This window comes from Paraburkholderia phenoliruptrix, from assembly GCF_902859825.1.
Classification (GTDB): domain Bacteria; phylum Pseudomonadota; class Gammaproteobacteria; order Burkholderiales; family Burkholderiaceae; genus Paraburkholderia; species Paraburkholderia phenoliruptrix.
Map to the genome: position 1 here is coordinate 1 of NZ_CADIKB010000001.1, position 113,738 is coordinate 113,738.

Here is a 113,738-nt window from a genome sequence, read left to right on the forward strand (position 1 = left end):
GAGCGATTTCAACAGGACGAGGCTGGGCCTGGGGATCAATGTCGTGCCGGCCCCTGTCGACCTGGCTGACTTGCTGGCCGACGAACTGGACGAACTGCGTGCCGTTCATCCACATAGGCAGATCGAGCTGGATATCAGCGGCAGCATGAAGGGAAACTGGGACGGCCGGCGACTGCAGCAACTCTTTCAGAACCTGATCGTGAATGCCATCAAATATGGGGCGCCGGGTACGCCCGTGCGCGTCGAGGGGCACGGGGACGCGACGCAGGTCCGTATCGACGTCAGGAACCATGGCCCGGTCATCGAGTGCGCGACGCTTGGCCGCATCTTCGAGCCGCTGACCCGGGGAGCGTGCGATCCGTCAACCTCTCCGGGCGAGGGCAGCCTTGGACTCGGTCTGTACATTGCACGCGAGATCGCCAAGGCTCATCACGGGGTTATCGAAGCACGCTCCGACGAAACAGAGACTGTGTTTTCGGTGTCATTGCCGCGCGCCGTCGGTACGGCAAACGAGCCTTGACGGACCGCGACTGCGACCCCACTGACCCTCACCGTAGGCGGCCGATAGGCGATGGGACGCTACGGTGATAACGCCCGTCAGCTTATTGGATAGTTTCATGTCTCCTCCTTTAATCGCCATAGTTCGACTGATGTTTGGCTCGATCGACTTCTCATCCGAAATCGATTCATTCTGGTAAGACGGATCGCATATTGTTTATTTAGTAATGCGTATCGACTGAAGTTCATGGTCCACTTGCTGCGCTTGGAGTCCGTGTATGGCGTATAAATGAACTCTGCGGCGAAAATCGATCCGTTCCTTTCCAGCACGCTGCGTCAGAGCTTCAATGATTGCGTCAGGCGTCAGCGGTCGCAGATGGCCTGTTAGCTGGCTCCACGAGTGCCGGATACCGGCACGCGCCGGGTCTCGGCTCTTTCTAGGCGGCTGTGTGCATGAACGTGCTGTCCTCACTAGCGAGTTCCAGCTCGAAGCAGCGACCGCTGCCTGAGTTGCCTCCAAAGATCAGGCAGCGCTTACCCCTAAGATCAAGTTGCATCTGACTCCTGGTGCCCCATTCCGGAGCTTGTAGAAAAATGAGGCGGCGGAACGCTTCGCACTGGGGCGCTGCGAGTTGCCTGCTGTGTCTTGGTGACACTTCGCACCGCCGCTGCATATGAAGAAAAAGGCGGCACACGATCGCATCCCGTCGTCTCGCGCGTTGGCCACCGCCCGACGGCGCCATGGCCCCAACAGGCGGCACGCTGTCGCCCTTGGACAACCCGGGACTCAAGGCGAACGGGCGTGGCTAAATCGCCCGTTGATAGATAGTGCAAAACTGCCCGTCTGAGCGAATCATCTGATTTCTCCCGTAAGGAGCCATCCCGGTCGACGATACCCGTTTCTGGGTTGTGCGGCCGCGCATTGCCGGCGGCACGGTGTCGGGTATCAGTACCTTGATATCGGGTTCGCACATCGGCATGGACATCGGCACGTCGGAAAAGGCTCGACGCGATTTCGTCGGTCTTGAGTCGCCGCCGGTCCTCGCCACGGGCACGCCAGGGCGCGAGTTCGTGCTCCGAAGCAAAAATATCGGCTCGCTCGATATCGGTTCGCCGATTTTCTTCCGGCGACTCCAGGTCGGGCAGATCGTCTCCTACTCGCTGGACGCTGACGGCGCTGGAATGACAATCCACGTCTTCATCAATGCGCCTTACGACAAGTACGTGACGGATGACACGCGTTTCTGGCATGCAAGCGGCGTGGACGTCAAGCTGGACACGACCGGCGTCACGATTGAAACGGAGTCCATGGTATCCATGCTCACCGGCGGACTTGCGTTCGAGAATCCGCCCGACTCGACCACGAGCAAGGAAACCGAGGCGCTGCACCAGTACGAACTTTTCGCCACACGCACCGAGGCGATGAAGCCGCACGACACGATCGTCGACAAATACGTGTTGAACTTCAAGGAGTCGGTGCGCGGCTTGACGGTTGGCTCTACGGTCGACTTCCGCGGCATCGTGGTTGGCGAGGTCACAGCGATCCGTGCGCACTTCGACCCGAAAACCATGGAGTCCAGCGTTCCCGTCGATGTGAACGTTTATCCCGAGCGTCTGATTTCGCGCGATGGCTGGGACCGCAACGGTGGCAACACATCAGCGGAACGACAGCAGGTCGCGGACCGCTTGATATCGAAGGGGCTGCGGGCGCAGCTCAGAACGGGCAGCCTTCTTACCGGACAACTGTACGTCGCGCTCGACTTCTTTCCCGCCGCGCCCAAGACGGCAGTGGACTGGAACAGGAAGCCGTCGCAACTGCCGACTGTGCCGGGTAACCTGCAAGGCCTGCAGGAATCCATCACGAGTCTCGTCGCCAAGCTCAACGCGATTCCGTTCGAGGGGCTCAGCACGGACCTGCGCAAAACGCTCGGCGATGCGGACGCGCTGCTGGAAACCATCAATACCGATATCGCACCGGATGCCAAAGCGACGTTCGCCGCGGCTCGAGACGCACTGTCGACGGCGAATCGCGCATTGCAAAGCGACTCGCCTTTGCAGCAGGGCACCGCCGAGACGATGCACGAACTGTCGCGTGCGGCGGTTTCGATCCGTTCGCTGGCTGAATATCTCGAACGTCACCCGGAAGCACTGATCCGCGGCAAAACTAAGGACAAGCCATGAGCCTGTATCGCGTGCTCGCCTTGGCGACGATCGCTTCGAGCGTTATCGCAGTGGGATGTGCGACGTCGCCCACCACGCGTTTTTATACGCTGAGTCCAGTCCGGGTTGGCGAACCGACGTCGGCTGTCAACCCGATAGCGATAGCGATCGGTCCGGTTACGGTCCCCGATCTGGTCGATCGCCCGCAAATCGTCTCTACCATCGACGTAAATAGAGTATCCATCGATGAGTTTGCTCGATGGGCGGATCCGCTTAAGAGCCAGGTTGCACGTGCACTCGCCGAGGATCTCACGCAACTGATCCCGGGTTCGGTCGTGTCGGTTTATCCGCAGCGTGCGAGTGGCAGCAGCCACGGGGTATCCGTTGATGTGCAAAGCTTTGATTCACCGAAAGATGGGGGTGCGGTGACGTCGGCGGTGGTCTGGTCGGTGCGGCCGTCGAAGGGAAATGCCATCGACGGGCGCAGCGTTGTCCGCGAGAACGTTCGCGGGGCTGGCTACAATGCGCTGGTCAGTGCACATAGTCGGGCCCTTGCGTACGTGGCGAGTGATATTGCTGCAGCGATACAGTCCGCCAGGCGCCAGCGTTTCTGATGCGGAGGAACGTAGATCCAGCCTGTTGTACGATCAACGCATGGTGTGCGAGACACGATCAGGGGGCGTCAACGAATCGAAGTTGTCGTGTCCGAATTTGAGCGAGAACAATTGCTGTCAATGAGCCGTTCGTGATGGGGGCCTTATTCGCTGGCGAATTTCTCTTCAGAAAGACTTCTTGATGTCCTCCGTCGTGGCACTTCCTCGTATGGTATTAGTCAACATCTGCTGCTAGCCCTTCAAAAAACGCGGCGGGGTCCGCGGCGGAAGTGTTGCCGTTTCGGCCTCGGGATGTTGCTCAGAGCTGCGATGGATCGTAGCCCGGTTTCTGATACAGCGTGTCCCATTTGTCGCGGATATCGTGGTCGTACACTTCCTTGACCCAAGCCGATGGTTGCACAACTTCTATGCCGACCGAGACAGACTCTTTGCCATAACCGAGGATGGTCGTGACTACCTTCGTGATGCCATCAGAAAGCTGCTGCTTTTGCTGTTCCGATTTCCCTGGCCACATTTTCACAATGACGTGAGGCATCGACGACTCCTTTTTAGCGTGCGGCAACGGTGCCCGGATACTGGTCGTCGGCCACGTGCTCGAGCCAATCGACCGCCTTGCCACCGAGCGCCTCCTGGATGGCGATATGCGTCATAAAGGTTTCGGCCGATGCGCCGTGCCAGTGCTTCACGCCCGCCGGGATCCACACAACGTCGCCTGGCCGGATGACCTCAAGCGGGCCGTCCCAGCGCTGGACGTAGCCACTGCCGGCCGTCACAATCAGTGTTTGGCCGCGTGGATGCTGGTGCCAGGCCGTACGCGCGCCCGGCTCGAACGTCACACTGCCACCGGACGCGCGAGTCGTTTCGTTCGGCTGAAACATCGCGTCTATACGGACGGTGCCGGTGAACCACTCCGCGGGCCCCTTGACCGAGGCGACAGTGCCGCAACGCTTCACTTCGATTTCCATTGACTGCTCCTGTTCAGAGGTTCGCCCGCGGCAACGGCATGCGCCACGTGGTCGTTGACTGAACTTTACTGCTCACTCCGTAGCTCCGGTAGCTGCTAGACTTCGCTGACTGATATGAGCATGATTCATAATGTCGAAAGTCGATCTCAATGTCCTGCGCGCCTTTCTCGCCGTCGCCCGCGAGCGAAGTTTCACCCGTGCGGCCGCTCAGCTCGGCGTATCGCAGTCCGCCTTGAGCCATTCGATGCGAGGCCTGGAGGAAAAGCTGGGGCTTCGCTTGCTAACGCGGACGACGCGTGGCGTGTCGCCCACCGAAGCAGGTGAGCGACTGTTGGCAAACGTTGGGCCGTACTATGAGCGCATCGACGCCGAACTGGACTCGTTGAGCGCTTTGCGGGACAAGCCGGCGGGTCTTATCCGCATCTCGGCGCACGATCATGCGGCCGATACGATTCTGTGGCCGAAGCTCAAAAAGCTGCTACGCCGATATCCCGACATTTCGGTAGAAATCAACATTAACTACGGCATGGTCGACATCGTTACCGAGCGATTTGATGCGGGCGTGCGAAGCGGCGACCTCATTGCGCAGGACATGATTGCCGTACGAATAGGCCCCGATTTCAGAATGGCAGTCGTCGGTTCGCCGGCTTATCTTGCGTCGCATGGACGTCCGGCAAATCCGCGTGATCTGGCGGCGCACAGTTGCATCAATCTTCGCCTTCCGACGCGTGGCGGGTTATATGCGTGGGAATTCGGGAAGAGACGTAACACGCTGCACGTTAATGTGCATGGCCAGTTTATATGCAACACGACGCCTCAAATGCTCGAGGCCGCGGTAGAGGGGTACGGACTTGCCTATGTGCCGTACGATCTCGCGGAACCGCATATCGCCAGCGGTCGTCTTGGCAGTGTCCTTGACGATTGGTGCCCTTTGGTGCCCGGGTACCATCTTTACTATGCGAGTCGTCGGCAAACGTCGCCCGCATTTGCCTTGGTTGTCGATTCCTTGAGATACGGCAACTAACGACAACGACGACCGCTTTCCGGTCGTGCCAGGCACGACGCTGCGTCCTCCGCGTGCAGCCGTCGCGCATGCATTGTTCGTTTCGGATACGCCTTCACTCCAACGCGCACGGGGCTCGTCGACCAGGCAGCCCCTGCTTTTCCACGTCCACTGTTTAACGCGGGTAAATTCGGCCGTACCACGGTGCCTGGCACATTCCCTAAGAGAGCGGCTGGCGCTCAGCTGACCTTGGGCGCCCCAAACCGGCAACAAACCTCCATGCGCGGCTCCGGGATCGGCGCCCACCTTGGCCGCGCGAGTCGGTCTTTTCCTTCTCCCTGTTTTCTGCACCTGATACACAAACGGCTCGCATTACCAAAGGTATGGGAAAGTGCACACAAAATGTAGCTGGATGGGTCAATTTGGCTTGGTACTCTGCCATTCATGCACTAACCGCCGCTCAGCGCTCGGTCTCGCGCACGAAGATGCGGCTTTCTCCCTGTGAAGTCGCCAATCGTTCGATACGGCTCGGCTGAGCTCTTCCGTTGTGACGGAAAAATGCCTTGGTGCATCGGCCCGCGTGACGGACAGCGCCGCACTTCAATTCCTTGAACCTGCCAGTTGGGATGACAGAATGGCCCCAAACCTGACATTCGCGCCTCAAGGCGTGCTCCATCCGGCCGCAGTCGATGCGGAAGAAGTACGACCGGCTGTCAAACCTATCGCCGTTTCCAGCACCGACATCCTTACAGTCAAGAATCTGTCGAAAATCTTCGGCCCAAAACCGCAGCGTGCTGCGGAACTCGTCAAGCAAGGCCTGGGCAGAAACGAGATCTTCGAACAGACCGGCAATATGGTTGCCGTGAATGACGTTAGTCTCAGTGTGCGGGCAGGGGAGATCTTCGTCGTCATGGGTCTTTCCGGTTCAGGCAAGTCGACGCTGGTTCGGCTGCTGAATCGTTTAATCGAACCCACGTCGGGCCAGGTCATTCTCGAAGGCCGCGACATCGCGCCCATGTCCACGCTGGAATTGCGCGAAGTTCGCCGCAAGAAGATGGCCATGGTATTCCAGTCGTTCGCGCTGCTGCCCAATCGCTCGGTGCTCGACAACATTGCCTATGGGCTGGAAGTCGCAGGGCAGAAGAAAGCCGAGCGCTATGACATCGCCCGCGCCGCGCTCCAGCGCGTCGGTCTGGGTTCGTATGAAAAACTCCTCCCGAGTGAACTGTCCGGCGGTATGCAGCAGCGCGTCGGTCTTGCTCGTGCGCTCGCGGTGAACCCGTCAGTGCTCCTGATGGATGAGGCTTTTTCGGCGCTCGACCCGCTCATTCGGTTCGAAATGCAGAACGAGCTATTGCGCCTGCAAAAAGAAGAGCAGCGAACCATCGTCTTCATCTCGCACGATATTGAAGAAGCGATCAAGATCGGCGGCCGGATCGGCATCATGAAAGACGGTTGCCTCATTCAGGTGGGCACGCCCGCGGAGCTGATCCAGTCTCCTGTTGACTCGTATGTACGGGACTTCTTCCGCAATGTCGACGTATCGCTTTTCCTGAAGGCATCCAGTCTGATGGCGCCGGTGGACCGGCGGCTGATTGCCTGCGATGTGGGCACGTCCGCCGAACGCTACCTCAATCAGCTCATCGACAGCGGTGTCGAGTGCGGCTATGTCTGCGACGACGCAGGACGGTATCAAGGCTGTGTCACTGCCGCGTCCCTGCACAAGGCGGGCACGCGCCCGGTGCGCGAAGCGCTATTGCGCGACGTGAACGCGGTCACGCTCGACGCCGATCTTCACCAGCTCGCCGACATTGCGTTGAGCCAGGAGCACGATGTGCCTGTCACCGACGCGATCGGCAAACTCGCTGGCGTCGTCTCGTGCCGGGCAATCCTCAAACAGGTCATGGAACGGAGAGCAGCATGAATTCGTCGATCATCGGAAAGTTTGCGGAGAACGCCGTCAACTTCCTGTTCCAGCATTTTCGCGGCGGCTTCGACGCCTTTTCGGCCGCACTTGGTGCAGTCGTCAAACTGCTCGAAGATGGTCTCGCCGCGGTTCCGTTTGTCGCAATGCTCGTCATTCTCATGGCGTTTGCGCTGTGGCGGCGTGGCGTCCTCTTCTCGGCATTCGTCGGTATTGCGCTTCTCGCGATTCATTACATGGGGTTGTGGTCCCAGACGGTCTCGACACTCGCGCTCGTCGTCGCCGCGACTTTCTTCAGTCTCGTGATCGGCGTGCCGCTCGGCATATGGGGCGCGCGTAACCGGCGCGTCGAGGTGGTGCTGCGCTCGCTTCTGGATTTCATGCAGACCATGCCGGCATTCGTGTACCTGATCCCCGCCGTGATCCTGTTTGGCCTTGGCCGCGTGCCCGCGGTCATCGCGACCATCGTGTTCTCCATGCCGCCGGTCGTCCGCCTCACGACGCTTGGCATCCGGCAGGTGCGAGAAGAATTGCTGGAAGCCGGCCGCTCATTCGGCAGCACAGATACACAGCTTCTGTGGAAGATTCAATTGCCGAATGCGCTGCCATCCATCATGGCGGGCGTCAATCAGACCATCATGATGGCGCTGTCGATGGTCGTGGTCGCGTCGATGATCGGTGCAGGCGGTCTCGGTGAATACGTATTGAGCGGAATCCAGCGGCTAGACATCGGCATCGGTTTCGAAGGCGGCCTCGGTGTCGTTTTGCTCGCCATCGTGCTCGATCGTTTGACGGAAAGCTTTGGCGTGAGGTCAAAGAAAGCCGGGACGGGTGCGCGGACGGCGAAGGCCGGCGCGGGTGCGGCGGCGCGCACCTGACTGAAGCGGTACGCAGTGTGGGGACCAGACGCTGAGTCGCAGCAGCGGTCGTTGAAACTTTAACGAATCTTATAATCAGGTAGGAGTACTAGATGAAAGACAACATATTCAAGTCGCTCGTCGTGAAACTGGCGATATCCGCCGCGGTCGCGGCCGGCAGCGGCGTGATGCCCGCCGTCGCGGCAGAACCGGTCAAGATTGCGGTCACCAACTGGGCGGACGTGCTGGCCGTAGCCAATGTGGCGAAGTACGTTCTCGAGAATAATCTGAAGCAACCGGTTCAGTTCGTGCAGGCAGACATCGGCATTCAGTATCAGGGTGTTGCGCGCGGCGACCTCGACATCATGGTCGGCGGTTGGCTTCCGGTCACCCATGGAACCTACTACGCCAAGTACAAGAACGATATGGATGATGTCGGCATCATCTATACGGGCGGCAAGAACGGCTGGGCCGTGCCGACGTATGTGCCTGAGTCCGAGGTCTCGTCGATCGCCGACCTGGCGAAGCCCGAGGTCAAGAGCAAATTGAACAGCACGATTCAAGGCATCGAGCCTGGCGGCGGTTTGATGCAGGCTTCGGAAAAGACGATCAAGGCCTACGACCTCAACGGCTATACGCTGCAATCGTCCAGCGAAGCGGGCATGCTCGCCAGCGTCTCGCGTGCCTATCAGTCGAAGCAATGGATCGTGGCGACCGTATGGAGCCCGCACTGGCTGTTCCAGAAGTGGCAGATGCGTTACCTGAAAGATCCGAAGGGCACGCTCGGCGGTGAAGAGCAGATCCACGCGTTCGCCTCGAAGCAGTTCGCAAGCAAGTTTCCCCGCGCGGATGTCTTTTTCAAACACTTCAAGCTGACGCTCGCGGATGTCGAGTCGATCGAATATCAGGGCAACAGCACGAACGACTATGCGACCGCGGCAAAGAAATTCGTGGACGCCCATCCCGAGAAAGTCAAGGCCTGGCTCGAGCAGTAGACGGCGAGCAGCCTCGCCGTGAGCGGAGATCTCACGCTCACGGCAGATGCCGCAGCAGCCCGTAGGGGCGCAACAGAAGCATTGGGCAACGCAACCACGAATGGAAACTGGGCACCACAAGATGCATGCGTGCTCAGGCAAGACCCGCCTTACATGATTTCATCCGGAGTGACCACGTGAACGAGAACGCGCGTTTTTTTGCTGAAAACCTCCAGAGCCGTGACCCCGTCATAGCATCTGAAATTGCGTTGGAATTGCGCCGTCAGCAGACGCAGATCGAACTGATCGCATCCGAAAACATTGTTTCCGCCGCGGTAATGGAAGCACAAGGGACCGTGCTGACCAACAAGTACGCGGAAGGCTATCCGTCGAGGCGGTATTACGGCGGTTGTGAGCACGTCGACAGAATCGAAGCGTTGGCAATCGACCGCGTGAAGGCGCTGTTCGAAGCCGAATATGCGAATGTACAGCCACATTCGGGAGCACAGGCAAACGGCGCGGTCATGCTCGCGCTCGTGAAGCCGGGCGAGACGGTAATGGGCATGTCGCTCGATGCAGGCGGCCATCTGACGCATGGCGCGCGCCCGGCGCTTTCCGGCAAGTGGTTCAACGCGGTGCAGTACGGCGTGAATCGCGACACCTACCGCATCGACTACGACGAAGTGCGCCGGCTAGCCGAGGAGCATCGGCCGAAGCTGATCATCGCCGGCTATTCAGCTTATCCACGTGCTCTCGATTTCGCCAGATTCCGCGAAATCGCTGATAGCGTCGATGCATTGCTGATGGTGGATATGGCGCACATCGCGGGAATCGTTGCGGCGGGCAGGCACGAGAATCCTGTTCGTTTCGCCGACGTCGTCACCTCGACCACGCACAAGACGCTGCGCGGACCGCGCGGCGGGTTCGTGCTGACGAACAATGGCGACATCGCGAAGAAGATCAACTCGGCGGTTTTCCCGGGACTGCAGGGCGGCCCGCTCATGCATGTCATCGCGGGTAAAGCGGTTGCATTCGGGGAAGCGCTGCGCCCCGAGTTCACCGCGTACATCGATCAGGTTCTGCGCAACGCACAGGCACTCGGAAACGTCCTGAAGTCCGGCGGATTGAAGCTCGTAACCGACGGCACGGACAACCATCTGTTGCTCGTCGATCTGCGTGCAAAGCGCCTTACCGGAACTCAGGCCGAGAAGGCCCTCGAACGCGCCGGCATTACCTGCAACAAGAATGGCATTCCGTTCGATACGGAGAACCCGACCGTCACCTCAGGTATTCGCCTCGGCACTCCCGCGGGGACCACGCGCGGTTTTGGCACGACGCAGTTCGAGCAGGTCGGCGAAATGATCATCGAGGTGCTGTCGGCACTCGAGCGCGAACCCGACGGCGACGAGAAGGTCGAGCGCACGGTGCGCGCTCGCGTGCGCGAGCTGTGCAACCAGTTCCCGATTTACTCCAGCGCTGACGCACTTGTTTAACCACAACGGCGCATAACGACTGATACACGTCGTCAGGAGACATTGCGCCGTCTATTGAAGAGAGAATCCAGATGAGTTTCGAGGGCGTACATACACCGCTCGTCACACCGTTCCATGCGGATGGCGAGATCAACCACGAGCTGCTCGGCAAGCATGCGGCTAATCTCGCGGGCCGCGTCGCGGGGCTCGGGATCGGCGGCACCACGGGTGAATACTATGCACTCAGCTTCGACGAGCGCGTACGAACGTTCGACACTGTCGCGCAGGCAGCGGGCGGAAAGACCTATCTGACCGCGGGCATCAACGCGACGACCACGAAAGAGGTCATCCGTCTCGGGCAGGAAGCGAAACGTGCGGGACTCTCCGCGTTGCTTTTGGCCGCGCCGTATTACGCGCAGCCGACGCAGGACGAGCTGCTCAACCACCTGCTGAAGGTGGATGACAGCCTCGACATGCCGATCATGCTGTACAACTTTCCCGCGCGCACGGGAACGGAAATCGGTGACGGTATTCTCGCCACGTTGCTCGACCGGCCGAACTTCATCGCGATGAAGGAGAGTACGGGCGATATCTCGCACCTGCATCACCTCGCGACGCATTTCCGCGAGAAGCTCGTGCTGAGTTGCGGAATGGACGACCAGGCGCTCGAGTTCTTCGTGTGGGGTGCGAAGAGCTGGGTCGCGGGCGCGTCGAACTTTCTGCCGGAAGCGCACACGTCGCTCTTCGATGCATGTGTGAAGCGCGGCGACTTTGCAACGGGGCGTCAATTGATGGCGCGATTGCTGCCGGTGCTCGAACTGCTGGAGCGCAGCGGCAAATTCATTCAATACGTTCGCTACGGCTGCGAGCTCGCGGGCATGCCGGTCGGCGTTGCGCGTGCTCCGCTCGGCACCCTCAATGAAGAAGAGCGCGCCGCATTTGCGCGGCTCGTTCAACCCCTGTTGCGCAACACTCAGTAAGACTTCATGGCCTCGAATCTGGAATTCGTGCGTTTTCCCGCGCCTGACGGTGTGAACGGCTGGTGGGAAAGCCTGCCGCCCGCAGCGCCCGCAGTTGCCGTCACTGCGGAGCGGCACTATGACTGGGTTGTTGTGGGCGGCGGCATTACCGGGTTGTGCGCGGCACGGCGGCTGGCCGAGCTCGCGCCCGATGCTTCGATTGCGCTCGTCGAGGCGGATCGCATTGGACGCACCACGGCCGGACGCAATTCCGGGTTCTTCGTCGATCTGCCACACGACATCAGCAGCGAAAGTTACTCGCGAAGCGTGGAAGCCGATAAAGCCGATGTACGTTTGCAGCGGCACGGTATCGACTATGTGCGCTCGGTGGTGAAGCAAAAAGGCATCGATTGCGACTGGCGGGACGACGGCAAATTTCATGCGTCGGTCAACAGGAAGGGACATGCTGCGCTCGCGCACTTCGCCGAGGGACTGGCGCGCATCGGCGAAGATTTCGAATGGCTGGACGAGGCCGGAATCGCAGGCGTGACAGGCACGGACTTCTACGAAAGTGCGCTTTTTACCCCTGGGTGCAGCACGGTTCAGCCGGCGGCGCTGATGCGCGGGCTCGCTGCAAGCTTGCCCGAGAACGTAGCGGTATTCGAGTCGAGCGCTGTGAGGGGAATTTCGGACAACGGCTCAGCCAAGGTCTTGTCCTTTGCGAACGGCAAGCTGATCGCGCACCGTGTAGTGCTTTGCACGAACGCATATGCCGCGACGTTTGGCGGACATCCGAACGGTTTGTTGCCGGTCTATACATTCGCCTCCATGACGCGCGAAATGAATGCGGACGAAGTGCGCCGGCTCGGCGGCACCCGTTCCTGGTCGCTGATTCCCGCGGACCCGATGGGTTCGACCATTCGGCGTCTTGTCACGGACCGCATCTGCGTTCGCAATCATTTTGCGTTTCGACCGGGTCTGGAGGTATCTCAGGCGGACCTCACGAAGGCGAAGAGTCTGCACCGGCGTTCATTCGAGCGGCGCTTTCCCATGCTCGAAGACGTCGAACTCGAATACACGTGGGGCGGCCCTTTGTGTCTGTCGGTCAACAACGGAGCGCTCTTCGGGCGTCGCTCCGACGGTGTGTTCGAAGCGGTAGGGTGCAACGGCCTGGGCCTGAGCCGCGGTTCCGCGTCAGGCAAGCTCATCGCCGAATATGCGCTCGGCCGCGACAACGACCTGATCCGCCAGCTTTTGAACCAGCCCCATCCCCGCTCCTTGCCGATACGTCCTATCGCAGATGTTGCCGTGACCGCGGCTATCTGGATGAAGGAGTTTTCGGCGGGCGCCGAGCTTTAAATCAGAGGACAGCATATGACCAGCTATGAGGAATGGAAGCAGAAAGCAGAGGCGCTATCGCTCGACGGACGCGCGTTCATTGCAGGCGCACGGTGTCCTGCGGCATCCAGTGAGACCTTCGGCACGCTCAACCCGTCGACGGGACAATTGCTGGCCGAAGTCGCGAAGTGTGACACGAGGGATATTGACCGGGCCGTCGCGGCCGCACGAGACGCGTTCGAATCGGGCGTGTGGTCGAAAGCTGCACCAGCGGCGCGCAAGGCCGTGCTTCTGCGGCTCGCCGCGTTGATTGAAGAACACGCCGAGGAACTGGCGCTTCTCGAAGCGCTCGAGGCGGGCAAACCCATCAGCGAATGCATGGGGCTCGACATTCCCGAGTCGGCGGCATGCATCCGTTGGCATGCCGAAGTAACGGACAAGCGCTATGACGCGCTGTCTCCGTCGGGTGCGGGCGTGGTTAGCATGATCACGCGCGAGCCCATGGGTGTGGTGGGCGCGGTATTGCCGTGGAATTTTCCGGCGCTGATGCTCGCGTGGAAAATAGGCCCGGCGCTATCGGTAGGCAACAGCGTCATCGTCAAGCCCGCTGAACAAACGTCGCTTTCGACGTTGCGGATTGCCGATCTCGCCCTTGAAGCAGGCGTGCCTGCCGGCGTCTTCAACGTCGTGACCGGTTTCGGCGAGAGTGCGGGGCAGGCTTTGGGGCGGCACGGCGATGTCGATCTCATTGCATTCACAGGCTCCACGGAGACCGGCAAGCGCTTCCTTCACTATTCCGCGGATACCAACCTGAAACGGGTCGTGCTCGAATGCGGCGGCAAGAATCCGCAGGTCGTGCTCCCGGATGTTGCCAATCTCGACGCCGTGGCCGAGCAGGCAGTCGCGGCTGCGTTCTGGAACATGGGTGAAAACTGCAGCGCGGGCTCCCGTATCCTGGTTCCGTCGAGCCTGAAGGCGCAATTGCTCGAGAAGATAACTGCCGTGCTGGAGAACTGGAAGACGGGCGATCCACTTGATCCGGACGTGAAGCTCGGCGCGCTGATCGAAGAAAAGCACTACGAGAAAGTGCTCGCGCACATCGAGAAGGCAAAGGCAGAAGGCGCGCATCTCGTATGCGGCGGCAGGGCCACGCGGACTGAAACAGGCGGCTGGTTCGTCGAGCCGACCATTTTCGACAATGTCACCCCCCGTATGAGTATTGCGCGCGAGGAGGTGTTCGGTCCCGTCGTGTGCTTCATCGAATACACGGACATCGACGATGCGGTGCAGATAGCAAACGACACCTGCTATGGCCTTGCGGCCTCGCTCTGGACGGACAACGTCAATCACGCGCACAGGATCGCCGCACGCATTCGCGCGGGCACGGTGACGGTGAACTGCTTCGGCGAAGGCGACCTGTCCACGCCGTTCGGCGGTTTCAAGCAGTCGGGCTTCGGTGGTCGGGACAAATCCGTCTACGCGCACGACCAATACTGCGAGTTGAAAACGACCTGGCTGAAGCTCGACTAGGCCAAGCGCGGCGCGCGGTCACCGCCGCCGTGTGTAACAGGCAGGCGCTCACGCGCACCTTTACCGAGGAAGGACCCCGGCGACCCTGCCGGGCAATTGTCGTGCAAAACATCAAGTGAGATCTCATGCGATTCGGATTCATCGGGACGGGGACTATTACGAAAGCAGTCGTGACGGGCATGCTCAGATTCGATGTTGCGTTCGAGAGCATATCGCTATCGCCGCGCAACGAGAAGATCGCCGGTGAACTCGCGGCACTCGACGAGCGAATTAGCGTGTGCGCAAGCAATCAGGCAGTGCTCGAATCGTCGGATGCGGTATGCCTTGCAGTGGTCCCGCAGATCGCCGTGGACGTGCTCGGGCAACTGGAGTTTTCTGCGCGCCATCGCGTGATCAGCTTCCTTGCGGGTGTGCCTCTCGATCAGCTTCGCCGCCTCGTCGGACCGGTGCAGAGCGTGACACGCGCCGTTCCGTTACCGGCGGTGGCGGAAGGCCGGGGCAGCACGGCGATCTGTCCCGCCGACAAAACGGCCCGGGGCATTTTTTCCGCGCTGGGCGAAGCGGTGGAAGTGGACGACGAAAGCAGGTTCGACGCTCTCTCCGCCGTCACGGCGACCATGGCGAGCTTTTATGCGGTGTTGGAGAGCGAGGCGCAGTGGCTCGTCAAGCAAGGCGTCGAGTATGACGCCGCTCGCGCGTTTCTGTCCGGCTATTACGTGGGACTTGCCCACGACGCGGCGCGAACCATGCAGCCGTTCGCACAATTGACCGACGAATGCATGACACCTGGCGGCATCAACGAGCAGGTGCACGCGGAGCTCCTGCAGCGTGGAACGTACAGCCATTATCAGCGGGCGCTAGACGGCGTGCTGGAGCGGATCAGGGCAAGCGCGTAGCGGCGACGCTGCCGTGGGCTTTCGCAGCCACACACGAGCGCGTGCTGGCGCCGCGTGCGTCATGGCAATAGCAACGGCCGCGCGTATTGGGGTTCTCTACGCTTGTCAGGTTCGTCGAACAATCGCAAACTGGTTGAGGCTGGAGCGTTCTGCTCGAGTGCGCGGTCAACGCATTGTCACGGGGCATTGCGCGGCGTCGGCAGAGTCGTCCTCGGTCCTGGACGCGTCCGCTTTACAGGTGAAAGCCATGCAAAAGAAACCGGTGTTTGCCGACCGATTATTAGCTCAGATGCCGTCGTTACGTGCTCTGAAATGCTTCGTCACGGCTGCACGCTACGAGAGCTTCACACAAGCTGCAGAAGTGTTGTGCGTCACACAGGCGGCAATCAGCCGGCAGATCAAGGAACTCGAAGATTCGCTGGACGTCGCGCTGTTCGAACGCACCGGCCGGCATATCGCATTGACGGATGCGGGGCGCATTCTCTATAACGCGTCCTATCTGTCCATCATGAACATTGCCGAGGCGGCCCAGGCCGTGCGCCGGAACGACAAGCATGCGCTTACGATCTGCGTGTCGCATACGTTCTCCGCGCTGTGGTTGTCTGTGCGTTTGCCTTCCTTTCGCAAGCAGTTTCCCGATATCCGCCTTCACATCATGGTGACCGAGCATTTCATGGAGCTCGACGAACTGATGGAGCCCGATGTCATCATTACGAAGAACCCGCCGCGCGAACCGGAATACGATGTCGAGCCGCTCTTTCACGATGTTGTTTATCCGGTATGCAGCCGCGATTTTTACGAGCGCCACTTCCGTGCGAGGTCGGTTAAGCCGCTCGATCTTCTGTCGCACGCGACGCTAAACCTTTCCTTGCTGGGCCGCGCGCAGGTCTGCGAGCACGTGGACTGGTCGGTCTGGCGCAACTGGTTCCAGCAGGGCGACGGCTCCGACAGACTGGTCGAGAACGAGCATCTGGAAAGCAATGACTATCGGCTGCTCGTTTCGCAAGCCGAAGCCGGCGAAGGAACGCTGCTCGGGTGGCATCACCTGGTGCATCGCCAGGTCGAGCAGGGCCTGCTTATTCGGCCCGTCCAGAACGCACTGGAGTTCCATGACCGCCATCATTACCTGATCACGAACAAGAGTGCGAGACTCCGTCCGGAATATGTCCGGTTTCGCGAGTGGCTAGGCGAGGAGGTCGGCGCGATGATGCGCGACTGGCCCGGTTCACAGACAGAAGCATAGGCAGAGAAGGGGGGCAAACGTATGCGGCAACAACCGGATCTCTTTGGCGTGAAAGTAAAGGATGGTCGCCGCTGGTATTCGATCGACGAGCGCGACTGGCAGCCCATGAGGATCGGCGAGACGATTCTGCCGGGTTTCTCATTTATTCCGGTTGCCGAAGACGAGCAGGGTGCCTGGAAGAGCTACTGGATGCGCCTGCAACCCGGCGCCCGCTCGCTCGATCACCGGCACGACTCGACCGAACTCGTCGTGATACTGGATGGCGTGTTCACCGATCACGACGGCACGGACTTTCTGCCCGGGCAAACGGTGTCATACCCCGCGGGGTCGCGACACAGCACTTCGTCGAATGAAGGCTGCACGGTGCTGGTCGTGGCGCGCACGGAGTCGACCATCGTGACACAAGCGCGAGCGTGACCGCTGTGCCGCTGAAACCGTCCACGCCGCGAACCAAAGGGTACCGGCGGCTGATTCCGTCTGTGACCGCGCTCGTCGAATTCGAGGCGGTGGCGCGACACCAGAGCTTTACGCTTGCTTCGAACGAACTCGGTGTGACGCAGGCGGCGGTCAGCCGGCAAGTGAAATTCCTCGAGGAAACGCTGGGAACGCGGCTCTTCGAGCGTTTGCATCGCTCGATCGAACTGACGCCGGATGGAGAAGCGCTCTATCTGGTGGTGGCCGAATCCATGCAGAAGATTGCCGGCGTGTTCGACCGGCTTTCCAGTGGACCTGTCGAGCAGGAACTCGTACTGGCGGCCACCTCGGCATTCTCCCACTTTCGTCTGCTGCCCGGTCTGGCGGCGCTTAAACAGGAGCAGCCGCACTTGCAGCTTCGCATTTCCACGCAGATGTTCAACGCGGACCTGCGGCCGAAGGAGGTCGACATAGCCGTTCGATTCGGCAACGGCAGATGGGGCGACGGCACGGCGACCTGGATTTTTGACGAGGAGGTCTTTCCTGTCTGCTCACCGGCATGGATTGAATCCCGCGGCATGCCGGAGTCGCTGCACGATGTGGCCAGCGCGGCGTTGATCGAGTCCGACATCACCTCCGAAGGCTGGATGGGGTGGGACGCATGGTTTCGGGCCGTGGGCTTCACACCTGTACGTTTGAACTATGCGCTGCGCTGCACGCTTTACACCGATGCAATCGACGCGGCGCGCCACGGTCTCGGCATTGCGCTCGGCTGGGGCAGGCTCGTGAGCGGCCTCATTGCGGCGGGCGAGCTCGTGCGCCTGCCGGTCGCCTCCTATGCGACCTCCGATTCGTATTACGTTGTCATACCGCACGGACGCACTATCAATCCAGCCATTGAGGCGGTGATTGCGTGGCTGCGCAGCGACGCGCATCAGCCTTGCGCCGTGCACGCGCACTCGCATAATCCAAAGTAATGCCAGGCCGAAAATAAGGCGCGTTGACGCTGCTTTTCGTCGATCCAATACTCGGGTCATAGCGGGACCCACCGAAGTCCCGAGACCCCTGAATGTTGGAGAACGACGATGTCTGAAGCGCAACTCAAGACCCATGGTGAGCTGGTTCGTAGCCGTGAGCCAGGTTATGGCATGCCCGGCGAGTTGTTCGGCCGTGCCGACGTATTCGAGACCGACGTCGACGTGTTTTTTCATAAGCACTGGATTCTGGTCGGCGTGACGGCCGACGTGCCGGAACCGGGCGACGTTTCGACGGTAGACATCGGCAAGGCGTCCATCATCATCGTTCGCGACGACGATGAGAACATCCGTACCTATCGCAATGTATGCCGGCATCGCGGCGCGCGGCTGAAGGGAGCCGGGAAGTCGACGGTCGGTATGCTCGTATGCCCTTATCATCAGTGGACGTATGACCTGGACGGAGGCCTGCGTCACACGACACATATGGGCAAAGATTTCGATGTGACGTGCCGTAGCCTCATTCCGGTCAATACGAAAATTGTCGGCACCCATATCTTTGTCTGCCTCGACAAGAACGCGCCGGAGGATATCTCCAGACTGGAACAGACCATGGCGCCGCGCTTCGCGCCCTATGATCTGCAGCACACGAAAATCGCCTTCGAGCAGGAGATAGTCGAGAACGGCAACTGGAAACTCGTCATCGAAAATAACCGCGAGTGCTACCACTGCCAGGGTACTCATCCTGAACTGACCGCGTCCTTTCTGCCGGAGGACTTCGGCTTCTGCCCGGAGAATCTCAGCGAAGAATCGCTTGTGGCGCTGGAAGAGTACAAGTCGCGCAATGCGGCGTGTCAGGCGAGCTGGGAGCGTGATGGATTCGTCAGCGAAACAGTCGAATGGCTCGACGAAGACGCGGTAACGCAATTCCGCACGCAGCAACTCGTGATTGCCGGTGCGGGGGAATCGCAAACGATCAGCACCACGGTGGCGAGCACCCGGCTTTTCGGCAACCTTACGCGGCGCGATCTGGGAGACACTCATCTGTGGACTCACAATTCGTGGACTCACGTGATGAGCGACCACGCGGTGATCAGCTACATCATCCCTCTTGCCGCGGACAGAACGCTCGTACGCACGAAATGGCTCGTTCATGCGGATGCGGTGGAGGGCGTGGACTACAACGTCAAGGATCTGACCGAGGTCTGGCTGGCCACGAACACACAGGACAAGCACCTCGTGGAAATCACGCATGAAGGCACGCAGGATCCGGCCTATGTGCCCGGCGTATTTTCGCCGTTCACCGAAGCCTACGTCGATCAGTTCTCGCGCTGGTATGCGGCCCGCCTGAGCGCACACGGCGTCGTCTGAATGGAGTCATTGCCATGAATTGCGTGGAAAGCATGTTTCATCAGTTGCCTCAGACCGCCGATCGATTGACTGACGCCGCCACGTGGGAGCAAGGTGCGCGCCACTGGCCGAGTGGTGAACAGCAGACGTTGACCTGTTGCCGCGTCATTGACGAGACACATGACGTGAAGACGTTCGAGTTCCGCACCGAAGATGGCCTGCCGGTGCGCTTCGAGCCGGGCCAGTTCATGACGGTATCGGCGGATGTCCATGGGCACCGGCTCGAGCGTTGTTACACGATCTCTTCGCCGCCGACGCGTCCGTATCTAGTCTCCATGACGGTCAAGCGAGTGCCCGGCGGTGCGATGTCCAACTGGCTTCACGAAAGCATGCAGCCAGGAAAGCAGTTGCGCGCGTACGGCCCGTCCGGCAGTTTCACGGCGACCGCAGCTGCAGCGACAAAGTCGTTGTACCTGTCCGCCGGCTCGGGTGTCACGCCGCTCATGTCCATGACACGCGCGAGTATTGACCTCGGCTTGGACCGCGACATCGTCTTTATTCATAGCGCGCGGACACCCGCCGACATCGTCTTCCGAAGGGAACTGCAGAGGCTCGCTGAACTTTCTCCTCGCCTCAAGACATTTTTCGTGTGTGAAGGCGTCGGAGACGAAGGTGGCTGGTCTGGCCCGGTAGGGCGGCTCAGCCTCCAGCTTCTCTCCGAGTGGGTGCCCGACCACACCGAGCGCGAGGTATTTACTTGTGGTCCGGCTGGCTACATGAACGCGGTGCGCGCATTGCTTCATGAGGGCGGACACAACCCTGCGCGTTATCACCAGGAAAGTTTCGACATCAGCGCCGGCGTCGCACCGGAACCCATCGCACCGGCGAGCGAGGCCGCGCAAGAGACCTTCACCATCAAGCTATCCCGCTCGTCGAAGTCGTTCACGATGAACGCGGCGGAGACGGTCCTTTCCGCCGCGAGAAAAGCCGGAGTAGCAATCCCGTCGTCGTGCAGTCAGGGCATGTGCGGCACGTGCAAGACGAAGGTGCTTGAAGGGACGGTTGACATGAACCACAACGGCGGAATCCGAGAGCGAGAGATTCAGAAGGGATTCCGACTCCTCTGCTGCAGCCGTCCGACTTCGGATTTGGTACTGGAGCTCTGACAGTAGCCGGTATCTCTTTTGAACAGCTTGCCATTTCGCGCAGCCCGACACTCACAATAACGTCTGGAGCAGCAAAGAATGACGGACGACCAGCTCTTGAATGGAGGTGCCGCAGTTGAAACGGGTGGAAAGGAAAGCGTACTGCGCGACGTTCGAGCGTATCGACTCGCGCGGGTACAGGGACAGTTGCGTAAAAACAAATGCCCGGCAATCCTGCTCTACGACCCGGTCAATATTCGATACGCGACCGACACGTCAAACATGCAGGTTTGGGCGGGCCGCAATCCGGCGCGATACGTTATGGTCTTCGCTGACGGTCGCATCATCGCGTGGGAATTCCACAGCAGTGCGCACGTATGGGACGGGCTGGACCTGAACGTCGAGTTACGTGGCGCACTGAGCTGGACGTTCTTCAACGCTGGGCATGAAGCTAAACGCCGCGCCGAGACGTGGGGCGCGGAGATAGTCGATGTGTTCAGGAAAAATGCACCTGGCGACAGCCTGCTGGCGGTAGACCGGCTCGACCCGTTCGGCACGGCATACCTGGAAAAACATGGCATTACCCTGCTGGACGGGCAGGCCCTGATGGAGACGGCGCGCCTGATCAAATCACCGGGCGAACTCGTTCTGATTGGTGAGTCGCTGCGCAGCGCTGAAAAGGGAATCGAGCGTATGCGTCGCGAGCTTCGTCCTGGACTGTCTGAAAACGACGTCTGGGCCCATCTGCACTACGAGAACATCCGGAACGGCGGCGAGTGGATTGAAACCCGACTTCTCGCGTCGGGTGACCGGACGAATCCCTGGATGCATGAATGTTCCAGCCGGGTTTTGCAAGCCGGCGACCTTCTCGCGCTTGACACGGACATGGTTGGGCCGAACGGCTACTGCTCCGATATTTCGCGCACCTGGCTGGTGGGTGACTGCCGTCCTTCCGACGAGCAGCGCGAGCTGTACGCGCTCGCCTACGCCCAGGTCCACTTCAATATGGACATTCTGCGCTCAGGCATGACCTTCCGCCAGTTTTCGGAAAAGGCATGGAGGATTCCGGCCCCCTACCTCAAGAACCGATATTGCTGCCTTGCTCACGGCATAGGGATGGTCGATGAGTATCCCTCCATTGCGCACGAGGTCGACTGGGAAAGCGCAGGTTACGACGGGCTGTTCGAGGTCGGCATGACGGTATGCGTCGAAAGCTACATCGGTGCGGGAGGCGGTAGTCAGGGCGTGAAGCTGGAGCAGCAGGTCGTGCTCACGGAGAACGGTTGCACCCCGCTTACCGACTGCAGCTTCGAGACCGACTGGCTGTAATGTAGTCAAAGTAGCAACCGCATCCGCATTCCATCTACACATGACATCAGGAGACAGCATGTCAGGCAGAAGTCGTCGACACTGCTGGCAGGAAGGCCAATCACGGCGTCATTCTTCGAGTCGTCGCAACGAATATCAGCGGGTCGGACCAGCACATGGTTCGCGGGAGAACCACGGCCCCTGAGCGACGTCGTCAGCGCCTTCCTAGCGGATGTGATGTCTGCGATGACTCGACGAGCGCCAGCATACATGTCGGCGCGAGCAGAAGCGCACGGTGCTTGATAGAAGTAGAAACTGCGAGCTAGCCGCAATGCGGCTCAAAGCTCTCGCAACACGGAGGTCTTTTTAGCGCATCGACCAGCTGATTCTTCCAATGTAAAGCGTTGGCCTACTCACGCCTGCTTTTTGGGCAAGCAGGCGCGCGCTTTCCTCTCAGGTGCACAGATCGATGACTGCAGCCTGCTTCGGCGCCGGCGATTTCGGAAGGCTGCCAGTTGCTCGGCCGCCAATGCGCTTTCCGATTTCGGGATGCAGCTCTTCGATCCAGGCAGCGAGCGTCCCGCGACTCCGATATCCCAACGCCCGCAAGGTTGCAGCGGAGCGGCCATGGCCTGAATGATGATCGACGGCCAGCTTCTTCCATTCGGCCGGAGATATCGGCGTGGAACAGATATAGCCGGTCCGCAAATCATGACATTGTTCGTATTCAAGATGCCACGGTCTCTGAGAATTTTTTGTCGGATAACCCGCTGTCGTATGGTCGCCCCGACGCGCTTACCCAACTGACTAGTCGGCGTTTCTATGACCTCAAGTGGGGCCGATTGGGGGCTGTAACACTGAATTGAGAGAGCTTTGCAGTTACACGGAGTCGTTTCGCCCTACCTGCGCGGGGTGCCCGGTCATTGAACGAGCAGCTGCAACAGGCTGGACATGCTTAGAAGACAACGCACCCGCAGATCGACCTCAACCCCATTCGTTAATCGGGGATGCCCCCGCCCCCGCTTCGAAGTGCAATTCTGCCAGTCGACAAGGCACTTTTTCATATCGTCTGTATGGACCGGAGACATGGGTAACAGGTGTGCGGGGAGTAGATAACACATGATCCGCTCATTCCAGTTGGCCGAGGTTGATGGTTCCGAGGTGATAACCGCTCCTGCTAGCCATTGGCCTGACGATGCGCCACGCGACTGAGAGACAGCCGCCCGCCCAGCCGGATCAGCCAGATGGCCAGCGCGGTGAGTTGCCCCGGCTGACTGGGACTGCCTCAGCGCGAACCGTTGTCCGCGTTGATGCGAAGCGGCAGTCCGTAGCGACGGAGCGTACGCTCCAGATGCATCTGGGCGGCGTCGCTCTCGTGCAGCCGCAGGCGTCGAGCGTCAGGTTGTAGCGCGAATGGTCGTCAAGCACCGTCAATGGCGAACAGCGCCGCCCGTCCGGCGGGTCAAACCAGCCCTTGAAGTCCATCTGCGAGAGGTCGTTGGGCTGCGCATGTTCGAAGCGCTGCCTTTTTCGTGGCGGCCTCGGACGCCGCCTCACCGATCAGCCCGTGGCGGTGCAGGATGCCCGACACAGTGCTCGGGGCAGGTACCTCCGCGTAACCCTGATCGCGCAGGCGGCGACTTGTCCTGCGACCGCTCGAGGCCGGGTGCCCTTGCGCCGGTGCCTCCACATTCAACCCCTTCTGACAGTCGGAGCAGGAGATCCATCGTCTCTGCTTCATTGCAACACTACTTGTTGTTGTGCGGCGCCAGTCGACACCTTACGGGACGCAAACATCAGAATTGCGACGCTTTTTGGCTTCACATCGGTGATTCGACGTATCGCGGCTAGTGCTCCAATGTTCAGTAGCAGATCGTCAAAGTTAGGGTTTTGAGATTAAAGACTGCCCTGGATCTGCCGATAGCACATCTGGATGGATGTGATCCGCATCGTCCATTGTCTCGTTTTACTAAGTAAACGGACTCAACACAGGAGCTACTTATGCTGCAATTCATCAAGTCCCTGTCGCGTGATGAACGCGGCGTCAGCGCACTCGAGTACGCCGTGCTCGCGGGCATCATCATTGTTGCGGTCGTGGCCGTTGGCACCGTATTCAGCCCGGCTCTCTCCTCCGTCTTTACTACGCTGACGGCCAAAGCGACAGCTGCAATGTAACTTCATCGCGATGGGGCTGGCGGGAACATGTTTTCTCTAGTGTTCCCGCCGCATTTCTCGCGCAATTGCATAGCTGAACTGGGCAAACCAACATGCTGTACACGGTAAAGCTGGCGACATGCCTCGCGTTGTCTTCTCTGGCGATCTCGGATCTGCTGTTCAGGCGTCTGCCCAACAGTGCAGTGCTCGTCGTCGCGGGTCTCTATTGCATCGCCGCTGCGCTGGTTGGAATCGGCGCTTCCACATTTTTCGGCCACCTCGGCATGGCGGCGAGCGCATTCCTCTCGTCCTCGCTGCTGTTCCGGTTCGGATGGATTGCAGGCGGTGACGTGAAGCTCGCCGCGGCAGTCTTTCTGTGGGCAGGCCCGTCGCTCGCGGCGCCCATCTTCGTCATCGTGTCTGTTTGCGGTCTGATATTGGGGCTTGCCATTATTGCGGTCGACCCCCTCTACCGCCGCATTGAAGCGTTGCACTGGCTGTCATGTCTGTCCCGCGCGCGTGGTGTGCCTTACGGCATTGCGCTGGCGCTCGGTGGGGGCGCGGCAGTGTGGGCACCGCTCGCGCTGAGCGCACCTATCGTCTAGAACAGTTCGCCGCCATGTCGCGAGTCATCAAATTTGCCGGACTGGTCCTCGTCGCGATCATTGGCGCGCTCGTTCTGCGCACGCTCTATATCTCGGCGTCGCATCCGGGCGCCGCAAGTTCACGCGGGGCACAGCGCATTCGTGCTGCTGCCGCGGATCTGCCCGACGGTTTGCTGCTGCGCGATAGCGACCTCGTCTGGAAGAGCGTGCCGCGCGGACAGGCTCCGGCGGGGGCGCTTGTCGAAGGGCAGGCGGGCAGCGGTGACGCTGACATGGATCTCAAGGGCGATCTGCTGCGTCATGCCGTACGCGCCGGCACGCCGCTCGGTCCCGGCGATGTCATCTCGCCTAACGCGCCGGGCTTTCTCGCTGCCGCGCTCAAGCCCGACATGCGCGCGATCTCCGTTGCGATCGACGACGTAACGGGCAATGCGGGGCTGATTCAGCCCGGCGACTACGTGGACGTGCTGCTCACGCAAACGCTGAGCGACTCCGAGAAGAACACCGCCGAAGCGGGTCGAGCTGTGGAAGCGGAGACCGTGGTCAATCGCGTGCGTGTGCTCGCGGTGGGTTCCGCGTTTCAGCGCCCTAAAGACAACGCCACGCAAACCGATACGCGTGCGCGGACCGTGACCTTCGAGGTGACGCCGCACAACGCCCAGGTGATTGCAGTAGCGACTCATCTCGGCACGCTGTCGCTCGCATTGCGCAGTTTCGCCACCAGGGACCGTCACGAGCCGCCAGCCGATACGACCGCGCCGCAAACACCGCCGGTATGGGGCGGCGACGTGTCCCGCGCGTTGCGTGCGGCGCAAGCGACCACGAAGCGCGCTGCCGTGGTGCGCTCGGCCGCACCTGCCGTGATCGTCTATCGCGGCTCGAAGTCGAGCGAGGCCTCTGGCGCTGCATCAATGGGGAGCCCAACGGGGGTGCCGGGACTGCCACCATTGCCGCCTGGCCAGCCGCCACTGCAATCGTCCGTCGCGCAGCCTGCACGGCCGCTCGAAGCGGCGCAAACGGGGACCGGCGGGCAGCCGCTCGCTCAGTAGCGCAAGCGCCGGCCGCTGCGGGCCAAAGCGGCTTGTGTACACGAAAGGTGGGCACGATTCATACAGGAAAGGCTATGTTGCACGTTGTTTTCTCATTCCCTCGCACGCTGCGTCGCTTCTCAGCGATGCTCGTTGCCTGCACTGCCATTCTGTGCAGCCTCGCATGCATGCACGGCGCGCATGCGGCGGACGGCCGTGCGACGCTGGTCGTGCCCGCGGGCAAGGGCGAGATGGTGAAACTTCCCGCGCCGGCCGTCGCCGTATTCGTTGCGGATCCGGATGTGGCCGACGTGCATGTGCCGACGCCAGAAACAGTATTCGTGCTCGGCAAGAAAGCGGGCACGACGACGCTCTTCGCACTCGGGCCGAACAACCGGACCATCCTTCGCGAGAACATCGAGGTCAATGTCGATACTCAGTCGGTGCAACGCATGCTCGATACGCGTTTCCCGCAACTGCATCTCACGCTCACCAGTGCGCCAGGATCACTGATGGTTGCCGGCCGCGTGCCGAGCGCGGCAGATGCCGATGCGGTCGTCGAGTCGCTCAAGCCGTCCCTGCGCGATAAGGAAACGCTGGTCAACCGCCTGACACTGGATCATCCCATTCAGGTCAATCTGCGCGTGCGGATTACTGAAGTAGACCGAAACATCACGCAGGAACTCGGTATCAACTGGAGTTCGCTCGGTTCGGTCGGCAACTTTTTCGGTGGGATTTTCAGCGGCCGCCAGTTGTTCGATAGCGTCACCAATCGATTCCTCCTGTCGTCGACCGGCGCGTTCTCGACAGTGGCCGGCTTTCATACGAAGAACGTCAGTGTCGAGGCGGTGCTCGATGCGCTGGATCAGGAAGGGCTCATCACAATGCTCGCCGAGCCCAATCTGACCGCGATGTCCGGCCAGACCGCGAGCTTTCTTGCAGGCGGAGAATTTCCGGTGCCGGTCGCGCAGGACACGACGGGGGCCATTACTGTCGCCTTCAAGCCGTACGGCGTGTCGCTCGACTTCACGCCGACGGTGCTGGCCGATAACCGCATCAGCCTGAAAGTACGTCCGGAAGTCAGCGACATCGATCCGAGCAATTCGGTCACGCTGGATAGCATCAAGATTCCGGCGCTAACCGTGCGCCGGGTCGACACCACCGTCGAGCTGTCGAGCGGCCAAAGCTTCGCCATCGGTGGTCTGCTGCAAAGCAAGACGAGCGACATACTCGCGGAGCTTCCGGGTCTCGGCCGCCTGCCGATACTCGGCAAGCTGTTTTCGTCCAAAAACTACATCAACAACAAAAGTGAAGTGATCGTCATCGTCACGCCTTATATCGTGCAACCCACCGGTCCCGGACAACTGCGCCAGCCGCTCGAGGGCGTGACGCATGCTGCAGGCGACGTGGAATACGTGCTGCAGCGTTCGCTCGGCATCGATCCGCTGTCCGGCGACGCGCCGCGCCTCGTCGGCGCAGCCGGCTTTGTTTACTGAACGGGGAGCCATGCCATGATTGCGCGCCTGATGTCTTTTGCCTTGCTCGCTGTGTCAGCGGGCTGCATGTCGGCGCATCCGCCGCTCGGCATGCCCGATCCGTTGGTAATTGGGTTCGACGGCTCGCGCGCGGTGCCGCCCGACTGCGGGAAACTCGCGCAGCCGTCTCACCTGGTCGATGCGGGATCCGGCCGTCCCGATGTGTCTTTTGGCTGCGCCACGTACACCAACCTGGCGGTCATGCTCGCGCGGCCGGCGGACCTTGTCGCGCCGATCCCTTATGCAGGAGCCGACGCGGCGCTCGGAGCGAGCGCGGTGCGCCGTTACGAAGAAGGGCGCGCGACTCCGCTCAATTCGACGTCGACAACCAACAACGTGGTTCATTGATCGCGGAGCATTCCAGTGAGCGCCATCGAATCGTTCCTCCGGATCGCGAGCAGCAGCGAAATTAGCGCTGACGATCTGCTTGCGGTCGTGTCCGATCGCGACAGTGAGATCGCGGTGAAGAACCTGATTGTCGATCAGTCGATAGAAAGCGCGTGCGTGCGCAGAGGAACCATCGACGACGCGATCCAGTTGCTGAGGAATGCTGATCGTTCGCCGAGGCAACTAATCGTCGACGTGTCCGGCTCCGAGATGCCGATCAGCGATCTTGCGCGTCTTTCGGACGTCTGCGACCCGTCCGTCGCTGTGGTGGTAGTCGGGGAACGCAACGACGTGGACCTTTATCGCAGCCTGCTTGGCGCCGGCGTCCACGATTATCTTTTCAAGCCACTTTCTGTCGGCCTTCTGCAGCGCGCGCTGACGGCGCGCGATCCGGCTGCCGCGGTGCGCACCGGCAATGCCGTCAGCTTCGTCGGTGCGCGTGGAGGAGTCGGCACCACCACCATCGCAGTGTCGCTGGCGCGCCATCTGGCCGATGTCACGCGTCGGCGCATCGCCTATGTCGATCTCGACCTCCGTGGCGGGGCCGCCAACTCGATGCTCGGACTGACCACCAACAACGGGTTGACCGAACTATTGCAGAACCCGCAGCGCATCGATGCACCGCTCATCAGCCGGATGCTCGTGGCGAAGAGCAATCAGCTTCTCGTCCTCTCGTCCGAGCGACCCTACGGCAACGATTTCGTGTGTCGTCCCGGGGCGGTCTACGAGCTTGTCAATGCGCTGAAGCGCCATTTCCATTACGTGATGCTCGACTTGTCGGGCGTCGCCGGAGCAATCGCTGAAGAGGCGCTCGCCGCGTCCGCATTCATCTATATCACGTCCGACCGGTCGGTGCATGGAGCCCGCGAAACGGCGCGCCTGCTGCGGTTCGCCGAAGACCGCGACAGCGATCCGACGATCACGCTGCTGCTGAACAATCCACACGAACCCGTGGCGGGCCGGGTCGCCGCCGCCGACTTCAAGCGCGCGCTCGGCCGTGCATCCATGTACGAGTTTCCCTACGAACCCAGGACGCTCGCGGCTGCGGAGAATCTCAGCGAACCGATCGCGGCCGGTAAGCCGACGCCTTTCACATCGGCGGTGGTCGGGCTCGCCAACATGTTGACCGGCCGCACTGAGACGGCGCCGCGCAAGCGCTGGTATGAGCGTCTTGTCGGCAACAGGGGCGGGACATGACATTTGGCAAAAGGACCTACGCCGCCGTCGTGCCACCCATGGTCGATAACGACGCGGCCGCAAGCGCAGGCGCCGGTATCAGCGTAGAACGCCCGCAAGCCGGGGCGACGCCGCTGCGCGCGTCCGCTCCTATCGACAGGCATGAAGCGCTCATCCGCTCCGACAAGTTCAAGAAGATCCGCACCGTCGTCTTCGCGTCAATGAACATGTCGGCCGCATTGATGATGTCGCGCGAGCAGGTGCGGGCGGGTATCGAGCAGATCGCCGCCGAAGTGGTCATGGGCGAGCGGCTCAACGTGACGACGGCCGAGCAAACGCTGATCGTCAACGAAATACTCAATGACATGTTCGGCGTCGGCCCCATCGAGCCGCTGCTCGCCGACGAATCGGTGACCGATATCCTTGTCAACGGGCCGGATCAGGTCTACGCGGAGCGGCACGGTCGGCTCGAGCTGACGCCGCTCAAGTTCCGCGACAACGCGCATGTCATCAACGTCGCACAGCGCATCGCCGCCGCAGTCGGGCGCCGCGTGGACGAAAGCAGTCCGATGGTCGACGCGCGTCTCGCCGACGGCAGTCGCGTCAACGTCGTACTGCCGCCGATCGCGATTCGCGGCGCGTCCATCTCCATCCGCAAGTTCGCGAAGCGCAACATCACGCTCGCGCGGATGGCGCAGCAGGGCAATATGTCGCCCGCCATGACGCGGATGCTGAAGATCGCCGGTGCTTGCAGGCTCAATGTCGTGATCTCCGGCGGCACGGGGTCTGGCAAGACCACGCTTCTGAACGCGCTGTCGCATCATATTGACGAGCATGAACGGATCGTCACCATCGAAGACGCGGCCGAGCTTCAATTGCAGCAGCCGCATGTCGTGAGCCTCGAGACGCGCCCGGAGAATGCCGAGGGACTCGGCTCCGTTTCGCAGCGCGATCTGGTGCGCAATGCGCTGCGGATGCGCCCCGACCGCATCATCCTCGGCGAAACACGCGGGGCCGAGGCGTTCGACGTGCTGCAGGCAATGAACACTGGGCACGACGGCTCCATGACGACCATTCACGCAAACACACCGCGCGATGCGATCACCCGGCTAGAGAGCATGGTGATGATGGCAAACGGCAATCTGCCGCTGCTGTCCATACGCCGGCAGATCGCGAGCGCGGTGCACCTGATCCTGCAGATCGAGCGGATGCGTGACGGCATGCGTCGCGTCACGCGCATCACCGAGGTCGCCGGGATGGAGGGCGACGTCGTCATTACTCAAGATCTCTTCACGTTCCGCTTTGACACGACTGCATATCAGGACGAGGTACGCGGCGCGTTCGAGTCGTCGTCGCTGCGCCCCGTCTTTTCGGCGCGAGCGGCCTACTACGGCCTCGAAGATCAACTGCTCGAGGCGATGCGGCCATGACGCCCGCCGATGTCGTCGCCGCCGGCGCCTTCTTCGCGATCCTGATCACGGGCATGATGGCGTCGTCGCTGCGCGATCTGGCGCGGCGCAGGACAGCGCCACGCATCCGCAGTCGGATCGACGAGATCGGAGCCGACGTCGCCCGGCAGCGCAAAGCGGGCCGCCGTGAGCCGGAGCAGGAGCAGGAGCTATTTCGCCGGCGGCACCGCCCGGGAGATGGCGGAGCTTTGTTTGCGTGGCTGCAGAAGCATGCACAACGCGTGCGCGTGGTGAGCGGCGCGGGCGGCTTCCGGCTGATCGCGGCCGTCGCGATTGCCGCCTTCATCGCTGCGCTCGTGGGTGTCAAGCTGGCTTCGGCTCCTGAATGGGCGCTGCCTATCGCCGTCATCGGTGTGCCGCTCCTTGCCGTGCGCGCGACGTATCGTTTTCTGATCGAGCGGTTCCGCACGCGCTTTCTGACCGCTTTTCCCGACACGCTGGATCTGATCATTCGAGCGGTGCGGGCCGGCATTCCGGTCGTGCAGGCCATCAGCACGGCGGGCCGCGAGACTGACGAGCCGGTGCGCTCAACGTTTCGCACCATGGGCGATGCACTGCGCCTCGGTGCGGATCTGCCCGACGTGCTCGACCAGGCCGTGAAGCGGCTGCAGATTGCGGACTTTGCGTTCTTCTCCGTCTGTCTGCTGCTGCAGCGTGAGACGGGCGGCAACCTCGCGGAGACGCTGGAGAATCTCGCCTCGATTATCCGCAGCCGACGCGATATCCGCCTGAAGACCAAGGCACTGACCGCTGAGGGCCGGCTTGCAACCAACATCATTTCGGCTGTGCCGTTCGCTATCACGGGCATGCTGTACATCGTCAACCGGCCCTATATCGAGCTGCTCTTCATTACACCCGCCGGGCACAAGATCCTGACGCTTTCCGCAGTACTGCTGACGATCGGACTGTGGATGGTACGGAAAATCTCGCAACTGGATACCTCGCGATGAACATCCTCGATGCCCGTACGCTTACCAATCTCGCGCTGCTGATCGTGCTGGTCGGCGCCGTTCTCCTCATTTTGCTTCGCACCGGCAGTACGCGCCATCGGATTGCGCAACGCCTGAGGCACGCCGCCGTGCACCGGGTCGCCGATCCCGCCGCGGAAGAGCGCACGCTCGCGAACATGCGGCAGCGGCTGACGCGGCGCGTGGCACTGATCGGCGAACGCGTGCCGGTTCTGAATGCCTTTCAACGCGAGAAGCTCGCCGAGCAGCTTGCGACTGCCGGCTTTCGCGACCGGCGCACCGTGGCGGGACTGGTCGGCCTGAAGATCGTTGTGGGTTCACTGCTCGCGATCGTCGCCATTGTGTTCGGTGCGCATGTGCCTCGCATCGGCGAGTACTTTGTCTTTCGGGTGCTGATGCTGGCGGCGGCTTTCATCGTCGGCATGATCGTGCCGGAGTACGCGCTTGGATTTCTCATCAGCCGTAGGCAGAGGGCGATCTCCTCGTGCCTGCCGGATGCGCTCGACCTGCTCGTGATCTGCACCAATGCGGGCAACAGCCTCGTCGTCGCGATCAAGCGCGTGGCGCACGAACTGTTGCCAATCTGCCCGCCGCTTGCCGACGAGCTTTCCGTCGCAGCGGACGAGTTGCAAATGGGCACTGAGAGCGCCACGGCGCTGCGCAATATGGCGGACCGTATCGGTCTTGCCTCGGTACGCGGACTGGTTACAACACTGATTCAATCGCAGCAGTACGGCACGCCGATCACCCAGTCGCTACGTATGCTCTCGCGCACCGAACGTGCCGCCCAAATGTTTGCACTCGAAGAAAAGGCCGCGAAGCTCGCCCCGAAGATGACCCTGCCCATGATGCTGTTTGTGTTGCCGACGGTGGGCCTGATCGCGGCCGGCCCTGCCGTCATTCAACTCATCGCGGTGTTTAAATGAAACAACACGTCATTTCGTCTTGCCGTTCGCTCGCTGTGGCATCGGTTGTCGCGGTTTTTGTCCTTGCAGGCTGTGAAAGCACGGGCGCTATCGATTCGCGGCCGCTATCTGGACAACAGAAACTCAGCCCCGCGAGCGATCTGCACATTGCGGACAGCGCGCTGTCGGCGGGCAATACCGAACTCGCGCTGACCTTGTACGACAAAGCCTTGCAAGCGAGGCCCGACTCGATTGAGGCGCAACTGGGTCTGGCCGATACCGTGTATCAAGCCGGCGACCTCGAACGTGCACGCGTGCTGTATGCGCGCACGGCGGCCGCTGCCCCGTCGAATCCGAGGCCGAAGCTCGGTCTTGCCCGCGTTGCACTGCGTCAGCGCCGGCTCGACGCTGCAGCTGCGCTTTACCGCACGCTCGCGGCGCAGCTTCCAGACAATCCAGTCACGGCCGAGGGTCTCGGTACGGTGCTCGATCTCCAAGGCCGCCACGATGAAGCGCAGGCCGTCTATCGCGCCGCGCTGCGTGCGCACCCGGAAGTGCAGGGCTTGACGACCGATCTCGGGCTGTCGCTGATCCTCGCTAACAAGCCACGAGAAGCCGCGAACGTGCTGCTTGAGATTGCGGGGCTTGCCAATGCGCCGCCGCAAGCGCGCCAGAACCTTGCGCTCGCCTATGCGCTGCTCGGCAACAGGAGCGCCGCGAAACAGATACTGCAAGCCGACCTGCCTCCTGCATCGGTCGAGGACAATCTGCGCTTCTACGAGACTCTCCGTACGAAGCTGGAGCCGCCGGCCGAAGCCGCGGCAGCCGCGCGTCTGGGCGCGGTGTCCACGGGGCGCGTCGCCCATGACGCGGAGACTGCGAAATGAAGGCACGTGGCCCTCGATCCCTTCGTGAGGAAAGAGGCATTGCCGCGCTGGAGTTCGTGCTCGTGCTTCCTTTTCTGCTTATGGTGCTGTTCGGCATCATCGATGTGAGCATGATTCTGTGCGACAAGGCAGTGATCACGAATGCGAGCCGTGAAGCGGCGCGCGCGGGGGTGGTGCTGCGTGTGACCCCGTTGAGCAGCACGCAGATCCAGAACATTGCGCTCAGCTATACGCAAAATAGCCTGGTGACAGGAGGGCCCGCGACTTCGGCGAGCGCCGTCGCACAAGTCGGGACTCAGACATCGGGCTCGCCGCTCACCGTAACAGTCACGTACCAGTACCAGGGGTTCGTGCTCGGTTCGATGTTCAGCGCGCTCACCGGCCCGGTTACGATCAGTGCGATCACGGTGATGAACTATGAGTGACAGGATCATGCCCCGCCGGACCGCTCACGCCTATCCGAGACGTCGCGCGTTGGGACCACGAATGCGTCAGCGAGGATCGGTTGTCATGTTCTTCGTCGCTTTCCTGATCCCTTTGTTGATATTCGCCGCATTCGCGATCAACATGGCGCGCCTGAGTGTAGTGCGTAACGAGTTGCAGAATGCCGCAGACGCCGCAGCGCTTGCGGGCGCCTCACACTTCATTGCAAATGGCGCCGGTACGCCTGACTGGGCCGGCGCGGCGTCCGCGACAACCACCGCTATCGCACTGAATGCGTCGGACGGAATCAAATTGTCGAGCGGAACCGTGACAACGGGCTATTGGAATCTGGCGGGCTCTCCGTCGACCTTGCAGCCAACCACGATTACACCGGGCACCAACGACGCCCCCGCCGTGGAAGTCAAAATAAGCCGCAGCGCAAACCAGAACGGCGGACTAGTCAGCCTGACCTTCGGCGTACTGTTAGGCGTACCGAGCGTGCCGGCAACCGCCACGGCGATCGCGGTCGCCGCACCGCCGGGCACCGTGGCAGGTGGACTCTTTCCCGTTGCGCTCGGGCAGTGCCTGTATCAGACGTATTGGGATTCGAGCACCAATCAGCCGAGAGTCGACCCCTCAACCGGCAAGGCATACGAGTTTCAGATTGGCAGCGATTATGCATACGGCGGTGGCTGCGATGCGGGTCAGTGGACCTCGTTCACCAGCGTTGCGAACGACGTGCCGACGATTCGCGGACTGATTGAAAACGGCAATCCAACGTCGCTCAGTATTGGTGACAACATCTACATTCAGCCGGGTGCAAAAACCACGCTGTATAGCTCGGTGCCGAGCAACACGGTCATCTACGTGCCCATTGTGAGTCAGATCGTCACGAAGACCTTCCAGCCTATCGTTGCCTTTGCCGCCTTCTACGTCGACTATGCGGTGGGCGGCAGCGGCAAGTACATTGCGGGCCATTTCCTGACCGGCTACAACATACCGCAGTCTTCGGGCGTGGGTCCGGGCTACGGTGGGTATGTGCCGCCTCGTCTCGCTTTTTGACATGCGCACTGACGTCCGGTTCGTCTGACACATGTATCGTGTCGAGATCAAGGTCACGGGATGAGAATGCGGGAGAATCGGGCGATTTCGAGCCTGCAGGCGATTCCTACGACGGTGACGGCGAATTGCCCCATCACGCGCCTGCTACGCGCCATCAGCATCATGACGATCATGATTGGTACGGCAGTCACACCGTTGATCACGGCGCTCCAGTAGAGTGCGCGAATCGGATCGAAGTGCATGAAGGTGATGACAACACCGCCGACGATGGCGAGCGCAATCACCGCGTAAAACTTGCGCGCAAGTGTTAGACGCAGTGCAAGGTTGCTACGCCAGCGGAAGCCCCCGGCAGCGGCATACGCAGCCGGTCCTGTGAGGACGGGCGTCCGGCCAACCGATCGGCACGATCACCGCGACGGAGATTGCTTAGCTCCTGTCGTGGGTGCGGTCGCAATCCGCTCATGGTGTTCAAGCCGCTCGGTCGCGAGGCCATCGTAAGCACTCGACCTGACGAGTTCGGATCCTATTTCCTTCAAGATCGGAACCACCATCCTGATTGCCGGCGTCATTGCCCCCTGGCTCGAACTGGCAAGCGTCACAAACTGGACGCTGTGCTTGCGGGAGCGGTGCAATGAGCCGCCGTGCCGAACGGCCCGTGGAGCATGGCACCGTCGCACAGCATCGCTTCGGAACATGAGAAACATGTTTACCGGAGCGACCGGGGCCGAACTTTGAAAAACACTTGCGAAAGCTGTCCAGGAACTCGACGCTTATTCGTCTAGCCCCCGATTGCTGACAACCCTTAGTCGCGGGTGGAACGAACAGTCGTCTTTTGGCTTCGGTCGCAGGTTACGCGACAAAAATACCGCTATTAATAGAAGAAAACTTATCCTAATAGCGCGGTTCGCCTTGCCATTTTTCGCCGGACATCGCTTGCTGTATCCGCCCAGTTTGCGCGTCCGGGGCCTTAGCTGCGTTGTTCCTCGAGCCTAAACCTTGGACAGATCGGTTCCGCCCGGTCGCCGAGCGCCGTCGCCCAGCTCACTCGCGGTTGCGTCGTACCTCGTCCGCCAGCGTGAGCGCTTGACCGTACCAGCGCGTTGTTGGAGCCAGTTTCGCGCCCTCGCTCCCGAAACCGTGATGGGTCAACTAATACTCGGCTGCGACGGATGTCGGCATCGGGCTGGTGCAACCTTTGGCAACCCCAGCAGGGTTGCGAGGGGGCGCCACCAACGCGCCGGCAATTCGTCGCGCAGCGCCGCGGTCGCGTGATCGCGGCTCTAGGCGTTGCGGCGCATGTCTGCAGATGGGCGTTTTCGAAGCGCGAGTCGTGGCCGCCAATCAGCCAAGACGGGTAGGATCTCACACCCACGGACAAACGGCCGGGTGTAAACGGCCGCATGGCGCTAGCGTTTGGCAATGCTCGTTACCCTCCGGGATGCGCCTTGGCAATGACAAGGAGACAGGCGCTCATCATGAAACAGAGACTCCGAGGAGGCGTCCAACGCCAAACGTGGAAGCAGCGGCGGCAAGACCGATAACGATCTGTCGCCCGGAGGCAGGAAGAGACTGCCGCTGCAGACCACGGATTCCGCCAAGTTCGGCCGGATCTAGCCTCACTTCTTGCTTCGCTGCCATGTTCGGTAGCTCCGGGTATGGTAGGAAGGCTTACCTCTGACGCTTCCGGACACAAGTGACAACCGCGAATTTTAAGATAACTGACAATGGAAATCATTGGTGGATTGATTTCGTGACTTGGCTTGCGGCTGTGGAAAAGCCAAGGTTCAGGAAACCTTCAGCTTACGCGATCAGAATAACTTCGGATGTCCCCGCAGGCTTTGCTGTGTGCGACGATTACGAGGCCACCTTGAACCGAGATGCTGTGTGCATTACCCGGACGTATCTGAAAACGGCCGCCATCGGGGCGATGGTTTTGCAATGTGCGGTGCTTGCGTATATCGCGATGATGCCCGTTGACGAGGCGGTATTTACCACCGCAACGTTTCGCTATGGGGCTGTTGCCGGGATTGCCGCGTTCGTCGCGACTGTTCGCATCGCTAGCCACATGGCGCAGGCTCACATCACTGAAATGCGCCTGGCTCAACCGGGAGCAGGTCAGAACTGCCGTACTCATGAGGCTTGGACGGCAGCGCTTCGCCTTCTGTCCCGGGCTAATCATTGCTTCACCGGGGAGGTAGTGGATGGCGATAGTTCTTTCCGCCCGAAAGCCTGACCCTGCACGCCTACTATTCATCACACGATGCAACGCGACCGGACTTCTAACGTCACGAGGACAGCCACGCGAATTGCGGCAGGCGATGACAGGACGACATACGATCGTCTCTCCGTCACACTGCATTGGCTGACCGCCGCGCTTGTTCTTACGCAGTTCGTGCTCGCTCAGGTGTGGGGCTTCACGCCGCGACCGACTCGCCACGTCCTGATCGTGGCGCACATGTCTTTCGGTATTGTTCTGACGGGAGTTCTCGTAGTCAGGATTGTGTGGCGGTTGTCCCCGGGACATCAAAAGCCCGTTGCTAAAGCGGGCTGGGTGGAGCGCGCGGCCGAGACGGTCCACTTCGCTCTTTATGTATTACTGGTTTGTGAGGCGGCGCTGGGTTTCATTCTGCGGTGGTCTGGCAATGAATCCATGAGCTTCTTCGGATTGCAGATACCACCACCGTTCTCCCCGTTTGGAAAGCCAGCTCACCGCAGCCTAGGAGAGTTGCACGATTGGACCGGATGGACAATCATCGTCCTGGCGGCTTGCCACGCAGCTGCGGCACTGTTTCATCACTTCGTGGTCCGCGATGACGTTTTGACCCGCATGCTACCAGGTATAAGGAGGCGGTGATTGCTATCAGACATGATTCGGACCGTGAAGGCTCCGTCGAACGATCATAAAGATGGCGACGCTTCACCCGTTTCAACGATGCAGGACCTAGCCCCACTGCATGGACTAGTGGCGCACGCGTTGACGACGGCATTCTTAAAAAGCAGAGCACTTCCCTATATGTTGCGACACAACGGATGCCAGGTGCTAGCCGATGAACAGTTTCGATTTGTCAATTGAGACGTATCTGTCTCACGTGCATTTAGGTCATTTGGCCACCAGGTCTTTAGAAGCGCTCGCTGGCCTCTACACGTTCAAGGGCCTCGTACTGATCCCCTTGCTGTGGTGGTTGTGGTTCGAGCCGAGCGCCCGCCGTGAATGGCGGCGAGAAGTTGTCATCGCGACGGCGCTTAGCGGCGTCGCCGCACTTTTTCTAGCAAGGCTGCTAACTCACTGGTTGCCTTTCCGGGTGCGCCCCGTCTACAGCACCATACTTCATCTCCAGTTCGCGAACGGCGCCAACATGGGTATGGGGTTGATGGACTGGAGTTCGCTCCCGAGCGATCATGCAATGCTGTGGATGGCCATCGCGACTGGCATTTTCCTGGCGGCGCCGCGCATTGGTATCCTGGCGCTGCTCTATGCAGTATTTTTTATTTGCGCGCCGCGTGCTTATCTTGGTCTGCACTACCCGACCGATCTGCTGGCCGGCGCTGCAATGGGAATTGCAATTACCGTGACCGCGACGCGCGATGCGATCCGCGCGCGAATTGCATCTCCAGCCCTGCGATGGATCGAACGGCACCAGGCTCCTTCTGCGATGGTGGCTTTCGTACTGTGTGCCGAGCTTGTCATGCAGTTCGACGAACTGCGCGATCTGGCGAGCGGCTTGATCGAGCACATATGAACCGGATGGCATAGGCTAACGAGATGTCAATTCGATGCGTGGCGCTAGTTCCGTTCCCGCACCGGCCAAGAGGGGGATGACAGCAAGGCTAGTAGGCGAACCCATAGATCCCTCTGCAGACCGATAACCATCCGAATGCAACGCGGAAGCCAGACGCCGGATACCATGTTCTTCAACCGCTTACAATAGTAGTGCTCGAATTTGCCCTGCCAGACCTACACGCCCCCGTGAATCAGGATTCCGTTCAAATCAACAGTCACTGTACGGTTGTCGATGGCGGTCCGGAATTCACGAGCCCGAACTGGACCGGGTTTGCGAGCGCTTCTATCGCAGCGCGGGGACGAAAGAGTAAGGCAGCGGCCTGGGACTGGCAATTGGGTCGCGCATCGCCGATCGACATAACGCCACGCTTTGCAGAAGAACAGCACCGGCCAGCCGGGGCTTAGCGTAGCTTTGACAGGGTTACGCGGCATCTTAAGAAGCAAATCGGCATCGACGGGACATTGTGGCGCCGGCCCGCGTGCGCGCTGCCGTGTCCGTTGCGTTCAGGACTCGCCGCGATGTCCGCAGCGACTCGCGAAGCTGCCGTTGCCGCAACTCTCATCCGAGAGGCCGCAACGCGGTCGGAAGTACGCACTGACGACTGGCCGCTTCAGGGCAGCGAAATTCCACTGGCCGCTTTCTCGCGATGAGTTGAAGGACGGGCTGGCACGTCCCGACCCGTTTCTGCCACTGACAAACTCCCCGCTCAAACGGCCGCAATATGGTGTACTTCGGACATTCGATGCAGGTGCCGGGGAACAGGTCAACCTTCAGCTTTTCAGCTTAGCGTCCTGCACGTCGCGTGCGACCTTCGCCTGTCGCCGGGTCTTCTCCTTGAGTATCTGATGACGCCGGTGGTCCGTCATCTTCTTCCAGCCGCGGATTTCGTCGAGCGTCCGAAAGCAGCCGATGCAAAGACCGGTCTTCCCATCGAACGCACAGACATCGATGCATGGCGATTTGACTGCCATCGCTCAGGCCACAACGCGGGTCGGGTTCACTTCGACCGTCACATGCGACAGTCCCTTGAAACGCTTGAGTGCTGCGCGGTAGAAGCCCGGGTTGCGCCGCACTTCGTCGGTGGCCACCGAAACGATCGCGCTCATATGCCCCGGACCGACGCGCCAAACATGGAGGTCAAGCACGGTGTCGCCGTTGTCTTCGATGACATGACGGACCTTCTCCGACATACGCTTGTCCACATTCATGTCGAGCAGAATGCCACCCGTATCGCGCATCAAGCCCCACGACCAGTTCGCAATCACCAGCGCGCCGATCACACCCGCAAGCGGGTCCATCCAGACCCAGCCGAACGCACGCGCGAGCAGCAGGCCGATGATCGCCAGCACGGAAACCGCCGCGTCGGCAATGACGTGAATGTAGGCTGAGCGGATGTTGTGGTCACGATTCGCTGCCGCCTGGGGATCATCGTGACCGTGCGCGTGTTCCTGGAACTCGATCTCATGCTCACCATCGGGCAGGCGGACGACCGCCCTGAATGCGTGCGGCTCGGGAATGTCCTCCTTGGATTCCAAATAACCACCGTGGTCGGCAAAGGCGAAGGTCTGGTGCTTGCCGTCGGGGCGGATCGTCGTCACGGAAACAGCGTCGGTGTCTAGTTTCGAGGAGTCCGTTTCGGGTGTAATGCGGAAGACAGGTGGTACCCCGTCTTCGAAGACCGATAAAGCGAATACGCCAGCGTTACCAAAGATGCGATGCACCTCTTCCTCGTGACTGTGTTCGTCCTCGTGCCCGTGGCCATGACCGTGCCCGTGGCCATGACCGTGCCCGTGGCTATGTCCATGGCTGTGGCCGTGGTGATCGCCGCTCAGCAGCCAAACGCTCGCGAGATTGACCAGAAGTCCGAGCACAGCGATGGGGATCGCCTGGCCAAAATGGATGGGCACGGGCGAGAGAAAGCGCGAAACAGCTTCGTACGCGATTAGCAGCGCGATCATCGCGAGTACGATGGCGCTGGTAAAGCCCGCGAGATCGCCCAGCTTGCCGGTGCCAAATACGAAGCGGGTATCGCCAGCATGCTTGCGCGCGTACGTATAAGCCAAAGCGGCGATGAGCATCGCTCCAGCGTGTGTCGACATGTGCAGACCGTCGGCGACAAGTGCCAGCGAGCCAAAGAGACTCCCGCCGACAATTTCAGTGACCATCATCGCACTGCACAACGCAATCACCATCCACGTTCTGCGCTCATTGTCTTCATGGGCTGCGCCCAGAAAGATGTGGTCGTGTCCCGCTCCGAAAGCGGAATCTTCAAAGTTGCTCATGGTTTCCTCTTACTTGAAGTAGCTGTGGACTACCTCAATCAGCTGCTCGGTGCCGCTGCCGTGCTCGTCGTCGTGCGGCTCCGCGTCGACGAGATGGGTTCGGATGTGGTCTTCGAGAACCACTGCAAGCAGGCCGTTCATCGCTCCGCGGCTGCTCGTGATGAGCTGCAGCACATCCATGCAGCCACGCTCTTCTTCCAGTGCGCGCTCGATGGCTTCAACCTGGCCCTTGATACGACGAACCCGGTTGAGCAGCTTCTGTTTTTCGCGAATCGTATGGCTCACGGCTATCCCCCAAAATAGTATAGGGGGCTATCTTACCTCATGTAGGGTGCTAGGGTGTGCGTTTCTCTCGAAGAGGTTTGAAGTGAGCGTTGCCAGCGCGGCGCTTCGCGCCAAAAAGTTTCAACCTGCCGGGTGGCGTGCGTTCGATGGAATGACAGTTTGGCGTGCGCCGAAGACATTAGGATGTCTAGGTCGAGGCGCTCGCGGGCGGCCCGCTCATGGCCCCATCCGGTGCTGGTTGATTCAGGTCAACGAAGAAGCAGCGTGGCTGCCGACAATGAGCTTGAGGCCTATGTTAAGTATTCGGTAAGGAAGCAGCCCGAACATCTAACGCATTCACTGGAGGATTCGCGATGCTGACAACCGGGCGCCTGCGCGCACTTTGTTCTCTGTACGGCATCGTCGCCGTCGCCGGTGTTTCAGGCGGCGCCTACGCGGAGTCTCCTGCGCAAATCCTGAACGGCTACGCGGCGCAGTCGGGAACCGCGCCTGCGCCCTCGCGAGGGCAACAGTTCTTCACCACACGGCACGGCCGGGAGTGGGCCTGCGCGACATGCCATGGCGCCACGCCGACCGGCAACGGACAACATGCGGTCACCGCCAAGACGATTGCTCCGCTTGCCCCGGCGTTCAATCCGGAGCGCTTCACGGATGCGGCAAAGAGTGAAAAGTGGTTTCGCCGCAACTGCGGGGATGTGGTCGGGCGCGAATGCACGGCATCGGAGAAGGCAGACGTCCTGAGTTGGCTGATGACGCTCAAGCCGTAGCGCACAAGCGCGCTTCACATCGACGACTTCGCAAAGGACTGACATGGCTATCCGATTCGCCTCCGTTATTGCATACGCGCTCGCGGCACTTTCCGCGATCGTGCTGTCAGGTACGGCTGTCGGCGAGGAAGAGCAGCGGGCTAATGCCGTGACGCCGCTGCCGAAATACCGGCAGGAGTGCGCCGCCTGCCATATCGCGTATCCGCCGGAAATGCTGCCCGCGCAATCGTGGCGGCGCATCCTGAACAATCTCGATCGACACTTCGGCACCAACGCGTCTCTCGACGCAGCGTCCGTCAAGCAGCTGGAAGGCTGGCTTTCGGCGCATGCCGCAAGCGCGGAGCGGGTGCCGGGCACCCCGCCCGAGGATCGCATTACCCGCTCCACCTGGTTCATGGCCGCGCACGACGAAGTTCCCGCATCGGCGTGGCGGCATCCGGCAGTCAGAAGCGCGTCGAACTGCGCCGCCTGTCATACGCGGGCAGACCAAGGAAACTTCGATGAACGATACATCCGCATCCCGCGCTGAGAACGGCGCCCGCGCGCCCGGCACCGTCCGGATTCTCGTATGGGACGCGCCCGTGCGCGTGTTTCACTGGCTGATGGTCGCCTCGTTCGCGGGCGCATGGCTGACGGCTGAGAGCGAGCGATGGCGCCTGCTGCACGCTACGCTAGGCTACACGATGGTCGGCCTAGTGGCGTTTCGCATCGTCTGGGGACTGATGGGAACCCGATACGCGCGATTCTCCGCCTTCGTGCGCTCGCCGGCTGCCGTCATCCGCTACATGGTCAGCCTCGTCAAGGGCCGTCCGGAACGGCACGTCGGCCACAATCCGGCAGGCGCCGTCGCGATCGTTGCAATGCTGCTGATGAGCTGGGCGGTTGGGGTGACCGGCTGGGCCGCCTATAACGGCACCGGCGGCGAATGGCTCGGCGAGCTGCATGGGGGCGTCGCGAACGCGATGCTCGCGCTCGTCGCCATTCACGTCGCAGCGGTGCTGGCCAGCAGCCTCTTGCACCGCGAGAACCTGATTGGCGCGATGGTAACGGGATACAAATCGGGCCGTGCGGACGAAGGCATTCGAACCGCACGCTGGGGTTTTGCCGCGTTGGTCATGGCAGCCGCAATCGCCTGGTGGTGGACGCAATGGCAGGCGGCGCCGCAAACGCCGACGGCGAGTCAGTCCGCAGGGGCGAGTGCGCATCTGCGGTCCAATGGCGACGGGGACGGCGACTGAGCTCCATCCACCGGACATTTCACACGTGCGCATTCTGCTTGTCGAAGACGACCCCCTGCTCGGCGACGGCATTCGTGCCGGGTTGCGCCAGCAAGCTTTTCAGGTCGACTGGGTTCGCGACGGCGAGGCCGCGCAGCGCGAACTGCGTGGGCAGCCCTATGCGGCTGCAATTCTCGATCTCGGCTTGCCTCGCATGGACGGTATCGATGTGCTGCGAAGCGTGCGCAGCGCCGGGGTCAAGCTGCCCATCCTCGTGCTCACCGCGCGCGACGCCGTGCCGGATCGTATTCACGGGCTCGACATCGGGGCTGACGACTATGTCGTCAAACCGATCGACCTGCATGAACTCGGTGCCCGGCTCCGAGCACTGGTTCGACGCTCGCATGGCCGGCCGTGCGAGCGGCTTCAGGCGCCGGATGTCGTGTTGGACCCCGCGTCGCGTTTGGTATACCGCGCCGGCGTTCCCGTGCCGATGTCCCCGCGCGAGTTCGATCTGCTGCACGTGCTGATACTGAATGCGGGCCGTGTTCTGTCGCGTGAACAGATCGAGCAGCATCTGTATAGCTGGGGCCAGGAAGTGGAAAGCAATGCGGTCGAGGTGCACGTGCATCGCCTCAGAAGCAAGCTCGGCGGCGAGCTGATCCGGACCGTGCGCGGCGTAGGTTACGTGTTGCTTGGTGAAAACATGAGTGAGCCATGATGCTGCCGCGCTCGTTGCAGGGACGTCTGCTGGTGCTCGTGACTGGGGTCGTGGCAGCAGTCTGGCTGGCCGCGAGCGCACTCACATGGCACGATGCGCGGCAGGAAATCGATCATCTGCTCGACAGCCATCTGGCTCAGGCCGCGGCGCTGCTGGTCATGCAACAGGCCCAGGCGGCGGACGACGATGAGGCGCTCGACGCGCCGGTTTTGCATCCCTATGCGCCGAAAGTGGTGTTTCAGGTCTTCCACAACGGCCAGCTCGGCATGCATTCGGCCAATGCGCCGTCGCGACCGATGGTGCCTCCGCGCGACAGATCGGAATCGGGATTCTGGACCGTGCAGATAGATGGCAAGGCGTGGCGGGTGTTTGCCACTGCCGGCGTGCAGGAGGACGTCGAGATCTACGTAGGCGAGCGCATCGACTCGCGCACTTCGATCCTGCTCGCGGTGATGCGCAGCGCGCTCTGGCCGATGGCGGTCGCGCTGCCAGTGCTCGCGCTCGTGACCTGGTGGGCCGTTCGACGCGGCGCAGCACCGCTACGGGATCTGGGCCGCATGCTGGCGCGGCGTGATCCGCTCGCACTGGACCCCGTCCAGATGAATCGCGCGCCGCAGGAAATGCAGCCGATGCTCGATGCGCTCAACCGTCTGTTCGACCGCATTCGTGCCGTGCTCGACGCGGAGCGGCGGTTCACCGCCGACGCCGCGCATGAACTGCGCACGCCGATCGCCGCGATCAAGGCGCAGGCGCAGGTCGCGATGGCGGAGGCGGATGACGGCCTGCGCAGGCACGCGCTCTCGGGGCTGCTCGAGGGTTGCGAACGCGCGGTGCATCTGGTCGATCAGCTGTTGCTGCTGTCACGGCTCGAAGCCGGGGCGCTGAGCGACGATAGCAGCGCGGTCGATCTGGGCGCCGTCGCCAGGAAGGTTGTGGCCGACATCGCCCCTCAGTCGCTCGGCAGGTCGCAGCGGATCGGGCTCGACGCGCCTGAACGCTGCATCGTGGTAGGCAACGAGGCGCTGCTCGCGTCGCTCATTCGCAATCTGGTCGACAACGCGGTCCGCTATAGCCCTGTTCGGGCTCGAATCGAGGTGTCGGTACGCAGGCGCGACGGCCACGTCGTGCTGGCTGTGGAAGACAGTGGGCCGGGCCTCCCGGACGACGACTTGCAGCGGCTGGGTGAGCGGTTTTTCCGTGCGGGAGGCAGCGAACAAAGCGGGAGCGGGCTCGGATGGTCGATCGTGCGACGCATCGCGAACGCGCATGGCGCCGCGATCGACGTCGGCAGGTCCCGTGCGCTAGGCGGATTGCGGGTGGAGGTTTGCTGGATTGCTACGAGTCAGGAGGAACCGAAAGCCGATCCCCATGCTGTGATGAGCAATAAGTCTTGAGGCGCTTGTGTAGTGGGCCGGGCCCGAGCGCCCCATCTCCAGGCACAGAATTCTGGCGGCGTGCAACGCGAGGGTAATGATCCGCCTACCGTTGATGCAGTGCTATTGCGCCGCCCGTTTTCCGCGCACCTCTAGCCGGAGCACGTCGACATGACCGGGTAGATTCCCCGCCAGTTTGCTCTCCGTGTAGCTGACATACAGGACCGTCAGGCGCTTGTGGTCCAGAATCCGGATGACGTGAACGGCCTTGAAGATTGGGGCAACCGATTCATCGAATACCTGCGCCTGTTCAGGGACCAGGCTCGGCGTACTGAGCTTGTGCACCTGCTGGCAGGAAACGATGGCGTCTGTGGCATTCCCCGATTGAACGTTCCCGAGATCATCGTCGCGATGCGCACTGGAAACGTAGCAGGTCACACCCTTTACCAGCGGATCCTCGTACGCTGAGATTCCGATGTGTGCGCCGTAGCGCTGCGAATGCGTCGCGATTCTAGCCAGTTCCTCGCCATGCGCGCCGGGCATCACAGATACGGCGATCGAAGTAGCCACCATTCCAGCAATCAGCGAGCAACGCGTCATGACATGTCCCCTTACGGAATACCCGGTCCCGGGCTAGGGCTTCAGCCTACTGATGACGCCATGCCGATTCGGCTCCGGCCAGTAGAACCGGGTCTCGACTCCGCCCTTCGCAGGGACGCGCACCCACCTGTGCTCGATGACATGATCGGCCTGCGCTGCGATCCTGTAGCGGCCAGGCGGGATCCTGAAGAAGAGGAAGGGACCGTGCGTTCTCGCTTTCAGCAGCTCGACGCCGCGTTCCGAGTTCAGCGTGACCGTCACATCGGAGAGATACTCTCCTCCCGTCAGCGCGAACGTGATGCGAAGGTTGTAGCGAGGCGCGAGCGCCTTCATCGCTTGTACCTCATCCTCGCCGATACCGCCGCTGACGTACTCGATGCCATTGCGCATCATTGGCGCGATATGCGTTTGTGCAAGCACAGGCGGATCAATCGGGACAAGGAAAAGGAATCCGACAAGCAGCAAAGCAACGTGGGCTTTCATAGACCCGGTCTCCTAAACATTCTACCTACAGCATGACAATCGACGCGCACTGGCTGTTGACACAGATCAATCAACCGGCGCAGTGCATTTCCGCAGCGCTGTTCGCAAACACGCCGTCGCAACGGCGCTAGAGGAAAAACGGCAGATCTCGCTTGTGACAGAGGTAGCGTTTTATGGCCTGGATTGATGTGAGTCAATGTCGCCGCCGGTCTCCGACCGCAGCATGCAGATGACGTGTCCAGAACCAAGGTGCTGGACATTCATGTGGTGCACTGGATGTCGCCATGCGACCTCACTATGGAATCGGGGGTAGCCATGCTGAAGTTGACCAAATTCCTGATGGTTATGACCGCGGGTCTGCTTACGCTCGCATCAAGCGGCGCCTTTGCCGATCAACTGAACCGGAGCGTGACGAACGGTGGTCTGACCGTCCACTTTGGCATTGTGCCTGCCAAAAAAGCGCAATCGGTCGCCCGGGGCGCAAGCGAGCCGGGCGAACACGCATCGGCGCCAGGTCTCTCAAACTATCACCTCGTCGTCGCGCTGTTCGACAAGGCAACCGGTGAGCGCATCAGCGAAGCGACCGTGAATGCCACGGTGACGGGGCCACGGGCGAAGTCGCGCCCACATACGCAGGTCAAGCCTCTGCAGGAGCTCAACGTCAATGACACGGTGACTTACGGCAACTATTTCAACATGCCGTGGCCGGGCCGCTATAGCATCGATCTTTCGATCACGCGAAAAGACAGCGTCAAGCCGACCAAGGTCCGCCTGACCTACGACCACCACCTGTAAGCCGCGGAATGTGCCGATCAGTTGCTGGCTTGCCCTGCAGGCATGACCGCACCGGCCTGTTTGCGCGGGTCTACATGGGTCATGAGATTGAGCACACGATGGCGCGTCAGGACGTGCTTGCGCGCAGCGACCGCGATTTCGTGGCCCGCTTCGACGGAAATCGTAGCGTCGACGTCGATGTGAACATCGGCGACGATCATGTCGCCCATTTTGCGCGTGCGCAGGTCGTGGACGCCAATCACGCCCGGGGTACCAAGCAGCGTCAGCCGAATGGCTTCCACCTCGGTCTCGTCCGCCGAGCGGTCCATCAGGTTGTGAAAAGCCTCTGAACCGAAGGTCCATCCCATCTTGAGCACCAGCACGCCGACGATCAGCGCCGCGACTGGGTCGAAGATCGGAAAACCCGCCAGATTACCGACGATACCCACGCCCACCACCAGCGATGATGCGGCGTCCGACCTCGCATGCCAGGCATTGGCGACCAGCATGCTGGACTTAACGCGCTTTGCAACCGCGAGCATGTAACGGAACAGCAGCTCCTTGGCGATCAGTGCGCTCATTGCCACCCACAGCGCGGCAATGTGAACGCGCTGCACGGATGCCGGGTCTTCGAGTTTGTGAAGCGCCGACCAGAGCATACCCGCGCCCACCGCCGCAAGAAGAGCGCCGAGTGCCAGCGAGGCGCCGGTTTCGAAGCGCTGGTGACCGTATGGATGGGCTTCGTCTTCGCCTTTGCGGCTGTGATGATTGGCAAACAGTACGACGAAGTCGGCGACCAGATCTGACAGCGAGTGTACGCCGTCCGCAACGAGGCCCTGAGAGCCTGAGAATATGCCAGTAAGGACCTGACCGAAGGTCAGAACCAGATTAACGGCGACGCTCCCCCACGTACTGCGGGACGCCGCGGCAGCGCGCTCGGCAACAGAGTGCCCGGTGCTTTCTGAGTCGTCGAAGAGTTCCTCCGTATTCATGTAGTGCTTCCATCCCATTGAAAGGACACCCGAGGGTGGCATAGCGCCGGGCGCCGTTGGGCATGGCGCATCGATTCGTTCAACGTCGCGTGGTGTGGCCGTCCTTTACTTGCCCGGGCGGCTTCATCGACCGTCGCCACGTCAGCTTCCGTTGTTCTACGAGTATCTTCCAGTCGAGTTTCATGAGTATGTACACGAGCCCGAGCAAGGCTATCTGCGTGACGACGAAGTAGCCGCTGAGGTAGCTCCCTTCGAACTGCACTTCTGGATCGATATGCGTGGACACGAAGCGGCCAAGATGCGCCCAGACCGCGTAGCTCGCCGTACGACCGATGAAGAATGGCACCCCAATCACCCGGAGCGGCAGCCCTGAAAGCCCATACGCTATGAACAGATAGTTCGACGGAAACGGGCTCAGCGAATAGAAGAAGAATGCGCTGGCGGTCATCGTCTTGTGCCTCTCCAGCCATATCCTGATCACGTCGATGTTCTCTCGGTCGGCCTCGCGCATCAGCCGACCCCGCACCAGCGTCCGCGCGAAAGTCGCCAGAACCAGCCGGCCGAGGGTCGCCGCGCTAGCGGCAACCAGGGCAAAGACGAATGGGTTGCCTTCCGGAACATTGAAGCCGACCCACGACATGGCCATCCATGTGGGTGGCGCGAATGCCGGCATGAGATTGATCAGCAGCACCACGGCGAACAGGATTGCCAGTGTCGCCACCATTAATCTCCCGGCCGTTGGGCCCCCATTTCTTCATGCCGCATTTTGGCGATCCCATCGCGCCTGCTGCATGTCCAGCCGGCGAGGATGCCGCTGCGATGAACCAGGGACGTGCGGTGGACAACGGCCCGCAGTCAGGTCTGATCCACGCGAGAGGCGTCCAGCTCCGGGTTTTCGGTAGTTGGATCTCGAGCTGCCGTGCCGCGGAGGCGGATAGCTGACTCAGGCTATTTCACCCGGCGGCCAGCAACTTGACCCAAGTCAATGTCGGTATGTTCTCCTGGCGTCATTCTATAAACTCGGATGTTTCCGCACAGGCATTGAGCTGCAAGGGGTTGAACAATCCTTTTTCCAGGCAGCAACAATCCACGGTTTCTGTCGGCTGTGTCGCCAAAAAAGTTCGCATTTCGAGGATTGCCATGTTTGGGAGCGCCTTCGTGTGCACCTTTGTTCCATCACAATCCGCGTACTGATAGGCACGAGAATGCAGACCAATTCCGTTGAGCCCGTCACCGACATCGTCTCCGGCGACGGCGAATTGGCATCGCCGCCCTGGCACACCGACATGAGGCGTGGTCTATCGAGCGAGCAGGTGGCGGAAGAGCGCGTCCGGTTCGGCCGCAACGTCGTGGATTCAACGGCGCGGCGCACCTGGTGGCGCACCCTGTGGGAGGTGCTTCGTGAGCCCATGTTCCTGCTGTTGCTCGCTGCGAGCGGAATCTATTTTGTTCTCGGGGATGTTTCGGAGGCACTCACGCTTCTCGCGTTCGTGATGGCTATCGTCTTTCTCACGGTTTTTCAAAGTCATCGCACGGCGCGGATTCTCGACTCTCTGCGCGAACTGTCGGCGCCCCGCGCGCAGGTACTTCGAGACGGGCAACGGCAGCTTGTTTCCGCTGCCGAACTGGTGCCTGGCGACGTGGTTTTTGTCGATGAAGGCGCACGTGTACCCGCTGATGGCGTCGTGACGGAGGCTCATGAACTGAGCGTAGACGAATCGCTACTGACGGGCGAGTCCGTGTCGGTTAGCAAGTCCGTTGCACGAGCCAACGCACTTGCGCAGGAAGATCCGTATGGGCAGCTTTTCTTTGGGTCAATGGTGGTGCAGGGCCAGGGACAAATGGTCGTCACTGCGACGGGGCTGAATACGACGCTCGGTCGTATCGGCAAGTCGCTGACCGGCATCTCGGAGGCGCGCTCGCCGTTGCAACTGGAGACGAGAACGTTCGTCAACCGCTTTGCGTCGGTTGCGATCGTACTATGCCTTTTGCTCGTGGCAGCCTATCGTCTGCGATCGGGGGGGTGGCTTCCGGGCGTACTCGCCGGCATCACGCTGGCCATGGGAATTCTGCCCGAAGAAATACCGGTGATACTGACCGTGTTCATGGCGCTGGGGGCCCGCCGCATCGCTGACGACGGCGTGCTGACGCGCCGCATGAGTGCGATCGAAACCCTCGGCCAGACTTCGGTACTGTGCGTCGACAAGACCGGCACGCTGACGCAAAACCGCATGTCGGTGCGCGTGCTCTTTGCGCAAGGAAAGTGGCAAGTCATCGATCAGGCCACTCGGCACATCGAGGAGGCCTATCACGAACTCATCGAATATCTGGTGCTTGCCAGCGAAATCGAGCCGGTCGATCCCATGGAGCGCGCGTTTCACGAAGCCGGTCGCGTGGGGCTCGCCGGCACCGGACGTCTCCACAAGGACTGGTCGCTCGTTCACGAGTACGCGCTGACACCGGAGTTGCCGGCGATGTCCCACGCATGGCACACACCGGAACTCGATCATCACGCAGTGGCCTGCAAGGGCGCACCGGAGGCGGTCTGTGCTTTATGTCACCTGGGTGAGAGGGAAACGCAGGCCGTCCTTGACCAGGCTGCGCAGATGGCGTCGGGCGGGTTGCGGGTGCTAGGAGTCGCCAAGGCGCGACACTCACAGGCGGAGTGGCCGGAGAAGCAGCATGAATTCGCGTTCACGTTCGTGGGACTGGTCGGCCTTCTGGACCCGGTCCGACCGGAGGTTGCGGGCGCTATCACAGAATGCCAGGCCGCCGGCATCCGCGTGGTGATGATTACCGGTGACTATCCGTCGACGGCGCTTGCCATCGCCGCTGAAGTCGGCATCGACGGCGCGCGGATCGTGAGCGGCCAGGAAGTGGCAGCGATGAATGACTCACAGCTTCGTGAAGCGATCAAGAACGTTGACGTGTTTGCCCGCGTCAAGCCAGACCAGAAATTGCGGCTCGTCAACGCATTCAGGGAAAGCGGCCACGTGGTCGCGATGACCGGTGATGGCGTGAACGACGCACCCGCTCTCAAGGCGGCGCATATCGGTATTGCGATGGGCCTGCGTGGTGCCGAAGTTGCGCGCGAGGTGGCCTCGCTGGTTTTATTGCGTGACGACTTTGCGCCAATCGTGTCCGCGATCCGGCTGGGAAGGCGCATCTATGCCAATCTCGTGCAAGCGATCAGCTATACGATTGCGGTCCACATTCCGATGATTGCCGCCACCATGATTCCGGTTCTCGTCGGCTGGCCGCCGATGCTTGCACCGATTCATATCGTGTTTCTACAACTGGTTATCGATCCGGTCTGCTCGATCGTGTTCGAGAACGAACCCGAACGCGAGAACCTCATGCGTTTGCCGCCGCGCCGGGTCGGCGCGCGGCTGCTATCGGGTCGCGCATTGGCCCAAGGGGCGACCGCGGGCGCGCTGGCTGCGATACTCGTGCTGGGTCTCTACGCCGGTCTGCTGACTCAGGGTTATGAACAGCCTCTCGCCCGCACGCTCGCCTTCGTATCACTCGTCGCGGGCAATGTCGCGTTGATCTTTGTGATCCGTGTGTTGCCCCAGTCGGGCGCCCGCGCCGAGGTGCGTCGGCAGAATCGCTATCTTTGGATTGTTCTGGCTGTAACCGGAGTGGCTCTGTTGCTTCTGATGACCGTTCCCGCCCTGGCGCGGCTGTTTGGCCTCGTCGCGCTGCTCAACCAGGGTGGGGGTGTCTGACGGGAAACTCCGATTCCATTCATTCAGGATGAAGAGTTCGGTCTGGGGCGCGCCAGCAGCAGTGGGGTATCAGTGATGCGCGCGGTTCGGTCGGCGACGCTTCCGAGAAACCAGCGGGCGAGACCTCGCCGGCCATGCGTGCCGACGACCACGAGGTCGGCATGCCATCGTCGGGCCTCGCGGACAATCGTATGGGGCACGTCATCGCCTGTCCGTTTAGTTTTGACAAGCCCGGTTTCGACATGATTGGCCAGATTGGCGAAGACGCGCGCGGCGGCGGCAAGTATGGTGTTCCCTTCATCCTTGAACGCGTCCTCAAGGACATGGATTGGTATGAGGTCAGTCAGTCGAACAGCGCGATCGACGACATAGACTGCTCGAAGGCTCGACTCAGGCGTTGCAAACAGCAGGCCGAACCGCAATGCGTCCAGAGAGGCCTGGCTCCCGTCAAGCGCAAACAGGATCCGGCGCGGAAACGGATGTATCTCGCCTTCATAACTAGCGGGCACAATGATAACCGAGCACGAGGCTTGAGTTGTCACGGATTCGGACACCGTTCCTTCAACCCAGCGCAGCAAGCCGTGATGATGACGCGCACCCACGACGACCAGATCGGCTTGCCATTCGGTCGCGGCATCGATCAGTGTATTTGCGGTATAGCCGCCTCGCCTTGAGCGCTCGAGCACCTCAACATCGACTTCGGCATCGAGCGGCGCGAAGATTTCTTTCGCATTTGCAACCGCTTCGCTGGCGTCATGAAACAATTCTCTACGAATGGTCTGGAGTTCGGCATCCGCCAGCGATCCAAGGGGCACGAGGACAGCAGGATTCTCTGCCACGCTTACGATACGCACCCGCACACCTGGTACCGCCATGTAGCGTATATATGCGGCTGCACGTGCGGCCGCGGACGACGAGTCGACCGCGATAAGTATCCGTTTGATGCCGTGGGAAGAAGCGCTATCCGCGCTCGGTGTGGCACTCATGATCTGTTCTCCGTGCGAGCCGAACGAGTCCCGTTAGCGTTAATGGCTGATTTGTTCCGCCTGACGATCCATATGTAGGAGATGCCGGTAACGAGACCGTAGAGTATGTGCAGACTGAAATTGATCCATGTCTGGGCGTCGACGAACCACGGAAATATCGCTGTCATCGCGTAGAAATTCAGGAGATAGAGAGACGCACCGAACCCGGTTCCAACGATCGACGTCATCAACAGGTTGAAGCAAAGGGGAAACGCTTCGATGATCGCCGCCAGAGCAACCGAAAACCCGATCGCCAGAATCAGATGAACGGTAAGCGCCACCGCCAGTACTGCGGCATCGTGCGAGCCTGGCTCCACGAACACACGGTCTCCAATAACGATGGCGGCGACCATGCGGATCGCTCCCCACGAACTGCCGCTATTTGCGACGATCGCGGCTGAGGCAGCACACATCAGAACAGCTGCCGCAATAGTGCCGGAAACGATTCCGGCCCGCCAATCGGGGGTTCGGAGCTGGCACTGGCCTTCGTGCAAATGAAATTCCATCGAAGTCTCCTTGAGTGCAGCGGCGGTGAAGAACCATTAGGCGCCTCATGCGCCATAGTTTCTTGATAGGGATCAAAGGTCTGGATCGACCCCATATCTCCGGATCACTTGACACATATCAATCGCACCGACGTTATTTGATCTAGCGTTTCGTAAGGGCAGACCGCAACGTATCTGGATGCCAGATGCCAGATGCCAGATGCCAGATGCCAGATGCCAGATGCCAGATGCCAGATGCCAGATGCCAGATGCCAGATGCCAGATGCCAGATGCCAGATGCCAGATGCCAGATTCCGCCTGGCAACCCACCCGCGCTGCGCCATAACAGGTGGTTTCCATCTGCCAAACGGCGATCAGCGTTGGAGCGATGATTCATGGAGATTGTCTTTTCGATCCGGACGCTGCGAAAGACTTACCGCATGGGCGACGTTGACGTTCACGCGTTACGAGATATGGACCTTGACCTCGGGGGCGGCGAGTTCGTGGTGCTTCTGGGCGCTTCAGGAAGCGGAAAATCGACCTTGCTGAATTTGATGGGCGGGCTCGATACGCCGACGAGCGGCTTCATCCGCTATCGGGATCACCAGTTGTCAGCGGCTACAGAGAAGGAGCTGACGAAATTCCGGCGTGAGCATGTCGGCTTCGTGTTTCAGTTCTACAACCTGATGCCCAGCCTGACCGCCCTCGAAAACGTGGCGCTGGTGACCGACATTGCGGAACGTCCCATCACCCCTGATGAAGCGCTACGAATGGTCGGCATCGGAGAACTGAAGGATCATTTCCCCGCGCAAATGTCAGGTGGCGAGCAGCAGCGTGTGGCGATCGCCCGAGCGATCGCGAAGCGACCGGACGTCCTGCTGTGCGACGAGCCGACTGGCGCGCTCGATTTTCTCACCGGACGCATGGTCCTCGAGGTGCTCGATCAGGTCAACCGGGAATTCGGCACATTGGTCGTCGTGGTCACGCACAACGCCGTGATCGGCGAGATGGCGCATCGCGTGGTGCGCATGAGCAGCGGGACGATCGTCGAGCAGCGTCAGAACATTCAGCGGCTGCGCGTCAAGGATCTGACATGGTAAGCACGGTGTGCCGACAAGCGGAACGCGCTGCTATCTGACACTCGCGGGCGGGGTGGATGTGCCTGTGGTGCTCGGCTCGCGCAGCACGCAGCTGCGCGGCCAGTTCGGCGGCTACGACGGCCGTCAGTTGCAAAAGGGCGATGTGCTGAAGGCCGTGGGCGAGGGCGCCCGCACCATCCCGCCCGATGCACCGCATGCTGCGGGTTTCGGCACCGTGCCGCCGGAATTCACATTGCCGGCGCCGTCCGCGCTGCCTGGTGCGACAGCCGACGAGATCGCGGTGCGCGTGCTGCCCGCCGCGGAATTCGAGTGCTACTGCCCGGAGTCGCTCGAGGCGTTCTGGCGCGAGGGTTGGAAAGTGACGCCGCAAAGCGATCGCTATGGGTATCGCCTCGCCGGTCCGACGCTCAGGGCGATGCACGCCGTCGAGAAGCGCTCGCATGGCATCGTGCCCGGTGTGATTCAGGTGCCGCACAACGGGCAGCCGATCATCCAGCTACGCGATGCACAGCCGTCGGGCGGCTACCCGAAGATCGGCACCGTCATCGAGGCCGATTTATGGCGCCTAGCGCAGGCGCGCATCGGTACGAAAATCCGCTTTGTTCTGACGACCTATCCGGAAGCCGTCGCGGCGCTGGAAGAACTGGCGGGCTACCTTGCCAGGGTGCGCAATCTCGTCGAGTTGTTCCGCTCTTCCAGACACTGAGACATGACAGAAAAAAACGAAGTGGATATTGGCGAGCTTCGGCAGATTACTTCGTGGCTGGCCGCCGCCGAGGTCGAATTCATCGAAATTGGCAGGCCCGCCGCGACGGTTCGCCTGACGATGGGGAAGCCACCTCGCACGAAGGTGCGGACCCGAACGGTTCATACGCCCGACGATGCCGACGGTGCGAGTGAGCCGCCCATTGCTGCAAGCGCGTCAAGCGTCGCCGTTACGGCGCATTGCGCGGGCATTTTTCTCGCCACGCATCCGGCGCGCTCCACGCCGCTTGTCAGCGTCGGTGCGCGCGTCGATGGGGGCGAGATTGTCGGCTTGCTGCGGATCGCGCAGTTGTGCGTGCCGGTTCTCGCGCCCGTAGACGGGGTGGTGATGGGCACGCTCGTCGCGCATGGCGCAACGGTCGGCTATGGAACGCGCCTGATCGAGCTCGCGCCATCCGCATGAAGAATGGGGTCAGCGCACGTCAGCGCTTGAGGAACGGAGAGTGAAGATGCAAATCGACCTGAACGCGGACCTGGGTGAAGGCTTTGGCCCCTACCGCATGGGCGAAGACGAGGCGATGCTCGACATCGTGTCGTCCGCCAACGTGGCCTGCGGTTATCACGCCGGTGACCCCGTCATCATGGACACAACAGTGCGCATGGCTCTCGCGCGCGGCGTCGAAGTCGGCGCGCACGTTGGTTTTCCCGACCTGCTGGGCTTCGGCCGTAGGCAGATCCAGGCCGATCCGCTGGAGCTCGCCAATTACATCCTGTATCAGATGGGCGCGCTCGCGGGCATCGCCAAGGCCGCAGGGCACCGCGTCACGCATATGAGCTTTCACGGCGCGCTCGGAAACATGGCCGCGGCTTCGTACGAACTCGCCGAGCCGCTGGTGCGGGCCGTCGCCGAGTTCGACCGCGAGCTCATCATCAGCGTGTCGACGAACACGGAGATAGAACGCGCCGCGGATCGTCTCGGCGTGCGCATCGCCAACACATTTCTCGCCGACCGTGCCTACGACGATCAAGGCGCGCTGGTCTCGCGCAAACTCGCGGGCGCGGTGATCAAGGACAGGGCGGCGGTCCTTGCGCGTGTCAAGCAACTGCTGGAGGAAGGCACCATCACGACGATTACCGGCAACAAGCTGAAGATTGCGGTTCAGTCGATCCTGCTGCATGGCGACACGCCAGGTGCCGTCGAACTGGCGCGCACGGTGCGCGCCGTGATCGAAGCGGCGGGCGGACGGGTCGTGCCGGTCTCGCGCCTCACGCGCTAGACACGCGCGCGAGGCCACCGGGGCAACACGGTGCCAACCATAAGGCCCACTTATCGCTTCAAAGCCAATCCATCTTTGTTGAGCGCTTTCGCGGCGTATAGATTGATAAGAGTCGATTGATAAAAAGCCGATTGGCAACAGGCTTTATCGCACGCCTTTTCGCGAGGCGACATTTGAGAACTACAGACTGAGGTCATTCATGCCGTTTTCAGACTACAAGACCGCGCTGGTTACGGGCGCTTCGACAGGAATGGGCGCTGCCATTGTCGAGCGCTTTTGTCGCGAGGGACTCGAAGTGCATGCGCTCGCGCGCAACGGCGATCGTCTGAATGAGCTCGCCGCGCGCACCGGCTGCATTGCGCATGCAATCGACGTGTGCGATCTGGACGCCGTGACGACGCTCACACAGCAGGTGCCGTTCGATATCGTCGTGAACAATGCGGGCGTATCGCGCAAGGGTTCGATTCTCGATGCGGGTGTCGAGGACATCGACGTGCAAGTGGAAGTGAATCTGCAAGCCGTGCTGCACCTCGTGCGGCTCACCATGCCGGGCATGGTGGCACGCGACCGCGGCCATATCGTCAACATCAGCTCTATTGCGGCGATCTACAACTTCAACGGCAACTCCATCTATCACGCGACGAAGGCCGGCATACACGCGCTGTCGCGCCAGCTGCGGGTCGACGCGACGGGCAAGCGTGTGCGCGTGACCGAGATCTGCCCTGGCCGTGTCGCGACTGATATTTTCGGCCATGTGCACGGCGACATCGAGGAAGCGCGAAAGAAGTTCATTGACGGCTTCGAGTTGCCTCAGCCGTCCGACATCGCGGATGCGATTGCGTTCGCGATAGCCGCGCCGCTCGCGGTCAACATCAGCAACATGGAGATCCTGCCGACGTTGCAAGTGCCGGGCGGGCTCACCACCATCAAGCGCGAGCCGTCCGCTCACGGTGAGTAAGCCCGCCGTTCGCGAGGACGTCATCTGAGTCTACTAAGGAGGCCTTTCATGCGAGCATCGGTACTCGTTACCCGTGCGTCATTTCCGGACATCGTCGAGCGCCTGCGCGCGGACTTCGACGTGACCGACAATCCGGACGACACCATCTGGACCCAAGCCGAGCTGATCGAGCGCCTGCAGGGCAAGGAGGGCGCGATGACGGCCGGCAGCGACCGAATCGATGCCACGTTGCTGGATGCCTGCCCGCAACTGAAGGCGGTCTGCAACATCGGCGTGGGCTACAACAACGTCGATGTCGATGCGTGCACCGCGCGCGGCGTACTCGTCACGAATACGCCGGACGTGCTCACGGATACTACGGCCGACTTCGGCTTCGCTCTGATGATGGCCACCGCGCGGCGCATCGCGGAGTCCGAGCACTTTCTGCGTGCGGGCGAATGGACCAAGACCGGCCGCTACGACATGTTCGTCGGCAGCGACGTGCATGGCTCGACACTCGGCATTCTCGGCATGGGGCGCATTGGTCGAGCCATTGCGCGGCGCGGTGCATTCGGCTTCGGCATGCGCGTCATCTATCACAACCGCTCGCGACTCGCGCCTGAAGTGGAAGAGGGCTGCCGAGCGCGCTATGTCGACAAGGAAGCACTGCTGCGTGAGTCGGATCATCTGATTGTCGTCGTGCCGTATTCGGCCAACTCGCATCATGCAATCGGCGCGGCGGAGTTAAAGCAGATGAAGTCGTCCGCCACGCTTACGAATATCGCGCGCGGCGGCGTTGTGGACGATGCGGCGCTCGCGGTCGCGCTTCATGAAGGCAGCATCGCGGCCGCGGGTCTCGACGTATTCGAGGGTGAACCGCTCGTGTGTCCGGCGCTGCTCGCGCAGAAGAACGTGGTGCTGACACCGCATATCGGCAGTGCGTCGGTCAATACCCGGCGCGCCATGGCTGCGCTCTGCGTCGACAACCTGATCGCGGCGCTGGGACGTGGTCCTCTCGCCGGCAAGCCTCCCACGCCGATCAATCCGCAGGTGCTCGCGGGCCCGGCGGCGATTGTTTGATCTGAACCGGCGCAGCGTCTTGCGCCGGTTCGACTCGTAAAAGTCGCGTTCGTTCTGACGGGCGCGGTGACCGATGAGGCGCCCGCAGAGGCCCCGCATACCGGAGACATACATCATGCAGCATGCTGCCTCGAGCGCTGCCCACGGCGATCTGCCTCGTCCTCGCTATCCGTCATTCCCGAAACTTATTGCACCAGAAGAAAGGCCTCTGCCAGGGCATTTTTTTGCGGGCTAGTATGGATTCAACAAGGACGCCGCGAAGGCAGGGACGCGCAACATGAAACTTCATTTTGACCTGGCCACGGTGCTGCAAGGCGAATATGGCGTGCTGTTCCTTCACGGGATTGAGCTGACGCTCGCCATGGCCGCGCTGGCATGGGTGCTTTCGTTGATCGTGGGCGTACTGCTCTCTGTGATCCGTCTCACGAAGAACCGCCTTGCGACCTCGTTCGTCGCGACGTTCGTTGCATACCATCGCAATGTGCCTATGCTCGTGCAGATTCTGTTCTGGTACTTCGGCATCTCGAACATTTTGCCGGCTTCTTTACAAGCGCTGCTGAATCACTACAACGGTCAGTTTGTTTTCGCGGTGATCGCGATTGGACTGTGCAGCGGGGCGTATCTCTCGGAAGACATTCGTAGTGGGCTGCGCGCCATTCCGTATGGCCAATATGAAGCGGCCCGTGCGCTCGGACTGAACTTCCTGACCGGCATGCGTCATGTCGTGCTGCCGCAGGCGCTGCGCAATGCGATTCCGCCGATGGTCAATCACGCGGTGCTGCTCTTCAAAAACACGAGTCTTGCCATGGCGATTGGCGCAGCGGAGTTGACGTACGTGACCCGGCAGGTCGAGAACGAAACGTTCCTCTCTTTCGAGTCGTACTTTGTCGCCACGGCGGTGTATCTCGGTCTTTCGCTTGTCATCATGCTGTGCGGTGCGAAGATCGCCATGCACTACCGCATTCCGGGAGTGAAGTGACATGTTCGACATCTTGCGCGATAACTGGACCCTGCTGCTGATCGGGCAATATCCGCATGGGCCGCTGGGCGGCATCGTGCTCACGATATTGCTTTCCCTGTCCGCACTCATCCTTGCCTTTCCGTTGGGCATTCTGGTTGCACTTGCACGCATCAGCCCATTGCGCGTGCTGCACGCACCCGCAACGGCGCTCGTCTACATGGTGCGCGGCATTCCTCTGCTGATGGTGATTTTCTGGGTGTACTTTCTCGTGCCCGTGTTGACCGGTTATCCGGTCACCGGGTTCGTCACGATGCTGTGCGCGCTCGTGATTTACGACTCGGCCTATCTCGGCGAGATCATCCGCGCGGGCATCGAGGGACTGCCGAAAGGACAAACCGAAGCGTCGCGCGCGCTCGGCATGAGCTACATGAAAACGATGCGTTCAGTCGTACTGCCGCAGGCGCTCTACAACGTGGTGCCGAGCATGGTCACGCAGTTCGTCTCGACGATCAAGGAGACCTCGCTCGGGTACATCATCAACGTTCAGGAAATTTCGTTCGCAGCGGACCAGATCAACAACCGGCTTTTGACAAAACCGTTCCCCGTCTATCTGATTCTCGCGTTGAGCTACTTCGCGCTGTGTTATGCGCTCACGCAGCTCGCACAGTATCTGGAGCGGCGCGTCACGCTCAAGCGCGCGGGTGCGGCCGCGAAAGCTCAGAAAGGCGATGAGCTCTCACTCGCCGAGCCGCTCGCCACCGAAAACTAGGCGTTCATTCATTTCGAGGTAGTGAGCATGATCAGGTTTTCTAGCGTCAACAAATGGTACGGTGAATATCAGGCACTCGTGGATGTGAACGCCGAAGTTCGCAAGGGCGAGGTCGTGGTGGTGTGCGGCCCTTCTGGTTCGGGCAAATCGACGTTGATCCGCACGGTCAATCGTCTGGAAGAGATCAACCGCGGGCAGATCTTTTTCGACGGCCAGGACATCCACGACAAAAAGCTCGGCCTGAATGCCTACCGCAGCCGTGTCGGCTTTGTGTTCCAGCAATTCAACCTGTTTCCGCACCTGTCGGTGCTGGATAACATCACGCTCTCACCGATGCGCGTGCATGGCCTGAAGCGAGTCGAAGCCGAGCGCAAGGCCGAGGACCTGTTGTCGCGCGTGGGTCTGTCGAACAAGGCGCGTGCTTATCCGACGCAGTTATCCGGCGGACAACAGCAACGTGTCGCGATTGCGCGTGCACTCGCGATGGATCCGCCCGCCATGCTGTTCGACGAGCCGACGAGCGCGCTCGACCCCGAGATGGTCGGCGAAGTGCTGAACGTCATGAAGAGCCTCGCGCAAGAAGGTATGACGATGATGTGCGTCACGCATGAAATGGGCTTCGCACGAGAAGTCGCGGACCGCGTGTGGTTCATGGACGCAGGGAAGATTCTGGAAATCGCGGAGCCGGAAGAGTTCTTCGTGCGCCCCAAACATGCACGCGCGCAGCGCTTTCTTTCCGACCTGCGCACGCATTGATTCGAATCCGGCAGCGGCTTTTCAACAGCGGTCTATTGCTTTAAACATAAACCTTAGAGGAGCACCACCATGCAGGCAAGCAAGATTAGCGCGGGGATGTTGATCGTGGGCGCGGTACTTCAGTTCATGAGTCCCGCTTTCGCGGATCAGCTCGCGGACATCAGGAGCCGCGGCGAAGTCACGTGCGGTGTGTATTCGAATGTCGAACCGTTTTCGTATCCCAACGCCCAGACGCGGCAGCTCGAGGGCATGGACGTGGATCTGTGCAACGCCGTGGCGAAACAGCTTGGCGTGAAGGCAAAGCTCGAACCGCTGGCGGTAGAGGCACGTATTCCGCAACTCAAGCTTGGACGTGTCGATCTGGTGGTCGCCAATCTTGCGTACACGAAAACCCGCGCGACGCAGATTGCATTCAGCGATTCGTATTATTCGACCAAGGAAGTGCTGGTCGTGAAGAAAGCCGATGCCGGCAAGAAACTAACGGATTTCGCCGGCCAAAAGATTAGCGCCGCCGACGGCTCCACCTCCGCGCAGTCCATTCCGCTTTCCATCAAGGACGGTCAGGCCGTCACGTTCCATGATACGAGTTCGGCGTTCCTCGCGCTGGAGCAGGACAAGGTGAAAGGCTTCGTCACGAATCAGATGACTGCCAGGAAGATCGCCAAACAGGTGGAGGGAACGGACGGCGCCGTGGCTATCGCTGCAGAGCCCATGTTGATCGAACCGATCGCCGTAGGCTTGCGCCAGAATGAACCGGCGATGCTGGCGGCGGTCAATAAGGCATTGGCATCCATGGAGCAGAGCGGCGAAATGAGCGCGATCTTCAACAAATGGCTCGGCCCCAAAACGCCGTATGGGCTAACGCGTACGGACAAGGTCACGCCGATCAACCAGTTGAAGTTCACGCCGGTGTCCTGAGGCGTCTCATTCATGGATCGGGGAGGAAAGAAAGTTGAACCATAGCCTGAAGCTGTTTGATCTGACGGGGCGCCGCGCGTTGATCACCGGATCGAGCACCGGCATCGGTTTTGCGCTCGCAAGAGGCCTTGCCGGCGCCGGTGCGGAAGTGGTGCTGAATGGCCGCGGCGAGGCGCGCCTCGCCGAAGCGGTGAAGCGCCTGCGCGAGGAGGGTGCGAGGGCGCATGCCGCATGTTTCGACGTGACTTCACCGCAAGCCGTCGAAGCGGCGATCGCCCGGATCGAGCGCGAGATAGGCCCGATCGATATCCTCGTGAATAACGCCGGCATGCAGCGCCGCGCGCCGCTCGAGCAGTTTTCCCACGCCCAATGGGAAGAGCTGATGAAGACCAATGTGGACAGCGTGTTTCTCGTTGGCCAGGCCGTGGCGCGGCACATGCTTCCTCGCAAGCGCGGCAAGATCGTCAATATCTGCTCGGTGCAAAGCGAACTCGGGCGGCCGAACATTGCCGCTTACACCGCGAGCAAAGGCGCGGTGAAGATGCTGACAAAAGGCATGGCGATCGACTGGGGGCAATACGGCATTCAGGTCAACGGTCTTGGCCCCGGCTACTTCAAGACCGAATTGACCGAGGCGCTCGTGAAGGACGAAACGTTCAGCGCATGGCTTATCGGACGCACACCGTCGCGACGCTGGGGAGACGTCGAAGACCTCGTCGGCGCGGCGGTGTTCTTGTCCAGTGATGCATCGAACTTCGTGAACGGCCACATCCTTTATGTCGACGGCGGCGTGACTGCCACGCTGTAACGTGTGCAACGGGAAGCAAGCGCGTCGGGGTCGATGTCGATCAGCGCGGAGGCCGCTGTTGAGCGCTGTCCGGGTCCCGCAGAAGCCGGAGCAAATGGGCCAACGGCATCCCTCTTTCCCAACTGGCGCGCATGTTCGAGCCGTATGTTCAGCTCGCCCCGCCGGACGGTCGTGGGCAGTCGGGATTGGGCATCGGTCTTTCCGTTGTCGAAAATCTGGTCCAGATGCACGGTGGTCATGTTACAGCCGCGAGCAATGGAATGGGACATGGATCTCAGTTCACCGTGTCTTTGCCGGCAACCGAAGCTCCTGCCAAAGTGGCAGGAGCGGCGATCGAAGTACCTGTACAGCTGCCAGGAAGAATGCGGGTCCTGGTCGTCGACGACAATCGGGATGCGGCCGAATCGCTCGCGATGGTCCTGGAGGGGTGCGAAGTCCGATGCGCGTTTGACGCGGAGAGTGCACGGGCGATCGCCCAGAGTTTCTGCGCTGACGCCCTCATCCTTGATATTGGGTTGACCGGGATCGGTGGATATGAGCTGGGCCGCCAATTACGTTCATTGCCAGGAACAGCCGGCGCGATTTTCGTGACGCTTAGCGGTTTGGAGCTCCCGAAGACATTTTGCGGTCACGTGAAGCGGCTTCGTACAGCACTTCGTGAAACCGGTCCGGCCCGAAATTCTGATCGATTTTCTGCGCAACGTCACAGCAAAGGCGACAGATTGACGAGTGGTATGGAGCCGAAACTGACATGCAGACGTCGCGGCGCAAGGCGCTGACACCTCAGGACGCCGACCTGCGTTGTCAGGCTATCTGATCGCGGGTCGGCGAGAAACCGCTTGTGCGGTCGCAGCTCGTTCTTGGCTGACGACACCCCTCTCATGAACGGGCGGCATTCTGCCAGTGTCTGCAAATGGCCGACACGACAGTGAAGCTGACCCGTGCGATCTCACGCGAGGTTCACCACGACTTTCCCGCGTGCGGTGGCGTTGGTGATGGCATCGTAGGCGAGTTCGGCGGATCGCAGGTCGAACCGGCGGGGATCGAGATTCGGCGTGAGCTTGCCGGCTTCGATCAACCGTGTTGCCTCGCGCAGCATCGCTCCGTGATGCGCGCGATGCATGCCCGTCAGAAGCGGATAGAGGGTGAAGACGCCTGAGTACGTCGCTTCTCGAAACGACAGGGGAGCCAGCGCATGCGTCCCCCAGCCCAACGCGCTGACTACATGGCCAAAATGCTTGACTGCCGCAAATGACGCATCGAGCGAAGGGCCGCCGACCGTGTCGACCACGACGTCGAAGCCTGTGTCCTGCGTCAACGAAGCAACATACTGCTCGACCGGTTGCGACCGGTAGTCGATGGGCGTAGCGCCCAGTCGCGTAATGAGATCGTGGTCGCGTGAGCTCGCTGTTGCAAAGACATGGGCGCCGAGTGCGCGCGCCAGTTGCACCGAGACGTGCCCGACACCGCCTGCTCCGCCTTGCACCAGTACCGTTTGGCCCGCTTGCAGATGGGCCCGGTTGACAATGCCGGAATAGGACGTGATGAACGCTAGGGGCAGCGCCGCGGATTCACGCATCGACAGGTTGGCCGGCTTGATCGCAAGCAGGTCGGCATCGACCGCCGCATACTGGGCGAGCGAGCCCTGAATGCCACCAACGCCGCCCGTCATCCCGTAGACCTCGTCGCCGACATTGAAAGCGGTCACGCCCGGCCCGACGGCATCCACCACGCCAGCCATATCAATGCCGAGCACCAGTGGGAGCGGTTGCTTCGCATGCGCTGCGCTGCCCGCGCGGATCTTGGTGTCTAGCGGATTGAGACCGCTTGCGGCAATGCGCACGCGCACCTGGCCGTGTGCAGGTTCGGGCATCGGTACTTCGGTCAATTCGAGCGGGCCGTTGTAGCGGCTGAGGACGAGCGCCTGCATGGTCATGGTGGGTTCCTATCAGGTTGTCTTGCCGTAGAGCGAACGGGTCGATGCGTTCATGATGGTTTATGCTATAACGCATGTAAATCAATGTTTGTGCACGTTTCCCATGCAGAAATGAATGATCAGCACCTAAATTGGAGCGACGTCCGCATTTTTCTGGCGATTGCCCGCTGCGGCACGCTGGGGGTGGCCGCGAAGCGCGTGGGCCAGACTCAGCCCACCATGGGGCGCAGGTTGCGTGCACTCGAACAAGCGCTTGGACATACCCTGTTCCAGCGCACGAGCGATGGTTTTGTGCTGACGGACGAGGGCGCTACGGTGCTTGCCTATGCCGAGCGAATGGAGGAGGAAGCGCTCGGCTTCACGCGCGCGCTCACGGGGAAAGAGACCCAGTTGACAGGTCTGCTCCGCGTCTCCTCTTCGGACTGGTTCGGCGTGCACATACTCACGCCCGTGTTCGCGCGCTTTCTGGCGAAGTACCCGGGCATCTCGTTGGAACTCGTCACGGATTCGCGCCTCTACAACCTCGCGCGGCGCGAGGCGGATCTGCTGTTCCGCATCACGCCGTTCGACGAACCCGACGTCATCCAGCGCAAGCTGATGCGCATCGACTATGCGTTGTACGGGCACGTAGATCTCGTTCCGCCGACACGCGGGGAGGGTGACGGCTTCGCGCTGATCAGCATGGACAGCGAGTTCGGCTCACTGCCCGACGTCGAGTGGGTTAAGCGCATGCTGCCCCGGGCCAGGATCGCGTTCGGCAGCAATAATCGCGGAGTACAGGCGCGCATGTGCGCTGAAGGGTCTGGCTTTGCAGTGCTGCCTTGTCCACTGGGTGATGCGACGCCGGGCATCCGACGAGTCGATTTAGGCGAAGCGCCGCCGAGTCGCGATGTCTGGCTTGGCTTTCACCGCGATTTACGTCGCGTCGCGCGACTGCGCGCACTTCTGCACGCAACGATCGATGCACTAGCGAACCTTTGAGTCAGGCGGGCAATGATTGCCTTCGCACGGTCGTGCCCGCTTCGCCGGGCCGCCTTTTAAACAAAGCGACCTAGGCGCGGTACCGAGAAAAAGGCTCTGGTAACACCTTGATCGATGCACCCGACACGTTTAGCTGCGCGTTTGAGCCGTGTATCGTGAAAGGTTCGTTGGAGGGGGGCCTATACGCTGATCGCGGTCGCCGCCCGAACAAGGGAGCGCCCCGAGGTCGAACGCTGCAAATAGCCAGCCGTCGATCCAAAAACGCTCTGCTACCGCATGAGTTCGACTCGATTCCCTGTGAACGCGGCCTACGTCAGTGCTCGGTTGATTACGCTGTGCTAGTAAAGTGCACTAACGCACGGCCTACCGTTCGTCTGGGTCTGGCTGAACCAGCCCGGTGAGCGCGCGTAACCAACCGCACACCTGGTCGGACTCCAGTTCTATTCGCGCGATTTTAGCGTTAAGACCCTCTCTCAATTTGTCCCGCTCTCGATAGGTCGGCCCGTCGCGTACGCGCCTGGCGAGGGTCGCCTCCTCAGTCAGTGCGCCGAATAGGCCTGACAACTGCGTTTCCCTGCAATCGGCCTGCTCGGCCATAAGACTCTCGACGGAGTAGGCGTGCCCTGCACGGCACCTGAATCGCAACATTCTGCTGTCGCGAATTTCGTACAGGGCGCTGCGGCAAACGGGGCAGTTCAGGCCGCACGGAATGCTCAGCTTCTCGATCTTCCACCAGTCTTCGACGGTGAAGATGCCTTCCGCGATGCGATTTTCCACCTCTATCAGCTCGTCAAGCTGGACTTCCCCTGTCGGCACAGGGTCGTCGTTGGCAAGGTCAACGAATATGCTCGCCATTTCTTCCAGCGTGCAGCGGTAATCAACCTTGACGTGAGCGAGTGCGCTCTCCGGCATCGACGGTGCCGTTGCTTCGGACGGTTCCTGCACGATCGCGGTGCCGCCTCGATCCTTGACGGCAAGCAGCCCGGCGGTTCCGTCGTCGAGTTGCCCCGTTAAGATGACGCCGACGACTGCTGGTCCGTAGGCGATGGCAGCCGACCGGAACAGTGGATCGATAGCAGGGCGGGTGTGATTTTCACGAGGGCCGTGGGAGAGCCGTATGAAGCCCCGGTCCAAGAGCATGTGCCTGTCCGGAGGGGCGACATACACCTCCTTTGTCCGAACTTAAGTCGATCATGCATCATCGGCTGCACCGACGGTCGAGGCCTTGACGTGCGTCAAGATCGCTCACCGTTCAAACTCCTACCGGGAGGGCAGACGACGGACTCGCCGCTAACGGGTCTCAGACAGAACCGGCTATCGAGCTAGGCCCACCACTCCACATCTCGAGGGCTGACGGACTTGTTTGCCAGCCCTGCAGTCGCAGGAAGGCGGCTGTCGCTTAAGGATCAGGTCAGAAGCTCGGGCCGAGGTCGCCGGGATGCGCGGCGCTCGAACTGCGATCTTCGCCAACCGGCCAAAGGCGGTCATCAACGTGACCCGCATACAGACGCGCCGACGCCGCGTGTTACCGGCGTAACGGGCGATCATCGGCCGCCGTCAGCGTGCGAATTGTCAATGCAGTACCGATCAAGTTGCCGACCAGCGTGCCGGGGGTGTACCTGCCGTTCATATTGATTACAAGGCGGAAAACGCAGAGGTATCGGCATGCATCGGCGACTTGAATGTCTATTCTTCAGACGCTGCGACTAGCGTGCCTCCGGTCGGCTCCGCGGGTCGTTGGCAGCCGTTCCGCTCTGGTGAGAAAGAGGAATGTATGAAACGCCCAAGACCACGTCGGCCGGCGGGACGCGCACTGCACCTTCTGCAGTTAAACGCATTCCTCTGGCTCGCCATCGGCATTTCGCTCAGCGGGATGTCATTAACACATGTAACGCTCGCAGCGGGCCCGCTGCCGCAAGGCGGCGCGTATGTGGATGGCACGGGCGCGATAGCAAGCCAGGGGAACGGCCTCCTGATTACGCAGCCGGGTTCGACGCGCGGCGTGATCGAGTGGAACAGCTTTTCAATCGGCAGGCACAATACCGTCACCTTCGACAACGGCTCCGGCACGACGCTGAACCGGGTGACCGGTGGTTCACCGTCTGCCATCTTCGGCAAGCTCACTGCAACGGGCAGCCTGTATGTGATCAATCCGCAAGGCATCGTCGTGGGGCCATCAGGCGTGGTCAGCACAGCTGGTCGTTTCGTCGCGTCAACGCTCGACGTCTGCAATTGCGCGTTCATGCAGGCCGGTGACGCACTCACGCTGTCGGGTGACTCGAATGCAAGTGTGATCAATCTCGGCAGGATCAGCTCGAGTGGCAACGACGTCTTCCTGATTGCGCGACGCGCCGCGACCAATGCGGGCACCGTGTCCGCGCCCAACGGCACGGCCGAACTGGCCGCAGGCTCGCAGGTGTTGTTGCAGGATTCGGGCAGCGGCAAACAGGTGTTCGTGCTGACAGGCAGTCACGGCACCGTCCTCAACCAGGGGCAACTAAAAGCGGCGCAGGTCAGCCTGCAGGCCGCCGACGGGAATATCTACGCGCTCGCGGGCGGCGGGACGCGCATCCGCGCAGCAGGCACAGCAACGCGCGATGGCCACGTCTGGCTCGTCGCCGACGGTGGCAAAGTCGACGCGCTTGGCACGATCGAAGCCGCGAACGCCGACGGCAAGGGCGGCACGGTCGACACGCGCGCGGACAACCTGCGCGTCGACCGCCTGGATGTGTACGCGGCGCAGTGGGACCTGGCCTCGCCCGTCTTCAGTATCGACCCGAAGACAGCCGCGTCGCTCTCGCGCAATCTGTCGCGCGGCACCTCGGTCACGGTCAATGCAACCGATCCGGGCGCAGGCGATCTCACGATTGGTTCCAACATCCGCTGGACGGGCGACGCCGCGCTCACACTCGACGCCGCGTACTCGGTCTCAATCGCTTCACGCGCGACAGTCGCTAACAGCGGGGCGGGCAATCTCACCTTGCGCGCCGATTCGGCGGGCGCGAACAACGGCGGCAGGGTGTTGAACAGAGGCACCATCGACTGGTCGGGGAGCACGGGAACGGTCGCGGCGCTCTACGACATGAATGGCAGCTACAGCGCGGGGACGATCCGGAGCAACGCCGACTGGAGGGCCGCACCCCTCAGCGGACTGAAGACGCAGATCACCGCGTATGAACTCGTCAACAGCGTGGGGGATCTGGCGAGCGTCTCGGCGAATCTCGCGGGGAGCTATGCGCTCGGCAAGGACATCGCCGCATCGCAGGCCCCGGCCTTCACGCCAATCGGCGCGATGGCCACGCCGTTCACGGGCGAGTTCGACGGCATGGGTCACGTGATCGACGGCATCGTGTTTACCCCGGGAGGCAACGTGGGTCTCTTCGCGGCCATCGGGACGACGGGCGTGGTGCGTAATCTCGGGGTTGTCAATGCAAGCGCGGCGATTTTCCCGCGCATGACAGGCGGCCTCGTCGCGGTTATCAATGCGGGGCTGATCACCAATACCTACTCAAGTGGGGAGGTTTCTCTGGTGCGCGGCACTGAGGGAGTGTTGGCGGGCGGGCTCGTTGGACAAAACGATGGCTTGATCGAACGCTCTTCGAGCAGCGCGACCGTCCACCCGGCGGCGGGTACGGGCGGCGGGCTGGTTGGCGTCAATAACGGCAGCATCGTGCAGTCGTTCGCGAGCGGCATGGTGAGCGGCGGCTCGCGCTCGGTCGCGGGCGGCCTGGTCGGCCGCAACAGCGGCGCCATCACGCAGTCGTACGCTACCGGCATTGCCGGCGGCGGCATGAACCGTGGCGGACTGGCCGCTGACAATTCGGGAACCATCCAGGAATCGTTCTCAACCACCGAGATCCCGCCCCTCCCTACGTTTTACCCCCACGGCGGCGTTGTCGGCACCAACAGCGGCTCCGTGGCCAGCAACGTGTTCTGGGATACCCAGACGAGCGGCACGCTCGATGGCGGCCCGGGCGTATCTGCCGCGAACGGCCTCACAACCGCACAGATGAGCACGCCAGCAAGCTTCGGCCCCACCTGGGACTTCAGCCCGACCGGCATCTGGGCCATGCCAGCGGGCGCGACGCATCCTGTCCTTCGATGGGAACTTGCGCATTGAGCCGCCCGCGCGCAGCGAGGCAAGGCCCGGCATATGCTTGCCGCGGATCGCCCTGAGCCCTCGAAAAAAGCCACTGTAGTCGGGGCATCTTCATGGCTGGTGACGGTACCTTCGCCCTCCATAAAGCAGAACATCGCCCTATGGCAGCAGCATCAATTCCTCGAAAGCACGCAGGCCATGGGCGGGTCGTGGTGGCCGCGCATATCGCACAGCGACCTGAAAGTGCCGGCGAGCCGACGCGCTCTGTATCGAGGGCTTGACACGGGTCAATCGGCGCGCCGCGAGGTGGCCTAAAGTCGGTGACACAGGGCGCATGATGCGCTCGCGCTTCATTGGCGAATGCCCGCATTGCGGCGCACTGGAGCATGCCGTTGCTTTCGGCAAGGTGTGCAAAGCGATTTTTCATCTGTAATGTCTTTGACGAAACGAGGAGCAGGGCCATGAGCAACCTGACACGATTCGATCCCTTCCAGCTTGAACCCATGTCGGAACTTTTCCACGGTCTGTTCCGCCCGATGCGCAGCGCCGACGGCGAGTCGCTTGCGGACATCAAGGTGGACGTGACCGAGAGCGACAGCGCATACACCGTGAAGGCGGAGCTGCCCGGATTCGAAAAAAAGGATATCGACGTAAAGATCGACGGCAACCTCGTCTCGATCAGCGCGCAAGTGCAGCGCAATGAGGAGATGAAGGAGGGCGAACGGGTAATCCGGCGGGAACGATACACCGGCACCGCAAGCCGTGCATTCACGTTGGCAAGCGAAGTGGACGAAGCGTCTGCCGAAGCGCAATACAAGGACGGCGTACTTTCGCTGCGGCTGCCGAAAAAGGCGCCGTCCGAACGCAAGCGTCTGCAGATCAGCTGAACGAGGCTCGCACGGTGGGCGGCCGGTTTCGTGAACCGCGCCGTCTTTCAGCCAAAACCCGTCCAGGAGGATGCAATGAAGTCGGACGTTGAACTGAAAAAGCTGGTCGAGGAGGAACTGATCTGGGACCCTGCCGTGGATTTCGCGGATATCGGCGTGCAAGTGCGCGACCAGGTCGTGACACTGTCGGGGCACGCGTGCAGCTATGCGGCGAAGCTTGCCGCCGAAAAGGCAGCGCAACGGGTCGCCAGCGTGAGAGCCGTGGTCGTGGAACTGAACATCCGCTTGCCGCATGAAGACGTACGGACCGATGAGGACATCGCCAACGCGGTGCGAGCCATCATTCGCTGGACGGTCGGCTTGAACGAGGACATGGTCAAGGTGCAGGTGGAAAAGGGTCAGGTGACGTTGAGCGGCGAGGTCGACAGCGCGTATCAGAGCCATGTCGCCGCACGTGCTATTTCACAGATGCGCGGCGTGGTCGGTGTGTCGAATCTGATCCGGGTTGGAGGAACGGCGGCCGCGGAAGATATTGGCGAGCGGATCGGCAACGCATTGCAGCGTCACGCCGAGCGTGAAGCGAAACACATCGGGGTCCAGGTGCACGAGCGGACGGTCACGTTGACAGGCAAGGTCGGCTCAATGGCCGAGCGCGCGGCGGCGCGCGGCGCGGCATGGTCGGCACCGGGCGTGCGCGAGGTCGTCGACAACCTGACGGTTTCGTAGCCGACTCTGCCGGCACCCAACCTGATGCTGCCTGCACAATCCGGCCGGCGGCGCTTCAAGCAACAAGGAGTGAGTCATGTCCCAATCCGGCAATGCAAGCGACAACAACTGGTCGGTCGCCGCAACCACGCATCGCACAGCGGGCGGCTTCGACTGCTCGATCCAGCTTTGTCATCAGACTGCGGCGGTGAATTTCAAACATGAGTTCATGCATAGCAGTGTCTTTCCGACCGAGCGCGAAGCCGTATTGGCCGGCTTGAGCGAAGGCTTGGAATGGGTTCGTCTGAAGATGTCGAATGCGCTCTCGCGTCCTTCTCGCACATGTCATGCCGAGCCTGGGCGAGATCTGCATCACTCGCGGTGAACGCGCGCGGTAGGGTCGATTGGCGCACCGCCTTCGGCTGATCCACGTCAAACGGCGGGTCGTCGCGCGGACTAACCTTCAACCAGGGCTCAGCGGCATGTCCGGACTGCGGAAACGGCCTGGCCCCAACTCATCAGCAAGCAGCCAGGAGGCCTACCATGCTCGCATCCGATGTCATGACCACCAACGTCGTCACGGTCAGCCCCGCGATGGCCGTGCGGGACGTCGCCCGAATCTTCGTCGAAAACGGCATCAGCGGCGCGCCGGTACTTGATGCAAACGGCGACGTCGCCGGCATGATCACCGAAGGCGATCTGCTTCGCCGCAGCGAAATCGGCACGGACGAGCGCAAGCGCCGTTCGTGGCTCGATTTCTGGTCCGCGAGCCATGAGGCGCGGGACTACATCAAGACGCACGCGGCCACAGTGCGCGACGTGATGACCACCGACGTGGTGTCCGTGACCCCGGAGACACTGCTGAGCGAAGTAGCTGAAATTCTCGAGACACGGCATATCAAGCGGTTGCCGGTAATGCGGGCTGGACGGCTCGCCGGCATCGTCAGCCGCGCCAATCTCGTGCAGGCGCTCGCCAGCTCTCCGCCGGCGCGCTCCTTGGCGGCGACACTTCCGGATGCCGCGATCCGCGCGTTGTTGATGGGGGAACTGGCGGGGCAACCATGGAGTTTTGCCGGCCGCAACATGGTCGTGGCAGATGGCGTCGTGCACCTGTGGGGCGTGTTTCAATCGGGCGACGCTGTGGATGCCGTTCGCGTCGCCGCGCAGAACGTTCCAGGCGTCAAGCGCGTGGAAGACCACACGCAACCCTATCAGATGATGCCGGGCATCTGACGGCAATGGGTAGACCGGTTACGCATCTGCAACAGGAGGCGTGATGACTCAGTTGATTCCCGGGACGTGGCTCCGTGCGCAAAGCGAAAGCATCGAGCAACTGTTCAATATGACGAGGCGGTGCTGCGACACAGTGGGGCACATCACCGAGTTGAACCTGCATGCAGTCCGCTTCGCACTTGCGCAGAGCGAGGAAGCGTTCGTGCGGGCTTGCGCGGCGGGAAGTTTGCCGGAACTGTTGTGTCTGCCGACCCTGCTAGGATCGGCAGACTTCTCAGAGGCGCTGTCGTACGGCAAGCAGTACTGGAAAATCCTGTCCGATCTCGAACCGGATGCCGTGCCGTCGGTGCCCGCTCGTCTTGCCGCGCAACGACCGCACCTTCTTTCGGACAGGTGAATCAGCTCGCGGGTGCTGGACACGTGAACTCGTCTGGATTGTTGACACCGAGACCTGCGTGGCCGCCTCGCAGTGCGGCTGCGGGATGCGCCTACCCGGGACATCGAATCATCGAGCAGTTCACGAAGCTCAGTTGTGCAGATCTATCGGGCGATATCTTTTGACTGTTTGCCCGCGGCTGCGGAGAAGCGGTATGCCGACTTATGCATCAGCGCCAGCGATGTTGCAATCCCGCGTGAGGGAATCGTCGTCGCCGTGCGCGGCGCCATTCTGGATGTCAGTTTCGATGGTGCCGCGCTGCCGGCGGTCGGCGAGGCTCTCGTCGTCATGCCCGGCGATCTCGCGCCGGTCCGCCGCTGAAGTTCAAGCGCATTTGAGCGAGACGTAACGGGCAGAGCGTGCGACGGCGGCAAGCCGCTACCGGAGCAGACCGGACGCCGGCCCATCCGTCGCCCGCTGCGCCGTTGCCGGTCCGCCATCTCGCCGGTCAGCCGATGGATATCTCCCGATAAAGCCGCTCGATTTCGCCGCGCTCGCAAAGCGCTGTGCCGGCACCAAGCAATGTCGCCGCCGCCGCCGCCATGCCGTAGCGAAACGCTTCGTCGATGCCCGCATTGCGGTTCAAGGCCCAGATCAGCGCGCCAACAAAGCTGTCACCCGCACCAATAGAGCTGCACACCTTAGTCGGCAGTGCAGCCGCCCTCAAGCACCGGTCTTCGGTGACCAGCAGCGCACCACGTTCGCCGAGCGTCACCGCCACCATTCGCGCCTGGCCTGCACGCACGATATGCTGTGCTGCGCCAATCCATTCCGACTCATCGATGAGCGGCTGTCCCGTGAGTTCGCGCAGCTCACCAAGGCTCGGCTTGACGAGCCAGACGCCTGCGTCGAGCGCCGCGCCAAGTGCCGGGCCTGATGTGTCGAGGACGGCCCGCGTGCCTCGCGCGGCAGCGAGGCGGGCAAGCCGCGCGTAGATGTCGACCGGTGCGCCAGGAGGCAGGCTGCCGCTCATTACCAGATAGCGCGGCGCTACCTGCAGCGCGTCGAACTCATCGATACACCGCTGCCATTCAGTCGTGGCGAGCGTTGGACCTGGAAGGACAAAGCGATATTCGAGGCCGCTGCACTGCTCGAGGACCGAGAAATTTTCTCGGGTCTCTCCGGTAATCGCGATACCGACGCCCACGAAAGCCTCGGCGTCGAGCAGTTGTCCGAGCATCACGCCGGTTGCACCTCCGGCAACGTAGAAGCCGGTGCAGTCCCCGCCGAGGCGTTGTATCACGCGGGCCACATTGATACCGCCGCCGCCGGGATCGCGGCGCGCCGCGCTGCATCTGAGCTTGCGCGTATCGACCACCCGTTCGATCGCCGTCGCCACATCGACAGCCGGGTTCAGCGTGATGGTGACAATTTCAGGCATGATCACGCGGTCTCATGGCATCGGTTCCGGTGTATGCCTCTGCTACGGAAGCTCGTGGTGTGGCGGCCTCGGCGGCGGCAACGCGCTCTTTGACCGCAATGAAGCTATCCGGGGTCACTGAGATCGAATCGATGCCGCATGAGACGAGAAAGCCCGCAAACTCCGGGTGATCGCTCGGCGCCTGGCCGCATAGGCCGATGTGTGCGCCGGCCTCGTGCGACTCCGCAACGACACGCTCGATCATCCATCTCACTGCCTCGTCCTGTTCGTCGAACAACTCGGCGAGTTCAACGGAATCCCGATCCACGCCGAGCGTCAACTGCGTCAGATCGTTGCTGCCTATCGAGAATCCATCGAAGCGTTGTGCGAAAGCCCGGGCGAGGATCACGTTGGACGGAATCTCGCACATGACATACACCTGAAGGCCGTTCTCTCCACGTTTTAGTCCGTTTTGCGCCATGACTTCAAGCACGCGATCGGCTTCTTTCGTCGACCGGCAGAAGGGAATCATCACGATTACATTGTCGAAGCCCATCTGGTTGCGAAGTCGGCGAATAGCCTGGCACTCCAGAGCAAAACCGTCCCGGTAACGCTCCGAGTAATAGCGCGACGCCCCGCGGAATCCGAGCATCGGATTCTCTTCCTTTGGTTCGAAGTCCGATCCCCCGATGAGATTGGCATATTCGTTTGTTTTGAAGTCGCTCATGCGAACGATGACAGGGTGCGGATACTGAACGGCGGCAATCCTTCCCAGACCGCGGGCAAGCTGCTCCACGAAATACCCGGTCCGCGGTTCATAGCCGGCGGTCAATTCGGCGATGGCCCGCCTCGCGGCTTCGTTGCTCAGCGCATCGTAGTGGACAAGGGCCATCGGATGAATCCTGATATGGTTGCTCACCACGAACTCCATGCGGGCGAGGCCGACACCATCGGCCGGAACGCGCCACCAGCGGAACGCGGCAGCTGGATTCGCGAGGTTCAACATGACCTTGATGCGCGTCGGCGGAATGCCTCTGAAATCGATATCTTCGACCTTGTATTCCGCCGTGCCTTCGTACACGAATCCCTCCCGCCCTTCGGCGCAGGATACGGTCACCTTCTGCTCGTCGTGCAGCAGACGGGTTGCATTGCCGGCGCCGACAATGGCCGGAAGGCCGAGTTCGCGACTCACTATGGCCGCGTGCGAAGTACGGCCGCCGTGATCGGTGACGATCGCAGCGGCGCGCCTCATAAGCGGCACCCAGTCGGGGTCTGTATTGGTCGTCACGAGAATGGCGCCGTCGACGAAACGCGCGGAATCGCGCGGACTGTCGATTACACAGACGGGGCCCACCGCGACCGCTTCGCCGATGCTCACGCCGGACACCAGCTTGCGGCCCGTCTTCCCGATCCGATAGGTCTTGACGGCGCTTGCTTCCTTGCGCGATTCAACGGTTTCCGGCCGTGCCTGTACGATGAAGATGTCTCCGGTGCGCCCATCTTTCGCCCATTCAATGTCCATCGGCTGTCCGTAATGTTCTTCGATTGCGCACGCCCATCGTCCGAGGCAGAGTATTTCCTCGTCCGTAAGTACGAACGCGGCGCGCTCCGCCCGGGACGTCGGCACATTCCGCGTGGGCCGCTCAGGTTCGTCCGTGTACACAAACTTGAGCTCCTTGTTGCCTCGCTTCTTTTCGACGATGGGCGAGTACCCGGACTGTGCCAGAAGAGGTTTGAACACCTCGTACTCGTCGGGATCCACTGTGCCTTGTACGACGTTTTCTCCGAGTCCCCATGCTGCATTGATCAGGACAATTTTCTCGAATCCGGTTTCCGTATCAATGGAGAACATCACTCCCGCACCGGCCAGATCCGAGCGCACCATGCGTTGCACGCCGACGGAAAGCGCGACCCTCAGATGGTCAAAACCTTTTGCCTGCCGGTAGCTGATCGCACGGTCGGTGAAGAGCGACGCATAGCAGCGCCTGCACGCCTCGAGCAACGCACGCTCGCCCCTGACGTTAAGAAAGCTTTCCTGCTGCCCGGCAAAGCTGGCGTCGGGCAAGTCTTCAGCCGTCGCGCTCGACCGCACGGCGACGTCCGCATCGACGAGTCCGGCGTTGAGGCTTAAAGCAGCGTAGGCATTTCGAACGGCGCGAGCCGTTTCGTCGGGCCATTCGCCACGCATAATGGCGTGGCGAATGGCGAGTCCGGCTTCCGCCAAGGTGGTTTTTCCGTCTGCGAGTTCCGCGAGCGTGGCGGAAATAACGTGCATCAGGCCGTTCGCTTCGATGAAATGCCGATAGGCTGCAGCCGTGATCGCGAATCCGGGCGGCACCTTGATGCCGCGCGTTCCGAGATTCGCCACCATTTCACCTAATGAGGCATTCTTGCCGCCGACGCGATAAATGTCCGTGCGCCGCAGATTCGCGAACTCGACAACATGCTGCTCGTCCATGTGCTACTCCTGTGCGAGCGCGATGGGCCACCGCTGCGCCGCAATTGCAGCAGCGGCGGCAGCGGTGCCCGCAACGCGAAGGGCCTGTAAGTCCTAACGCCGCGTCAGATCGAGATGAAACCCTGAAACATCCAGGGAAGCTGCAATTGCGACGGATGGTGCGGCTCACTGAGCGGGCCAGTGCAGGAGCCCGAGAATCCCGGACTGCCGTCGGGCGAAAACGCTGGTACGAACGAATACGCACCGTTGATCGTCACGAGGAAATCTGGGTTGAACCGGGACGGCGCGTAGATGGAAACACTGCGGAAAAACTGCCGCGACTCCGCATCCAGCACTGCATCCGCGGTGGATGTGACGACGGGCTCAGCGGTGTCATAGTGCGCGGGCAAATCGTAGCGGGATGACCCGCACGTCACCGTCTCCGCCGCTGTGAACGCGAGTGGTACACCCGGATAGCGCAAGACGTGAACCGGCGGTGCCGCTGGACCTTCCGGCCCGACGACAAGCGGTGGATAGGCCCAGAGGGACAGTGTCAGCGGGTTAGTCCGCTGCGCGAAATATTCAGTGAGCCAGTTCATCGCGTCTCCTAGTTATGGGCTTCCGGACGTCGTCGCTCGAGCGCCTATCCCCTCAACCGGCCAAGGCCCCAGTGCGAGTAGCGGATTCATTCATGGCATACCGCTTTGCCGTATTGCTGCAGCATATGCGCGGTGCCCACGGTCCCGTTGACGTGCATCAATCGGAGGCTAGTCCGCTTGCCGGCCGGCAAGCACCGCGTCGGGGGTCATGTGCCCAGGCTGCTCCGGACTTGCGCCCGAAATGCGCTTGATTTACATCAATCGGCAGCCCGCCACGCGGACTAAGGTTCACGCATCAGTTGCCGAATTGCAATCCATGGCGACATGCATCGCTGTGCGTCACGGTCGCAGGAGATATCGATGAAATCAGACGAGGAACTCAAGCGTGATGTCGAGCAGGAGCTGCTTTGGGATCCGGCATTCGACGCCAGAAACGTCACCGCTACAGTGCTCAACCGTATCGTAACCCTTGAAGGGTCCGTGCAAAGTTGTGCGCAAAAACTCGCAGTGCAGAAAGCGGTCCAAAGGGTCAGCGGCGCGCGTGCGGTTGTGCTCGACGTTGTGGTCCGTGCGCCTTCCCCGTTGAGGCACAGCGACGAAGACCTCGCGGCAGCAATTGTCTCGGCGCTGCAATGGCAGGAAGGTTTGCCCGACAACGCCATTCAGGTGATCGTGGAACACGGTTGCGTCACCCTGACAGGCGAGGTGCACTACGGGTTTCAGCGTCAGCTGGCCGAGGGGCTCGTGGCGCGGATGCGAGGCGTCGTCGGCGTCGCCAATCAGATCAAGGTGCGAGTCGATCCGCTCGCTGCTGATATCAGCAAGGAGATCGCCGATGCATTGCGGCGGCGCTCGCGGCATGAGCAGGCTGGTATTTCCGTCGACGTGCGAGACGGTGTCGTCAGGTTGACTGGAGTAGTCGACTCATTACTTGACAAGCGCGTGGCTTGCGGCGTGGCGTGGTCGACGAAGGGAGTGCGATGGGTGGTCGACCAACTGGCCGTTGCCTAGTCACTGGGTAGACGCTATACCGGGGACAGGCTCAGCGCGCGAAAATTAACCCTCACACCGTTCGCTCTTTGCGCTGCTAGCGGTGCTTCAGCGACCTCGAACCTGAGAGTCAAGATCGAAAATCCCCGCCATCCTGGCGTCGTGTCTACTGAGCGAAACCGCGATAATCAGATCCGGCCACCCGTTTAATCACCCGCGATTATCATGAACGATCATGCTTCTGTGCGCCACGATTGCAAGGCCGCGCCATAACGATTTTCGTCCTTGTGCTAGCCGGCTGCAGTCGGATCAACATGTCTTTGATACGTGTTTCAATTCGCAAGCCACATAAAAATAAACGAGAGGATAGGTCTCGGAAAAATACGGGCCTGGAACCGTTTTGCCTTTCGCCGATAAAATCAAGCTAAAGGACGCCAACATCGCGAGAATTTGAAGATTTCCATAAGGCCGCCGCCATACTGATAGCAAATGAATGCTCGTTCGTCGCATCGTTCTGATACCGGGAGTGGATATGTACAGGCCCGTCGATCGACAGTTGGTTCCCGCGATTCATTTGAAGCAAGCCAAAGAAATCTACTCCAGGCTTTGCCGGGAATACGTGGCACACCGGAGGGGCGATGGCGAATATCTTGAGTATGTACGTTCGGTCATCGCCAACGATGCCAGCCTCGACCGCCATGTTCGCGTCTTCGAGATTTATGCGCCGTACATTCAGGACGGGATGAAAGTACTGGACTGGGGATGCCGGCATGCCCCAGATTCCTGCCTGTTACGTGCTCTTCATCGAGATATCACCATATATGGCTGCGATCTGTGCACCGAGGGCCAATTCCAGGAATTCCACGACTACGCGGAATTGTCGTTCACTCCTCTCAGCCACGAATATCTGCTGCCATACAGAGATAACGAATTCGACGCAGTCGTCGGCAGTGGCGTACTGGAGCATGTGGCCCGCGAACAGAAAAGTCTCGACGAGCTTTGGCGTGTCATCAAGGATAACGGACTGCTGGTGATTACGTTCTTGCCAAACAGATGGTCGCTGACTGAGAACGCTTGTCGACTCCTGAAGAAGCCCGAAGGCCATAATCGGTTATATAGTCTCGGCGACGCGAAGCGTCTATTTCTCAAGTCGGGCTTTGTGCCGGAAGTATGCGGCTACCATCAGTTCTTCCCGACGTTTGCAAAGGGCGTAAAGGGCGGCCGTGTTCTCAATACGCTCGCAAAACTCGGCATGAAACTGAATCGGCCTCTGGAGCGGGTACCGATTGCGAATGCTGTCTCGAGCAACCTGTTTTTCGTTCTTCGTCGAGTGCACGAGATGTAGACGGAAGACGGACACAAGAACCGGGCAATGCGGCTATCGGTGTGGCGACGCCGCGCCAGCCGAGCCGCGCAGTCAAAGTGGCGCTGACCGGGACAACCCATGTCGTCGGTGAGCAGAGCCGGAGTCATCGCGTGCAAATCTTCAATGCGGAGTCGGTCACCCGGCGTCGTGGTGAGCGGGAATTTCCAGTGGAGAGATTTCGCTCAAAATCTTTTCTCCGCAATATGCGGCGATGGCGTCTCGCGCCGCGTCGCGCAAGCTTGCTGCCGCCTTCATGTCTCCCCCCGGCGGAGCGAGGGCCGCAAGCACGGTGACCGTCACATCGGCTCGCACGGGCCACCACTGTCCGTCCGGCAGCACGGCGCGTGTGCCCGCGATTGCAACGGGTATGACGGGTCGGTGCGCGACGCACGCGGTAACAAAAGCGCCTAGCCGGAATTGCCGCAGGCCTGCAGATCTGACAAAAGTTGCTTCAGGGAAGAAGAGCAGCGAAGCTCCGCACATCGCCTGCTTTACCAGCGCGCGTTCGTCGTCGACCATGCGCCGATAGTCGACGCGTTCGACAAAACGTACGCCTATCGCGTGAAGAAAACGGCCAACCAACGGCGTGCTGGCCAGCTCTCGCTTTGCAACGATATGGAGCGAAGAAGGAAGGGCAGCGAGCAGCACGACGCCGTCGAGATAGCTCGCGTGATTGGCGACGACAATGGCGGGCCGCGACGCGTCGATGAGGTCGGCACCGCGCACCGTTATGCGAATCCCCGCAAGCTTCAGCGAGAGGCGCGCCGCGCGCGATGCGATCACCCAGTTTCGTTTGGCATCCGGATTCCATGCAATTGCTAACCATGCTGGTACGGCTATCAGGACAATGCCGAACCAGCACCATGCACCGTAGGCGAAGCGCTTGCCGACAGTTCGTAATCTCCGGCCGACCGGCAGTATGGTATGCACGCCGATATCGAGCCACTGACGCCACGCCGCGCGCGGGAGGAGATGCCCGCGGCTGCGCAGGTAAAGATCGAGGGTGGCTGAGTGGCGAATCTTCCCGCTGGATGTCTTGAGGATACTGTGTGCGGGAACGAGAGCGACTTCTTCTGGCGGTGCGCCGAGCAGGGTCACAGATGCTTCGTTGATGGCAGTGCGCATTGCCGCGAGCGCGGCCGGGTCAGTGGCGCGAGTCTCCGCGATCACAATCAGCCGGTCGGTGCCGGTCTCGACGTCAGGCGCTCCGCATACCGCGACACAACCCGCACGCACGCCAGGCAGTAGCCCAACGGCCGCTTCCAGTTCGTAGGGGAAAAAGTGACGCCCAGCCCGAATCACCAGATCCTTCACCCGGCCCGTGATGAACAGTTCTTCATCGGCCATGTAGCCCAGGTCGCCGGTGTCGATCCAGCCGTCGTGGATAAGCCGCGCGGTGAGGTCGGGATTCTGAAAATACCCGCGCGTCGCAGACAAACTGCGAAATTCGATCCTGCCGACCGCTCTCTCGGGTCGCTCGTTGCGCGCCGCGTCAACAACGCGGATCTGATTGCCGCGCAATGGACGTCCGCACGATACCAGTTCGAGTACATCGTCAGGCGATTCTGCTTGCGCTGCATGCTGCGAGTTGGCCAGTCGGGCACGGCTGATGCGATCTGTTCGCAGGCCTCTGCCCGGCTCCGAAAACGTCAGGCCCAGCGTGTTTTCGGCGAGGCCGTAGACGGGGGTAAGGGCGGTTGCACTGAAGCCATGGTTGGCAAGGCCAGAGGCGAATGCCCGCATGGTGGATGCGCTAACGGGCTCCGCACCGCAGAACGCAAGCCGCAAGGAGGACAAATCGACGCCGTCCAGCTCGGCCTCCTCGATCTTGCGCGTGCAACGTTCATACGCGAAGTTGGGTGCTGCGCTCAAGGTGGCGTGGTGGCGACTGATCGTTTGCAGCCAGCGCGCCGGACGTGCCAGGAACGATAGCGGGGACATGATAATGAGGGGAATGCCGAAGTAGAGCGGGCCGAACCATGCACCGATTAGACCCATGTCGTGATAGAGCGGGAGCCAGCTCGCGAAGACGTCGTCTGCCTCGATCCGGGCAGTCTCGCCCATCGCCCGAATATTGGCGAGCAGATTGGCGTGCGTGAGGACGACACCTTTCGGCGTGCCGGTGCTGCCGGACGTGTACTGTAGTAACGCGACGTCTTCGGCCTGCGGGACGTACGTTTCGGTATCCGTCTCGCCCATGAGTTCAGGCGCTGTAACAATGTCATGGAGTGTTGGGATGCGCGCCTTGGCCAGAAGTCGGGCTGCGCGCGCGTGCGAGGGCGCGATCATCACACGAGCGCGGGCGTTGGAAAGAATCGCTGCGTGCCGCGCGAGATGATCGTCAATCTGCGCCGAGCGTGCAGGTGGATAGACCGGTACGACAATGGCGCCGACGAGCAGAATGCCAGCGAAGCAGGCGAAATAATCGCTGCCGGTGGGCAACATGAGTGCGACGGTATCTCCGGGACCGACACCGAGCTCGCGCAAGCCGCGTGACACCCGCAGGGCGGCCGCGTGCAACGCCGCGTACGTTATCGCGTGCGACGATGCGTCGTCTTCCAGAACGACGATGTGAGTACGTTCCGGTCGTCGCGATGCATGCCACTGCAGCACTTCGACCAGGGTTCCTGCGTCGCTGGGCGGATCGAGCGCACCGCCCCGCGCGCTGAGTTCCACCGCGCCGACCGGGGGAGCAGGCCGCCCCGACGCATTCCCATCGAGGGCGCGCAACAGATCTCGCGGCGTGAGCGCCTGCCCGAACACTTCAAGGGGAAATCGCACGCCAAGCGCTTTCTCGATGCGGCCGAGCAGCTCCGTGCGCGCGAGACTGTCGAGCCCCAGGTCGCGTTCAAAGTAAGTGTCGAGTCGTACCGATGGCGGCTTCTGTCCCCCGGGACTCACCTCAGCCGCAAAGGCGTCGATGATCTGGAGCAACCGCTGCACATTGGCCGGTGAGCGGCTGACGGCGTCGTCGTTCATATCGGATGAGCCCTTCGGGGTCGGACTTCCAGCGTATGCGCGATGCACACGACAACGCTTGATCGTCATCAATCGCCGCACTGTGGTTAAGGCCGCAATGCGGGCGTCGTAATGGCGCGTCCAATTGTGTGTTCGTCAGATCAGCGCGCGGCGCAACACTTTGCCGAGCTGGTCCACAGGCAGATGTTCGCGGAACTCGACGAACCGTGGAATCTTGTACGCGCTCAAGCAGCTACGGCAGTGCGCCAGCACGACCGCTTTGGACAGATCCGGCGACGCAGGGACGATGAACAGCTTGACGGCCTGTCCCGACCGTTCGTCCGGCACCCCCACCACGGCTGCGGCGCTTACGCCGGCGAGCGCGGATACCACCGCTTCCACTTCCGATGGATAAACCTTGAAACCCGACACGATGACGACGTCTTTCTTGCGGTCCACGAGAACGAGCATTCGCGTCGCCGTGAGGTAACCCATGTCTCCTGTGCGGAGCCAGCCATCGGAGGAGAGCACCCGGGCCGTCTCGGCGGGATTCATCCAGTAACCCCGCATGACCTGCGGTCCGCGGACCCACACTTCGCCGATGCCTCCGGGCGCGACCCGGTCACCGTGGTCCGTGCGGATGCTGAGTTCCGTTGAAGGCAGTGGGTAGCCCACCGATGCGGAAAAGTGCTTAGCATCGCTCGGATTCACGCATACGACCGGCGATGCCTCGGTCAGCCCGTATCCTTCGATGATCGGCATCCCCGTCGCGGCCTGCCATCGGGCTGCAACGGACGGGTGGATCGCTGCTCCGCCGCCGATGACAAGGCGCAGACGCGACCAGTCGATAGTGTCGAACCCTGGCGCGTCGAGGAGCGCATTGAAGAGTGTATTCACGCCTAACAGCGCATTGGGGCGCGTGCGGTGCAAGACTTTTACGAGTGCCGGGAGGTCGCGCGGATCAGGGAGGATGATGTTGTGTCCGCCGATGTCGACGAACGTAAGCAGACTGGCAGTCAGCGCGAATATGTGAAAGAGCGGCAGCGGCGTGAAAACGGTTTGAGGCGCTGCACAGAACGCGTGGCCAAGCCATGCCCGGATCTGTGCAACGTTCGAGCTGAGGTTGCGGTGCGTGAGCATTGCACATTTTGGGGTGCCTGTCGTGCCTCCCGTGAACTGCAGGAGCGCAACATCGTCGAGGCAGGCCGAGGGTCGATCGTCGCGGGTGTCGTACGGGCGGGACAAGGCGGCGCTAAATGTCCGGTACTCCCTTCTCGTTGCGGGGATAGAATCCCGGACAACCCGCTGCACAAAGTCCATCGCAGCGCGTTCTGGCAGCGGGAGCAGGTCGCCGACGGCGACGGATACCACGCTCTTCGCCTGGTGCTCATCAAGAATATCGTCCAGTTTCCAGGCGACATTCTCGAGTATGACGAGGGCTGAAACCGCCGCCGTCGACAACTGGATCTGCATCTCGAGGGCCGTGGCGAGCGGGTTGACGTTTGCCACGACGAGCCCTGCGTCGAGGACGCCAAAAAAGGCCACGACGTAGGGCAGCCCATTCGGCAAGATGATGGCCACGCGCTCGGACGGCCCGAGTCTGAGTTCGCCGAGCAGAAACGCGGAGAACTGGCGCACATATCGGGCAACCTCCCGATAATCCATCGTATGACTGAATGAACTGAACGCCGGGCGTGTGGCGTAACGCGTGCAGGCCAGCTCGAACATCGCGGGCAACGTTCGAACATCTGCGGCATCGAGCGCTGCGACGGGCTGTTCAGGCCCATCAAGGTTTGTCGTGTCCGCGCGGGTCATGGCTCGTGATGTACGCACTTCGTGAGGCCTCCGGCGTGATGGACGGTAGTCACGCGAACTCCGGCCTCGGGCCGCCGCGGCCAGGGCCGAATGCACGTTGCGGCGCTGGCCGCACAATCATGCAGTCGGTCGTCAGCAGGAGGGACGCGACCGAGATCGCGTTTTGCAGCGCTGTGCGCGCCACCTTCACCGGATCGACGATGCCGCGCGCGATCATGTCGCCGTATTCACCGTTCGCCGCGTCATAACCGAACGCGCCATCGGCTTGTGCGACCGCGTGCACGATGGCTTGCCCGTCGGCGCCGGCATTCTGTGCGATCTGCCGCAACGGTGCGGCGAGTGCGTCGTGGACGATCCGCGCCCCGATCCGATGCGTTTGTGTGTCGCCGCATCGCTCCAGTGCGCGGCGCGCGCGCAGCAGCGCGACGCCGCCGCCCGGCACGAATCCTTCTTCGACGGCGGCCCGAGTCGAATGCAGCGCGTCTTCAAAGCGGTTCTTGCGCTCGCGCAACGCGGTCTCGGTCGCCGCGCCGACACGGATTACCGAGACGCCTCCTGCCAGCTTCGCGAGGCGCCGGTTCAGCGCGTCGCGCTCGTGCGGGTCGGAGGCTGCCTCAATCCGCTTCTTGAGTCCCGTGATCCGCTCGGCAATGCGTGCATGGTCGCCATGGCCAGCGACGATCGTCGTTGTCTCGCGCGAAGCCTCGATGCGCCGCGCGGCTCCGAGGTCGTCGAGGGTGGCACTCTCGAGCGTACGGCCGGTCTTCGGCGAGATGACCGTGGCACCCGTGAGCGCGGCGAGGTCCGTCAGTTGTTCAGTGCGGCTTTCGCCGAACCCCGGGGAGCGGATCGCGCAAGACCTGAAGGTGCCACGTAGATGATTGACAACGAGCGTAGCGAGCGCCTCGCCTTCGATCTCGTTGGCGATCACGAAAAGCGGCTTGCCGGTAGCCATCACCGCTTCGAGAACCGGCAACAATTGCGCGACGGACGACACGTTCATGTCGCACAGCAGCACGCGCGGCTCGTCGAGTGTGACATCGCGATGGTCTTCGTCCACAAATAGCGGCGACACGAAGCCGCGGTCGATCAGTGAACCCTCGACCGTTTCCAGTTCGTCATCCAGCTTCGAGCCGTCCTCGATGCTGATGGCACCTTCTTTGCCGACACGCTCGACCGCCTTGGCCACCAGCATCCCGATGCTTGCATCGCCGCTTGCGGAGATGGTCGCGATCTGTCGCATTTCGTCGGCCGACGCGCATGGACGCGCGAGCCGGTGCAGTTCCTCGACGACGCGCTTGCCGGCTTCTTCGATCGCGCGCTTGAGCGCCATCGGATCATAGCCAGCGCTCACGCATTTGTTGCCTTCGATGACGATGGCCTGCGCGAGCGTGGTCGCCGTGGTTGTGCCGTCGCCGGCCACTTCGCTCGTGCGTGTGGCAACCTCGCGTAAGAGTTGCGCACCCATTTCCTCGTATGGATCAGCGAGATCGACCGATCCCGCGACCACCACGCCTGAATTGGCAACCAGCGGTGCGCCTGGCGGGCGCTCGACGATCACATTTCGACCACCTGGCCCGAGCGTGACCTTCACGGCTTCGGCGAGCGCGTTCACGCCGTTGAGCAGCAATTGCCGGGCGTCCTGATGGAAAACGAGCGTTTCGTGGGACACGGCTGACCTCCGCAAGATGAGACGGTGGGTGCCCGCGTTGCACAAGGGACGCGACCGTCCGCCCATTTAAGCCGTCTTGCACGGCGTCGGGATTGATCTGCATCAACGCCGTGCGGGCGGCAAGATGAAGTCGCCAAGGTGGCAGCAGGGCACTTTTTCGCCGGGAGGCCTGCGCACTGCACACCTGAGTCATCAGGATTCCGGTGATCTGGTGGCGCGCTTGTATTGTTTGCCCGACCTTCGCGCCGTTGAGGCACTTGACGCGAATCAATATCCGCGCTGGGGGGGCTGCTTACGCTGAGAACTGGAACGCCGGCGGACAGCAGTTAATCCTACGCATTCGACTGTGCGCATTTCGACGTTGTTGTCAAAAAGCGGTGCGAATCATGGAAGACGCTCTCGAAAGGCGTGCCCTGTTGCTTCATCTGGGACGCGTGCTGCAATTGATTGCCCGGCTCAACGAGGCGGCAGTCTCGGCCACGAATGTGGAGGAGGTGATCGGCCAGAATCCGATTCTCGAAGAAGAACTATTGCTCGCGCATCTGCTTCCGGATTTGCCGCTCGACGAGTTCAGAGCCCGGGCGCTCCATGCCTTCTGCCTGTGGCCGCAATGGCTCCTCGAGGACCCGCTTGACCGGGGCGCGCTGAGTGCATCGGTGCATGACCATCTGTTCAAGGACAATCCGCAGGGCTGGCGTGCTTACGTGGCCGGGTTGCGTCGCGACGTCGCGTGGTTCGGTATCCAGCCGGCGAAGCCCGGGCGTGCGTCGCGCCGGGCCCGGGCGGCTCCGCTTCCGTTGGACGATGCGCCTGCGCCTGCGCCTGCGGCTGCCGAGCCCGCCACGCGCCGGACCGCACGGGACGTCGAACGGGATCTGGGTGCCGCATCAGAAGGGATTGAAAGCGTGGAGGGGGCGCGACCACGCAATGAAGGCCGCGCGGACGAGCAGCGCGTCGCTCAGTGGGGATAGGAACCATGCTTTCAGGGAGACGGGGGCGCGCGGCTATGTCAATGGCACGCCATATGGACGCGACCGCGAGATCAACGCCGACGGTTACCTAGCAGACGCAGCAGCATAAGAAAGATGTTGAGGAAGTCCAAGTAAAGCGCGAGGGCACCGATGACCGCGTGTTTGCCGGCAAGGTCGCTATCTTCGCCGGATGCATAAACGCCGCGAATGCGCTGCATGTCATACGCGGTGAGCGCCGTGAACAGCAGCACGCCGCACACGGAGACCACGAACTGCAATACCGTGGAGGCAAGGAACAGATTGACGAGCATCGCGATCAGGATGCCGATGAGGCCCATGAAGAGGAAAGGTCCTAAGCGGGATAGGTCGGTGCGCGTTGTGTAACCATAGGCGCTCGTTATGCCAAAAGTGGCCGCGCTGATGACAAAAACATGCCAGATGCTCTCGCCCGTATATACCAGGAATACGCTGGAAAGCGACAGCCCGACGAGCGCGGCATAGCCCCAAAAGGCGAACCTGGCGGCACCGAGGCCTATGCGCTCGATGCGAAAACTCAGCAGAAAGACTGGCGCAAGCGGGGCGATCACCACGATCCAAAGAAGCGGCGTTGAGGCTATCGACTCATACAATCCGCTGGCCGCTCCAAGATAGGCAACGACGCCCGTCAGTACCAGGCCCGCGGCCATGTGGTTGTATACACCTACCATGTATCTTGAGAATCCGGCATCGGCGCTTTCGAGTCGGCGTTGAGCATCTACCGGCCACCCGCTTTCAGTCAGTCTGTGTTTCATGGTTGACGCTCCCGTTAACAATCCGGCGCTCTCCGACGGACGTGGCTATAGAGGACCAACGGAACCGTGGCCACCCTGCCATGTGTCCTTTCACAAACGTGAACAACTGCGGGCCATACGCGAGTTCAGCGAGGACCGCGCGGCTGCGAGGATGCACGCAGACAAGGGATACGAATACGAACGACCCCGGCAGCGCCAGAAAGCAAATGAAGAAGATCCGCTTGAGCATACCGAGCCTCGCTTATAGCCATGTGCGATCTCAGACTAAGCTCTCGCGCGGCGGTGAGATTGATGCACATCAACGGCGAGACACATGACCGTAGTTCAGCTTTTCGGACTCGAGCGGGCGAGCCGTCCAGCCGAGCGGCGCGAACACGTGACCGCCGGCGAGGTCGATTGGTTTGACGAACCGTTCGAGCGATACGCCCGCGTCAATATGCACGGATGCGTTGCTAATGAAGTGCTGCGTCCACAGCCACGGCACGCGCCCCCCGGTTGATGTCGTCGACGCTGCAGGCGCCGCCGTCATAGCCGGCGTCCGGAGTGAACAGCGGCCCGTGGAAGGCGACGGGCAGAAGCTGCTGAGCGCTGTCCTCGTAGGGAAGACCGGCGTGTCGTTTATATGGCACGCGCTCCCAGGCGTCGCCCGATTGTTCATCGAGCGGCAGCCGGGTGAGATAGGCTCACGGCGCCCGAACGAAGCAAAGTTTGTGGAGCCGGCAAACGGCGTGCAGATCAGTAGCTAGCGCCATGGCGAGGCCTTGAAGTGTCGATTGTGACCAACGAACATGTCATGCATGACACGCCTTCTGCGTCAAACACTGTATTCAGTGTAGGGCCGCCCGTTCGACCAGCCTATGCGTTTGAATTACTTCGACGGCGTCTGGCCGCTCCGGCTAAGTCGCAGCCTTGCTGAGTTGCGCCATCTTGGCGGCGAACGGGACGACCTCACAATATGTCGTGTCCATCTATGTCGTGCGTCTCTCTTACGCTTCAGTATGCATATAAGCTCAAGAAGGCCGTGCACTATGATCAGCTCGACTTCAGAACACTCGAGGCAAGGCAGTTCTACTGCAATGAAGAGTTGCGCTTGAACCGCCGCCTTGCGGAATCTGTGTATCTCGGGGTCGTGCCTCTCGTCGTCAATCCGCAAGGGACGATTCAGCTCGGTGGAAAGGGAGCTGTCGTCGACTGGCTCGTGGAAATGCATAGGCTTCCAGCACATCGCATGCTCGACTGGGCACTCCTGCACGGCACGGCGGGCAGTGGCGACGCCCACGCCGTAGCCCGGCGCCTCGCCGAGTTTCATATGAAGCTTCACCCTGAGCACATCGCGCGTGCCAGATACCGGCGGCGAACGCGTGCGGCGTTATGCCAGCCCATTCGATTTCTTCGAGAACGAGCCGATTGCAACCGTGTTGCGCGACGCGCGTCTCGCAGACATGGATCTGGCATTGAACTGTATGCCTCATTGCGTTTTCCGCTGCGGAACGATCTGTGTACTCCGGGCCAAGGCATGGGCACGACGAGTACGGGGCGCCTTCGCCAATTTCCTCGCCACGAGCTATCCCGACCGCGCTCATGCGGTACTGAGCCAGCGCGCGCGGGGAAAGGTCGGCTGCGATACGTCGTATTGCCGTGGCCATCGCGTCCAGCTGAGCGGCAAGCTCATGAATCCCAGTCAGGCGGTCGGTAACGTTCATAGGAACATACTGCGAGATATCCGTCTCATGCAGGGCAAGAGTCATCTTCAGTGCGGAGATCCGCTGACCCAGATCGTCATGAAGTTCGCGCGCAATGTGCTTTTTCTCGTCTTCCCGAGCGCTCTGGACGAGTGCCGAGTCGGCGGCAACCCGTTCCAGTTCATTGAGCCGACGCGACTCGGTGAGGTCGCGCGTGATTTTTGCGTATCCGACCAGGTCACCGCCCTCATTGCGAACGGCGGTCATAACGACATTTGCCCAGAATCGACTGCCGTTTTTTCGGACCCGCCAGCCTTCATCCTCTGCCCGGCCATGATCTCTCGCAGCAGCGAGCAGTCGCGCGGGCTTTCCGGTGCGCGAATCTTCATCGGTGTAGAAAACGGAGAAATGCCGTCCCAGTATTTCGTCTGGAGAGTAGCCTTTGGCGCGTTGCGCACCCGGATTCCAGCTTGCTACGTTACCAGATCGGTCGAGCATGAAAATCGCGTAGTCCTCCACGGCGTCAATCAATAACCGATAACGGTGATCGAGCTCGACCTCGCTGAGATCGGCGAAGTCGTGAGGCGAGAAGTTACCGTGAGCCACAAAAGCCTCCCTAGCATTGCGTTGGCGCGAGCGGACGCAGGGCTGTGGCGACCAGCGACGGAGAGACAACCTGGGCGTCAGAGCGAACGAAGCGGTAACAGCTACTGCTAGCCCACTTAAGACAGGGTAGGACGTAGACGAAAAAATAAAAGCGCGCTGGCTCACCTAGGGTTCGCCATCGATTTGCTAATGACGATATGCGTGACAACAGGCGCGAATCTGGTACACCTGCTTGACGGAAAAATTGAACGCGCTTACCGGCCGTCCGATTCTATCCCCCGGGCGCGCCGCAGGACGATCCGAGATGCTGAACTCGCTCTGGCATTTCAGGAGGCAGCTGGTGAGAGGCCTGGAATGTCTGTACATGAACTCGCGCGGTCGTTGCGCGTCACTTCAAGGAGGATAGAAGTAATACTCCCGGACTTGGCGGCAACTATGAGAAGAGAGGAAGAATTTGAAAGGGGCATTGAAAGGGCTGGTAGGCGTCGCGCGCGTAGGCAACGGCTCGTGCAGAGGCTGCATGAGGTCAAGAGAGAAGTTGAGGCAACCGGCGGCCGGCTTACAGTGCGCGTTGCTCGCTCGAAGATAGGAGGCTGGTTCTGGGCCGGCACGGAAAGCAGTCGTATACTCAAACTGGTAATGCGAGGTAAACTTTAGTTAGGATCAGATCATACTCAACCCATGGCATTGGGCGCATGTCTTCCGCTCACCTCAATATTTGCCATGGGGAGAATAAAGCATAAGTCGGCAGGTATTTGCAATAAAGCATAAGGCCGTTTTGGCGATCAACTTATGCCTTATTTGTCACACCCCTCACACACCGAAACCCCGCATAAACATACTGATAATGCGGCTGGAACCAGTTGCGAAACGTCGGCCGCAACATGCACTGTGCGGTGCGCGCCGACCCGCCCTTCAGCACATAATGCTTCCCGTCAAAGAAGTTCGCCGAATACCCCAGATAGAACGGAAACGGCTCGAAGCCCGGCAGCGCGTCGAACAGACTCGAGGTCCACTCCCAGCCGTTGCCGAACTGGCCCTCCACGCCGAATGCGCTGACGTTGTCGGGATAGGCATCCACGGGACGCGGGTCCCAATGGCGAAACTCGAAGTTGCCTGGGCCCGCGTGCGGCGCACCTTGGGCGGCACGTTGCCATTGCGCTTCGGTGGGCAGCGCCTTGCCCGCCCAGCGCGCGTACGCGCTCGCTTCCGCGTGGCTCACGTATGCGGGCCAGTCGAGCGGCAGCGGCACTTCGTCGAACATCGTGCGCAACGTCCATTCGTCGCGTGGGCCCTGCGCATCGCGCCGCGACCAGCATGCCGGATGCTCGATACGCTCGGCTTCCTTCCACGCCCAGTCCTGCTCGGACCACCACTTCGGGTCGCGATAGCCGCCCGCGTCGATGAATTCCCGAAACGCGCCGTTCGTCACCATATACCGGTCCATCTCGAAGGCCGGCACGTCCACGTGCAATTCGCCGAACTCGTTGTCCCAGCCGAAGCGCCCGCCGTCGCGCGGCATGCCGAGCGTGGTCGAACCCGCAGGCACGCTGACCATCGACGAAAGGCTGTCCGCTCGCCCCGAGCTGCTCACCACGGGTTCGCGCAGATCGGTGACCTTCTGCTCCAGCGGCAATTGATGAAGCATGTACGCAAGCGTCTCTGCGTGCATCAACCGATGCTCGATCGCGACATTCAGTAGTTGCTCCGAGGCGCCAATGCGCGCGGAGTCGGTCAGTGTGCGCAGTTCGCGGTCGATCTGTTCGCGGGCATGCAAGCCGTACTCCCGCACGATCTGGAGCGAGGGCCAGTCGCCAGGTTGATCGGTCGGAAAACCGCCGTCGACGGGGTCGATACCGAATGCGAAAAGCTGATCCAGTTGCGGATCGAACGCCGGCAGCTCGAACAGGCGCTGATCGAACAGATTGCGGTCAAAAGCTTCCAGATGCCCGATATAAAACACGATGCGATGCCGCTCGCGGATCGGCCTTTCGTAGAGAAACTCGGGCTTGACGATGGAGAAGAGCGCGTCGGTAACCTGACGCGCGTCGATCAGACGCTGAACAAGCGGGTGATGCGGACCGGGATCGCGGTACATTCGCCGGGTCTCCTTGCGGGGGACGGACTAAACAAAGACTGTACCCGCTCGCAGATGCCATGCCAAGGCAAAAGGCCCGCCGGAAAAACGTGGGAAGGGGCGCGGGCGCGCGGTCCGCGCCCTTTGCTCGCACTCAGACGTGCCGCAGACCGTCCAGATCGACGATACGGATGTGCTTGCCTTGCGTGTCGATCAGGCCGCGTTTTTGAAATCTTGACAGGGTGCGGCTCACGGTTTCGAGCGTCATGCCGAGGTAGCTGCCCATGTCTTCGCGGGTCATGCGCAGATTGAATTCGGCCGACGAATAGCCGCGCTGCGCGTTGCGCTCCGACACGTCAAGCAGAAAGGCGGCCACGCGTTCGTCGGCCGACAGCGAGCCGAGCACCATCATCTGTGCGGCTTCACGCACGATCTGCTCGCCGAGCAGCTTGTGCAGGCGTTCCTGCATCGAGCCGATTTCGCGGCACAGCGACTTGAGCGCGGTGTAAGGAACGATGCACACGGTGCTGTCTTCCAGCGCAACCGCGCTGCATGCGTGCCGGTCTTCGCTGATGCCGTCAAGGCCGAGCGCTTCGCCCGCGAGCCGCAGGCCCGTGACCTGTTCGCGTCCGTCGCGGTGCGCCATCACGGTTTTCATCGAGCCCGAGCGTACCGCGTAGACATTGTCGAAACGGTCGCCGCTGCGGTACAGCGCTTCCCCGCGATGCACGGAGCGCGCCGAGCAGATCAGCGTCTCGAGTTTCGAAAGCTCGTCGGTGGACAAGCCTTGCGGCATGCAGAGCTGGCGCATCGCGCAGCTCGAGCAGCGCGCGGCGCTGCGCGTCTGGGTACGCGCGGCGGCCCACGGCGTCGCGCGGCGGCTGCCTGAGCGTGGCGGCGCGCTCACGGCGGAACCGGTTGGAAGGGCCGAATCGGCGGGATGAGCGGCGGCGGTGGAGGTGAGCATGTCTGAGCCAATGTCAGGGGTAATGACCCATTGTCCCACCGGCTCTGTCCCCCGTTTAGCGGCAAAATGACGCGCTCGCGCGCTCAGGCACCTTGCGCGGCGTCAGAGCCGCGCGCGCGACGCAGAAGCGTCTGAGCGCATCTTCCTAATCGCAAAAACGCTTACTCAACCTTTCCCGCCTACGGTGGCTTTCCCACGCCCTCGCAAACGTTTGGCGAATTTTTCACTTTCTCGTGCCGACGCTCTCAAGGTTTAGGATTTTTTGTCGTCATATCGTATGAGGAAAGCGACGGCAACGAGAAAGGGGCGGATTCCACGCGCCCGCGCCGGCGCCCGCCGGGCTTCCGGCGTCATTGAAGTGAATTGCCTTCAGAGGGGCGGAGGTTTTCACGCTAAAGCGCCGCGCGACGCCGCCATGCCGCGGCCGGCGCGCGCTTCGCGACAACTTGGATCGTGCGGTTGGGGTAAGGAATTAGACACATGAAGATTTCGAATTTAAGAATCGGGGTTCGTCTTGGCTCAGCCTTCGCGCTGATGGTCGTGCTGCTGGTCGGCACGGCGGTTGTGGGCATCGAGCATCTCGAGTCCACCAACACGAAGATGGACGAGATCGTCAGCAATCGCTACACGCTGATCGCGCTCAGCAATCAGATCAAGAGCAACGGCTACAAGGCAAACGGCATTCTCAGCAATCTGCTGCTGACCACGTCGCCGGACAGAGCCAAGCAATATATGGACGACTATGCGGCCATCCGCAAAGCCAACGCGCAAGCGTATGCCGAACTCGAAAAGCACCTGACGAGCGATGAAACCAAGGCGCTCTTCAAGCAGCAGTTCGACGCCCGTTCGGCCTACGGCGTGAGCGTCAAGAGCTTCTTCGATCTCGTCAGCAAGAACCAGCAGCAGGAAGCGCGCGACGTCTATCAGGGCGACATGGCGCGTCTGCAAGACGCCTACTACGTCCTCGTCGACAAAATGGTGGACGTGCGGGCCGAGCGCATGGCGCACGACGTTGCCGATGCCGTCGCGGAGGCGCATCGCGCAAAGCTGCAGATGATTCTTCTCGCGCTGATCGCAACCGTAATCGCCATTGCCACCGCTATCTTCATCACGCGCACCATCACGCGGCCGATCAACCGCGCGGTGGTGCTCGCCGAAGCGGTCGCGGCCGGCGATCTCACGCATCAATTGCAGATCGACTCGACCGACGAAGTCGGGCGTCTTCTGAGCGCGCTCGAACGCATGACCGGCAATCTGCACGGCATCGTCGCGCAAGTGCGCCAGGGCACCGACACGATCAGCCAGGCGACGCGCGAAGTGGCGAGCGGCAATATGGATCTGTCGAGCCGCACCGAGCATCAGGCCAGTTCGCTGGAAGAAACGGCGGCGGCGATGGAGCAGCTGACCTCGACGGTCAAGCAGAACGCCGACAACGCACGCGAAGCGAACCAGCTTGCGTCGAACGCTTCGGACGTCGCAGTAAAGGGCGGCGATGCGGTGAACCAGGTCGTGAGCACGATGAGCGCGATCAACGAGTCGTCGCGCCGGATCGTCGAGATTATCGGCGTGATCGACGGCATCGCCTTCCAGACCAACATTCTCGCGCTCAACGCCGCCGTGGAAGCGGCCCGCGCGGGTGAGCACGGCCGCGGCTTCGCCGTGGTCGCGAGCGAAGTGCGCGGCCTCGCGCAGCGCAGCGCCGTCGCGGCGAAGGAGATCAAGGAGCTGATCGCCGACTCGGTGAATCAGGTCGGCACCGGCGGCAAGATGGTCGAGGAAGCCGGGCAGATCATCAGCGAAGTCGTGAAGAGCATTCGCCATGTGACCGAGATCGTGGGCGAGATCAGCGCCTCGAGCAAGGAGCAAAGCGAGGGCATCGAGCAGATCAACCACGCCGTCACGCAAATGGACAAGGTCACGCAGGAAAACGCCGCGCTTGTCGAACAGAGCGCCGCGGCCGCGCAGGCTTTGCAGGACCAGGCGCAGCAGCTTACTCACACCGTCAGCACCTTCAAACTCGACCACGGCGCGTCCAGGGTGCGGCGCGCCGCACCCGACTCGCATGTGCATCGCACGAACGACATGAGCGACGCCAATGCGTGGCTCGTGACAGCCCAGTAGAAGTCGAGGCAGGCAACGGACGGAGACACGAGCCGGTCGCGCGGACCGGCTCGATAAGAAACCGAAGACGGAGCGCTACGGCAAGCCCGCACCCGCATGGCGTTCTTTCCCGTTTTGCTGTCTGCCGAAGGTCGCGGCGAGGTGCCGCGCTGCCGTCGAGGGGCGCCTGTTGCCCCGAGCATCCGGACGTGGACAGCGAAATCCAATTAACGATTTCATCCGCACGCTATCCACCATGTCCCACGTCTCTTCTGAATCGATTGTTCTTTCCCGCTCGCCGGCCAGCGCGGTTCTCGAACCGGCAGGCGACCTGTCGCCGGTCGCGCGGACGCTGCAGGTCCGGCGCTTCATCGACGCCTTCCGTCAGCACGGTCACCGCCAGGCGTCGCTCGATCCGCTGCATCTTGCGGCCGTGCCCGAGGTGCCCGAACTCGACCCCGTGTTTCATGGGCTCGAACCGGCACAGCCGATCGGCGCGGAGAACCCGCTGCTGCCGCCCTCGGCTGCGGTGCATGAACTGGAGCGGCAACTGCGGCGCGTCTATTGCGGCGCGATCGGCCTCGATTTGAGCGGCATTCGCGATCCGCAGCGCCGCGCCCAGTTGTCCGCATGGCTCAAGGCGGAGCAGCTGGCGCCGTTGCCGGCGCGCGGCGAGCGCCGCCGTCTGCTGCGCCGCCTCGTGGGCGCCGAGATGTGGGAGCGACACGTGGCGGCGAGCTTCGAACATGCGAAGCGCTTCTCGCTCGAAGGTTGCGAGAGCCTCGTGCCGCTCGTCGAAGCAATCGTCGATCAGGCTGCGGCCCAGGGTGTCAGGCAGGTGTTCGCCGGCATGCCGCATCGCGGGCGGCTGAACATGCTCGTCAACGTGATGGGTGTTGATCCGGCGACGCTGCTTGCCTGCCTCGATCCCGATTCGGAGGCGGCGGCCGTGCAGCGGGACCTGCCTTACCACCTCGGCGGCAACACAGTGAAGCAGACGCCCGACGGCGACGTGGCGATCTTCCTCGCGCCCAATCCGTCGCACTTGCAGAGCGTGTATCCGGTGGTGAGCGGCATGGCGCGCGCGTATCAGGACGAGCATCGCGGCTTCGGCTGCCTGCCGCTCGTCGTGCACGGCGATGCGGCGTTCGCGGGGCAGGGCATCGTGATGGAAACCCTGAACATGACGCGCAAGGACGGCTACGCCTTGGGCGGCACGGTCCATGTGATCGTGAACAATCAGATCGGCTTTACGACGCCGAACCGGATGGACGCCGAAGCACAGTCGTATTGCACCGACATTGCGCGGATGATCGACGCGCCCGTGATTCGCGTGAATGCCGACCGTCCCGACGAGGTGATGCGGGCGGCGAAGCTTGCCTTGCGATACCGGATGGAGCACGAGGCGGATATCGTGATCGACCTCATCGGCTACCGGCGGCTGGGTCACTCCGAGCATGACATTCCGGCGCTCACGCAGCCGTTTCAACAAGCGGCCATAGCGACGCATCCGACGGTCACCGAGTTGTATCACGCGGCGATCGGCGAAGAGACGCCACTCGAGGCGCTGCGCGCAGAGTCCCTGCAGCATCTTCAGACGCCGTCAGCGCAAACGTTGTCGCGGCCGCGTGCGGACCGGACGCCGCCCACGAAGCGCAATAAGCGCACGAAGCGCACGCGGCCTTTGTCGCTCGCGCGCGTGCAGTCGCTGACCGCGGCGCTGATCCGCACGCCGCCCGAAGTGCAGCTGCACGATTTCGTGCGCAACGTGACGGCGAAATGGCAGAAGAGCGTCGCCGATGAATGCGCCGCCGTCGACTGGTGCTTCGCGGAAAACCTGGCCTACGCGACCTTGCTGGACGACGGGCACAGCGTGCGCATCTCCGGCATGGACGTCGGGCGCGGCACGTTCATGCACCGTCATGCGGTCTGGCATTCGCAAGGCGGCGCGGCGCCCGCGGTCGAGCCTTATGTGCCGCTGCAAAACCTCGGCGTGCATCAGGGCGAGTTCGACATCGTCAACTCGCCGCTGACCGAAGAAGCCGTGCTCGGCTTCGAATACGGCTACAGCGTGCAGACAGGCTCGCGGCTGGCCATCTGGGAAGCGCAGTTCGGCGACTTCGTGAACGGCGCGCAGGTCATCATCGATCAGTACATCGCCCCGGGCGAGTACAAATGGGACCAGCCGTCCGGCTTGACGATGCTGCTGCCGCACGGCCACGAAGGCGTCGGTCCAGAGCATTCGACGGGATACGTCAGCCGCTTTCTGCAACTGTGCGCCGGCGGCAACATGAAGGTCGTGATGCCATCGACTTCCGCGCAGTGGTTCCACCTGCTGCGCGAGCAGGCACTGAGCGCGGAGCCGAAGCCGCTCGTCGTGATGTCGCCGAAAGGGCAGCTGTACGGCAACATGCGCTCGCATTCGCCGCTTGGCGAGCTGATCGGCGGCGCGTTTGCTCCGGTGCTGCACGACAGCGGCGTTGCTTCGCCTGATGACGTGACCCGCGTGGTGCTCTCGAGCGGCAAGTTCTACTACGACTTGCTGGCGGCGCGCGATGCCTCGGGCGACACGCGAACGGCGCTCGTTCGCGTGGAGCAGTTGTACCCGTTCCCGACAGGCGAGCTTGCGGTTGCACTCGCCGCTTTCCCGAAGCTCACCGAGGTAGTGTGGGCGCAGGAAGAGGAAAAGAACCACGGCGCATGGCATTTCGTGCGCGATCATTTGCAGCAGGCGGCGCCGGCGAACTGCCGCATCGTCGACGTGTGCCGGCGCGAGAGCCCGTCGGGCGCGCATTCGTCGATACGCGCGCATCGCGACGAGCAGCGGCGTCTCGTCGCGGCGGCACTGACGCGCGCGTGAAGTTGCAAAGTCAAGCAGTTGGTCTGCCGGGTTGCCGTTGAGTTGCTATTGTTAACAGAAGCAGGCGCGCAACAGGCGAGGGTGTCGTGAGCGGCAATGCATCGTGCCGCGCGGCGGCAGCCTCGCCGTTTCCGGCTTCGCTTTCCTGCTGGCGGCGCGCGTGACGCTCGTGCAAGCGTCGTGCACATCTTGTGCAAGCGCGCTGCAAGCAGGGCGGCGCGTGTTGGCATGCGCGTTGCGAAGCAGGTTGTCGAAGCGATAGGACAAGGGCACATGACAACCGTATTGCTGGTCGATGACGACGCCGAGGCGCTCGATGCATGGAGCATGATCTGCGCCGCCGAGGGCTACGATGTGAAAACCGCGCTCGACGGCAAGTCGGCGCTCGCGCAGTTCATGGCCGCACCCGTCGACGTCGTGGTGGCCGACTGGCGCATGCCGGTGATGTCGGGCAGCGAGTTGTGCCACCGCTTGCGCACGCTGCCGGGTCTCGCCGACGTCGCTTTCATACTCGTCTCGGGCGAGCCGAGCCCGCCTGCCTTCGTCAGCTTCGACGGCTTTCTGCGCAAGCCGGTGGAGGGCCCGGTGTTGCTTGCCACGATGCGGCGCCTGCTGGAGGATCACGTTACGCATCGCGCATTGCAACGAGGCGGGCCGTCCTGATGCTGCGTGCCGCTCGCGGCAGGGGTGCGTTCAGGACGAGGCCTGCGCGTGCGCATCGTCGGACGGCTTGCCTGCTGCCGACGGAATCAGCAGTACCGGCAAGCGCGCCTGGCGCACGCAACGCTCGGCGACGCTGCCGAGAATGAGGCGTCGAAAGCCGCGTCGGCCATGCGTGCCCATGACGAGCAGATCGGCGTTGAAGTCGGCGGCGGCTTGCAGCACGGCCGTTGAAACGTCGTCGAGCGACGCGGCTTCGCCTACCACGATCTCGCCCTTCACGCCTTGCGCGTCCATGTCGCGCGCAAACTCCACGCCGAGTTCCTTGCCTTCTTCGATGAGACGCTCGCGCAGCACCGACGGGTCGTAGCCCGGCGCCTCGAAGTACAAGGGCGTGTTTTCGACGACATAAAACGGCTGCAAAAGCGCGCCTGTGGACTTGGCGAGCGCGAGCGCCGCCTCGAAGGCGCGGCGCGAAGTCTGGCTGCCGTCGACCGCTACAAGAATGCGTGTGTACATATTCACTCCACGTCAGGTTGCGAGCTTCCATGATGGTTCATCAACCCGCGTTCGGACAGGATGTCAATCAAGCGGTTCACCAATTTTGACGCGCGGCGCAAGGAGTCCGCCCACGTTCACGCGAGGCGCGACGGCTTGCCGCGCCATCGCGGCGACGCGACACGCGGCGAATGCCGCCGGGGTTTGCCTTACAATCGGAAATCTACTCTGACAAGCAGCATCCGCCCGGCCGATGAACGAGCGCAAAACGACGGGCTTGCCCGACAAGATCTACGGCGACATCCTGAATCGCATTCTCGAAGGCGAGTACAAGGAGGGCCAGCGGTTGCCCACCGAACACGCGCTCGCCGAGCGATTCTCGACGTCTCGGCCCACGGTGCGCGAGGCGCTCGCGCGGCTGCGCGCGGACGGCATCATCGTGACGCGCCATGGCTCGGGCACGACGGTCGCGCGTCGTCCGGACCCGGATGTGCGGCGCTTTGCGCCGCTCGAGACGCTGTCCGACATCCGCCGCTGCTACGAATTTCGCATCGTCACCGAGACCGGCGCGGCGGAACACGCGGCGTTGAAGGCCGACGCCGCCGACATCGCCGCCATCGAAGAGGCGTGGCAACAGCTGGAGCGCATCATCGAGACGCGCGGTATCGGCGCCCATGACGACTTCCTGTTTCACCTCGCCGTGGCGCGCGCGTCGCGAAACCCCTTTTTCATCACGGTGATGTCGTTCATCGAGGAACAGATCGTCTTCAGCATGAATCTGTCGCGCAATCTTTCGCTCGTGAAAACGGTGGAGCGCCAACGCCTCGTGCAGGCCGAGCACCGGGCGGTGCTCGACGCGATTCGCCGCAGAGACCCGCAGGCGGCGGGGCAGGCGATGCGAGCGCACCTGGAAAATGCGCTCGAGCGGATGTTCGGTTCGTAAGCGGCTTCGCGCGACTCGCCGTGCGCGGGGGCGCACGGTTGCCGCGTGGTGCTGTCTGAGCCGCTTTCGTCGTTGCAGGCCGGCGCCAGACGACGGCACAGCAGCGGCGAGCCGCGCCGACCCGCACGCGGCACAGCAGCGCAGCGGCCGAGGAGCTAAGCCGCCGCGGCCATCGGCCCGAACAGTGCAGTGCGCGTCTTCGGACTGACTGCGATATCCAGCGCCACCGCGCGTTCCACGCCGATCTGCAGCGGTGAGCCGAGCCGGTCGATCTCAATGCCGGTCTTGCGCAACAGCCGCTCGATCGGCGTAGTGGTCACCGTCACATAGCGCGTGATGCCCATGCGGTCGGCGAACGTGACGAGCTCGTGGATCGCCTGCATCGTCAGGTCGGCAAAGCCGAACGACTTTTCCTCGCCGCTCGTGTCGATCGCAAAGCGGCTTAACTCCCAGATGTGCCGCCCAACCGGCGCCGCGGCGCCGTGCAGCAGTTGCGGGAAGGTGTCCTTGAGCATGTTCGGCCCCTCGGTGGACATGAGCCGCCAGCAGCCGCGCACGCGCCGGTCGTCGCCCTGAATCAGCATGTAATGCGGGCCGAGCGCATCGTAGCCGTCGATCTCCATACCCGCTATGGTCGGAATATCCCAGCCCAGCCGGCCGTGAAACACCCGCGCCCGCAGGCGGTACATCTCATTGATGTCCTCGTTGTCGAACTCCTGACGCATTCCAATCCGGATCGCTGTTTGCATGACGTTCTCCTGAACGTGTTGGGGAAAACCAATACGCAGGAAAACTTATGCATTCTGAATCGTTCCGCCACCTATCTACCTGGATAGGTGTGCATGCTTATCGGATAACGCAGAATTTGAGACAGGAACAGCACTCAACCGACGGGACACAAAAATGGAACTTCTCGACAATCACTGGCAACCGCAAACCGGCCTCCAAGCTCGTCCGGCCGAGCCTTCCACGGCGGTGGACCGCGTTCTGATCATTGCTTACCGCAAGAAGAAAAAAGAGAGCCAGCGCCGTTTCTGGGCCCGCTTCGGCGTCACGCAGTCGCGCGGCAGCCGCTTCGAGTCCGGTGCGGAAATCCCGGCGCCGGTTTCCATCCTGCTGGGTCTTTACTTCACCAAGACCGTTTCGGACGCCGACCTCGGCCGCGCGGAGCGCGTCATGCACAGCCGCGACGCTGCCTCGTTGTTCAACCCGGGTCAATAAGCCCGAGCTGTGTCGCAATCACGGCTGCCGCGCGCCGCGAATTCACGCCGAGTTTCGTCCTGATGTTTTTCATGTGGAAGTTCACCACGGCTTCCGAACAGTTCAGGATGTGGGAAATCTCCCACGTGGATTTGCCGCGCGCGGTCCATTGAAGGCATTCCCGTTCGCGCGGCGTCAGCTTGGGTAACAGCGTCTGCGCATGGGTATTCAAATGGCGCTGGCTGGTGTCGATCACCAGATCGCGCAATAACACCAGATTCGGCAATACCACGTCGATATGACGCCAGAAGGTGTCGGTCGGACTGGCGTCGTTCACGAAGCACATCATGCCCGCTTCCTGATTCGGGCCGTGAATCGGCAATGTCACGCCCGCGCGCAGGCCGTGGGCGCGGGCTTCCTCATACATGGACTGCTGCGGTGCAGTCGTGAAAATTTCCGGCGACCACACGAGCGGCGTGGAACGCGTCGCGCAATGCGCGACTGTCGGGTCGATATGCACGAGGCCCTGCTCGTCGTAGGTGCGGCGCCACTCGGGCGCATAGGTGCTGCGAACGTAGGCGTCTTCAAGGCGAATGGTCGGGCGCGGCAGCATCGCAACCAGAAGCCGGTCGAATCCCCACGTCTCGGCGAGGCCCGCGACTGCGCTGAACCATTCCGCCTCGTCGGCGGCGTCCAGTAGCGGCGCCATCTGCTCGATAAAATGTAGCGACAATTTCGACTCTCTCAGACTCGCAAATATTCAACACGGTTATTTGCGTAGGTTTTTATGTGCGACTGCTTTAATGCGCACAATCTATCACTAAAAAGTGGTCCGCAATGCGCAGGGCTGCATTTGTCGGCGGGCGTTAATCCCGGCGTCACATTCGAGCGGTACCGCGCGACGGCGTTTTAAGTCCCCTGCAGCAACGCTGTCGCGCTCATATTGCGCCTATCGGGTCGACGCGACGCCGCGGCTAATGCCAATTGAGCGGGCAAAATAACGTTATTCGCCAAATCGCCGCATTTACCGGCATTGCCGATTCTGCGTGAAGCACCTTTCTCCGCGATTTAAGCCCAAGCACTATTGTCATACAAAAAACGGCATGGGATGTCCGGACGTTTCGTCACGAACGCGAGACCTTCGCGTCATCCGATGCCTGGTTCGGTTGTTTGACAACTTGTCGGGGCGAATGCTACCGTGGGGCCGCCTGCCTTCAATCCGGTGTTTGCCCTATGAACGTATCCCCCTTCAATGACAGTGAGCTTGCCGCGTCCGTCATGGCCGTGCCGCCGCTCGCGCGCCGCACCGACCATACACTCGATCCCGACCGCAACGCCGCGCTGGTCCGCCACATCGAGGCGGGCGGCGTGCGCACGCTCCTGTACGGCGGTAACGCCAATCTGTATCACGTGGCCGTTAGCGAATATGGGGATTTGTTAGACATGTTGTCCGGCATCACGGGGCCCGGGACACGGGTGATTCCCGCGATCGGGCCGGACTACGGAAAAATGCTCGACCAGGCGCGCATCCTCGCGCAGACGCGCTACCGCACGGCCATGGTGCTGCCGCTCGCGGGCCTGACCACGTCGGAGGGCGTCGAAACAGGCCTCACGCGCATCGCCGACGCGGCCGGCATGCCGCTCACGCTGTACCTCAAAAGCGAGGACTACGTGGAGGTGGAGACGCTCGCGCGCCTCGTCGAACGTGGCACCTTGCTCGCCGTCAAATATGCGATCGTCCGCAACAATCCGTCGGACGATCCGTACCTCCGGCGGCTGCTGGAACATCTGCCGGCCGGCAAGATCGTGTCGGGCATGGGCGAGCGGCCTGCGCTCGTGCACATGCGCGAGTTCGGCCTCGCCGCATGGACGACGGGCTCGGGCTGCATCGCGCCGCGCATGGTGACGGGCTTGCTGCACGCGGTGAAATCGGGCGACAGCGACGCCGCGCAACGTTTATACGACGCCTTTCTGCCGCTCGAAACCTTGCGCGACGACATTTCGCTGATCCGCGTGCTGCACGACGCGCTCACGTTCTCGCAGCTCGCCGACATGGGGCCACTGCTGCCGCTGCTCAGTTCGACGCCGTCCGAACATCATGCGAAGATCGCTGAGGCGGCGCGCACGCTGCTCGCGCTCGAAAGAGACTACGCGCGCGGGCCGCAACCGCTTAACCCCTCCACCTAGAGACAGCATGACCGACACCAGCCGACGCTATCCCGATCCTTCCGTGCGCGTGTTCGACCCGCGCTTCAAGTCGCTGATTCTTGCGTCGGCGTCCGTCGAGTGTCTGTATCAGGGCGCGCGCTGGTCCGAGGGTCCGGTGTGGTTCGGCGACGGCCGCTATCTGCTGTGGAGCGACATTCCCAACGACCGCATCCTGCGCTGGGACGAAGCGAGCGGCGCGGTCAGCACGTTCCGCCAGTCGTCGAACAATGCGAATGGACATACGCGCGACCGGCAGGGCCGGCTCGTGAGCTGCGAGCATCTAACGCGGCGCGTGACCCGCACCGAATACGACGGCGCCATTACCGTGCTGGCGGATCGTTATCGCGGCAAGCGCTTCAATTCGCCGAACGACGTGGTCGTCAAAACGGACGGCTCGATCTGGTTCACGGATCCGACGTTCGGCATCGACAGCTTCTACGAGGGCGAGAAGCAGGAGTCGGAGCTGCCGGCGTGCGTGTACCGCATCGACGGCCAGTCGGGCGAAGTCAGCATGGTGGCCGACGACGTCCTCGGACCGAACGGCCTCGCCTTTTCGCCGGACGAGTCCGTGCTCTACGTCGTCGAATCGCGCGGCGAGCCGCGCAAGATCCGCGCGTTCGACGTCGTGGCCGACGGCAACGGGGCGGCGCTCTCGAACAACCGCGTGCTGATCGACGCAGGCCCTGGCACGCCGGACGGCTTTCGCGTCGACATCCACGGAAACCTGTGGTGCGGCTGGGGCATGGGCACCGACGAACTCGACGGCGTGCGCGTCTTCACGCCGCAAGGCGAGCCGCTCGGCCACATCGCGTTGCCCGAGCGCTGCGCGAACCTGTGCTTCGGCGGGCGTCATCGCAACCGGCTCTTCATGGCGGCAAGTCACGGCCTCTATTCGCTCTATGTGAACACGCAGGGCGTGCGTGGCGGCTGAGACCGAGGGGCGCTAGCAACGCGGCGCCGCGCGGACAAGCCCCGCACAGTTGCCTGACAAGCGCGCCGCGTGCCAATCGGCCACGCAGCCGATCGGGGTTTGCCCTCGTATACAACCGCGCCAAATCATTGAAGGCAAAGGCCTTCGGCCCAACATCACGGCAATCTACGGGAAAGCGCGGTCGCGCATATTTGCTTGACATCGGCTGTTCCGCTTCGCTATGTTGCAAGGGTTGAAAGAGACGCACGGGGTGGTGGACCGGCGGACTTCATACTAAAAGGCGAGGAGACGCAATGACTGTTTCGCACAGGTTGTCGCTCAGGCTGGTGTCGCTCTGTCTTGCGGCGAGCGCCGCGTTCGCATCGGCATCCGCCGCCTCCGCGGCGGATCCGGTCACCCTCAATATCGTCGACGTAGCCGGCGATCTTCAACTCACGCGCAACGGCTTCGAGGCCTTCAAGGCGAAGTATCCGAACCTCGTCGCCAATATCACCTATACCAACGCGCCCGCGCCGCAATTGCCCGGCAAGATCAAGGCGATGCAGGGGGCCGGCCGCTCGGACATCGACCTCGTGCTGACCGGCACCGACGCGCTCGCGGCCGGCATCGAACAGAACCTGTGGACGAAGCTGCTGCCCGACAATGCGGCGCAATTTCCGGGTGTGCTCGACAAATACGCGCCCGGCCCCCGCAAGATGCAGGATCTCGCGCAAGGCTTCGGCCTCGAGGTCGCGTATATGCCGGCGGGGCCGCTGCTCGAATACAACCCCGCGAAAGTCAGCGATCCGCCGAAGACGCCCGAGCAACTGCTGCAATGGTGCAAGGCCCATCCGGACAAGCTGATCTACGCGCGTCCCGCCAACTCGGGGCCGGGGCGCACGTTTCTGATGGGCTTGCCCTATGTGCTCGGCGACAAGAATCCGCAAGACCCGATCAACGGTTGGGACAAGACCTGGGCTTTCCTCAAGCAACTGAACGAATGCATTCCTTACTATCCGGGCGGCACGTCGGCGGTCATGAAGGAACTCGGCGAAGGGACGCGCGACATAACCGTAACCGTGACGGGCTGGGACATCAATCCGCGCGCGCTCGGCATCGTGCCAGCTGACTTCCGCGTGCAGGCGTTCGACAACATGACGTGGGTCAACGACGCCCACTACATGGTCATTCCGAAGGGCGTCCCGAAGGAAAAGCTCGAGGTGCTCTACAAGCTGATGAACTTCATGCTGGAGCCCGCGCAGCAGGCCATGACCTACGACGACGGCTACTTCTATCCGGGCCCGGCGATCAAGGGCTTAACGGAAGCACAGGCGCCCGCGCATAGCCAGGAAGTCCTGAAGAAGTACGGCCGGCCGGAGTACGCGAAGCTGCTGGCCGAGCGCCCGCATGCGTTGCCGCTCAACGCAGCCGCCATGGTCGCCGCGTTCAGGAAATGGGACACGGAAGTCGGTGCGCAGAAAACCAAATGACCAGACTGATAGGCCGCGACTGAACACACACGCCAGTGCGATTCGCGCGTGACGGTTCACGCGCATCAGGGAACCGCCATGAAGCATCACTTTGAGCAGTTGCGGCTCGACTCGGTGAGCCGCAGTTTCACAAATGCCGAAGGGCAGTCCGTTGCCGCGCTGCAGGGGCTGGATCTGAACATTCGCCGCGGCGAGTTCATCGCGTTGCTTGGACCTTCGGGCTGCGGCAAATCGACGGCGCTGAACTGCATTGCCGGTTTGCAGCCGCTAAGTGGCGGCGGCATCTGGCTCGACGATCAACGTATCGACGTGTTACCGCCGGAAAAGCGCGGCTTCGGCATGGTGTTCCAGAACTACGCGCTGTTTCCGCACATGAGCGTGCTCGACAACGTGGGCTTCGGTCTCAAGATGCGCGGCGTCGGCAAAAGCGAAATCATGCGACGCGCGCGCGAGGCGCTGCAACTCGTGCAGCTTGTCGGACACGAACGCAAGCTGCCGGGACAACTCTCCGGCGGTCAACAACAGCGCGTGGCGATTGCGCGTGCCATCGTGATCGAGCCGCCGCTCATCCTGATGGACGAGCCGCTGTCGAATCTCGACACAAAGCTGCGCATCGAAATGCGCGCGGAGATCCGGCGCATTCATAGCCAGCTCGAACGTGCGACGCTCTATGTCACGCACGACCAGGACGAAGCGCTTTCAATGGCCGACCGCATCGTCGTGATGAGAGAGGGCGTGGTGCAGCAGGTCGCCACGCCGAAAGAGGTCTACACGCGCCCGCGCAATCTGCATGTCGCGCGCTTCATGGGCTATCGCAATGTCGCCGAGTTCATGCTCGAAGGCACGCAAGGCGAGGGCGTGGTGGTGAGCGCAAACGGCGTGCGTCTGATCGGCACGCCGATGGCCGGGTTCGACAGCAAGCGCGTGAGCGTCGCGCTGCGTCCGGAAGACATGGAGCGTGCGGAGCCTCACGCCGAGAATGCGTTTGACGCGCTCGTCAGTGTGGTCGAATACGGCGGCAACAGTTCGCTGCTGCGCGTGAAGACGGCATTCGGCGACTTGTGGGCGCGCGTGGCCGGCGAATTCGAACAAGGCCAGCACATCAGCTTGCGTGTGCCGCCGTCGCGCACGCTTGTCTATGACGCAGAGCCGGCATGAATTCACCCACGTTTCCCGCGCCCGTTGCGCCGGCCGCCACCGCACGACAGCGCGACGGCAAGGCGTGGCTCGTCACGCCGGCGCTGCTTTTCATCGTCGCATTGTTCATCTACCCATTCGCGTACGGCCTCGCGCTCTCGTTCCGGCCGATGAACGGCGGCAGTGCCTGGGCCAACTATCTGACGTTCTTCACCGACACGTCGATGTGGCCGACCATCCTCGTCACGTTGAAACTCGCCGTGCCGGCCACGCTGATCAACGTGGGCGTATCCGTCCCGGTTGCATTCGCGTTGCGGCGGCATTCGCGTTATCAGAAGTTTGTCACCACCTTGCTCGTGATTCCGGTGACGCTCGGCACCGTGCTGATCGCCGACGGCATGCTGACCTACTTCGGGCCGAACGGCTGGTTTCCGCAGGCTCTGCAAGGCTTGCATCTGTACACGAGCGAAGTGCGGCTCACGCATAACTTCTGGGGCGTGCTGATCTCGCTGATCGTGTCGGGGTTTCCGTTCGCATTCCTTTTGACCTTGTCGTACGTGACAGGCATCGACCCCACGCTCGCGAGCGCCGCCGCGACGCTCGGCGCGAGCCCGTGGCAGCAGTTCTTGCGCATCTATCTGCCGCTCCTGGTTCCGGGCCTGACGATGGCGGCGTGTCTTTCGTTCGTGCAGGCGTTTTCGGTGTTTCCATCGGCGGTGCTGCTCGGTGCGCCGGCCGGACCGACGCGCGTCATGTCGATTGCGGCCGCGGAAGCGGCGTTCGAAAGCTATGACTATTCGCTCGCCTCTGCGATCGCGATGGTGATGGGTTTCGTGCAGCTGCTGGTGGTCGCTGCGATGCTCGGCGCGCGCCGCCTGTTCTATAGCGGTCCGGCGACAGGAGGCAAAGGCTGATGACGAGCGAGCATCGCGGCGCGCCGGCTTCGTGGTCCGCGTCGCCACCGAGCCACCAGGGCGACGACGCGCGCGAGCCCGGCAAGCGCGCGAAGCAGCGCGCGAGCATGCCCGGCCGCGTGTGGCGTGTCTTCGTGTGGGGTGCGATGGTGTTCTTCCTCGCCAACGTCGTGCTGCTGATCGCGACCGTGGCGGTCAATTCGATTGCGACGCGCTGGTTCGGCACCTTGCTGCCGCAGGGTTTCACGCTGCACTGGTATGCGCAGGCGTGGAGCGATTTCCAGCTGGCGAGCGTGTTGTGGGTGACGGTCGAAGTGGTCGGCGCGGTGGTGCTGCTCTCGGTGCTGCTCGGTGTGCCCGCAGCGTATGCACTCGCGCGCGTGCAGTTTCCCGGCAAGCGCCTTGCGATGCTGATTTTCCTGCTGCCCTTGATGGTGCCGCCCGTTACCTACGGCATTCCCATGGCGACCGTGATGTACAAGGTCGGGCTGGCCGGCACGCTGAGCGGCGTGATACTCGCGAATCTCGTGCCCGCGCTGCCCTTCGTCATTCTGGTGATGACGCCCTTCATCGAGCAGATCGATCCGAATCTGGAAGCGGCGGCGCGCATTTTCGGCGCCAACACGTTCCGCTACTTCCGCTACGTGCTGCTGCCGTTGCTCGTGCCCGGCATGCTCGCGGCCGCGCTCCTCGTGCTCGTGCGCACCATCGGCATGTTCGAGCTGACGTTTTTCACGGCCGGACCGGCGACGCAAACCCTCGTGGTCGCGCTGTACTACGCGGTGTTTTCAACCGGCGTGCGCGCGCCGCAGTCCATCGACGCGATGGCGATGATCTACATGGCGATCACGCTCATATGGGTGCTGATCGCGCTGCAGTTCGTAAGCCCGACGCAGATCGTCTCGCGCGTGAAGGAGCAGAAGCACTAGCGGCGCACGCGCATCGCAGTGCGCGAACGCCGCATCGTCCGAAGATTAGTCGCCGACGCGATAGACGCGGCCCGTTTGCGCGCCTTCGACGCTGCGCAAGTACGCCTGTGCGGCGCGCTGCGCTGTAACCGGTTCGAAGCCGCGAAAGTAAGGCGCGTAGCCTTCCATCGATTCGCTCAGCACCGTCGGACTCACGACGTTGATGCGGATGCCGCGCGGCAGTTCGATCGCCGCGCCGCGCACGAAACCCTCCAGTGCCAGATTCACAGTCGTCGCATTGGCGCCTTCGCGAATCGGCTCGTCGGCGAGAATGCCGCTCGTCAGCGTGAAGGAGCCGCCGTCGTTCACATAGTTCTGGCCGGCCAGCACGACGTTGATCTGCCCCATCAGCTTGTCGCGCAGGCCGACCCAGAACTGCTCGATGCTCATTTGCGGCAGCGGTCCGAAATGCACTTTGCCGATGGTGGTCACCACGCCGTCCACCTTGCCGAGTTCGCGAAAGAGCCGCTCGACGCTCGCCGGGTCGGTGCTGTCCACCTGATACTGGCCGCGCGTCGCGCCGACCTCGATGACTTCATGACGGGCCTTCAGCTCCGCGCTCACCGCCCGGCCGAGTGTGCCGGTTGCGCCGATGACGACGATCTTTTTCATCTACCGCTCCGTTGAGTTAGACGTGAAGATTGTGCGCCGCGTGGCGGAGCAGGATAAAGCTCCGCTCGCGAGCAGGTCTTGCAACCCTCGGTTTGTAATCCCGCGAGCGGCCGATAAAAATGCGCCTCGCTAGCGCATCGCTATTTAAACAGCGCGCGCCCGAGTTATCCGCCGACAAATGGGCTGCTGCGCCGTGATTCAAACGCGGGTGCGATTCAGATGATTATTTCACGCGATGTATTTCGATCACGCGTGTGGGGCGCAAATGATTAAGGGCGTAATGGACCCGGCCGCGTTCCCGGCGATTTTCGCCCGCAAGCGAATAGTCGAAGAGCGGGTCGGCTGAATGCAGCGCCTCTGGCTCGAACATGCCCTTGTCGATCACGGTATAGCCCGGCTCGAGCGCAAGCAGCAGATGATTGCCGCCCACGCGGCTGTCGAAGCCCGCCATGCCGTCGAGCGCTTCGGGGACGCTGTTGACGAGCGTTGCGTTGCTGGTGGTGATTTCATCGACGGCGATCGGGCTTTGGCCCGCAATGCGCGCCGCTTCATGGTTCTTGCCGTCGGTGTCGACCGTGCTGTCGTGCGTGCGGTCGTTGTAGAGCTCCGCACTGCACGGGCGGCTCATGCCCGCGAGTTTGCGCGCGTCCGTTGGCTTGTCGATATGGCTGTTCATATGCATTCTCCTTTCAAGAAGTCAGGGTGCCGGAGAGCAAGGTCCGTTCCCTTTCCAAGGCGATTGCGTTCGCGCGTCTTTCGATTTTTTTAATGAACGCGCATTTTCTACAGAGTATGATCATACTCCGGCAGGAGGAGGGCGGTTCGAGCGAAGTTAATCTGTACTGCGCCGGTGCTACTGTGCGGAAATCCGCCGCTTTTTCCGGTGCGGCGCGAGGAACGCGGGCTGACTTAAAACATTCTACGGGGCCGTCAGGGCGGGTGACCTATGCACTTCGATGCTGCATTCACACATCGCGGCTATTTGTTAAATTGCGCACCCGCACGCGCGGGTGACGGCAGTTGGCAGCCGTACGTGGTCATCTCGCGGTCGAGCGACGGCGAGCTCGTCGCCAACCGTTTTTTTCCGACCGACCTGCGCTTTCCCGACGAAGCCACGGCCATCGCCCATGCGCGCGATTGGGCGGTGCGCTGGATCGACGCGAGCAGCGTGACTATCTGAACGCGCGCAGCCACTTCGCGCTGCCCTGCGCGAGCGTCCGCAAAACGCGGTAATCTCTCGGGACCATCACTCGATACCGTGCCTCGGCGCACGGCGCTGTCTTTTTATGCCTAACGTGCCTTCCCACAACTGGGGCCTCGAACAGATCGTCGCGGACCTGCGCGCGTCGCGTGAAGAACTGCATCGCACGCGGCATCCGCTCGGCATTCGCGAGTTGCCGTCGCGCGAAGCGGTGGTCGGCATCGTCGCCGGCCTGCGCGCAGCGCTCTTTCCCACGCACTACGGCGCGCCCGATCTGACCGACGAAACCGTTGACTACTATGTCGGCCATACGCTCGAAAGCACGTTGCGCCTGCTCGCCGAACAGATTCGCCGCGCGCTGCGGTTTCTTCCCGAGCACGCGCAGACGCCCGAAGCCGAATTGCGCGAGCGTGCCTTCGAGGTGGCCCGCGAGTTCGGCACGCAGTTGCCGGGCATTCGCGCGCTGCTCGTGAGCGACATTCAGGCTGCTTTCACCGGTGACCCGGCCGCGCAGCACATCACCGAAATCCTGCTCTGCTATCCGGGCGTGTGGGCGATGACGCATCATCGGCTCGCGCATGCGCTGCATCGGCTCGGCGTGCCGCTGCTCGCGCGTTTCATCAACGAGATCGCGCACTCGGCTACCGGTATCGACATTCACCCGGGCGCCACCATCGGTCCGAGTTTTTTCATCGACCACGGCACGGGCGTCGTGATCGGCGAAACGGCGATCATCGGCGAGCATGTGCGCGTGTATCAGGCCGTCACGCTCGGTGCGAAGAGCTTTGCCGCGGATGTCGACGGCACGCTGATCAAGGGCAATGCGCGGCACCCTATCGTCGAAGACGACGTCGTGATCTACGCGGGCGCGACCATTCTCGGACGCGTGACCATCGGGCGCGGCTCGGTGATCGGCGGCAATGTGTGGCTCACGCATAGCGTGCCGCCCGGCAGCAGCGTGTCGCAAGGCAAGATTCGCGAAGGCGAGCGCGGCGACGAAGGGCGACGCTGATGCCTGCGCGCAACGGAACGCGTGGCCGCGTCCACATGCCCCGTTGCGCGATTGCGGGCGTCGAGGCGACGATAGCCGAAACCGCGCGTGCGTTTCCGCGTCATTCCCACGATCGCTTCGGCGTGGGGCTGATCGTCAGCGGCGGGCATAAATCGGCGAGCGGCCGCGGGCCGGTCGAAGCGCGCATGAACGACGTGATCACCGTCAATCCAGGGGAAGTGCACGACGGCAGCCCGCTCGACGAGCGCGGCCGCGCGTGGCACATGCTGTATTTCGAGCCGTCGATGCTGGCCGGCGCCACGGCGGAACTGGGCGGCGTGCAGACGCGCGAGGTCGAACTCACACGGCCGGTCGTGCATGACCCGCTGCTCAAGCTTCTCTTCGAACGATTATTCGCGGTAGCGGTGCAGCCGTCTGACGCGGGCGACGACCTCGCGCGCGAGCAGGCGTTGCTCGCGCTGATCGCGCACCTGCTGTCCGCGCATGCGAGTCGCGATGTGGGGCGCGCTTTAGGCCGCGATTTAGGCCGCGATGTGGGGCGCAATTTGGGCCGTGACGCAAGCCATCACGCGCACGCGTCGTCGTCGCTCTCGCGTGGGCCGATTGCGCGCGCCAAAGCGCGCATCGACGACGATCCGTCCGCGCCGCTGACCCTGGCCGATCTCGCCGACGAAGCAGGCATCAGCCGCTTCCAGTTACTACGAAGTTTCGCGCATGAAACCGGTCTGCCGCCGCACGCCTATCGCATGCAGCGGCGTGTGGTGCTGGCGCGGCAGCTGATAGCACGCGGCGTATCGCTCGCCGATGCGGCTGCCGCGGCGGGTTTCGCTGATCAGAGTCACATGACGCGCGCCTTCGTGCGTCTGTTGGGCGTGACCCCTGCGAACTACGCGGCGGCGACGCGTCGATAAACATTGCTGCGGTGTGTCGCGACGCCCGGCCTTGGCATGCGATTCAAAACCGCCAATGCTTCAGCGCGGCGAGCCCATGCAGGCCGGGCAGCCCAACATGCCGGCCGATAAACCACGCCGCCCCAAAGGACGCGGCGACCACGATCAGATCGCAGTGCCCGCTGTTCCATAGGTTCAACGAATGCCGTGCCGCGATCCACGGCACGCCGAGCGGGTTCGGCCAGTCGGCGAGCAGATGCATCAGCCCGCCGCAGGCAAAGCCGAATGCGGGCGCCGCATAGAGGGAATGCCCGAGTTCGTGATACGAAACCGCGAGCAATGCCATCCAGCCGATGCCCCAATGCGTCAACGTGCGATGCGTAATCCACAAGCGGCGCGTGCGCGACCACCATGCGACTTCGAGCCAGTCGGGCGCCGTGCTGCCGGCGACGCCCGCGACGAAGCTCATTAGTACCCCGATATAAAAGAGACTGTCGTGGCTGTTGCCGGTGTGTACCACGAGGGCCGCGGCAATGATGCCGGCCGCGAAACCGGTCGCGTGGTGCGCGTTGCTGGATGCCATGGGAGAAAGCGGTGCAGGGTAGAGAGGAAAGGAATGCAGCGCACTCCCGACCCAACCATTACGTCGCGCAGCGCGCAATCGTAAAGCGCATCTCCGGTTCCGGCGGATCGTCGGGTGCATTGGCAGGACGCATCACCTTGATGACAGCGCCGGCGTTCGACGGCGTCAGCGTGACGAAGTACGAATTGTTCGAGTCGGAGCCGACCGCGATTTCCGTCGCGCTGCCCACGCGCGCGAGGCGCACGCGCGACAGGCGGCTTTGCAGGCAACTCGCGATATAGCCGGGCGCATGCTGCGAGGACACGTAAATCATGGGCTGCGACGGGTCGTGCGCGGAAGGTCCGTTGGACGAACCGCAAGCAGCTAGCGTCGCAATCAGAGCGGCAGCGGGAGTAAGCAGGAAGATTCGTTTCATGGCGATGTCGTCGGCGTCCCGGTAGGGGCGGGAACTGGAGGCCCGATGCAAATGCGGACGCCCGAGTATACCGAGCACAGGTTCGCTGCGTCACTTCCGTTACAAGCTGAAACGTCGCTGCATGACGGGCCGCCTCCGTCATGACTTTCGCGCTCGCGTTTCAAACGTGAGATGCCCGCAGAGACTTGTCCGTTCGTCAGAGTGCGATGTTCCGCGCACGCGAGGCGGGTAAAATCGCAGGCTCGACTATGTCCATGCCTTGTGAAAGTGAGTGAATCCGCAATGACCGACCCCATCCTTCGTTCGTCCGACCCTGCTGCTGATTCCGCGACGGAAGCCGCGTCCGCCGTGAACGCCGCGCATCCCGAAGACGCATTCGAAGCGGTGCACGAAGACCGCCTCTGGCGCGACGACGGCTGGACCGCGCGCGTCATCAAGAACGAAGACGACGAAGGCTGGGCTGTCGAAATGATCAAGGACGGCGAAGCGGAGCCGGCGCTCGTCGGCCCATGGACGATGGG

110 protein-coding genes and 4 pseudogenes (1 of these 114 running past the window's edge) are annotated in these 113,738 nt (G+C 61.8%); 78 read left to right on the forward strand and 36 right to left on the reverse strand.

Going from position 1 to position 113,738, the window contains the following annotated elements; all coding sequences use genetic code 11:
- From HV711_RS00005 to HV711_RS00015, 3 genes are all read left to right on the forward strand, one after another.
- A partial coding sequence (locus HV711_RS00005; protein WP_175144953.1) for a sensor histidine kinase occupies positions 1-520 on the forward strand: 520 nt, incomplete at its 5' end.
- A gap of 956 nt (positions 521-1,476) precedes the next feature.
- Entirely contained in the window at positions 1,477-2,679 is a 1,203-nt protein-coding gene (locus HV711_RS00010) for a PqiB family protein (RefSeq protein WP_254604723.1), read from the forward strand.
- Positions 2,676-3,272 carry a PqiC family protein gene (locus HV711_RS00015; RefSeq protein WP_035483421.1) on the forward strand — a complete coding sequence of 199 codons (597 nt, stop codon included), beginning with the start codon at positions 2,676-2,678 and terminating at the stop codon, positions 3,270-3,272. The genes HV711_RS00010 and HV711_RS00015 overlap by 4 nt, the downstream gene beginning before the upstream one ends.
- Positions 3,273-3,570: 298 nt before the next feature.
- Here HV711_RS00015 and HV711_RS00020 read toward each other — a convergent pair whose 3' ends face one another.
- Together HV711_RS00020 and HV711_RS00025 are read right to left on the reverse strand one after the other, a co-directional pair.
- A complete protein-coding gene (locus HV711_RS00020) occupies positions 3,571-3,807 on the reverse strand; it encodes a tautomerase family protein (protein ID WP_035483420.1) in 237 nt (78 codons plus the stop codon).
- Between the two features lie 13 nt (positions 3,808-3,820).
- The gene (locus tag HV711_RS00025) at positions 3,821-4,231 is read right to left on the reverse strand and encodes a (R)-mandelonitrile lyase (RefSeq protein WP_035483478.1); all 411 of its coding nucleotides are present in this window, start codon (positions 4,229-4,231) and stop codon (positions 3,821-3,823) included.
- A gap of 136 nt (positions 4,232-4,367) precedes the next feature.
- Here HV711_RS00025 and HV711_RS00030 point away from each other — a divergent pair, with 136 nt between their 5' ends.
- The 15 genes from HV711_RS00030 to HV711_RS00100 all read left to right on the forward strand — a co-directional run bounded on the left by HV711_RS00030 (position 4,368) and on the right by HV711_RS00100 (position 21,645).
- Entirely contained in the window at positions 4,368-5,261 is an 894-nt protein-coding gene (locus HV711_RS00030) for a LysR family transcriptional regulator (RefSeq protein WP_035483418.1), read from the forward strand.
- Positions 5,262-5,874: 613 nt separating this feature from the next.
- Entirely contained in the window at positions 5,875-7,164 is a 1,290-nt protein-coding gene (locus HV711_RS00035; RefSeq protein ID WP_035483416.1) for a quaternary amine ABC transporter ATP-binding protein, read from the forward strand.
- Positions 7,161-8,042, forward strand: a complete 882-nt coding sequence (locus tag HV711_RS00040) for an ABC transporter permease (protein WP_035483414.1) — start codon at positions 7,161-7,163, stop codon at positions 8,040-8,042. Before HV711_RS00035 ends, HV711_RS00040 begins: the two co-directional genes overlap by 4 nt.
- A gap of 92 nt (positions 8,043-8,134) precedes the next feature.
- Positions 8,135-9,016: a glycine betaine ABC transporter substrate-binding protein gene (locus HV711_RS00045; RefSeq protein WP_035483412.1), complete on the forward strand. Its 882-nt coding sequence runs from the start codon at positions 8,135-8,137 to the stop codon at positions 9,014-9,016.
- Between the two features lie 176 nt (positions 9,017-9,192).
- Positions 9,193-10,488, forward strand: coding sequence for a serine hydroxymethyltransferase (gene glyA, locus HV711_RS00050; RefSeq protein WP_035483410.1), 1,296 nt, complete (start codon positions 9,193-9,195; stop codon positions 10,486-10,488).
- Between the two features lie 71 nt (positions 10,489-10,559).
- Positions 10,560-11,447 (forward strand): dihydrodipicolinate synthase family protein, encoded by an 888-nt coding sequence (locus HV711_RS00055; protein ID WP_035483409.1) that lies wholly within the window; start codon positions 10,560-10,562, stop codon positions 11,445-11,447.
- A 6-nt stretch (positions 11,448-11,453) separates the two neighbouring features.
- Complete coding sequence (locus HV711_RS00060; protein ID WP_035483406.1) at positions 11,454-12,785, forward strand: NAD(P)/FAD-dependent oxidoreductase; 1,332 nt, start codon at positions 11,454-11,456, stop codon at positions 12,783-12,785.
- Between the two features lie 15 nt (positions 12,786-12,800).
- A complete protein-coding gene (locus HV711_RS00065; protein ID WP_035483403.1) occupies positions 12,801-14,294 on the forward strand; it encodes an aldehyde dehydrogenase in 1,494 nt (497 codons plus the stop codon).
- A gap of 125 nt (positions 14,295-14,419) precedes the next feature.
- Entirely contained in the window at positions 14,420-15,190 is a 771-nt protein-coding gene (locus HV711_RS00070; protein WP_035483400.1) for a pyrroline-5-carboxylate reductase, read from the forward strand.
- Between the two features lie 247 nt (positions 15,191-15,437).
- Positions 15,438-16,433, forward strand: coding sequence for a LysR substrate-binding domain-containing protein (locus HV711_RS00075; protein WP_035483476.1), 996 nt, complete (start codon positions 15,438-15,440; stop codon positions 16,431-16,433).
- A 48-nt stretch (positions 16,434-16,481) separates the two neighbouring features.
- Positions 16,482-16,850: a cupin domain-containing protein gene (locus HV711_RS00080; protein ID WP_254604726.1), complete on the forward strand. Its 369-nt coding sequence runs from the start codon at positions 16,482-16,484 to the stop codon at positions 16,848-16,850.
- Between the two features lie 5 nt (positions 16,851-16,855).
- Positions 16,856-17,824, forward strand: coding sequence for a LysR substrate-binding domain-containing protein (locus tag HV711_RS00085; RefSeq protein ID WP_425195013.1), 969 nt, complete (start codon positions 16,856-16,858; stop codon positions 17,822-17,824).
- Positions 17,825-17,932: 108 nt separating this feature from the next.
- Positions 17,933-19,192: an aromatic ring-hydroxylating oxygenase subunit alpha gene (locus HV711_RS00090; RefSeq protein ID WP_035483396.1), complete on the forward strand. Its 1,260-nt coding sequence runs from the start codon at positions 17,933-17,935 to the stop codon at positions 19,190-19,192.
- Between the two features lie 14 nt (positions 19,193-19,206).
- A complete protein-coding gene (locus HV711_RS00095) occupies positions 19,207-20,337 on the forward strand; it encodes an FAD-binding oxidoreductase (RefSeq protein WP_035483394.1) in 1,131 nt (376 codons plus the stop codon).
- Positions 20,338-20,415: 78 nt separating this feature from the next.
- Complete coding sequence (locus tag HV711_RS00100) at positions 20,416-21,645, forward strand: M24 family metallopeptidase (protein ID WP_035483391.1); 1,230 nt, start codon at positions 20,416-20,418, stop codon at positions 21,643-21,645.
- Positions 21,646-22,000: 355 nt separating this feature from the next.
- On the opposite strand, the pseudogene HV711_RS00105 reads toward HV711_RS00100, so the two are convergent.
- Together HV711_RS00105 and HV711_RS00110 are read right to left on the reverse strand one after the other, a co-directional pair.
- Positions 22,001-22,448, reverse strand: a pseudogene (locus HV711_RS00105) (IS3 family transposase); the annotation flags it as partial.
- A 356-nt stretch (positions 22,449-22,804) separates the two neighbouring features.
- Positions 22,805-23,299 (reverse strand): annotated as a pseudogene (locus tag HV711_RS00110) (DDE-type integrase/transposase/recombinase); the annotation flags it as partial.
- A gap of 326 nt (positions 23,300-23,625) precedes the next feature.
- Here HV711_RS00110 and HV711_RS00115 point away from each other — a divergent pair.
- The 12 genes from HV711_RS00115 to HV711_RS00170 all read left to right on the forward strand — a co-directional run bounded on the left by HV711_RS00115 (position 23,626) and on the right by HV711_RS00170 (position 34,223).
- Entirely contained in the window at positions 23,626-23,799 is a 174-nt protein-coding gene (locus HV711_RS00115; RefSeq protein ID WP_035483387.1) for a Flp family type IVb pilin, read from the forward strand.
- Between the two features lie 92 nt (positions 23,800-23,891).
- Positions 23,892-24,383: an A24 family peptidase gene (locus HV711_RS00120; RefSeq protein WP_035483384.1), complete on the forward strand. Its 492-nt coding sequence runs from the start codon at positions 23,892-23,894 to the stop codon at positions 24,381-24,383.
- A gap of 14 nt (positions 24,384-24,397) precedes the next feature.
- Positions 24,398-25,432: a Flp pilus assembly protein CpaB gene (gene cpaB, locus HV711_RS00125; RefSeq protein ID WP_051224634.1), complete on the forward strand. Its 1,035-nt coding sequence runs from the start codon at positions 24,398-24,400 to the stop codon at positions 25,430-25,432.
- Between the two features lie 125 nt (positions 25,433-25,557).
- Complete coding sequence (locus HV711_RS00130; RefSeq protein ID WP_051224640.1) at positions 25,558-26,907, forward strand: type II and III secretion system protein family protein; 1,350 nt, start codon at positions 25,558-25,560, stop codon at positions 26,905-26,907.
- A 15-nt stretch (positions 26,908-26,922) separates the two neighbouring features.
- The gene (locus tag HV711_RS00135; protein ID WP_035483381.1) at positions 26,923-27,294 is read left to right on the forward strand and encodes a CpaD family pilus assembly lipoprotein; all 372 of its coding nucleotides are present in this window, start codon (positions 26,923-26,925) and stop codon (positions 27,292-27,294) included.
- A gap of 15 nt (positions 27,295-27,309) precedes the next feature.
- Positions 27,310-28,530, forward strand: a complete 1,221-nt coding sequence (locus HV711_RS00140; protein WP_051224631.1) for a CpaE/TadZ family protein — start codon at positions 27,310-27,312, stop codon at positions 28,528-28,530.
- Positions 28,527-29,939: a TadA family conjugal transfer-associated ATPase gene (locus HV711_RS00145; RefSeq protein WP_082201551.1), complete on the forward strand. Its 1,413-nt coding sequence runs from the start codon at positions 28,527-28,529 to the stop codon at positions 29,937-29,939. The genes HV711_RS00140 and HV711_RS00145 overlap by 4 nt, the downstream gene beginning before the upstream one ends.
- Complete coding sequence (locus HV711_RS00150) at positions 29,936-30,928, forward strand: type II secretion system F family protein (RefSeq protein ID WP_035483378.1); 993 nt, start codon at positions 29,936-29,938, stop codon at positions 30,926-30,928. The genes HV711_RS00145 and HV711_RS00150 overlap by 4 nt, the downstream gene beginning before the upstream one ends.
- The gene (locus HV711_RS00155) at positions 30,925-31,872 is read left to right on the forward strand and encodes a type II secretion system F family protein (RefSeq protein ID WP_035483376.1); all 948 of its coding nucleotides are present in this window, start codon (positions 30,925-30,927) and stop codon (positions 31,870-31,872) included. Before HV711_RS00150 ends, HV711_RS00155 begins: the two co-directional genes overlap by 4 nt.
- Entirely contained in the window at positions 31,869-32,738 is an 870-nt protein-coding gene (locus tag HV711_RS00160; RefSeq protein WP_051224624.1) for a tetratricopeptide repeat protein, read from the forward strand. The genes HV711_RS00155 and HV711_RS00160 overlap by 4 nt, the downstream gene beginning before the upstream one ends.
- A complete protein-coding gene (locus tag HV711_RS00165) occupies positions 32,735-33,163 on the forward strand; it encodes a TadE/TadG family type IV pilus assembly protein (protein WP_035483373.1) in 429 nt (142 codons plus the stop codon). Before HV711_RS00160 ends, HV711_RS00165 begins: the two co-directional genes overlap by 4 nt.
- Before the next feature lie 85 nt (positions 33,164-33,248).
- Complete coding sequence (locus HV711_RS00170; RefSeq protein ID WP_082201550.1) at positions 33,249-34,223, forward strand: TadG family pilus assembly protein; 975 nt, start codon at positions 33,249-33,251, stop codon at positions 34,221-34,223.
- 116 nt (positions 34,224-34,339) lie between these two features.
- On the opposite strand, the pseudogene HV711_RS00175 reads toward HV711_RS00170, so the two are convergent.
- Positions 34,340-34,606, reverse strand: a pseudogene (locus HV711_RS00175) (divalent metal cation transporter); the annotation flags it as partial.
- A 1,090-nt stretch (positions 34,607-35,696) separates the two neighbouring features.
- Positions 35,697-35,774 (reverse strand): annotated as a pseudogene (locus HV711_RS34050) (VIT1/CCC1 transporter family protein); the annotation flags it as partial.
- A 142-nt stretch (positions 35,775-35,916) separates the two neighbouring features.
- Here HV711_RS34050 and HV711_RS00180 point away from each other — a divergent pair.
- The 3 genes from HV711_RS00180 (at position 35,917) to HV711_RS00190 (ending at position 37,963) form a co-directional block, all read left to right on the forward strand.
- Entirely contained in the window at positions 35,917-36,456 is a 540-nt protein-coding gene (locus HV711_RS00180) for a hypothetical protein (RefSeq protein ID WP_175144955.1), read from the forward strand.
- A 27-nt stretch (positions 36,457-36,483) separates the two neighbouring features.
- Entirely contained in the window at positions 36,484-37,077 is a 594-nt protein-coding gene (locus HV711_RS00185) for a cytochrome b (RefSeq protein WP_051224621.1), read from the forward strand.
- Positions 37,078-37,270: 193 nt separating this feature from the next.
- Positions 37,271-37,963, forward strand: a complete 693-nt coding sequence (locus HV711_RS00190; protein ID WP_035483362.1) for a phosphatase PAP2 family protein — start codon at positions 37,271-37,273, stop codon at positions 37,961-37,963.
- Positions 37,964-38,775: 812 nt separating this feature from the next.
- Here the strand turns inward: HV711_RS00190 and HV711_RS00195 are convergent.
- Genes HV711_RS00195 through HV711_RS00205 form a run of 3 tightly spaced genes read right to left on the reverse strand, consistent with a single transcriptional unit; the run spans position 38,776 to position 40,572 of the window.
- A complete protein-coding gene (locus HV711_RS00195) occupies positions 38,776-38,976 on the reverse strand; it encodes a DUF1289 domain-containing protein (protein WP_035483360.1) in 201 nt (66 codons plus the stop codon).
- A gap of 3 nt (positions 38,977-38,979) precedes the next feature.
- Complete coding sequence (gene dmeF / locus HV711_RS00200; protein WP_035483358.1) at positions 38,980-40,287, reverse strand: CDF family Co(II)/Ni(II) efflux transporter DmeF; 1,308 nt, start codon at positions 40,285-40,287, stop codon at positions 38,980-38,982.
- Positions 40,288-40,296: 9 nt separating this feature from the next.
- Positions 40,297-40,572 carry a metal/formaldehyde-sensitive transcriptional repressor gene (locus HV711_RS00205; protein ID WP_017234408.1) on the reverse strand — a complete coding sequence of 92 codons (276 nt, stop codon included), beginning with the start codon at positions 40,570-40,572 and terminating at the stop codon, positions 40,297-40,299.
- A gap of 353 nt (positions 40,573-40,925) precedes the next feature.
- On the opposite strand from HV711_RS00205, the gene HV711_RS00210 reads away from it, so the two are divergent.
- The 5 genes from HV711_RS00210 to HV711_RS00230 are packed head-to-tail and all read left to right on the forward strand — an operon-like array spanning position 40,926 to position 44,671.
- Entirely contained in the window at positions 40,926-41,339 is a 414-nt protein-coding gene (locus HV711_RS00210; RefSeq protein ID WP_035483353.1) for a DUF1924 domain-containing protein, read from the forward strand.
- Positions 41,340-41,382: 43 nt separating this feature from the next.
- Positions 41,383-41,868 (forward strand): diheme cytochrome c, encoded by a 486-nt coding sequence (locus HV711_RS00215; protein ID WP_035483350.1) that lies wholly within the window; start codon positions 41,383-41,385, stop codon positions 41,866-41,868.
- Positions 41,840-42,577 carry a cytochrome b/b6 domain-containing protein gene (locus HV711_RS00220; RefSeq protein WP_035483347.1) on the forward strand — a complete coding sequence of 246 codons (738 nt, stop codon included), beginning with the start codon at positions 41,840-41,842 and terminating at the stop codon, positions 42,575-42,577. The genes HV711_RS00215 and HV711_RS00220 overlap by 29 nt, the downstream gene beginning before the upstream one ends.
- A 25-nt stretch (positions 42,578-42,602) precedes the next feature.
- Positions 42,603-43,277 carry a response regulator gene (locus HV711_RS00225; RefSeq protein ID WP_035483458.1) on the forward strand — a complete coding sequence of 225 codons (675 nt, stop codon included), beginning with the start codon at positions 42,603-42,605 and terminating at the stop codon, positions 43,275-43,277.
- Positions 43,274-44,671: an ATP-binding protein gene (locus HV711_RS00230; protein WP_051224618.1), complete on the forward strand. Its 1,398-nt coding sequence runs from the start codon at positions 43,274-43,276 to the stop codon at positions 44,669-44,671. The genes HV711_RS00225 and HV711_RS00230 overlap by 4 nt, the downstream gene beginning before the upstream one ends.
- Positions 44,672-44,773: 102 nt before the next feature.
- On the opposite strand, the gene HV711_RS00235 is transcribed toward HV711_RS00230, so the two are convergent.
- Together HV711_RS00235 and HV711_RS00240 are read right to left on the reverse strand one after the other, a co-directional pair.
- Complete coding sequence (locus HV711_RS00235; protein WP_035483345.1) at positions 44,774-45,250, reverse strand: CreA family protein; 477 nt, start codon at positions 45,248-45,250, stop codon at positions 44,774-44,776.
- A 33-nt stretch (positions 45,251-45,283) separates the two neighbouring features.
- On the reverse strand, positions 45,284-45,733 hold the full coding sequence (locus tag HV711_RS00240; RefSeq protein WP_028362908.1) for a hypothetical protein: 450 nt from the start codon (positions 45,731-45,733) through the stop codon (positions 45,284-45,286).
- A gap of 234 nt (positions 45,734-45,967) precedes the next feature.
- Between HV711_RS00240 and HV711_RS00245 the strand changes: the two genes are divergently transcribed.
- Entirely contained in the window at positions 45,968-46,528 is a 561-nt protein-coding gene (locus HV711_RS00245; protein WP_244142612.1) for a hypothetical protein, read from the forward strand.
- A gap of 17 nt (positions 46,529-46,545) precedes the next feature.
- On the opposite strand, the gene HV711_RS00250 is transcribed toward HV711_RS00245, so the two are convergent.
- The 3 genes from HV711_RS00250 to HV711_RS33760 all read right to left on the reverse strand — a co-directional run bounded on the left by HV711_RS00250 (position 46,546) and on the right by HV711_RS33760 (position 48,641).
- Positions 46,546-47,499, reverse strand: coding sequence for a cation diffusion facilitator family transporter (locus tag HV711_RS00250; RefSeq protein WP_035483340.1), 954 nt, complete (start codon positions 47,497-47,499; stop codon positions 46,546-46,548).
- A gap of 79 nt (positions 47,500-47,578) precedes the next feature.
- A complete protein-coding gene (locus tag HV711_RS00255) occupies positions 47,579-48,220 on the reverse strand; it encodes a TVP38/TMEM64 family protein (protein WP_028362907.1) in 642 nt (213 codons plus the stop codon).
- A gap of 286 nt (positions 48,221-48,506) precedes the next feature.
- Positions 48,507-48,641, reverse strand: coding sequence for a hypothetical protein (locus HV711_RS33760; protein WP_279612636.1), 135 nt, complete (start codon positions 48,639-48,641; stop codon positions 48,507-48,509).
- Between the two features lie 63 nt (positions 48,642-48,704).
- Here HV711_RS33760 and HV711_RS00260 point away from each other — a divergent pair, with 63 nt between their 5' ends.
- Positions 48,705-51,227 carry a cation-translocating P-type ATPase gene (locus HV711_RS00260; protein ID WP_035483337.1) on the forward strand — a complete coding sequence of 841 codons (2,523 nt, stop codon included), beginning with the start codon at positions 48,705-48,707 and terminating at the stop codon, positions 51,225-51,227.
- 23 nt (positions 51,228-51,250) lie between these two features.
- Here the strand turns inward: HV711_RS00260 and HV711_RS00265 are convergent, their stop codons facing one another.
- Positions 51,251-52,213 carry a universal stress protein gene (locus tag HV711_RS00265; protein WP_035483335.1) on the reverse strand — a complete coding sequence of 321 codons (963 nt, stop codon included), beginning with the start codon at positions 52,211-52,213 and terminating at the stop codon, positions 51,251-51,253.
- On the reverse strand, positions 52,210-52,758 hold the full coding sequence (locus HV711_RS00270) for a hypothetical protein (protein ID WP_035483333.1): 549 nt from the start codon (positions 52,756-52,758) through the stop codon (positions 52,210-52,212). Before HV711_RS00270 ends, HV711_RS00265 begins: the two co-directional genes overlap by 4 nt.
- Before the next feature lie 374 nt (positions 52,759-53,132).
- Here HV711_RS00270 and HV711_RS00275 point away from each other — a divergent pair, with 374 nt between their 5' ends.
- The 12 genes from HV711_RS00275 to HV711_RS00330 all read left to right on the forward strand — a co-directional run bounded on the left by HV711_RS00275 (position 53,133) and on the right by HV711_RS00330 (position 62,827).
- Positions 53,133-53,837: an ABC transporter ATP-binding protein gene (locus tag HV711_RS00275; RefSeq protein WP_035483331.1), complete on the forward strand. Its 705-nt coding sequence runs from the start codon at positions 53,133-53,135 to the stop codon at positions 53,835-53,837.
- A 7-nt stretch (positions 53,838-53,844) separates the two neighbouring features.
- Positions 53,845-54,543: a 5-oxoprolinase subunit C family protein gene (locus tag HV711_RS00280; protein ID WP_051224615.1), complete on the forward strand. Its 699-nt coding sequence runs from the start codon at positions 53,845-53,847 to the stop codon at positions 54,541-54,543.
- Between the two features lie 3 nt (positions 54,544-54,546).
- Positions 54,547-55,005 (forward strand): hypothetical protein, encoded by a 459-nt coding sequence (locus HV711_RS00285; protein ID WP_051224612.1) that lies wholly within the window; start codon positions 54,547-54,549, stop codon positions 55,003-55,005.
- 46 nt (positions 55,006-55,051) lie between these two features.
- A complete protein-coding gene (locus tag HV711_RS00290; RefSeq protein WP_035483329.1) occupies positions 55,052-55,819 on the forward strand; it encodes a LamB/YcsF family protein in 768 nt (255 codons plus the stop codon).
- 199 nt (positions 55,820-56,018) lie between these two features.
- Complete coding sequence (locus tag HV711_RS00295) at positions 56,019-56,777, forward strand: SDR family oxidoreductase (RefSeq protein ID WP_035483326.1); 759 nt, start codon at positions 56,019-56,021, stop codon at positions 56,775-56,777.
- Positions 56,778-56,825: 48 nt separating this feature from the next.
- Positions 56,826-57,836, forward strand: coding sequence for a 2-hydroxyacid dehydrogenase (locus HV711_RS00300; RefSeq protein ID WP_035483323.1), 1,011 nt, complete (start codon positions 56,826-56,828; stop codon positions 57,834-57,836).
- A 277-nt stretch (positions 57,837-58,113) separates the two neighbouring features.
- A complete protein-coding gene (locus HV711_RS00305) occupies positions 58,114-58,815 on the forward strand; it encodes an amino acid ABC transporter permease (RefSeq protein ID WP_035483322.1) in 702 nt (233 codons plus the stop codon).
- A gap of 1 nt (position 58,816) precedes the next feature.
- Positions 58,817-59,566: an amino acid ABC transporter permease gene (locus HV711_RS00310; protein WP_035483321.1), complete on the forward strand. Its 750-nt coding sequence runs from the start codon at positions 58,817-58,819 to the stop codon at positions 59,564-59,566.
- 27 nt (positions 59,567-59,593) lie between these two features.
- Complete coding sequence (locus HV711_RS00315; protein WP_035483318.1) at positions 59,594-60,322, forward strand: amino acid ABC transporter ATP-binding protein; 729 nt, start codon at positions 59,594-59,596, stop codon at positions 60,320-60,322.
- A gap of 69 nt (positions 60,323-60,391) precedes the next feature.
- On the forward strand, positions 60,392-61,240 hold the full coding sequence (locus HV711_RS00320; protein ID WP_035483317.1) for a transporter substrate-binding domain-containing protein: 849 nt from the start codon (positions 60,392-60,394) through the stop codon (positions 61,238-61,240).
- 34 nt (positions 61,241-61,274) lie between these two features.
- A complete protein-coding gene (locus tag HV711_RS00325) occupies positions 61,275-62,048 on the forward strand; it encodes a glucose 1-dehydrogenase (protein WP_035483314.1) in 774 nt (257 codons plus the stop codon).
- Between the two features lie 107 nt (positions 62,049-62,155).
- A complete protein-coding gene (locus HV711_RS00330; protein WP_279612640.1) occupies positions 62,156-62,827 on the forward strand; it encodes a response regulator in 672 nt (223 codons plus the stop codon).
- A 170-nt stretch (positions 62,828-62,997) separates the two neighbouring features.
- On the opposite strand, the gene HV711_RS00335 is transcribed toward HV711_RS00330, so the two are convergent.
- Complete coding sequence (locus tag HV711_RS00335) at positions 62,998-63,984, reverse strand: zinc-dependent alcohol dehydrogenase family protein (RefSeq protein WP_035483310.1); 987 nt, start codon at positions 63,982-63,984, stop codon at positions 62,998-63,000.
- A 111-nt stretch (positions 63,985-64,095) separates the two neighbouring features.
- On the opposite strand from HV711_RS00335, the gene HV711_RS00340 reads away from it, so the two are divergent.
- Positions 64,096-64,965 (forward strand): LysR family transcriptional regulator, encoded by an 870-nt coding sequence (locus tag HV711_RS00340; RefSeq protein ID WP_035483448.1) that lies wholly within the window; start codon positions 64,096-64,098, stop codon positions 64,963-64,965.
- A gap of 363 nt (positions 64,966-65,328) precedes the next feature.
- On the opposite strand, the gene HV711_RS00345 is transcribed toward HV711_RS00340, so the two are convergent.
- Positions 65,329-66,132: a chemotaxis protein CheB gene (locus tag HV711_RS00345; RefSeq protein ID WP_279612637.1), complete on the reverse strand. Its 804-nt coding sequence runs from the start codon at positions 66,130-66,132 to the stop codon at positions 65,329-65,331.
- Positions 66,133-66,838: 706 nt separating this feature from the next.
- On the opposite strand from HV711_RS00345, the gene HV711_RS00350 reads away from it, so the two are divergent.
- The 7 genes from HV711_RS00350 to HV711_RS00380 all read left to right on the forward strand — a co-directional run bounded on the left by HV711_RS00350 (position 66,839) and on the right by HV711_RS00380 (position 72,646).
- Complete coding sequence (locus HV711_RS00350) at positions 66,839-69,085, forward strand: two-partner secretion domain-containing protein (RefSeq protein ID WP_254604727.1); 2,247 nt, start codon at positions 66,839-66,841, stop codon at positions 69,083-69,085.
- Between the two features lie 440 nt (positions 69,086-69,525).
- Positions 69,526-69,951, forward strand: coding sequence for an Hsp20/alpha crystallin family protein (locus HV711_RS00355; protein WP_035483305.1), 426 nt, complete (start codon positions 69,526-69,528; stop codon positions 69,949-69,951).
- 75 nt (positions 69,952-70,026) lie between these two features.
- Positions 70,027-70,677 carry a BON domain-containing protein gene (locus tag HV711_RS00360; RefSeq protein ID WP_035483302.1) on the forward strand — a complete coding sequence of 217 codons (651 nt, stop codon included), beginning with the start codon at positions 70,027-70,029 and terminating at the stop codon, positions 70,675-70,677.
- Positions 70,678-70,753: 76 nt separating this feature from the next.
- Positions 70,754-71,041: a hypothetical protein gene (locus HV711_RS00365; RefSeq protein ID WP_035483299.1), complete on the forward strand. Its 288-nt coding sequence runs from the start codon at positions 70,754-70,756 to the stop codon at positions 71,039-71,041.
- 158 nt (positions 71,042-71,199) lie between these two features.
- Entirely contained in the window at positions 71,200-71,889 is a 690-nt protein-coding gene (locus tag HV711_RS00370; RefSeq protein ID WP_035483297.1) for a CBS domain-containing protein, read from the forward strand.
- A 43-nt stretch (positions 71,890-71,932) separates the two neighbouring features.
- Positions 71,933-72,286: a TIGR01841 family phasin gene (gene phaP / locus HV711_RS00375; protein WP_051224606.1), complete on the forward strand. Its 354-nt coding sequence runs from the start codon at positions 71,933-71,935 to the stop codon at positions 72,284-72,286.
- Positions 72,287-72,421: 135 nt separating this feature from the next.
- The gene (locus HV711_RS00380; protein WP_035483294.1) at positions 72,422-72,646 is read left to right on the forward strand and encodes a hypothetical protein; all 225 of its coding nucleotides are present in this window, start codon (positions 72,422-72,424) and stop codon (positions 72,644-72,646) included.
- A gap of 127 nt (positions 72,647-72,773) precedes the next feature.
- Here HV711_RS00380 and HV711_RS00385 read toward each other — a convergent pair whose 3' ends face one another.
- The 3 genes from HV711_RS00385 to HV711_RS00395 all read right to left on the reverse strand — a co-directional run bounded on the left by HV711_RS00385 (position 72,774) and on the right by HV711_RS00395 (position 76,721).
- Positions 72,774-73,706 (reverse strand): 1-phosphofructokinase family hexose kinase, encoded by a 933-nt coding sequence (locus HV711_RS00385; RefSeq protein ID WP_035483293.1) that lies wholly within the window; start codon positions 73,704-73,706, stop codon positions 72,774-72,776.
- Positions 73,699-76,143 carry a phosphoenolpyruvate synthase gene (ppsA, locus tag HV711_RS00390; RefSeq protein WP_175144957.1) on the reverse strand — a complete coding sequence of 815 codons (2,445 nt, stop codon included), beginning with the start codon at positions 76,141-76,143 and terminating at the stop codon, positions 73,699-73,701. Before ppsA ends, HV711_RS00385 begins: the two co-directional genes overlap by 8 nt.
- 104 nt (positions 76,144-76,247) lie before the next feature.
- Positions 76,248-76,721 carry a hypothetical protein gene (locus HV711_RS00395; protein ID WP_035476611.1) on the reverse strand — a complete coding sequence of 158 codons (474 nt, stop codon included), beginning with the start codon at positions 76,719-76,721 and terminating at the stop codon, positions 76,248-76,250.
- Positions 76,722-77,081: 360 nt separating this feature from the next.
- Between HV711_RS00395 and HV711_RS00400 the strand changes: the two genes are divergently transcribed.
- The gene (locus HV711_RS00400; protein WP_035476609.1) at positions 77,082-77,732 is read left to right on the forward strand and encodes a BON domain-containing protein; all 651 of its coding nucleotides are present in this window, start codon (positions 77,082-77,084) and stop codon (positions 77,730-77,732) included.
- Positions 77,733-78,243: 511 nt separating this feature from the next.
- The gene (locus HV711_RS00405; RefSeq protein WP_035476628.1) at positions 78,244-79,056 is read left to right on the forward strand and encodes a class I SAM-dependent methyltransferase; all 813 of its coding nucleotides are present in this window, start codon (positions 78,244-78,246) and stop codon (positions 79,054-79,056) included.
- A gap of 156 nt (positions 79,057-79,212) precedes the next feature.
- Here HV711_RS00405 and HV711_RS00410 read toward each other — a convergent pair whose 3' ends face one another.
- The 3 genes from HV711_RS00410 to groL form a co-directional block, all read right to left on the reverse strand.
- Entirely contained in the window at positions 79,213-82,056 is a 2,844-nt protein-coding gene (locus HV711_RS00410; RefSeq protein ID WP_035476606.1) for an AMP-binding protein, read from the reverse strand.
- Between the two features lie 135 nt (positions 82,057-82,191).
- Complete coding sequence (locus HV711_RS00415; protein WP_035476604.1) at positions 82,192-83,850, reverse strand: AMP-binding protein; 1,659 nt, start codon at positions 83,848-83,850, stop codon at positions 82,192-82,194.
- Between the two features lie 49 nt (positions 83,851-83,899).
- Positions 83,900-85,522: a chaperonin GroEL gene (gene groL / locus HV711_RS00420; RefSeq protein WP_035476601.1), complete on the reverse strand. Its 1,623-nt coding sequence runs from the start codon at positions 85,520-85,522 to the stop codon at positions 83,900-83,902.
- Positions 85,523-85,908: 386 nt separating this feature from the next.
- Between groL and HV711_RS00425 the strand changes: the two genes are divergently transcribed.
- On the forward strand, positions 85,909-86,493 hold the full coding sequence (locus HV711_RS00425) for a hypothetical protein (protein ID WP_035476599.1): 585 nt from the start codon (positions 85,909-85,911) through the stop codon (positions 86,491-86,493).
- 71 nt (positions 86,494-86,564) lie between these two features.
- Here the strand turns inward: HV711_RS00425 and HV711_RS00430 are convergent, their stop codons facing one another.
- The 5 genes from HV711_RS00430 to HV711_RS00450 form a co-directional block, all read right to left on the reverse strand.
- A complete protein-coding gene (locus tag HV711_RS00430; protein ID WP_035476597.1) occupies positions 86,565-87,284 on the reverse strand; it encodes a Bax inhibitor-1/YccA family protein in 720 nt (239 codons plus the stop codon).
- 298 nt (positions 87,285-87,582) lie between these two features.
- Entirely contained in the window at positions 87,583-87,813 is a 231-nt protein-coding gene (locus tag HV711_RS34055; RefSeq protein ID WP_425195011.1) for a hypothetical protein, read from the reverse strand.
- 613 nt (positions 87,814-88,426) lie between these two features.
- Entirely contained in the window at positions 88,427-89,464 is a 1,038-nt protein-coding gene (locus HV711_RS00440) for a PAS domain-containing protein (RefSeq protein ID WP_244142631.1), read from the reverse strand.
- A gap of 898 nt (positions 89,465-90,362) precedes the next feature.
- Positions 90,363-91,670: an SUMF1/EgtB/PvdO family nonheme iron enzyme gene (locus HV711_RS00445; RefSeq protein ID WP_035476590.1), complete on the reverse strand. Its 1,308-nt coding sequence runs from the start codon at positions 91,668-91,670 to the stop codon at positions 90,363-90,365.
- A gap of 133 nt (positions 91,671-91,803) precedes the next feature.
- Positions 91,804-92,616, reverse strand: a complete 813-nt coding sequence (locus HV711_RS00450; protein WP_425195012.1) for a helix-turn-helix domain-containing protein — start codon at positions 92,614-92,616, stop codon at positions 91,804-91,806.
- Positions 92,617-93,096: 480 nt separating this feature from the next.
- Here HV711_RS00450 and HV711_RS00455 point away from each other — a divergent pair, with 480 nt between their 5' ends.
- The 3 genes from HV711_RS00455 to HV711_RS00465 all read left to right on the forward strand — a co-directional run bounded on the left by HV711_RS00455 (position 93,097) and on the right by HV711_RS00465 (position 98,239).
- Entirely contained in the window at positions 93,097-94,737 is a 1,641-nt protein-coding gene (locus tag HV711_RS00455; RefSeq protein ID WP_035476588.1) for a methyl-accepting chemotaxis protein, read from the forward strand.
- A gap of 235 nt (positions 94,738-94,972) precedes the next feature.
- On the forward strand, positions 94,973-97,576 hold the full coding sequence (locus tag HV711_RS00460) for a 2-oxoglutarate dehydrogenase E1 component (protein ID WP_035476586.1): 2,604 nt from the start codon (positions 94,973-94,975) through the stop codon (positions 97,574-97,576).
- A gap of 273 nt (positions 97,577-97,849) precedes the next feature.
- Positions 97,850-98,239, forward strand: coding sequence for a response regulator (locus HV711_RS00465; RefSeq protein ID WP_013590857.1), 390 nt, complete (start codon positions 97,850-97,852; stop codon positions 98,237-98,239).
- Between the two features lie 30 nt (positions 98,240-98,269).
- Here the strand turns inward: HV711_RS00465 and HV711_RS00470 are convergent, their stop codons facing one another.
- Positions 98,270-98,755 carry a universal stress protein gene (locus HV711_RS00470; protein ID WP_035476584.1) on the reverse strand — a complete coding sequence of 162 codons (486 nt, stop codon included), beginning with the start codon at positions 98,753-98,755 and terminating at the stop codon, positions 98,270-98,272.
- 232 nt (positions 98,756-98,987) lie between these two features.
- On the opposite strand from HV711_RS00470, the gene HV711_RS00475 reads away from it, so the two are divergent.
- On the forward strand, positions 98,988-99,677 hold the full coding sequence (locus HV711_RS00475) for a FadR/GntR family transcriptional regulator (RefSeq protein ID WP_013590855.1): 690 nt from the start codon (positions 98,988-98,990) through the stop codon (positions 99,675-99,677).
- A 155-nt stretch (positions 99,678-99,832) separates the two neighbouring features.
- Here HV711_RS00475 and HV711_RS00480 read toward each other — a convergent pair whose 3' ends face one another.
- Positions 99,833-100,426 (reverse strand): acyl-homoserine-lactone synthase, encoded by a 594-nt coding sequence (locus HV711_RS00480; RefSeq protein ID WP_035476581.1) that lies wholly within the window; start codon positions 100,424-100,426, stop codon positions 99,833-99,835.
- 154 nt (positions 100,427-100,580) lie between these two features.
- Here HV711_RS00480 and HV711_RS00485 point away from each other — a divergent pair, with 154 nt between their 5' ends.
- Entirely contained in the window at positions 100,581-100,898 is a 318-nt protein-coding gene (locus HV711_RS00485) for a helix-turn-helix domain-containing protein (protein ID WP_028360588.1), read from the forward strand.
- On the opposite strand, the gene HV711_RS00490 is transcribed toward HV711_RS00485, so the two are convergent.
- A complete protein-coding gene (locus HV711_RS00490; RefSeq protein ID WP_028360589.1) occupies positions 100,882-101,586 on the reverse strand; it encodes a helix-turn-helix transcriptional regulator in 705 nt (234 codons plus the stop codon). The two genes, HV711_RS00485 and HV711_RS00490, sit on opposite strands and share 17 nt — an antisense overlap.
- A 524-nt stretch (positions 101,587-102,110) precedes the next feature.
- Here HV711_RS00490 and HV711_RS00495 point away from each other — a divergent pair.
- The 6 genes from HV711_RS00495 to HV711_RS00520 all read left to right on the forward strand — a co-directional run bounded on the left by HV711_RS00495 (position 102,111) and on the right by HV711_RS00520 (position 108,465).
- On the forward strand, positions 102,111-103,064 hold the full coding sequence (locus HV711_RS00495) for a dihydrodipicolinate synthase family protein (protein ID WP_035476578.1): 954 nt from the start codon (positions 102,111-102,113) through the stop codon (positions 103,062-103,064).
- A 7-nt stretch (positions 103,065-103,071) separates the two neighbouring features.
- The gene (locus tag HV711_RS00500) at positions 103,072-104,016 is read left to right on the forward strand and encodes an SMP-30/gluconolactonase/LRE family protein (protein ID WP_028360591.1); all 945 of its coding nucleotides are present in this window, start codon (positions 103,072-103,074) and stop codon (positions 104,014-104,016) included.
- A 293-nt stretch (positions 104,017-104,309) separates the two neighbouring features.
- Entirely contained in the window at positions 104,310-105,485 is a 1,176-nt protein-coding gene (locus HV711_RS00505; protein ID WP_035476575.1) for an extracellular solute-binding protein, read from the forward strand.
- Positions 105,486-105,563: 78 nt separating this feature from the next.
- Positions 105,564-106,643, forward strand: a complete 1,080-nt coding sequence (locus HV711_RS00510) for an ABC transporter ATP-binding protein (protein ID WP_035476572.1) — start codon at positions 105,564-105,566, stop codon at positions 106,641-106,643.
- Entirely contained in the window at positions 106,640-107,536 is an 897-nt protein-coding gene (locus HV711_RS00515; protein WP_035476569.1) for an ABC transporter permease, read from the forward strand. Before HV711_RS00510 ends, HV711_RS00515 begins: the two co-directional genes overlap by 4 nt.
- Complete coding sequence (locus tag HV711_RS00520) at positions 107,536-108,465, forward strand: ABC transporter permease (protein ID WP_013590846.1); 930 nt, start codon at positions 107,536-107,538, stop codon at positions 108,463-108,465. The genes HV711_RS00515 and HV711_RS00520 overlap by 1 nt, the downstream gene beginning before the upstream one ends.
- Positions 108,466-108,510: 45 nt before the next feature.
- On the opposite strand, the gene HV711_RS00525 is transcribed toward HV711_RS00520, so the two are convergent.
- Together HV711_RS00525 and HV711_RS00530 are read right to left on the reverse strand one after the other, a co-directional pair.
- Entirely contained in the window at positions 108,511-109,116 is a 606-nt protein-coding gene (locus HV711_RS00525; RefSeq protein ID WP_014972314.1) for a short chain dehydrogenase, read from the reverse strand.
- Positions 109,117-109,339: 223 nt separating this feature from the next.
- Entirely contained in the window at positions 109,340-109,792 is a 453-nt protein-coding gene (locus tag HV711_RS00530) for a DUF3005 domain-containing protein (protein WP_028360594.1), read from the reverse strand.
- Positions 109,793-110,062: 270 nt separating this feature from the next.
- Here HV711_RS00530 and HV711_RS00535 point away from each other — a divergent pair, with 270 nt between their 5' ends.
- From HV711_RS00535 to HV711_RS00545, 3 genes are all read left to right on the forward strand, one after another.
- Positions 110,063-110,296 (forward strand): hypothetical protein, encoded by a 234-nt coding sequence (locus HV711_RS00535; protein ID WP_013590843.1) that lies wholly within the window; start codon positions 110,063-110,065, stop codon positions 110,294-110,296.
- A gap of 106 nt (positions 110,297-110,402) precedes the next feature.
- Positions 110,403-111,329 carry a serine O-acetyltransferase EpsC gene (gene epsC / locus HV711_RS00540; protein ID WP_013590842.1) on the forward strand — a complete coding sequence of 309 codons (927 nt, stop codon included), beginning with the start codon at positions 110,403-110,405 and terminating at the stop codon, positions 111,327-111,329.
- The gene (locus HV711_RS00545) at positions 111,329-112,240 is read left to right on the forward strand and encodes an AraC family transcriptional regulator (RefSeq protein WP_035476566.1); all 912 of its coding nucleotides are present in this window, start codon (positions 111,329-111,331) and stop codon (positions 112,238-112,240) included. Before epsC ends, HV711_RS00545 begins: the two co-directional genes overlap by 1 nt.
- 43 nt (positions 112,241-112,283) lie before the next feature.
- Here the strand turns inward: HV711_RS00545 and HV711_RS00550 are convergent, their stop codons facing one another.
- Together HV711_RS00550 and HV711_RS00555 are read right to left on the reverse strand one after the other, a co-directional pair.
- Positions 112,284-112,802, reverse strand: coding sequence for a metal-dependent hydrolase (locus HV711_RS00550; protein WP_035476564.1), 519 nt, complete (start codon positions 112,800-112,802; stop codon positions 112,284-112,286).
- Between the two features lie 58 nt (positions 112,803-112,860).
- Positions 112,861-113,295 (reverse strand): sugar ABC transporter ATPase, encoded by a 435-nt coding sequence (locus HV711_RS00555; RefSeq protein WP_244142613.1) that lies wholly within the window; start codon positions 113,293-113,295, stop codon positions 112,861-112,863.
- Between the two features lie 204 nt (positions 113,296-113,499).
- Here HV711_RS00555 and HV711_RS00560 point away from each other — a divergent pair, with 204 nt between their 5' ends.
- Positions 113,500-113,738, forward strand: the 5' end (the start) of a protein-coding gene (locus tag HV711_RS00560) for a hypothetical protein (RefSeq protein ID WP_013590834.1). Its footprint extends 322 nt past the window's final position; 239 of the gene's 561 nt are visible here — the first part of the coding sequence; the start codon lies at positions 113,500-113,502; its stop codon lies beyond the right edge, outside the window.

What these genes read in the sequence shown, in the direction of transcription:
- HV711_RS00010 (WP_254604723.1), top strand. Translation starts at nt 1,477, where the DNA reads ATGGACATCGGCACGTCGGAAAAGGCTCGACGCGATTTCGTCGGTCTT.
- HV711_RS00015 (WP_035483421.1), top strand. Translation starts at nt 2,676, where the DNA reads ATGAGCCTGTATCGCGTGCTCGCCTTGGCGACGATCGCTTCGAGCGTT.
- HV711_RS00020 (WP_035483420.1), bottom strand. Translation starts at nt 3,807, where the DNA reads ATGCCTCACGTCATTGTGAAAATGTGGCCAGGGAAATCGGAACAGCAA.
- HV711_RS00030 (WP_035483418.1), top strand. Translation starts at nt 4,368, where the DNA reads ATGTCGAAAGTCGATCTCAATGTCCTGCGCGCCTTTCTCGCCGTCGCC.
- HV711_RS00035 (WP_035483416.1), top strand. Translation starts at nt 5,875, where the DNA reads ATGGCCCCAAACCTGACATTCGCGCCTCAAGGCGTGCTCCATCCGGCC.
- HV711_RS00040 (WP_035483414.1), top strand. Translation starts at nt 7,161, where the DNA reads ATGAATTCGTCGATCATCGGAAAGTTTGCGGAGAACGCCGTCAACTTC.
- HV711_RS00045 (WP_035483412.1), top strand. Translation starts at nt 8,135, where the DNA reads ATGAAAGACAACATATTCAAGTCGCTCGTCGTGAAACTGGCGATATCC.
- HV711_RS00055 (WP_035483409.1), top strand. Translation starts at nt 10,560, where the DNA reads ATGAGTTTCGAGGGCGTACATACACCGCTCGTCACACCGTTCCATGCG.
- HV711_RS00060 (WP_035483406.1), top strand. Translation starts at nt 11,454, where the DNA reads ATGGCCTCGAATCTGGAATTCGTGCGTTTTCCCGCGCCTGACGGTGTG.
- HV711_RS00065 (WP_035483403.1), top strand. Translation starts at nt 12,801, where the DNA reads ATGACCAGCTATGAGGAATGGAAGCAGAAAGCAGAGGCGCTATCGCTC.
- HV711_RS00070 (WP_035483400.1), top strand. Translation starts at nt 14,420, where the DNA reads ATGCGATTCGGATTCATCGGGACGGGGACTATTACGAAAGCAGTCGTG.
- HV711_RS00075 (WP_035483476.1), top strand. Translation starts at nt 15,438, where the DNA reads ATGCAAAAGAAACCGGTGTTTGCCGACCGATTATTAGCTCAGATGCCG.
- HV711_RS00090 (WP_035483396.1), top strand. Translation starts at nt 17,933, where the DNA reads ATGTCTGAAGCGCAACTCAAGACCCATGGTGAGCTGGTTCGTAGCCGT.
- HV711_RS00095 (WP_035483394.1), top strand. Translation starts at nt 19,207, where the DNA reads ATGAATTGCGTGGAAAGCATGTTTCATCAGTTGCCTCAGACCGCCGAT.
- HV711_RS00100 (WP_035483391.1), top strand. Translation starts at nt 20,416, where the DNA reads ATGACGGACGACCAGCTCTTGAATGGAGGTGCCGCAGTTGAAACGGGT.
- HV711_RS00115 (WP_035483387.1), top strand. Translation starts at nt 23,626, where the DNA reads ATGCTGCAATTCATCAAGTCCCTGTCGCGTGATGAACGCGGCGTCAGC.
- HV711_RS00120 (WP_035483384.1), top strand. Translation starts at nt 23,892, where the DNA reads ATGCTGTACACGGTAAAGCTGGCGACATGCCTCGCGTTGTCTTCTCTG.
- cpaB (WP_051224634.1), top strand. Translation starts at nt 24,398, where the DNA reads ATGTCGCGAGTCATCAAATTTGCCGGACTGGTCCTCGTCGCGATCATT.
- HV711_RS00130 (WP_051224640.1), top strand. Translation starts at nt 25,558, where the DNA reads ATGCTCGTTGCCTGCACTGCCATTCTGTGCAGCCTCGCATGCATGCAC.
- HV711_RS00135 (WP_035483381.1), top strand. Translation starts at nt 26,923, where the DNA reads ATGATTGCGCGCCTGATGTCTTTTGCCTTGCTCGCTGTGTCAGCGGGC.
- HV711_RS00145 (WP_082201551.1), top strand. Translation starts at nt 28,527, where the DNA reads ATGACATTTGGCAAAAGGACCTACGCCGCCGTCGTGCCACCCATGGTC.
- HV711_RS00150 (WP_035483378.1), top strand. Translation starts at nt 29,936, where the DNA reads ATGACGCCCGCCGATGTCGTCGCCGCCGGCGCCTTCTTCGCGATCCTG.
- HV711_RS00155 (WP_035483376.1), top strand. Translation starts at nt 30,925, where the DNA reads ATGAACATCCTCGATGCCCGTACGCTTACCAATCTCGCGCTGCTGATC.
- HV711_RS00160 (WP_051224624.1), top strand. Translation starts at nt 31,869, where the DNA reads ATGAAACAACACGTCATTTCGTCTTGCCGTTCGCTCGCTGTGGCATCG.
- HV711_RS00165 (WP_035483373.1), top strand. Translation starts at nt 32,735, where the DNA reads ATGAAGGCACGTGGCCCTCGATCCCTTCGTGAGGAAAGAGGCATTGCC.
- HV711_RS00170 (WP_082201550.1), top strand. Translation starts at nt 33,249, where the DNA reads ATGTTCTTCGTCGCTTTCCTGATCCCTTTGTTGATATTCGCCGCATTC.
- HV711_RS00185 (WP_051224621.1), top strand. Translation starts at nt 36,484, where the DNA reads ATGCAACGCGACCGGACTTCTAACGTCACGAGGACAGCCACGCGAATT.
- HV711_RS00190 (WP_035483362.1), top strand. Translation starts at nt 37,271, where the DNA reads ATGAACAGTTTCGATTTGTCAATTGAGACGTATCTGTCTCACGTGCAT.
- HV711_RS00195 (WP_035483360.1), bottom strand. Translation starts at nt 38,976, where the DNA reads ATGGCAGTCAAATCGCCATGCATCGATGTCTGTGCGTTCGATGGGAAG.
- dmeF (WP_035483358.1), bottom strand. Translation starts at nt 40,287, where the DNA reads ATGAGCAACTTTGAAGATTCCGCTTTCGGAGCGGGACACGACCACATC.
- HV711_RS00210 (WP_035483353.1), top strand. Translation starts at nt 40,926, where the DNA reads ATGCTGACAACCGGGCGCCTGCGCGCACTTTGTTCTCTGTACGGCATC.
- HV711_RS00215 (WP_035483350.1), top strand. Translation starts at nt 41,383, where the DNA reads ATGGCTATCCGATTCGCCTCCGTTATTGCATACGCGCTCGCGGCACTT.
- HV711_RS00220 (WP_035483347.1), top strand. Translation starts at nt 41,840, where the DNA reads ATGAACGATACATCCGCATCCCGCGCTGAGAACGGCGCCCGCGCGCCC.
- HV711_RS00230 (WP_051224618.1), top strand. Translation starts at nt 43,274, where the DNA reads ATGATGCTGCCGCGCTCGTTGCAGGGACGTCTGCTGGTGCTCGTGACT.
- HV711_RS00235 (WP_035483345.1), bottom strand. Translation starts at nt 45,250, where the DNA reads ATGACGCGTTGCTCGCTGATTGCTGGAATGGTGGCTACTTCGATCGCC.
- HV711_RS00240 (WP_028362908.1), bottom strand. Translation starts at nt 45,733, where the DNA reads ATGAAAGCCCACGTTGCTTTGCTGCTTGTCGGATTCCTTTTCCTTGTC.
- HV711_RS00250 (WP_035483340.1), bottom strand. Translation starts at nt 47,499, where the DNA reads ATGAATACGGAGGAACTCTTCGACGACTCAGAAAGCACCGGGCACTCT.
- HV711_RS33760 (WP_279612636.1), bottom strand. Translation starts at nt 48,641, where the DNA reads ATGGCAATCCTCGAAATGCGAACTTTTTTGGCGACACAGCCGACAGAA.
- HV711_RS00260 (WP_035483337.1), top strand. Translation starts at nt 48,705, where the DNA reads ATGCAGACCAATTCCGTTGAGCCCGTCACCGACATCGTCTCCGGCGAC.
- HV711_RS00265 (WP_035483335.1), bottom strand. Translation starts at nt 52,213, where the DNA reads ATGAGTGCCACACCGAGCGCGGATAGCGCTTCTTCCCACGGCATCAAA.
- HV711_RS00270 (WP_035483333.1), bottom strand. Translation starts at nt 52,758, where the DNA reads ATGGAATTTCATTTGCACGAAGGCCAGTGCCAGCTCCGAACCCCCGAT.
- HV711_RS00275 (WP_035483331.1), top strand. Translation starts at nt 53,133, where the DNA reads ATGGAGATTGTCTTTTCGATCCGGACGCTGCGAAAGACTTACCGCATG.
- HV711_RS00285 (WP_051224612.1), top strand. Translation starts at nt 54,547, where the DNA reads ATGACAGAAAAAAACGAAGTGGATATTGGCGAGCTTCGGCAGATTACT.
- HV711_RS00290 (WP_035483329.1), top strand. Translation starts at nt 55,052, where the DNA reads ATGCAAATCGACCTGAACGCGGACCTGGGTGAAGGCTTTGGCCCCTAC.
- HV711_RS00295 (WP_035483326.1), top strand. Translation starts at nt 56,019, where the DNA reads ATGCCGTTTTCAGACTACAAGACCGCGCTGGTTACGGGCGCTTCGACA.
- HV711_RS00300 (WP_035483323.1), top strand. Translation starts at nt 56,826, where the DNA reads ATGCGAGCATCGGTACTCGTTACCCGTGCGTCATTTCCGGACATCGTC.
- HV711_RS00305 (WP_035483322.1), top strand. Translation starts at nt 58,114, where the DNA reads ATGAAACTTCATTTTGACCTGGCCACGGTGCTGCAAGGCGAATATGGC.
- HV711_RS00310 (WP_035483321.1), top strand. Translation starts at nt 58,817, where the DNA reads ATGTTCGACATCTTGCGCGATAACTGGACCCTGCTGCTGATCGGGCAA.
- HV711_RS00315 (WP_035483318.1), top strand. Translation starts at nt 59,594, where the DNA reads ATGATCAGGTTTTCTAGCGTCAACAAATGGTACGGTGAATATCAGGCA.
- HV711_RS00320 (WP_035483317.1), top strand. Translation starts at nt 60,392, where the DNA reads ATGCAGGCAAGCAAGATTAGCGCGGGGATGTTGATCGTGGGCGCGGTA.
- HV711_RS00335 (WP_035483310.1), bottom strand. Translation starts at nt 63,984, where the DNA reads ATGACCATGCAGGCGCTCGTCCTCAGCCGCTACAACGGCCCGCTCGAA.
- HV711_RS00340 (WP_035483448.1), top strand. Translation starts at nt 64,096, where the DNA reads ATGAATGATCAGCACCTAAATTGGAGCGACGTCCGCATTTTTCTGGCG.
- HV711_RS00350 (WP_254604727.1), top strand. Translation starts at nt 66,839, where the DNA reads ATGTCATTAACACATGTAACGCTCGCAGCGGGCCCGCTGCCGCAAGGC.
- HV711_RS00355 (WP_035483305.1), top strand. Translation starts at nt 69,526, where the DNA reads ATGAGCAACCTGACACGATTCGATCCCTTCCAGCTTGAACCCATGTCG.
- HV711_RS00360 (WP_035483302.1), top strand. Translation starts at nt 70,027, where the DNA reads ATGAAGTCGGACGTTGAACTGAAAAAGCTGGTCGAGGAGGAACTGATC.
- HV711_RS00365 (WP_035483299.1), top strand. Translation starts at nt 70,754, where the DNA reads ATGTCCCAATCCGGCAATGCAAGCGACAACAACTGGTCGGTCGCCGCA.
- HV711_RS00370 (WP_035483297.1), top strand. Translation starts at nt 71,200, where the DNA reads ATGCTCGCATCCGATGTCATGACCACCAACGTCGTCACGGTCAGCCCC.
- phaP (WP_051224606.1), top strand. Translation starts at nt 71,933, where the DNA reads ATGACTCAGTTGATTCCCGGGACGTGGCTCCGTGCGCAAAGCGAAAGC.
- HV711_RS00385 (WP_035483293.1), bottom strand. Translation starts at nt 73,706, where the DNA reads ATGCCTGAAATTGTCACCATCACGCTGAACCCGGCTGTCGATGTGGCG.
- ppsA (WP_175144957.1), bottom strand. Translation starts at nt 76,143, where the DNA reads ATGGACGAGCAGCATGTTGTCGAGTTCGCGAATCTGCGGCGCACGGAC.
- HV711_RS00395 (WP_035476611.1), bottom strand. Translation starts at nt 76,721, where the DNA reads ATGAACTGGCTCACTGAATATTTCGCGCAGCGGACTAACCCGCTGACA.
- HV711_RS00400 (WP_035476609.1), top strand. Translation starts at nt 77,082, where the DNA reads ATGAAATCAGACGAGGAACTCAAGCGTGATGTCGAGCAGGAGCTGCTT.
- HV711_RS00405 (WP_035476628.1), top strand. Translation starts at nt 78,244, where the DNA reads ATGTACAGGCCCGTCGATCGACAGTTGGTTCCCGCGATTCATTTGAAG.
- HV711_RS00410 (WP_035476606.1), bottom strand. Translation starts at nt 82,056, where the DNA reads ATGAACGACGACGCCGTCAGCCGCTCACCGGCCAATGTGCAGCGGTTG.
- HV711_RS00415 (WP_035476604.1), bottom strand. Translation starts at nt 83,850, where the DNA reads ATGACCCGCGCGGACACGACAAACCTTGATGGGCCTGAACAGCCCGTC.
- HV711_RS00425 (WP_035476599.1), top strand. Translation starts at nt 85,909, where the DNA reads ATGGAAGACGCTCTCGAAAGGCGTGCCCTGTTGCTTCATCTGGGACGC.
- HV711_RS00430 (WP_035476597.1), bottom strand. Translation starts at nt 87,284, where the DNA reads ATGAAACACAGACTGACTGAAAGCGGGTGGCCGGTAGATGCTCAACGC.
- HV711_RS34055 (WP_425195011.1), bottom strand. Translation starts at nt 87,813, where the DNA reads ATGACGGCGGCGCCTGCAGCGTCGACGACATCAACCGGGGGGCGCGTG.
- HV711_RS00440 (WP_244142631.1), bottom strand. Translation starts at nt 89,464, where the DNA reads ATGCTCGACCGATCTGGTAACGTAGCAAGCTGGAATCCGGGTGCGCAA.
- HV711_RS00445 (WP_035476590.1), bottom strand. Translation starts at nt 91,670, where the DNA reads ATGTACCGCGATCCCGGTCCGCATCACCCGCTTGTTCAGCGTCTGATC.
- HV711_RS00450 (WP_425195012.1), bottom strand. Translation starts at nt 92,616, where the DNA reads ATGCTCACCTCCACCGCCGCCGCTCATCCCGCCGATTCGGCCCTTCCA.
- HV711_RS00455 (WP_035476588.1), top strand. Translation starts at nt 93,097, where the DNA reads ATGAAGATTTCGAATTTAAGAATCGGGGTTCGTCTTGGCTCAGCCTTC.
- HV711_RS00460 (WP_035476586.1), top strand. Translation starts at nt 94,973, where the DNA reads ATGTCCCACGTCTCTTCTGAATCGATTGTTCTTTCCCGCTCGCCGGCC.
- HV711_RS00465 (WP_013590857.1), top strand. Translation starts at nt 97,850, where the DNA reads ATGACAACCGTATTGCTGGTCGATGACGACGCCGAGGCGCTCGATGCA.
- HV711_RS00470 (WP_035476584.1), bottom strand. Translation starts at nt 98,755, where the DNA reads ATGTACACACGCATTCTTGTAGCGGTCGACGGCAGCCAGACTTCGCGC.
- HV711_RS00475 (WP_013590855.1), top strand. Translation starts at nt 98,988, where the DNA reads ATGAACGAGCGCAAAACGACGGGCTTGCCCGACAAGATCTACGGCGAC.
- HV711_RS00480 (WP_035476581.1), bottom strand. Translation starts at nt 100,426, where the DNA reads ATGCAAACAGCGATCCGGATTGGAATGCGTCAGGAGTTCGACAACGAG.
- HV711_RS00485 (WP_028360588.1), top strand. Translation starts at nt 100,581, where the DNA reads ATGGAACTTCTCGACAATCACTGGCAACCGCAAACCGGCCTCCAAGCT.
- HV711_RS00490 (WP_028360589.1), bottom strand. Translation starts at nt 101,586, where the DNA reads ATGGCGCCGCTACTGGACGCCGCCGACGAGGCGGAATGGTTCAGCGCA.
- HV711_RS00495 (WP_035476578.1), top strand. Translation starts at nt 102,111, where the DNA reads ATGAACGTATCCCCCTTCAATGACAGTGAGCTTGCCGCGTCCGTCATG.
- HV711_RS00500 (WP_028360591.1), top strand. Translation starts at nt 103,072, where the DNA reads ATGACCGACACCAGCCGACGCTATCCCGATCCTTCCGTGCGCGTGTTC.
- HV711_RS00505 (WP_035476575.1), top strand. Translation starts at nt 104,310, where the DNA reads ATGACTGTTTCGCACAGGTTGTCGCTCAGGCTGGTGTCGCTCTGTCTT.
- HV711_RS00510 (WP_035476572.1), top strand. Translation starts at nt 105,564, where the DNA reads ATGAAGCATCACTTTGAGCAGTTGCGGCTCGACTCGGTGAGCCGCAGT.
- HV711_RS00515 (WP_035476569.1), top strand. Translation starts at nt 106,640, where the DNA reads ATGAATTCACCCACGTTTCCCGCGCCCGTTGCGCCGGCCGCCACCGCA.
- HV711_RS00520 (WP_013590846.1), top strand. Translation starts at nt 107,536, where the DNA reads ATGACGAGCGAGCATCGCGGCGCGCCGGCTTCGTGGTCCGCGTCGCCA.
- HV711_RS00525 (WP_014972314.1), bottom strand. Translation starts at nt 109,116, where the DNA reads ATGAAAAAGATCGTCGTCATCGGCGCAACCGGCACACTCGGCCGGGCG.
- HV711_RS00530 (WP_028360594.1), bottom strand. Translation starts at nt 109,792, where the DNA reads ATGAACAGCCATATCGACAAGCCAACGGACGCGCGCAAACTCGCGGGC.
- HV711_RS00535 (WP_013590843.1), top strand. Translation starts at nt 110,063, where the DNA reads ATGCACTTCGATGCTGCATTCACACATCGCGGCTATTTGTTAAATTGC.
- epsC (WP_013590842.1), top strand. Translation starts at nt 110,403, where the DNA reads ATGCCTAACGTGCCTTCCCACAACTGGGGCCTCGAACAGATCGTCGCG.
- HV711_RS00545 (WP_035476566.1), top strand. Translation starts at nt 111,329, where the DNA reads ATGCCTGCGCGCAACGGAACGCGTGGCCGCGTCCACATGCCCCGTTGC.
- HV711_RS00550 (WP_035476564.1), bottom strand. Translation starts at nt 112,802, where the DNA reads ATGGCATCCAGCAACGCGCACCACGCGACCGGTTTCGCGGCCGGCATC.